At 46.6% G+C, this 110928-nt stretch carries 98 protein-coding genes, 1 tRNA gene and 1 pseudogene (1 of these 100 only partly in view); 55 read left to right on the top strand and 45 right to left on the bottom strand.

Going from position 1 to position 110928, the window contains the following annotated elements; all coding sequences use genetic code 11:
- Window positions 1-128: 128 nt before the first annotated feature.
- A pseudogene (locus tag VC182_RS08390) lies at window positions 129-458 on the bottom strand (muconate cycloisomerase); the annotation flags it as partial.
- Window positions 459-558: 100 nt separating this feature from the next.
- Between VC182_RS08390 and VC182_RS08385 the strand changes: the two are divergent.
- Complete coding sequence (locus tag VC182_RS08385; protein ID WP_215298583.1) at window positions 559-1473, top strand: LysR family transcriptional regulator; 915 nt, start codon at window positions 559-561, stop codon at window positions 1471-1473.
- Between the two features lie 430 nt (window positions 1474-1903).
- On the opposite strand, the gene VC182_RS08380 is transcribed toward VC182_RS08385, so the two are convergent.
- Both VC182_RS08380 and htpG read right to left on the bottom strand, forming a co-directional pair.
- A tRNA-Gly gene (locus tag VC182_RS08380) sits at window positions 1904-1978 on the bottom strand.
- A gap of 22 nt (window positions 1979-2000) precedes the next feature.
- Entirely contained in the window at window positions 2001-3902 is a 1902-nt protein-coding gene (gene htpG / locus VC182_RS08375) for a molecular chaperone HtpG (RefSeq protein WP_323485040.1), read from the bottom strand.
- 473 nt (window positions 3903-4375) lie between these two features.
- Between htpG and VC182_RS08370 the strand changes: the two genes are divergently transcribed.
- The 5 genes from VC182_RS08370 (at window position 4376) to VC182_RS08350 (ending at window position 7475) form a co-directional block, all read left to right on the top strand.
- Window positions 4376-4840 (top strand): Hsp20 family protein, encoded by a 465-nt coding sequence (locus VC182_RS08370; protein ID WP_068324602.1) that lies wholly within the window; start codon window positions 4376-4378, stop codon window positions 4838-4840.
- Window positions 4841-4897: 57 nt separating this feature from the next.
- Entirely contained in the window at window positions 4898-5116 is a 219-nt protein-coding gene (locus tag VC182_RS08365) for a hypothetical protein (RefSeq protein ID WP_323485039.1), read from the top strand.
- Between the two features lie 19 nt (window positions 5117-5135).
- Window positions 5136-5279, top strand: coding sequence for a hypothetical protein (locus tag VC182_RS08360; protein ID WP_323485038.1), 144 nt, complete (start codon window positions 5136-5138; stop codon window positions 5277-5279).
- Between the two features lie 374 nt (window positions 5280-5653).
- The gene (locus VC182_RS08355) at window positions 5654-6835 is read left to right on the top strand and encodes an integrase core domain-containing protein (RefSeq protein ID WP_215311740.1); all 1182 of its coding nucleotides are present in this window, start codon (window positions 5654-5656) and stop codon (window positions 6833-6835) included.
- Window positions 6836-7241: 406 nt separating this feature from the next.
- Entirely contained in the window at window positions 7242-7475 is a 234-nt protein-coding gene (locus VC182_RS08350) for a hypothetical protein (RefSeq protein ID WP_323485037.1), read from the top strand.
- A gap of 54 nt (window positions 7476-7529) precedes the next feature.
- Here the strand turns inward: VC182_RS08350 and VC182_RS08345 are convergent, their stop codons facing one another.
- The 5 genes from VC182_RS08345 to VC182_RS08325 form a co-directional block, all read right to left on the bottom strand.
- On the bottom strand, window positions 7530-8942 hold the full coding sequence (locus VC182_RS08345; protein WP_323485036.1) for an MFS transporter: 1413 nt from the start codon (window positions 8940-8942) through the stop codon (window positions 7530-7532).
- Between the two features lie 130 nt (window positions 8943-9072).
- Entirely contained in the window at window positions 9073-10536 is a 1464-nt protein-coding gene (locus VC182_RS08340) for an efflux transporter outer membrane subunit (protein ID WP_323485035.1), read from the bottom strand.
- Complete coding sequence (locus VC182_RS08335; protein ID WP_277542431.1) at window positions 10533-11738, bottom strand: efflux RND transporter periplasmic adaptor subunit; 1206 nt, start codon at window positions 11736-11738, stop codon at window positions 10533-10535. The genes VC182_RS08340 and VC182_RS08335 overlap by 4 nt, the downstream gene beginning before the upstream one ends.
- Window positions 11735-14923 carry an efflux RND transporter permease subunit gene (locus tag VC182_RS08330; protein WP_323485034.1) on the bottom strand — a complete coding sequence of 1063 codons (3189 nt, stop codon included), beginning with the start codon at window positions 14921-14923 and terminating at the stop codon, window positions 11735-11737. The genes VC182_RS08335 and VC182_RS08330 overlap by 4 nt, the downstream gene beginning before the upstream one ends.
- A 56-nt stretch (window positions 14924-14979) precedes the next feature.
- Window positions 14980-15411, bottom strand: a complete 432-nt coding sequence (locus tag VC182_RS08325) for a MarR family transcriptional regulator (protein WP_323485033.1) — start codon at window positions 15409-15411, stop codon at window positions 14980-14982.
- Window positions 15412-15568: 157 nt separating this feature from the next.
- Here VC182_RS08325 and VC182_RS08320 point away from each other — a divergent pair, with 157 nt between their 5' ends.
- The 5 genes from VC182_RS08320 to VC182_RS08300 all read left to right on the top strand — a co-directional run bounded on the left by VC182_RS08320 (window position 15569) and on the right by VC182_RS08300 (window position 17982).
- Window positions 15569-15817, top strand: coding sequence for a nitroreductase family protein (locus VC182_RS08320; RefSeq protein ID WP_323485032.1), 249 nt, complete (start codon window positions 15569-15571; stop codon window positions 15815-15817).
- Window positions 15807-16109 carry a hypothetical protein gene (locus VC182_RS08315; RefSeq protein ID WP_323485031.1) on the top strand — a complete coding sequence of 101 codons (303 nt, stop codon included), beginning with the start codon at window positions 15807-15809 and terminating at the stop codon, window positions 16107-16109. Before VC182_RS08320 ends, VC182_RS08315 begins: the two co-directional genes overlap by 11 nt.
- Before the next feature lie 30 nt (window positions 16110-16139).
- Entirely contained in the window at window positions 16140-16649 is a 510-nt protein-coding gene (locus VC182_RS08310) for a hypothetical protein (protein WP_323485030.1), read from the top strand.
- Between the two features lie 708 nt (window positions 16650-17357).
- Complete coding sequence (locus VC182_RS08305; protein WP_072582921.1) at window positions 17358-17588, top strand: AbrB/MazE/SpoVT family DNA-binding domain-containing protein; 231 nt, start codon at window positions 17358-17360, stop codon at window positions 17586-17588.
- The gene (locus VC182_RS08300; protein ID WP_072582870.1) at window positions 17578-17982 is read left to right on the top strand and encodes a PIN domain-containing protein; all 405 of its coding nucleotides are present in this window, start codon (window positions 17578-17580) and stop codon (window positions 17980-17982) included. The genes VC182_RS08305 and VC182_RS08300 overlap by 11 nt, the downstream gene beginning before the upstream one ends.
- Window positions 17983-18011: 29 nt before the next feature.
- Here VC182_RS08300 and rpoD read toward each other — a convergent pair whose 3' ends face one another.
- The 4 genes from rpoD to rpsU all read right to left on the bottom strand — a co-directional run bounded on the left by rpoD (window position 18012) and on the right by rpsU (window position 23618).
- The gene (gene rpoD, locus VC182_RS08295) at window positions 18012-20570 is read right to left on the bottom strand and encodes an RNA polymerase sigma factor RpoD (RefSeq protein ID WP_323485029.1); all 2559 of its coding nucleotides are present in this window, start codon (window positions 20568-20570) and stop codon (window positions 18012-18014) included.
- A 234-nt stretch (window positions 20571-20804) separates the two neighbouring features.
- Window positions 20805-22781, bottom strand: coding sequence for a DNA primase (gene dnaG / locus VC182_RS08290; RefSeq protein WP_323485028.1), 1977 nt, complete (start codon window positions 22779-22781; stop codon window positions 20805-20807).
- Window positions 22782-22830: 49 nt separating this feature from the next.
- Window positions 22831-23277, bottom strand: a complete 447-nt coding sequence (locus VC182_RS08285) for a GatB/YqeY domain-containing protein (RefSeq protein ID WP_072582867.1) — start codon at window positions 23275-23277, stop codon at window positions 22831-22833.
- A gap of 128 nt (window positions 23278-23405) precedes the next feature.
- Window positions 23406-23618: a 30S ribosomal protein S21 gene (rpsU, locus tag VC182_RS08280; RefSeq protein ID WP_011903537.1), complete on the bottom strand. Its 213-nt coding sequence runs from the start codon at window positions 23616-23618 to the stop codon at window positions 23406-23408.
- A gap of 77 nt (window positions 23619-23695) precedes the next feature.
- On the opposite strand from rpsU, the gene tsaD reads away from it, so the two are divergent.
- On the top strand, window positions 23696-24769 hold the full coding sequence (gene tsaD / locus VC182_RS08275; RefSeq protein WP_072582866.1) for a tRNA (adenosine(37)-N6)-threonylcarbamoyltransferase complex transferase subunit TsaD: 1074 nt from the start codon (window positions 23696-23698) through the stop codon (window positions 24767-24769).
- 23 nt (window positions 24770-24792) lie between these two features.
- Here tsaD and folE2 read toward each other — a convergent pair whose 3' ends face one another.
- From folE2 to xseB, 4 genes are read right to left on the bottom strand one after another with little or no spacing between them, the layout of a single operon-like run.
- Window positions 24793-25620 carry a GTP cyclohydrolase FolE2 gene (gene folE2 / locus VC182_RS08270; protein ID WP_216120426.1) on the bottom strand — a complete coding sequence of 276 codons (828 nt, stop codon included), beginning with the start codon at window positions 25618-25620 and terminating at the stop codon, window positions 24793-24795.
- Between the two features lie 25 nt (window positions 25621-25645).
- On the bottom strand, window positions 25646-27547 hold the full coding sequence (gene dxs, locus VC182_RS08265; RefSeq protein ID WP_323485027.1) for a 1-deoxy-D-xylulose-5-phosphate synthase: 1902 nt from the start codon (window positions 27545-27547) through the stop codon (window positions 25646-25648).
- Window positions 27548-27600: 53 nt separating this feature from the next.
- Window positions 27601-28497, bottom strand: a complete 897-nt coding sequence (locus tag VC182_RS08260) for a farnesyl diphosphate synthase (RefSeq protein ID WP_323485026.1) — start codon at window positions 28495-28497, stop codon at window positions 27601-27603.
- Entirely contained in the window at window positions 28498-28731 is a 234-nt protein-coding gene (gene xseB, locus VC182_RS08255) for an exodeoxyribonuclease VII small subunit (protein ID WP_323485025.1), read from the bottom strand.
- Between the two features lie 162 nt (window positions 28732-28893).
- Between xseB and VC182_RS08250 the strand changes: the two genes are divergently transcribed.
- Together VC182_RS08250 and VC182_RS08245 are read left to right on the top strand one after the other, a co-directional pair.
- Window positions 28894-30000 carry an aromatic ring-hydroxylating oxygenase subunit alpha gene (locus tag VC182_RS08250; RefSeq protein WP_072582861.1) on the top strand — a complete coding sequence of 369 codons (1107 nt, stop codon included), beginning with the start codon at window positions 28894-28896 and terminating at the stop codon, window positions 29998-30000.
- Window positions 30001-30070: 70 nt separating this feature from the next.
- A complete protein-coding gene (locus VC182_RS08245) occupies window positions 30071-30901 on the top strand; it encodes a sulfurtransferase (RefSeq protein WP_323485024.1) in 831 nt (276 codons plus the stop codon).
- 6 nt (window positions 30902-30907) lie between these two features.
- On the opposite strand, the gene VC182_RS08240 is transcribed toward VC182_RS08245, so the two are convergent.
- Genes VC182_RS08240 through polA form a run of 3 tightly spaced genes read right to left on the bottom strand, consistent with a single transcriptional unit; the run spans window position 30908 to window position 35424 of the window.
- Entirely contained in the window at window positions 30908-31690 is a 783-nt protein-coding gene (locus VC182_RS08240) for a ZIP family metal transporter (RefSeq protein ID WP_072582859.1), read from the bottom strand.
- Window positions 31687-32562 (bottom strand): dienelactone hydrolase family protein, encoded by an 876-nt coding sequence (locus VC182_RS08235; RefSeq protein ID WP_072582858.1) that lies wholly within the window; start codon window positions 32560-32562, stop codon window positions 31687-31689. The genes VC182_RS08240 and VC182_RS08235 overlap by 4 nt, the downstream gene beginning before the upstream one ends.
- Window positions 32563-32598: 36 nt before the next feature.
- Entirely contained in the window at window positions 32599-35424 is a 2826-nt protein-coding gene (polA, locus tag VC182_RS08230; protein ID WP_323485023.1) for a DNA polymerase I, read from the bottom strand.
- Window positions 35425-35540: 116 nt separating this feature from the next.
- On the opposite strand from polA, the gene VC182_RS08225 reads away from it, so the two are divergent.
- The 3 genes from VC182_RS08225 to VC182_RS08215 are packed head-to-tail and all read left to right on the top strand — an operon-like array spanning window position 35541 to window position 37685.
- Window positions 35541-35912, top strand: coding sequence for a hypothetical protein (locus VC182_RS08225; RefSeq protein WP_237767737.1), 372 nt, complete (start codon window positions 35541-35543; stop codon window positions 35910-35912).
- 22 nt (window positions 35913-35934) lie between these two features.
- A complete protein-coding gene (locus VC182_RS08220; RefSeq protein ID WP_323485022.1) occupies window positions 35935-36909 on the top strand; it encodes a homoserine kinase in 975 nt (324 codons plus the stop codon).
- The gene (locus VC182_RS08215) at window positions 36906-37685 is read left to right on the top strand and encodes a BPSS1780 family membrane protein (RefSeq protein WP_323485021.1); all 780 of its coding nucleotides are present in this window, start codon (window positions 36906-36908) and stop codon (window positions 37683-37685) included. Before VC182_RS08220 ends, VC182_RS08215 begins: the two co-directional genes overlap by 4 nt.
- 8 nt (window positions 37686-37693) lie before the next feature.
- Here VC182_RS08215 and VC182_RS08210 read toward each other — a convergent pair whose 3' ends face one another.
- The gene (locus VC182_RS08210; protein WP_072582853.1) at window positions 37694-40060 is read right to left on the bottom strand and encodes a UvrD-helicase domain-containing protein; all 2367 of its coding nucleotides are present in this window, start codon (window positions 40058-40060) and stop codon (window positions 37694-37696) included.
- 24 nt (window positions 40061-40084) lie between these two features.
- On the opposite strand from VC182_RS08210, the gene VC182_RS08205 reads away from it, so the two are divergent.
- The gene (locus tag VC182_RS08205; RefSeq protein WP_323485020.1) at window positions 40085-42976 is read left to right on the top strand and encodes a valine--tRNA ligase; all 2892 of its coding nucleotides are present in this window, start codon (window positions 40085-40087) and stop codon (window positions 42974-42976) included.
- A gap of 30 nt (window positions 42977-43006) precedes the next feature.
- On the top strand, window positions 43007-43891 hold the full coding sequence (galU, locus tag VC182_RS08200) for a UTP--glucose-1-phosphate uridylyltransferase GalU (protein WP_323485019.1): 885 nt from the start codon (window positions 43007-43009) through the stop codon (window positions 43889-43891).
- 90 nt (window positions 43892-43981) lie between these two features.
- On the opposite strand, the gene VC182_RS08195 is transcribed toward galU, so the two are convergent.
- Both VC182_RS08195 and alaS read right to left on the bottom strand, forming a co-directional pair.
- Window positions 43982-44227 carry a sulfurtransferase TusA family protein gene (locus VC182_RS08195; protein ID WP_216860890.1) on the bottom strand — a complete coding sequence of 82 codons (246 nt, stop codon included), beginning with the start codon at window positions 44225-44227 and terminating at the stop codon, window positions 43982-43984.
- On the bottom strand, window positions 44224-46848 hold the full coding sequence (gene alaS / locus VC182_RS08190; protein ID WP_323485018.1) for an alanine--tRNA ligase: 2625 nt from the start codon (window positions 46846-46848) through the stop codon (window positions 44224-44226). Before alaS ends, VC182_RS08195 begins: the two co-directional genes overlap by 4 nt.
- Before the next feature lie 121 nt (window positions 46849-46969).
- Between alaS and VC182_RS08185 the strand changes: the two genes are divergently transcribed.
- The 3 genes from VC182_RS08185 to VC182_RS08175 all read left to right on the top strand — a co-directional run bounded on the left by VC182_RS08185 (window position 46970) and on the right by VC182_RS08175 (window position 50805).
- Window positions 46970-47428, top strand: coding sequence for a tripartite tricarboxylate transporter TctB family protein (locus VC182_RS08185; protein WP_072582849.1), 459 nt, complete (start codon window positions 46970-46972; stop codon window positions 47426-47428).
- Window positions 47429-47446: 18 nt separating this feature from the next.
- Complete coding sequence (locus VC182_RS08180; RefSeq protein ID WP_072582848.1) at window positions 47447-48949, top strand: tripartite tricarboxylate transporter permease; 1503 nt, start codon at window positions 47447-47449, stop codon at window positions 48947-48949.
- A gap of 83 nt (window positions 48950-49032) precedes the next feature.
- The gene (locus VC182_RS08175; protein WP_216120419.1) at window positions 49033-50805 is read left to right on the top strand and encodes a glutamine--tRNA ligase/YqeY domain fusion protein; all 1773 of its coding nucleotides are present in this window, start codon (window positions 49033-49035) and stop codon (window positions 50803-50805) included.
- Here VC182_RS08175 and VC182_RS08170 read toward each other — a convergent pair.
- Window positions 50786-51682 (bottom strand): SDR family oxidoreductase, encoded by an 897-nt coding sequence (locus tag VC182_RS08170; RefSeq protein ID WP_237767736.1) that lies wholly within the window; start codon window positions 51680-51682, stop codon window positions 50786-50788. The genes VC182_RS08175 and VC182_RS08170 overlap by 20 nt on opposite strands.
- Before the next feature lie 27 nt (window positions 51683-51709).
- Here VC182_RS08170 and VC182_RS08165 point away from each other — a divergent pair, with 27 nt between their 5' ends.
- Window positions 51710-52750 (top strand): CDP-6-deoxy-delta-3,4-glucoseen reductase, encoded by a 1041-nt coding sequence (locus VC182_RS08165; protein ID WP_216242593.1) that lies wholly within the window; start codon window positions 51710-51712, stop codon window positions 52748-52750.
- Window positions 52751-52827: 77 nt separating this feature from the next.
- Window positions 52828-54021, top strand: coding sequence for an acetylornithine transaminase (locus VC182_RS08160; RefSeq protein WP_323485017.1), 1194 nt, complete (start codon window positions 52828-52830; stop codon window positions 54019-54021).
- A 3-nt stretch (window positions 54022-54024) separates the two neighbouring features.
- On the opposite strand, the gene ispH is transcribed toward VC182_RS08160, so the two are convergent.
- Window positions 54025-54966 (bottom strand): 4-hydroxy-3-methylbut-2-enyl diphosphate reductase, encoded by a 942-nt coding sequence (gene ispH, locus VC182_RS08155; RefSeq protein WP_323485016.1) that lies wholly within the window; start codon window positions 54964-54966, stop codon window positions 54025-54027.
- 3 nt (window positions 54967-54969) lie between these two features.
- A complete protein-coding gene (locus VC182_RS08150) occupies window positions 54970-55416 on the bottom strand; it encodes an FKBP-type peptidyl-prolyl cis-trans isomerase (protein WP_323485015.1) in 447 nt (148 codons plus the stop codon).
- A 30-nt stretch (window positions 55417-55446) separates the two neighbouring features.
- Between VC182_RS08150 and radC the strand changes: the two genes are divergently transcribed.
- The 3 genes from radC to rpmG all read left to right on the top strand — a co-directional run bounded on the left by radC (window position 55447) and on the right by rpmG (window position 56699).
- On the top strand, window positions 55447-56142 hold the full coding sequence (radC, locus tag VC182_RS08145; protein WP_237767735.1) for a RadC family protein: 696 nt from the start codon (window positions 55447-55449) through the stop codon (window positions 56140-56142).
- Window positions 56143-56286: 144 nt separating this feature from the next.
- Window positions 56287-56520, top strand: coding sequence for a 50S ribosomal protein L28 (gene rpmB, locus VC182_RS08140; protein ID WP_011903570.1), 234 nt, complete (start codon window positions 56287-56289; stop codon window positions 56518-56520).
- A gap of 11 nt (window positions 56521-56531) precedes the next feature.
- Window positions 56532-56699: a 50S ribosomal protein L33 gene (gene rpmG / locus VC182_RS08135; protein ID WP_015421876.1), complete on the top strand. Its 168-nt coding sequence runs from the start codon at window positions 56532-56534 to the stop codon at window positions 56697-56699.
- A 90-nt stretch (window positions 56700-56789) separates the two neighbouring features.
- Here rpmG and VC182_RS08130 read toward each other — a convergent pair whose 3' ends face one another.
- Genes VC182_RS08130 through purN form a run of 3 tightly spaced genes read right to left on the bottom strand, consistent with a single transcriptional unit; the run spans window position 56790 to window position 60197 of the window.
- Complete coding sequence (locus VC182_RS08130; protein ID WP_323485014.1) at window positions 56790-57983, bottom strand: acyl-CoA desaturase; 1194 nt, start codon at window positions 57981-57983, stop codon at window positions 56790-56792.
- A 28-nt stretch (window positions 57984-58011) separates the two neighbouring features.
- A complete protein-coding gene (locus tag VC182_RS08125; RefSeq protein ID WP_072582843.1) occupies window positions 58012-59571 on the bottom strand; it encodes an RsmB/NOP family class I SAM-dependent RNA methyltransferase in 1560 nt (519 codons plus the stop codon).
- On the bottom strand, window positions 59568-60197 hold the full coding sequence (purN, locus tag VC182_RS08120) for a phosphoribosylglycinamide formyltransferase (protein WP_072582842.1): 630 nt from the start codon (window positions 60195-60197) through the stop codon (window positions 59568-59570). Before purN ends, VC182_RS08125 begins: the two co-directional genes overlap by 4 nt.
- 39 nt (window positions 60198-60236) lie before the next feature.
- Here purN and VC182_RS08115 point away from each other — a divergent pair, with 39 nt between their 5' ends.
- The 5 genes from VC182_RS08115 to dut are packed head-to-tail and all read left to right on the top strand — an operon-like array spanning window position 60237 to window position 66235.
- Window positions 60237-61187, top strand: coding sequence for a bifunctional riboflavin kinase/FAD synthetase (locus VC182_RS08115; protein WP_072582841.1), 951 nt, complete (start codon window positions 60237-60239; stop codon window positions 61185-61187).
- Window positions 61162-64041: an isoleucine--tRNA ligase gene (gene ileS / locus VC182_RS08110; RefSeq protein WP_416350579.1), complete on the top strand. Its 2880-nt coding sequence runs from the start codon at window positions 61162-61164 to the stop codon at window positions 64039-64041. Before VC182_RS08115 ends, ileS begins: the two co-directional genes overlap by 26 nt.
- Before the next feature lie 11 nt (window positions 64042-64052).
- Window positions 64053-64544, top strand: coding sequence for a signal peptidase II (lspA, locus tag VC182_RS08105; protein ID WP_323485012.1), 492 nt, complete (start codon window positions 64053-64055; stop codon window positions 64542-64544).
- A gap of 9 nt (window positions 64545-64553) precedes the next feature.
- Entirely contained in the window at window positions 64554-65765 is a 1212-nt protein-coding gene (gene coaBC, locus VC182_RS08100; RefSeq protein ID WP_323485011.1) for a bifunctional phosphopantothenoylcysteine decarboxylase/phosphopantothenate--cysteine ligase CoaBC, read from the top strand.
- Window positions 65766-65785: 20 nt separating this feature from the next.
- Window positions 65786-66235, top strand: a complete 450-nt coding sequence (gene dut, locus VC182_RS08095; RefSeq protein WP_072582838.1) for a dUTP diphosphatase — start codon at window positions 65786-65788, stop codon at window positions 66233-66235.
- Window positions 66236-66245: 10 nt separating this feature from the next.
- On the opposite strand, the gene VC182_RS08090 is transcribed toward dut, so the two are convergent.
- From VC182_RS08090 to clpS, 4 genes are all read right to left on the bottom strand, one after another.
- Window positions 66246-67625: an APC family permease gene (locus VC182_RS08090; RefSeq protein ID WP_072582837.1), complete on the bottom strand. Its 1380-nt coding sequence runs from the start codon at window positions 67623-67625 to the stop codon at window positions 66246-66248.
- A 136-nt stretch (window positions 67626-67761) separates the two neighbouring features.
- Window positions 67762-67995 carry a hypothetical protein gene (locus VC182_RS08085; RefSeq protein ID WP_072582836.1) on the bottom strand — a complete coding sequence of 78 codons (234 nt, stop codon included), beginning with the start codon at window positions 67993-67995 and terminating at the stop codon, window positions 67762-67764.
- 42 nt (window positions 67996-68037) lie between these two features.
- Window positions 68038-70344 (bottom strand): ATP-dependent Clp protease ATP-binding subunit ClpA, encoded by a 2307-nt coding sequence (gene clpA / locus VC182_RS08080; protein ID WP_216120400.1) that lies wholly within the window; start codon window positions 70342-70344, stop codon window positions 68038-68040.
- Window positions 70341-70697 (bottom strand): ATP-dependent Clp protease adapter ClpS, encoded by a 357-nt coding sequence (clpS, locus tag VC182_RS08075; RefSeq protein ID WP_072582834.1) that lies wholly within the window; start codon window positions 70695-70697, stop codon window positions 70341-70343. Before clpS ends, clpA begins: the two co-directional genes overlap by 4 nt.
- Before the next feature lie 276 nt (window positions 70698-70973).
- Here clpS and VC182_RS08070 point away from each other — a divergent pair, with 276 nt between their 5' ends.
- Together VC182_RS08070 and VC182_RS08065 are read left to right on the top strand one after the other, a co-directional pair.
- Complete coding sequence (locus VC182_RS08070; RefSeq protein ID WP_011903586.1) at window positions 70974-71177, top strand: cold-shock protein; 204 nt, start codon at window positions 70974-70976, stop codon at window positions 71175-71177.
- 84 nt (window positions 71178-71261) lie between these two features.
- Window positions 71262-71726 (top strand): DUF192 domain-containing protein, encoded by a 465-nt coding sequence (locus tag VC182_RS08065; RefSeq protein ID WP_323485010.1) that lies wholly within the window; start codon window positions 71262-71264, stop codon window positions 71724-71726.
- Between the two features lie 83 nt (window positions 71727-71809).
- Here the strand turns inward: VC182_RS08065 and VC182_RS08060 are convergent, their stop codons facing one another.
- The 3 genes from VC182_RS08060 to argF form a co-directional block, all read right to left on the bottom strand.
- Window positions 71810-72115, bottom strand: coding sequence for a pyrimidine/purine nucleoside phosphorylase (locus VC182_RS08060; protein WP_072582833.1), 306 nt, complete (start codon window positions 72113-72115; stop codon window positions 71810-71812).
- 53 nt (window positions 72116-72168) lie between these two features.
- On the bottom strand, window positions 72169-73401 hold the full coding sequence (locus VC182_RS08055; RefSeq protein WP_072582832.1) for an argininosuccinate synthase: 1233 nt from the start codon (window positions 73399-73401) through the stop codon (window positions 72169-72171).
- Window positions 73402-73480: 79 nt separating this feature from the next.
- Window positions 73481-74428, bottom strand: a complete 948-nt coding sequence (gene argF / locus VC182_RS08050) for an ornithine carbamoyltransferase (protein ID WP_192846854.1) — start codon at window positions 74426-74428, stop codon at window positions 73481-73483.
- Window positions 74429-74580: 152 nt separating this feature from the next.
- Between argF and VC182_RS08045 the strand changes: the two genes are divergently transcribed.
- The gene (locus VC182_RS08045) at window positions 74581-74895 is read left to right on the top strand and encodes a DUF3579 domain-containing protein (RefSeq protein ID WP_083564229.1); all 315 of its coding nucleotides are present in this window, start codon (window positions 74581-74583) and stop codon (window positions 74893-74895) included.
- A 73-nt stretch (window positions 74896-74968) separates the two neighbouring features.
- Here VC182_RS08045 and rpsT read toward each other — a convergent pair whose 3' ends face one another.
- Window positions 74969-75235 carry a 30S ribosomal protein S20 gene (gene rpsT, locus VC182_RS08040; protein WP_071466054.1) on the bottom strand — a complete coding sequence of 89 codons (267 nt, stop codon included), beginning with the start codon at window positions 75233-75235 and terminating at the stop codon, window positions 74969-74971.
- 151 nt (window positions 75236-75386) lie between these two features.
- Here rpsT and murJ point away from each other — a divergent pair, with 151 nt between their 5' ends.
- Together murJ and VC182_RS08030 are read left to right on the top strand one after the other, a co-directional pair.
- Window positions 75387-76940, top strand: a complete 1554-nt coding sequence (gene murJ / locus VC182_RS08035; RefSeq protein ID WP_072582829.1) for a murein biosynthesis integral membrane protein MurJ — start codon at window positions 75387-75389, stop codon at window positions 76938-76940.
- 5 nt (window positions 76941-76945) lie between these two features.
- Window positions 76946-77788: a SirB1 family protein gene (locus VC182_RS08030; protein ID WP_072582828.1), complete on the top strand. Its 843-nt coding sequence runs from the start codon at window positions 76946-76948 to the stop codon at window positions 77786-77788.
- Between the two features lie 45 nt (window positions 77789-77833).
- Here VC182_RS08030 and VC182_RS08025 read toward each other — a convergent pair whose 3' ends face one another.
- Window positions 77834-78478, bottom strand: coding sequence for a VTT domain-containing protein (locus tag VC182_RS08025; RefSeq protein ID WP_323485009.1), 645 nt, complete (start codon window positions 78476-78478; stop codon window positions 77834-77836).
- A gap of 58 nt (window positions 78479-78536) precedes the next feature.
- On the opposite strand from VC182_RS08025, the gene miaA reads away from it, so the two are divergent.
- Entirely contained in the window at window positions 78537-79544 is a 1008-nt protein-coding gene (miaA, locus tag VC182_RS08020) for a tRNA (adenosine(37)-N6)-dimethylallyltransferase MiaA (RefSeq protein WP_323485008.1), read from the top strand.
- Between the two features lie 11 nt (window positions 79545-79555).
- Here the strand turns inward: miaA and purM are convergent, their stop codons facing one another.
- Entirely contained in the window at window positions 79556-80608 is a 1053-nt protein-coding gene (purM, locus tag VC182_RS08015; protein ID WP_072582825.1) for a phosphoribosylformylglycinamidine cyclo-ligase, read from the bottom strand.
- Between the two features lie 72 nt (window positions 80609-80680).
- Between purM and VC182_RS08010 the strand changes: the two genes are divergently transcribed.
- Genes VC182_RS08010 through panB form a run of 6 tightly spaced genes read left to right on the top strand, consistent with a single transcriptional unit; the run spans window position 80681 to window position 85949 of the window.
- On the top strand, window positions 80681-81670 hold the full coding sequence (locus VC182_RS08010) for an AI-2E family transporter (protein ID WP_323485007.1): 990 nt from the start codon (window positions 80681-80683) through the stop codon (window positions 81668-81670).
- An 11-nt stretch (window positions 81671-81681) separates the two neighbouring features.
- Window positions 81682-82437 carry a DnaA regulatory inactivator Hda gene (gene hda, locus VC182_RS08005; protein WP_323485006.1) on the top strand — a complete coding sequence of 252 codons (756 nt, stop codon included), beginning with the start codon at window positions 81682-81684 and terminating at the stop codon, window positions 82435-82437.
- An 18-nt stretch (window positions 82438-82455) separates the two neighbouring features.
- Window positions 82456-83136 (top strand): HAD family hydrolase, encoded by a 681-nt coding sequence (locus VC182_RS08000; protein WP_072582822.1) that lies wholly within the window; start codon window positions 82456-82458, stop codon window positions 83134-83136.
- Window positions 83133-84533 (top strand): polynucleotide adenylyltransferase PcnB, encoded by a 1401-nt coding sequence (pcnB, locus tag VC182_RS07995; RefSeq protein ID WP_323485005.1) that lies wholly within the window; start codon window positions 83133-83135, stop codon window positions 84531-84533. Before VC182_RS08000 ends, pcnB begins: the two co-directional genes overlap by 4 nt.
- Before the next feature lie 52 nt (window positions 84534-84585).
- Window positions 84586-85113, top strand: coding sequence for a 2-amino-4-hydroxy-6-hydroxymethyldihydropteridine diphosphokinase (folK, locus tag VC182_RS07990; protein ID WP_072582820.1), 528 nt, complete (start codon window positions 84586-84588; stop codon window positions 85111-85113).
- Between the two features lie 17 nt (window positions 85114-85130).
- The gene (gene panB, locus VC182_RS07985) at window positions 85131-85949 is read left to right on the top strand and encodes a 3-methyl-2-oxobutanoate hydroxymethyltransferase (protein ID WP_072582819.1); all 819 of its coding nucleotides are present in this window, start codon (window positions 85131-85133) and stop codon (window positions 85947-85949) included.
- A 26-nt stretch (window positions 85950-85975) separates the two neighbouring features.
- On the opposite strand, the gene dnaJ is transcribed toward panB, so the two are convergent.
- The 5 genes from dnaJ to hrcA all read right to left on the bottom strand — a co-directional run bounded on the left by dnaJ (window position 85976) and on the right by hrcA (window position 92085).
- Complete coding sequence (gene dnaJ, locus VC182_RS07980; protein ID WP_216120391.1) at window positions 85976-87112, bottom strand: molecular chaperone DnaJ; 1137 nt, start codon at window positions 87110-87112, stop codon at window positions 85976-85978.
- 100 nt (window positions 87113-87212) lie between these two features.
- Window positions 87213-89150, bottom strand: a complete 1938-nt coding sequence (gene dnaK / locus VC182_RS07975; protein WP_072582817.1) for a molecular chaperone DnaK — start codon at window positions 89148-89150, stop codon at window positions 87213-87215.
- A gap of 165 nt (window positions 89151-89315) precedes the next feature.
- Window positions 89316-89864 (bottom strand): nucleotide exchange factor GrpE, encoded by a 549-nt coding sequence (grpE, locus tag VC182_RS07970; RefSeq protein ID WP_323485004.1) that lies wholly within the window; start codon window positions 89862-89864, stop codon window positions 89316-89318.
- Window positions 89865-89930: 66 nt separating this feature from the next.
- Window positions 89931-91025 (bottom strand): ferrochelatase, encoded by a 1095-nt coding sequence (gene hemH / locus VC182_RS07965; RefSeq protein ID WP_323485003.1) that lies wholly within the window; start codon window positions 91023-91025, stop codon window positions 89931-89933.
- Between the two features lie 49 nt (window positions 91026-91074).
- Window positions 91075-92085 (bottom strand): heat-inducible transcriptional repressor HrcA, encoded by a 1011-nt coding sequence (gene hrcA, locus VC182_RS07960; RefSeq protein ID WP_323485002.1) that lies wholly within the window; start codon window positions 92083-92085, stop codon window positions 91075-91077.
- Window positions 92086-92122: 37 nt separating this feature from the next.
- Between hrcA and VC182_RS07955 the strand changes: the two genes are divergently transcribed.
- Both VC182_RS07955 and recN read left to right on the top strand, forming a co-directional pair.
- Entirely contained in the window at window positions 92123-93028 is a 906-nt protein-coding gene (locus tag VC182_RS07955; RefSeq protein WP_323485001.1) for an NAD kinase, read from the top strand.
- Between the two features lie 26 nt (window positions 93029-93054).
- Window positions 93055-94725, top strand: coding sequence for a DNA repair protein RecN (recN, locus tag VC182_RS07950; protein WP_323485000.1), 1671 nt, complete (start codon window positions 93055-93057; stop codon window positions 94723-94725).
- Between the two features lie 13 nt (window positions 94726-94738).
- On the opposite strand, the gene glnE is transcribed toward recN, so the two are convergent.
- A complete protein-coding gene (gene glnE / locus VC182_RS07945; RefSeq protein WP_323484999.1) occupies window positions 94739-97552 on the bottom strand; it encodes a bifunctional [glutamate--ammonia ligase]-adenylyl-L-tyrosine phosphorylase/[glutamate--ammonia-ligase] adenylyltransferase in 2814 nt (937 codons plus the stop codon).
- Window positions 97553-97629: 77 nt separating this feature from the next.
- Between glnE and VC182_RS07940 the strand changes: the two genes are divergently transcribed.
- Genes VC182_RS07940 through VC182_RS07925 form a run of 4 tightly spaced genes read left to right on the top strand, consistent with a single transcriptional unit; the run spans window position 97630 to window position 105287 of the window.
- On the top strand, window positions 97630-101781 hold the full coding sequence (locus tag VC182_RS07940) for a YhdP family protein (RefSeq protein WP_323484998.1): 4152 nt from the start codon (window positions 97630-97632) through the stop codon (window positions 101779-101781).
- Window positions 101782-101787: 6 nt separating this feature from the next.
- On the top strand, window positions 101788-102621 hold the full coding sequence (locus tag VC182_RS07935; protein WP_323484997.1) for a carbon-nitrogen hydrolase family protein: 834 nt from the start codon (window positions 101788-101790) through the stop codon (window positions 102619-102621).
- 20 nt (window positions 102622-102641) lie between these two features.
- Entirely contained in the window at window positions 102642-104132 is a 1491-nt protein-coding gene (gene tldD, locus VC182_RS07930) for a metalloprotease TldD (protein WP_255538546.1), read from the top strand.
- Between the two features lie 30 nt (window positions 104133-104162).
- Window positions 104163-105287 carry a 3-deoxy-7-phosphoheptulonate synthase gene (locus VC182_RS07925; protein ID WP_072582809.1) on the top strand — a complete coding sequence of 375 codons (1125 nt, stop codon included), beginning with the start codon at window positions 104163-104165 and terminating at the stop codon, window positions 105285-105287.
- A 42-nt stretch (window positions 105288-105329) separates the two neighbouring features.
- Here the strand turns inward: VC182_RS07925 and VC182_RS07920 are convergent, their stop codons facing one another.
- Window positions 105330-105899, bottom strand: coding sequence for a cob(I)yrinic acid a,c-diamide adenosyltransferase (locus VC182_RS07920; protein ID WP_072582808.1), 570 nt, complete (start codon window positions 105897-105899; stop codon window positions 105330-105332).
- Between the two features lie 42 nt (window positions 105900-105941).
- Here VC182_RS07920 and VC182_RS07915 point away from each other — a divergent pair, with 42 nt between their 5' ends.
- The 5 genes in view from VC182_RS07915 to proC are tightly spaced (at most 8 nt apart) and all read left to right on the top strand, a layout consistent with a single transcriptional unit that may run on beyond the window.
- Window positions 105942-107432 (top strand): FAD-linked oxidase C-terminal domain-containing protein, encoded by a 1491-nt coding sequence (locus VC182_RS07915; RefSeq protein ID WP_072582911.1) that lies wholly within the window; start codon window positions 105942-105944, stop codon window positions 107430-107432.
- A complete protein-coding gene (glcE, locus tag VC182_RS07910; RefSeq protein WP_323484996.1) occupies window positions 107432-108577 on the top strand; it encodes a glycolate oxidase subunit GlcE in 1146 nt (381 codons plus the stop codon). The genes VC182_RS07915 and glcE overlap by 1 nt, the downstream gene beginning before the upstream one ends.
- Before the next feature lie 8 nt (window positions 108578-108585).
- Window positions 108586-109863, top strand: a complete 1278-nt coding sequence (gene glcF / locus VC182_RS07905; protein WP_323484995.1) for a glycolate oxidase subunit GlcF — start codon at window positions 108586-108588, stop codon at window positions 109861-109863.
- The gene (locus VC182_RS07900) at window positions 109860-110585 is read left to right on the top strand and encodes a YggS family pyridoxal phosphate-dependent enzyme (RefSeq protein WP_072582805.1); all 726 of its coding nucleotides are present in this window, start codon (window positions 109860-109862) and stop codon (window positions 110583-110585) included. The genes glcF and VC182_RS07900 overlap by 4 nt, the downstream gene beginning before the upstream one ends.
- On the top strand, window positions 110582-110928 hold the 5' end (the start) of the coding sequence (gene proC, locus VC182_RS07895) for a pyrroline-5-carboxylate reductase (protein WP_072582804.1). Its footprint extends 523 nt past the window's final position; only the first 347 of its 870 coding nucleotides appear in the window; the start codon lies at window positions 110582-110584; its stop codon lies off the right edge, out of view. Before VC182_RS07900 ends, proC begins: the two co-directional genes overlap by 4 nt.

Here is a 110928-nt window from a genome sequence, read left to right as displayed (position 1 = left end):
CTCGGCTTGCTTGAGGATGCCCATGATTTGGCTATCGGTAAAACGGGAGGTTTTCATAGAATTTCCTTTAAATCAAACAACTTAGAAATTCTACTTTTAAGTCAGGTTAAGGGGTGGGGGTATTACCCATCCAATAACGCAGTTTCAATTGCGCATTTTGCAAAACGGTTACCTTGAATAGTGGTACGCAACTTATGCATGACCTTAGCAACCTGGTCAGCCTTAATCCCAATAATGAGCGGAGCAAAATAGGTATCAATGTTTATCTTGATACTCTCAGGACTTTCTTCACCGTAGTTCAAGCCACCAATAGTGGTAGCCTCACCCCATCCCTCAATACCGTCATTACAAAGAATGCGCACCAAAACAAGAGCCTGGGCATTCATCGTGGCCACAGATAACTTGTGTGGGCGGATAGTCGGCACATCAACTATTAGGGTTTCTACTGATTTGATCATATCTATTTCGTATAGTTTTTCGATAAATGAACTCTAAACAGGTCTTTTTGACGAGTCCAAGACTGATTTGGTATCCTTTTGATACTTAAAAGGTATACATATGGAATTAAGGCATCTACGCTACTTTGTTGCTGTTGCAGAAGAAAAGAACTTCACTAGAGCTTCTGAAAAACTGTTCATTGCACAGCCGCCCTTGAGCAGGCAGATCCAACAACTCGAAGAAGAGTTGGGCGTAACTTTGTTTGTAAGGAACTCGCGACCCCTCAAACTGACAGACGCGGGCAACTTTTTCTATGAGCATGCCAAGCAGGTTTTAGCTAGAACTGGCGAACTCAAGGCTATGACTCAACGGGTTGGTAATATCAACCGAATTCTGAATGTCGGTTTTGTTGCATCAACGCTCTACGGAAAACTTCCGAAAATTATTCGAAAATATCGAGCCAAATTTAATTCCATTGAATTGCGGATGTATGAAATGACAACAATGGAACAGCTCAAAGCTTTGAAAGATGGAAAGATTGATATTGGCTTTGGACGAGTACGTCATGAAGACGCCAATATCAGACGGATTGTATTGAGGGAGGAAAAACTCATTGCTGCAGTTCCTTATGAGCACCCACTATCAAAATCAAACAAGCCCATCAACTTAAAAGACTTAGCCGATGAAAATCTCATTGTCTTTCCAAAAAATCCCCGTCCTAGTTACGCAGACCAAGTATTAAATGGTTTCAAAGAAAGGGATGTTCATCCCAAAAAGATTATTGAAGTTCGAGAATTACAAATAGCTATTGGCCTTGTTGCTGCAGGCGAAGGTGTATCCATTGTTCCATTTAGCTTGCAGGGCATGAAACGTGATGACGTTGTATATCTAGAATTAAATGAAAAGCATGCCTACTCCCCCATCATCATGAGCACTAGATCAATGGATAAGTCTGAAGAAATTAAGGCAATGCTTGATTTAATTTATTGCATCTATGACGAAGAGGGTATTTCTTATACGCGAGAAGAGTTATAAATTTGCCGCACACTACAACCCCAATATATTTTTGTAGGTAGATTATTTAAAGTATCGCCATTGAAAAATGTGTAGTATTTGACTACACACTTTTTTAGCATGCTCAGCGTTACTTAAAGTAACGCTCAAATGACCAAATCTCACCTTTAGTCTCAAAAGCTGGCTTTTTGTGACGTTTAGGTCCTGTTTAGGTTCTCTGGTTATGAGAGCAGATATCCAAAGAAAACCACTAGGATTTCAAGAGCTTGCGTCACCTGTTTATCGGTGTGTGAGTATTTGTGTGACTAGATTAACAAGATCACAATAAACGCTAGCTCACTCTTTAGCTTCGAAAACCAGGGTATTTTTGGAGCAACCTTCTTGTACTTCGCTACTCCAAACAGTTTGTCAAGTTAACGAGCGCTACCTTAAGTAATGCTCGTTATAACTGTGGAGCGGGTGAAGGGAGTCGAACCCTCGTCTCTAGCTTGGGAAGCTAGGGTAATAGCCGTTATACGACACCCGCAATAGAGACGAGACCTATTCGCTTAATTCAGCAGCAATTGGTTCATGCGCTTTACAAAATTGGCTGGATCATTGAGCTGACCGCCCTCTGCTAATAAAGCCTGATCAAATAAGAGATTGGTCCAATCATCAAAATGCTGATCATCGCTTTTGAGCTTGGATAGCAAAGGATGCTCTGGATTAATCTCCAATATAGGCTTCATATTAGGGGCATTTTGACCAGCAGCTTTTAGCATCCGCAGTAAGTTGCCAGACAGTTCATTCTCATCAGCAATCAAACAGGCCGGAGAATCCGTTAAGCGAAAGGTCACCCGCACATCTTTAGCCTTATCTTCCAAGACTTTTTTCATGCGCTCAACCAAGTCTTTGAATTGCTTCTCAGTTTCCTCATGCTCTTTCTTTTCTTTTTCATCACTTAGACTTCCTAAATCCAAGCCGCCCTTAGCAACAGATGCTAATTGCTTACCATCAAATTCAGTAATGAAGGAAAGCATCCACTCATCAACACGGTCAGATAACAAGAGGACTTCAACGCCTTTCTTGCGGAAAATCTCTAAATGCGGACTGTTTTTAGCTGCGTTGAAAGTTTCACCCGTGACATAGTAAATCTTGTCTTGGCCTTCTTTCATACGCGAAACATATTCAGCCAAAGATACTGTCTGCTCAGCCGAATCAGTATGGGTGCTGGCAAAACGAAGGAGCTTGAGAATACGTTCTTGATTTGCTTGATCTTCGCCAACGCCCTCTTTGAGCACTTGACCAAATTGCGTCCAGAACGTGCGATATTTTTCTTTCTTAGCCTCATCTTCATTATTAGCAAGTTCTTCAAGCATGCTCAGCACTCGCTTGGTAGAGCTTTCGCGAATCACTTTAATGTCACGCGACTCTTGCAAGATTTCGCGGGAGACGTTTAGTGGTAAATCAACTGAATCAATTACGCCCGTGACAAAACGTAAATACATCGGCATAAGCTTTTCAGCATCATCCATAATGAAAATACGTTTGACATACAGCTTGATACCGCCACGCTTATTGCGATCCCACAAATCAAACGGGGCTTTGCTCGGCACATAGAGTAGCTGGGTAAATTCACTCCTACCTTCCACTCGATTTAATGAATAGCACAGCGGGTTTTCATATTCATGCGATAAGTGCTTATAAAACTCGTTGTACTGCTCTTCTGTAATTTCTGACTTATTGCGAGCCCATAACGCGGAAGACTGGTTAATACTTTCTAACTCATCCTTTATAACCTGCTCTTTTTTATCAGCATCCCACTCCTCTTTACGCATCTGAATAGGCAATGAAATATGGTCTGAGTACTTGCGAATAATCGATTTAAGCTGATAGCTATTGAGGAAATCATCTTCTCCCTCACGTAAATGTAAGGTGATAGAGGTGCCACGCTGGGGTCGATCAATTTGCTCAATCGTAAATTCGCCAGAGCCATCTGATTCCCAACGCACACCATCAGAAGCAGGCAAGCCTGCACGACGAGTCTCAACGGTAATGCGATCAGCAACAATAAAGCCAGAGTAAAAGCCTACGCCGAACTGGCCAATGAGGGCTGCATCTTTTTGCTGATCGCCAGAGAGCTTAGTAAAGAACTCCTTAGTCCCAGAACGAGCAATTGTCCCCAGGTTATTGATCACTTCTTCCCGGCTCATACCAATTCCATTATCTGAAATAGTCACCGTTCTAGCAGCTTTATCAAATTCGACTTTGATTTTTAGCTCTGGGTCATCACCATACCAATCAGGGTGGGCAATACCTTCAAAACGCAATTTATCAGCAGCATCAGAAGCGTTTGAGATGAGCTCACGTAGGAAAATCTCCTTATTGGAATACAAGGAGTGAATCATCAGCTGCAAAAGCTGCTTTACTTCCGCCTGAAAGCCTAGAGTTTCTTTAGTAGCAACAGTCATTTCAATTTCCTATAGAAAAGATCAATTCTCATTACTTGGGGATAGTTTTGGGTATTTCAAGGCCTATAAACCGCCATGAAAAGGAGCTACTCGAACGAGGAAGACTCCTCATCACAAGAGTCTTCCGCAAGAATCTCATTACGACTCCTTTTTTGAAGGTATTCCAAAATCAAGCGCTTGAGCTTAGGCCTAGTAATGAGCTCCTGGTTATTTTCCTGAAGCTCTAAATGGTCATTTTCGAGCATTTTGCTTTCTCCACGTAATCAGTTAGCTATTAAATTACCTAAAAGTGACAAAAGAAAAATATCCCCAATTTCAATGGAGAATTTTAAGTTCTTTGACTTATACATATGGGCAAAAAAAATGAAATTCAAGCCCCTTGAAATTCAAAAAATCCATCCTTAAATAGAGCTTAACTAGATGCCTTAGGGGTCTAGGAAATTGTGAACTTGCTTAAATTTAAGGAGAAAACGATGTCTTATCCATTTGGTAGAAATGTATTGCTAAGCTCTGTAGGTTTTGATCGCCTCATTGATGCGATGGAAGAAATGAGCTCTGGAGAGAGCCTCAGCAAGGCCCAAAGCTACCCCCCATACAACATCATCAAAAAGAATGAGCGCGACTACGCTATTGAAATCGCAGTGGCAGGCTTCAAAAATGATGAGATTGATATTACGGCTGAAGGTAACAAGTTAACCGTTATCGGTAAGGTTAAAGCAGAGCAGACTGGCGAATACCTCCATAAGGGAATTGCCAATCGGGACTTTAGTCATGACTTTACCTTGGCGGAAACTGTGATTGTGCGCTCTGCTGATGTCGAAAATGGTTTGCTGATCATCAAGCTAGAGAATGTCATTCCTGAGGAGAAGTTACCCCGCAAGATTTTGATTGGTGGTAACTCTAAGCTGGTGATTGAGGAAGTCAAGGAAGCGGCTTAATGAAAATTAGCTAGCTCAGATCCATCTGGGCTAGCTAAATGCTCAAACATTAGCTTTATGTGGATACGTATTAATCAGGGGATCATCGCCAAGAAACGACCTGCGGAGGGTATTGAGGTGGAATTTACTCCGTTAGTAGCAAATGATTACCTTTCGCGCAAGCTTGAATCTGGCTACATTGAAATAACCAAAGCCAATGGTGAACCAGCTTTTTTGTCAGAGGAGAAATTCTCTGAGTTACAGAAGACAGATGAATTAGTCATCATTGAAAAATGAACGTCTTAGGAGAAAATAAATGAAGCAAGTAAGCCCTATAAAACTCAGATACACACTCTCTGATTGTGTACAGTCTCTCAAAAAAGCGAATGTTGGAAAGTTTCCAAAACACAGCGTATCTGATTGCATTAACTCCATTAAGCAAATGAAGAATGAGAAATAACAAAATCTATCTTCTAAGCCTTGCCATTTTCACTTTTCTAATGGGATTCTTAATAACTTATTGGGATGGCTCACAACCCCTCACAAACGAAATAGGATGGGTTTTGAAGGAATTACCAGAGGTGAAATCTGTAGAGTATTTGGAGACCTTAAAGAAAATCTAAGGGGCACAACAATCTACTTTCAGTTTGTTGCTCCAAACCAGAGTCATGAATCTATTGGGGTTTAGTAGTGTTATGTGCTACACACCGACTACACAGAAAGAAAAAACGACTTAGGAATTTCTCCCTAAGTCGTTGTGTACGACTCGACACATAGTTAACACTTTATACCGGACACATACTTTACAGTTTTTGGCATAGGAGGGACCTTACTATGCCGTGGAATGAAAGTACGAAGATGGATGAAAAGCTCAAGTTTGTATCTCGTTACCTTGATGGCGAGAAGATTGCTACCCTTTGCCAGGAGTTTGGAATCTCCAGAGTCACTGGCCATAAAATCATTGATCGCTATAAAGACAGTGGTTTAGAAGCCTTTACGGATCGATCAAGAAGGCCCTTTAGGCAAGCCAATCGGCTGCCCTTCCAGGTCGAGCAACTGATCGTGAACCTCAAAAAGGAGTTCCCGACCTGGGGCGCTCCTAAATTGCGCGACAGATTGCACACCCACTACCCGGAGTTAGCATTGCCCGCCAAAAGCACGGTGCATGCCGTTCTCGATCGCCATGGCTTAGTCAAAAAGAAACGCAGACGCCACCACCCCAAGCTCACGGGGACCAACTTATCGGATCTCAAAGAACCGAATGCTCTATGGTGCGTGGACTACAAAGGGGAGTTTATGCTGGGTAATAAGCAGTACTGTTACCCCTTAACCGTGACGGACTATGCCTCTCGCTTCCTCATTTGCTGTGAAGGCCTAGAGAGTACTCGCGAAGCGCAGGCTTTTACGGTCTTTGAGCAACTCTTCAAAGAGTATGGGCTGCCAGGCTCCATCCGCTCAGACAACGGTGTGCCGTTTGCCTGCGCTAATGCGCTCTATGGTTTAAGTAGTCTATCGGTGTGGTGGCTTCGTTTAGGCATTGGTATTGAGCGCATCAAGCCAGGCAATCCCCAGCAAAATGGTCGGCATGAACGCATGCATTTAACGCTCAAGCAAGCGACGACTAAACCCCCTGCCAAAACACTTTTGCAACAGCAAGATAAGTTTGAAGACTTTATCTATGAGTACAACTATGAGCGGCCCCATCAAGCCCTGGAGATGAAAAAACCGGCACAGCTCTATGTTCCTTCGACCCGAAAATATGAAGGGCTACCCGATGTGAGTTATCCCTTCCACGATAAGACAGTGACCGTGACTAACTGCGGACGCATCTGCCTTGATGGTAAGAAGATTCACTTTAGTACGGTGTTCGCTGGTCATGACGTAGGCTTACGGCAGGTCGAAGACGACGTGTGGTTAGTGAGCTTTATGGATTACGATATGGCTTACTTTGATATGGAGTCTTCTCGGGTACAAGCCTTAGAAAACCCATTTGGTCCCAAAGTATTGGGGATGTGATTGGTAAAGGTGTAAACCATGTGGTCGGTACCGGACGTAAAGCATCTGTCCGGTACGTACCTTGATTTCATTGGTGGGCCCACCAGGACTTGAACCTGGGACCAAAGGATTCCGGTTTGTGTAGCTTTCACTACTCCCTGGACTATGCCTTCATCATATCGATTGCTCGACTTAGATGGGTGCCGTCTAGTCTCTACACGTTCAAAGTATTTCTACTAAGCTTCGCTCGGCGTTAGCTTGTGCAGCTTTTGGCTGCATTTAGCTTTCTCCGAATTTGACACCATTCACACAGCGACTTTCATCATCTGGTGCACAACTTTCGCTATGAGAGCAGACATCCAAAGAAAACCACTAGGATTTCAAGAGGTTACAGGGTAATCATCCCAATAAGCTTGGTCTCTATATTATGAAAAATATTTTTCCAGTTGGAGTAATGAGCACTCCGCACTCACATGATCAAGATCGTTGGGTTATGGTGATTAAGGAAACTTGGTATTCCGGAACGGATGCTAGTTTAGATCCTAAGAACACTATTGTGATACCAGAAGGAAGCATCATGTTTCATCCGGCCAACGCAGTCCACTTTGATGGCTCTTTAAAGGAGCCCGTTGAAGTGCAAATCATCGGTATGGGCCTGTGAAGACAGCTTATGTTTATCCGAGTGAAGGTAAGTATGGGAATCCCACAAATTAAATTAAGTTAGATTTCTTGGCTGATGCTTGCTTGCTGCCGCTCCTGCATCAGGCTTGAGTTTTAAATATCCCCAAAGTGAGATTAGGATAAGTGCTCCAACTGTAATGAAGGTGATCCGAAAATCCATTGCTGAAGGGCTATTAATATCCCCATCTCTTAGCATGACGGTAATATGAATAATGGCTGCGCCCAATCCAACACCGACGCCTTGGGCAAGCTGCCCAATTGTGCTAAAGAGTGTATTTGCGCCACTCATTTTTTCTGGCGGTATATCTACAAATGCCAAGGTCTGTATGCAAGTAAATTGCATCGAACGACTGACTCCATAGATAAACATGGCCAAGATAATGCCGACAACGCCCGTATCAGGAGAGAGCATGCCGCAAATCATGGCAGCGATAGCGGCAATAAAGCCATTGACAAGCATAATATTGCGAAAACCAAAGCGCTTTAACAGCATAGGGGTTAAAGGTTTTAGGCCAATATTTCCTAGCATTGCCGCTAAAAATAATAGACCAGACATAAAGGCACTATAGCCAAACGCAATTTGAAACATCAATGGCGCCAAGAATGGGGTTGCGCCAATTAATACTCTTGTGAAAGACCCTGAAAAGAATGTAATGCTAAAGGTGGGTACTTTTAGAACTGAAAAATCTAATAATGGATGAGGGTGCTTTTTTGCATGAAACCAAGTTGCAATCCCGCAGGCTATTCCCAGGGCGCTATAGCCAAGGGCTGACTTGCTAAAACCTTCGCTACCAATTAATTCAACGCCAATGATTGTGAAGGCAAGTGCGCCACCAATAATGATAAAGCCAATGAAATCTAAAGGGCGTTGTTCAAGTTGGTGATCATTTGAAACATATTTTCTTATAAGTCCAATCCCTAGTAATCCTAAAGGTACATTAAGAATAAAGATCCAGTGCCATGAAAAGTAAGTAGTCAAGAATCCACCCAGTGGCGGTCCAATTACAGGCGCAACCAATCCAGGCCAGGTTATTAAAGCGATTGTTTTAACTAATTCAGACTTTGAAGTTGTTCTTAGAACAATGAGTCGCCCCACGGGGACCATCATTGCTCCACCAATGCCTTGAAGAATGCGGGCGAGCATAAATTGATTTACTGTTTGGCTAAGAGCACAGAGAACCGAGGCAAAGGTAAATATGCCAACAGCAGAGCCAAATACAGTTTGAGCTCCTAAGCGGTCAGAGAGCCACCCGCTAATCGGAATAAAGACCGCTAGGGTAATTAAGTAGGCAGTAATGCCGACGCTCATATCGACAGCATTTACACCTAATGTTTGAGCCATCTGAGGTAGCGCGGTAGTGATCACTGTGCCATCTAGGTTTTCCATAAAGAAGGCTGTAGCCACTATTAGTGGAACAAGGTTGGAGGTCTTAATGGATATGCTCATCTAACTTTTGTAGATCTATTAGTTGCATGAATCATAAAAACCGAAAAAGACCTCCTCGATATTCGAGAAAAATCTACCTCTGAGCTCAGTCAACCTCTGGGGGGGGGGATTACACCTTGTTATCTATCAATTAGTTAGTGCTCTGCCCTACTGGTGCAGCCGGGGCGCCCCAGGATCCACCAAGAGCCTTAATTAATCCGACTGTAGAGGTAAATTGACTTCCTTTGATTTGGGCCTGAACGCGAATACCCGTTAATTGGTTTTGCTGAACTAAAGCCAATGCGAGCGCTGTATCCAATCCCGCCTGATAACGGATATAGGAGAGTTCATAAGCACGATTTAAATTAGCCAACGACTTATCTTCATTCACTCTAGCTAAATTCAGTTGCTGCACATTCCCCAAGGCATCCTGGACATCCTGAATACCACTTAAAACGGTTTGCCTGTAATTGGCCAATGAAAGCGCATAGCCCGCACTTGCGTAATCTACACCCGAGCTAATTCTTCCACCATCAAATAAAGTTTGCGCCGCCTGTACACCAAAGGACCAAATCATGGAAGGTACCGCAAATAAGCTAGGAATACTATTTGACTGATAACCAATATAGGTTGGGGACAAAGTCAGCATAGGGAAATACGCAGACTTGGCAACGCCAATTTGCGCATTTGCTGCAGCCATCGCCCTTTCAGCTGAAGCAATATCCGGGCGCCGCTCCAATAAGGCGCTTGGCACCGTTACAGGGATGACTGGCAAAGTATCGGGCAACTTTCCACTGGGCAAATGAAATCCAGCCGCAGGAATGCCGGCCAAAGTGGCTACTAAATTCTCTAACTCATTACGCTGCGCACGAAGTTGCTCTATTTGCGCCTTTGTCGACTCGGTCAAAGCAGCCTGTTGAACCATATCTACTTCGCTTGATGCACCAAGATCATGTCGCTTGGTAATTAAAGTTAAGACCTTCTCCTGCAAACCAATCGAATCTTTTAGTGCACGAATTTCTTCGTCGGCCTGCCTTAATCTAAAGTAGGCCTGCGCTAATTGACCTGTTAGGATTAACTGGGTATTTTCTTTATCAGCCTGCGCTTGCTGAACGGTATCCTGCGCTGCCTCAACGCTTCGACGAATTTGCCCAATCCAGTCAAACTCATAACTAGCAGATACATAAGGACTGAAGTTATTCTGAATAGTGGTGGCGTTTGGAACTTTGTAATTAGTTAGCGGACGATTTGCTGAAACCCTTTGATTGTCTGCTACTGCCCCAGCCTGTACAGTTGGCATAAATGCAGCAAATTGAATACCATACTGCGCTTTTGCTTGATCCAGTTTTGCTATAGACGCTTGCAAGGTTTGGTTATTTGCTAGGCACTTTGCCTCAAGCTCATTAAGCTCCTTATCACCAAAAATAGTCCACCAATCCTTCTTGGGAATGGCGTCTTTAGGATTGCCGGGCGCCCATACAATCCCATCGGCATCCTTGGTCGTTTTCCAGGTATCAGGCAAATCAACGGTGGGCCTGACATAGTCGGGACCAATAGGAGAGCAAGCCGTTATCACCAGCGAAAGTGCGCAGAGATATAAACGACTGTATTTCATTTCTTATCCTGAGGAGCTGGTTTGGCAGCCTCTGCTGGTTTTGGAGGCGCGGCAATCACTACCTTCTGACCATTTGCAATTGAGTCCATTGGATTGACAATCACCTGATCGGCGGGATCAAGACCCCCAACAATTTGTACAGAGCGGCCATAATCAATTCCAAGCGCTACCGTCTTTCTAAGCACTTGACCATTCTGTACTACCGCAACTTGAGTGCCCTGAGAGCCAAACATGAGGGTGTTGGTTGGCAATATCAGACGACCTTGATTATCTAAGGGCAAGGATGCCTGCACAAAGACGCCGGGCAATAAAAAGGTTTGCCCATCCGGAATCTCAATATCTACCTGTAGAGTCCGGGTAGCGACATCGATTGCGCCAGCAGTTCGGACAATTTTTCCTTTCACCACTTTATCTGGCGCCTCTGGTTTGTAGACCGAAACCTCCTGCCCAATCGTAATCGACTCTGAGCGCGCTTGTGGAACATACACATATAAATGTAAGTTTTTGGTTTGCGATACTCCAAATAAAGCTTGGGGGCTACCACCGTTACCAGGGTTCACCAAGTCACCCACATTGACGTTACGGCGAGAGACAATGCCATCAAATGGAGCGACGATCTTGCCAAACTTCAATAGCTCTTTTGTTCTTTGCAGAGTAGCTCGTGACTGTTTATAGGCTGCACTCTTCTCATCCAATTCCTGTTGAGAAACCGCATCTTCTTTACGCAATAAAGTCCAGCGCTCAAAAGCTACTTTTGCTAGATTAAAAGCGGCGTTAGCTTCATCAACCTGTTTATTTACCTCTGGAGTCTCTAGAATCGCCAAGACATCGCCCTGTTTTACAGGTGCGCCGATATCTTTAAACCATTCTTTTACATAACCTGGAGTGCGGGCGTAAATCAAGGTTTCGTTGTAACTCTCCACCGTACTTGGCAAGGTTAAATGCGCGTCTGCAGTACCACCATTAGCCTGAACGACAATCACATTCATGACATTATTTTGAGCAGCACGCTCTTCCAATGTGCTGTTATTCATCAAACGCAAAATCACAATACGAATGACGCCAAGCAATAAAATAATTGCAATCGCAATCAGAATATTGCGGGCTAAACGCAGTATACGTTTACGCTTAGCGAGATCATGTTCGGGGCCATGAAGATCCGAAGTGGGTAAACCTCGGTTGGCGTGGCGTTCGTCGGTCATGTTGCGGTATTCCTTTCTTCCTTACGCAATGCAATCTGTCGGTGGAGCGATCCAAAGAGCACTGGTACAAATAATACGGTTGAAACTGTTGCGAATAAAAGACCGCCAATAACAGCTCGGCCTAAAGGTGCATTCTGCTCAGAGCCCTCTCCAAAGCCAATGGCCATCGGAATCATACCGATGATCATCGCTAAAGCCGTCATCAATACAGGGCGCAAACGGGTGGAACCCGCTTCCAGGGCTGCAGATAAGGCTGGCAAGCCTTCTTGCATGCGCTGACGTGCAAATGACACCACCAAAATACTATTGGCAGTAGCCACTCCCATCGTCATAATCGCTCCCGTTAAGGCTGGCACACTTAAATTAGTGCCAGTGAGCAGCAGCATCCATGCAATTCCTGCTAGCGCTGCAGGGAGCGCGGTAATGATGATGAAGGGATCCAGCCAAGACTGGAAATTGACTACGATGAGCAGGTAAACCAGAACCATCGCACCCAAAATACCAAAGCCTAAGCCCATATAAGAAGAACGCATGGTGGTAATCTGACCACGCAAAACCACTCTCGTGCCCGGGGGCAAATCTGCTTTAGCCCCATCAATCACATCCTGCACCGCATTGGCCACTGAACCCAAATCTTTACCACGTACGTTTGCATAAATATTAATTACCGGCTGAATATCAAAACGATCCACTACCGCAAATTCAGTACCTGGTGTGAGATCAACCAAATTTCCCAAAATTTGATTAGGAGCCTTTGCGCCAGTACCGTTCATATTCGCAGGAGAATTAGTAGATCCTCCAATGGGTAGACCCAATAAATCATCTACTGAACTGATCCTGTATTGAGGTGCCTGCACATTAACGCTATAAACAATGTCATTGCCAGGGTTCAACCAAAACGCAGGGGCAGTTACTACGTTTCCAGATAGTGGCAACAAGATGTTCTGCGCAACATCTACTGGGTTTAATCCCATACCCTGAATCTTTGCCCGATTCATATTGAGCTTCAGCGTTGGATTATTCAAGCGCTCTTGAATATGCACATCTGCGGCGCCAGGAATACTGGTAATCTGACTCAGTAATGTGCTGGCATATTTTTCACTTGCTTCATAGTTCTTGCCGAGCACCTGCACGTCAATAGAAGCCGGTATGCCGAAATTCAGAATCTGTGTAACTACGTCAGCCGGCTGAACATAAAACTCCACACCTGGAAAGTCCTTACGCAGACGCGGCAACAACTGCTCAACATAATAGTTACTCGGCTTGTGGTCCTCAGTCAAAGAAATGAGAATATCGGCATCGATCGTACCGATGGTTCCCGAATTACTATAGGACAAGTTAATGCCGCTATATGGTAGGCCGATGTTATCAAGAATGGCGCCCATTTGATCTTCTGGGATTACCTCACGAACTACACCCTCGACTTGATTGACTATTTGGGCCGTTGTTTCAATCCGCGTTCCGGTAGGCGCACGTACATGCAACTTAATTTGACCCGTATCAATCTGAGGGAACAGGTCTCGTCCTAAGAATAAGAAAATTCCACAAGAAAGAATGCAAAAGGTCAAAAAACCCTGCATAAATTGCTTGCGATGCGTTAATAAAAAGCTCAGAAGCAAGACATAACCAGCCCGAAAGCTTTCAAAATGCTCATTAAAACGACTGTGTACATGATGAATCCATGCAGTCACTTTATTGGTACTTTCCTGATGCCCCATCATCATCAAAGCCAATGTAGGAACCAAAGTGCGCGAAAGGATATAAGAGGCCAGCATGGCAAAAACCACAGCCTCAGCCAAGGGTACAAACAAGTAACGTGCCACACCACCCAAAAAGAACATAGGCACGAACACAATACAAATACACAAGGTAGATACGAATGCAGGAATTGCTATCTCGCCAGCGCCATCCAAAATTGCGTTATAGAGATCGGTACCCATGTGCAGGTGACGCTCAATGTTTTCGATGGTTACCGTTGCATCATCGACCAAGATACCCACCGCAAGAGCTAAACCACCCAGGGTCATGATATTGATGGTTTCCCCAATCGCGTGTAACACCAGAATCGACGAGAAAATCGACAAGGGAATGGAGATTGCAATAATGGTGGTTATCCGCCAGTTACCTAAAAACAGCAAAAGCATTAAAGCCGTTAAGAGCGCCGCAATTAATGCCTCATGAATAACACCATTGACTGCAGCCTTCACGAAGATGGATTGATCACTTAAGAAGTTAGTTTCAATACCCTTGGGTGCAAGCGCCATCACGCTAGGCAGCTTCTCTTTGATACCGGCCACAACATCTAAAGTAGATGCGCCTCCGTTTTTAAGCACAGAGAGCAATACCCCACGTGAGCCATTTTGATGAACGATATTAGTTTGAGGGTTAAATCCATCGCGTACGTGAGCAACATCACCCAAGAAGGTAGTCGCACCATTGGTTGTCTTCACCGGGATGGCATTTAATCCTTCAATGGAATTAGGCGAACCATTGAGGGCTACGGTGTATTCAGTTTCACCAATCTTTGCGGTTCCTGAAGGCAAGATCAAGTTCTGCGCATTGACCGCATTAATGATGTCGGTTGAAGAAAGACCCTTTGCCAACAAAGCGCTTGGATCCAAGTCCACAGAAACTACCCTAATTTTTCCACCATATGGGTAGGGAATGGCAGCCCCTGGAATGGTTACCAATGGTGGTCGAATAATATTTGTAGCGCTATCAAACAATTCCTGGTCGGATAGCGTCTTACTGGATAAACCAATCTGAATCACCGGAACGCTGGAAGCGGTATATTTAATAATCAGGGGCGACAAGGTACCCGGCGGGAAATTCTTAAGAAGAGCCTGGGAAACTGCAACGACCTGTGCAATCGCCATCTCAATATTCACATTGGGCTGAAAGTAGATCTTCACAATGCCGATACCAGGCAATGTTTGCGACTCAATCCGCTCAATATCATTAACAGTGGTTGTTAAGCTTCTTTCATCGGTCTGAATGATCCGAGAAGCCATCTCTTGGGCTGATAGACCGTTATAGGTCCAGATAACACTAATGACTGGAATGTTGATGTCCGGCAATACATCTACTGGCGTGCGCATAATTGCCAAAGGAGTGGCAAAAAGGATAACAATGGCCATCACAATAAAGGTATACGGTCGTGTGAGCGCTAAACGAACAATCCACATTTAACACGCACTCCTAGTATTTGTATTTTTCATCTCTTTTTTATTCTTTTACTCAATTAGATTGACTCAGCAGCGTTATATATCTGCTCCAGAAATTTGACTATCAAATTAAGGTCTTTCTTATTCACTTTCGATAAAAGAGCGGCCCGAAAACGATCTGCTTCGATTTGAATCTTTTTATAGAGAGCAGCGCCACTCTTGGTCAGTAAAACAAACTTCACCCTTTTATCAACAGTAGATGGTTGACGTGATACTAAGCCATGCCGAACCAATCTATCGATCAATGGAACCATACTAGGAGGCTCGACACCCACTCGCTTCGCTAATTCAATTTGTGAGAGCGGCTCATCGGAGCGCGCAATAAATGCAATTGTCATCCACCCGGTTTGCCCCACACCCAAATCCTTCAGACAACGATCGAGAGCCTGTTTGTAAGCGCGAGCGGCATTATGAAGCATGACAGAAAATTGCTCTTCTATAGTAGTCATGGGAAATCGTCCATATTCGTTAGAATTCTATCTAATTGAAGATACTAATACCAAATTAGTCTTTTTGCTTGCGGCTCATTTTTTAATACCCAACTACACTTACCATCATCTAAAAAACTAAAAGGAAATGAATCATGAGCCTGATTGAGAAATTAAAATGGCGTTACGCAACAAAAAGATGGATCCAAGCAAGACGGTGCCTGAGGAGCAGGTGGGGCAAATTCTGGAGGCAATCCGCCTTACCGCAAGTTCCAGCAGTTTGCAGCCCTATCTAGTGCTGGTAATAACCAATCAGGGGGTTAAGGAGCAGATCAAACCAATGGCCTGGGGCCAGTCACAAATTACGGATTGCTCCCATTTACTGGTTTTTGCAGCCTGGGATAACCCATCGCGATATGAGCCCTAAAACTAGATACTTTGGACTAGATATACCAAAGGCAGATTTAATTTGGCAAGACCCCGTTCCAGCAGGCACCAAAGAATCCGATATTGAAACTATAAAAGCCAAGATCAAAGTCTATGACCTCTCGATTGGCGATATGGTTACAACTGCGTGGGATAGTGCACGCATCTATCGAGAGTCCGATAAACGCGGTGGTGCGAATGGTGCACGTATCCGCCTATCCACTTGTTATCCACCGTATAGCGACATTGCCATACGGCGCTATGCTCGCGCTGCTAGAGGGTTGGCTTACTGAAGCAATTGCACACATGACCAAAGGAAGGCGATGATAAAACTTAATCAAACACAACTAAGGAAAGATTTAGAGCAAAAGATTGGTCAAAATAAAGATTTAGATAGTCATCAAGAAAATTTAGACGAACTAAAAAATCATTCCATAACCATCATCAGAAAATCCGATCTAAGTGATGATTTTAATTGTGTAATGTACGCACTAGATTTTCGATTAAAAGATCCAACCTCTCCTTTTGGAAGGTGCGATGCAAATACAAAATTTCTAAACTTTCTCATTGGAAAGGGCTACATCAAAGAGCTGGATCCACAAACAGATCCACTAAATGACTATGCAATCTATTATCAGGATGATGATATTCAACATATTGGCTTAGTATCTAATGATAGTTTTATCGAGTCAAAATGGGGAGCAGGTCATTTATTTAGACACCCCTTCAATCAAGTGCCGAGTAGCTATGGAAATCTTTTACGATATTTCCATTCAATTAATAGTGATATAGCAATAGATTATTTAATTGAGTTTTATTCAAATTTTCGCTGAGTAACCGTTACTTTAAGCAACACTCAAAAGACAAAACCCCAGCTATCTCTAACTGGGGTTTTGTCTTTTCTGGTGGGCCCACCAGGACTTGAACCTGGGACCAAAGGATTCCGGTTTGTGTAATTTTCATTACTCCCTGGACTATGCCTTCATCATATCGATTGCTCGACTTAGATGGGTGCCGTCTAGTCTCTACACCTTCAACAGCACTTTCATACTGAAGCTTGGCTCGGCGTTAGCGTATCTATTACTAGACTTAGCTTTCTCCGAATTTGACACCATTCACACAGCGACTTTCATCATCTGGTGCACAACTTTCGCTATGAGTCCTCTGCTCTAACCAACTGAGCTATAGGCCCTAAAACTGTTTTTACTACACACCTTTTAAGGGGTGCTTTACTTCTTAAAACCACATAAAAACCGCATTTACTACACACCATGAAAAATGCCTTGGTGTGTAAGCGGTGTGTAGTGAATTTATACCGCCTAATTCACCACTAACCTCTTGAATCTATTGAGGTCTTTGTTACAAGACCCCTAGGGCTTCTTTCTTATGAGTCCTCTGCTCTAACCAACTGAGCTATGGGCCCTAACCACTCATTGTAATTGAAGGGGCTCTTCAAATGATTGATTGGTATGCACTTGCTGAAATGTTGGTTTTTATTTAGATATACATTATTATATGTATATCTAAAGGAGATGAAAATCATGGTCGTATCAAAATGGGGGAACAGCCTTGCCATTCGTCTACCAGCTCAAGTGGTCGAATTTTTAGAGCTAAAAGAAGGGGATGACATTGAGGTCCATGTTGCGGATAAAAAGCATTTCCAAGTTAAGAAGAAACCTTCCCTGCAGGATAGGCTTCAAAGTTTGAGAAAATTTCGTGGTCGCATGCCCGCTGATTTTCACTTTGATAGATCTGAATTGAATGAACGCTAAGAAGATATTTTTTGATACCAATACCCTACTTTATTTACTATCATCAGATACCAAAAAAGCAGACTGGGTTACTAAAAATTTACAGCAATCGAACGTAATAAGCGTTCAAGTGCTTAATGAATTTACTTCTGCTAGCATTAGAAAAATAAAAATATCTAATAGTGAGCTGGATGAATTCTTAGATTTATTTACGTCTACATTCAACGTAAGATCGCTTGATATAGATACTTTTGAAACTGGATTGATGGTGTCCAGGCGATATGGATACCATCACTATGATTCAATGATTATTGCTGCGGCTTTGCAAGCAGGATGCGAAAAACTGTACTCAGAAGATATGCAGCACCGGCAAGTAATTGATAAGAGACTGCAGATCGTGAATCCTTTTTTATAAAGGACTCACGATATCGAAGTGCTAGACAATCAATCTTCCTCGAGGAAGGTCTTGAGTTTGTCGCTACGGCTTGGATGACGCATTTTTCTCAGGGCCTTAGCTTCGATCTGACGAATACGCTCACGTGTAACGTCAAACTGCTTACCTACCTCTTCGAGAGTGTGATCAGTGCTCATCTCAACACCAAAGCGCATACGCAATACTTTTGCTTCACGTGGTGTTAATGAATCGAGAACATCTTTCACCACATCACGCATAGAGTCATGCAATGCTGCTTCGGCTGGAGCCAATGTATTACCATCTTCAATAAAGTCGCCCAAATGAGAATCTTCATCGTCACCAATTGGTGTCTCCATGGAGATAGGCTCTTTAGCAATCTTCATGATCTTGCGGATCTTATCTTCAGGAATCTCCATCTTCAGCGCCAAGGTTGCAGCATCTGGCTCATGGCCAGTTTCTTGCAAGATCTGACGGCTGATACGGTTCATCTTGTTGATTGTCTCAATCATGTGAACAGGGATACGGATCGTACGGGCCTGGTCAGCAATCGAACGAGTAATCGCCTGACGAATCCACCATGTTGCATAGGTAGAGAACTTATAGCCACGACGGTATTCAAACTTATCTACCGCTTTCATCAAGCCGATGTTGCCTTCTTGAATCAAGTCCAAGAACTGCAAGCCGCGGTTGGTGTATTTCTTAGCAATGGAGATTACCAAACGTAAGTTGGCTACCGTCATCTCACGTTTCGCTTCACGGGCACGCTTCTCGCCAGCGATCATCTGCTTGTTTACTTCTTTTAATTCTGGAAGTGGAATAACAACATTCTTCTGAATATCAATCAACTTCTGTTGAAGCTCTTGAATTGCAGGGACGTTACGTTGCAAGAGTGCGCTGTAAGGCTTGTTCTCTTTAAGCAACTTCTCAGTCCAAGTCAAATTCATAGACATCTTAGGGAAGTCTTTTAATACTTCACCACGATTAACACCTACTTTGTCTACCAATAAACTCACGATGCCACGCTCCAGCTTCCATACTTGGTCTACTTGTGAGCGCATGGTGTCGCATAACTTCTCAACACTCTTCGCTGTCAAACGGAAGCCAAGTAATTCAGCACGAATCGCATCTTGTGCCTTGATGTAGGCTGGACAGTTATAGCCCTCTTTATCAAACGCACGGCGCATCTTGTCAGCCTGTGTACGAACGATTGCAAACTTCTCTAAAGAAATCTGCTTTAACTCTTCCAATTGCTTGGCGTTAGCCGTTGCAGCGCCACCGCCGCCACCGTCGCCTTCGTCTTCACCGCCGTCATCTTCGCCCTCTTCAGCATCCGGATCAACTTCTGGCTCTTCAGGTCCAAGCTTAATATCTTCTGCGTTAGGATCAACTAGACCATCAACAAACTGGTCAATCTCCATCTCACCACTGGCGATCTTGTCAACGTTGCTCAGAATCTCCGCAATCGTTACGGGGCAAGCAGCCAAAGCCATCACCATATCTTTGAGGCCGGCTTCAATCTTCTTCGCAATAACGATCTCGCCTTCGCGAGTCAGCAAATCCACTGTACCCATCTCACGCATATACATGCGTACTGGATCGGTAGTGCGTCCGAATTCTGAATCAACTGTAGATAAAGCAGCTTCAGCTTTTTCTTCAGCCTCTTCTTCGGAAGCGGCAGCTTCTGTGTTGTCAGACAGGATTAAAGTTTCAGCATCGGGTGCTTGTTCATAAACAGTAATACCGATGTCGTTGAGCAAGCTGATCAAAGTCTCTAATGCGTCTGCATCAGACAACTCGTCAGACATCACGTCATTCATCTCGCCATGGGTTAAATAGCCCTTGGACATACCCATTTTGATCAAAGTCTTCAAACGAGCACGACGTAACTCTTGCTGCTCTTCAGTACCCAACTGCTGCGCTGCGAATTCTTTTAAGAGCGCCTTCTCTTTAGCTTTACGCTCACGCGCTTTTTGACGATCAGTTAAAACTGGCTCCGCATTTTCTGCAGAAGCATCCGCCTTGGCTTTACGGCCACGCTTCTTCTCTTCCTCAACTGCCGGCACCTCAACTTCAGCAACTGTGGCTTTTTTAACTTTGGTTTCTTTTGCTTCTTTTACCTCTTTAACTTCCTTCGCCGCTTTAACTGGTTCAGGTTTAGATACGGGCGCAGCTTTCCCTTTTTTTACTGGCTCAACTTTGACTTCTGCTTTTGCTGCCTTCACAGGAGCTTTAGCAACTGGCTTTGCTGGCGCTTTTGCTGCTGGCTTTGCTGCGGCTTTTACCGGTTTAGCTGGAGCTTTCGCTGGCGCTTTTGGGGCTGGCTTCGCAGCAGCCTTTACTGGCTTGGCAGGTGCTTTAGCTTTTGGAACTGGCTTTGCTGCAACCTTTGCTTTTGGCGCTGGTTTAGCCGAGGCTTTTGCTTTTGGGGCCGGCTTAGCTGGCGCCTTTGCTTTAGAAACTGGTTTTGCTGCAGCCTTTACTGGCTTAGCTGGGGTTTTTGCTTTGGCCGCTGGTTTTGCAGCGGCTTTTACTGGTTTAGCTGGAGCTTTCGCTTTTGGAGCTGGTTTTTTGGTCTTGGTATTCGGCATTTATTAGCACTTACTCACATTACTGTTATTGATATCGACTGATGAAACACAGCCCCGTAGTAACTCACTTACTCACTTACCCCAAATTTCATCAAAATAAAGCGCAAGTGGCTGAATTAAATCGGTTTTTTCTTGGGAACAGAGGATTATAGTCGATTGCGACTTTTTTACCTCCGTAACACTTAAAAATATGGGGTAATTTCGGGGGATTTCTAGGGGTGTTTCAGTAAATTCTTAGGAGAATTTCAGCTTTTCGCCCAATTCCCGATAACGGGCTTTGTCTTGCTCAGAAGCAATGCTTCCAGAGATCTTTTGGGCGATTTCAGTCATTTCCTGCTTGAGATGGGTTAATTCCAGCTTTTTGAATGCCCCCTCAAGATCAGCAGCTGCACCCTCTAACTCCAAATCAGAGCCCATTACTCGATTTCTCAGGACCTCATACAGAGGAGCCAACTCACTACGAGAGAGTTGATCTTGGAACATCGCAAATGCGCCGGCACCTGCGATCGCTGGTTTATTACCCTCGCCTGGAATCAACTCAACCAAGTCACACTGTGACAAAAGATCTTTCATTAAAGCGTGGGCTTTTTCAGATCTCTGCTCTGCCGCCTTCAATGCTAGTGCGCGCTTATTTTCATCCAATGCTTTTCCTAAATGCGGAAACTGGATAATCACTCGCAGCATTTGCTCGGCTAAATCCGTTGGTGCTTTGGGTGGCTCGATATTTTGAGTAGCAACTCTTTTTGCAGAACCTTTGGATGCTTGCCAAGGCGCGCCTTGACGATTGCTATTATTAGGAAAATTATTTTGGCTATTTCGGTTGCCTTGATTACCTTGTCCACCTTGATAGCGCGCCTGTACTGGCTGATAAGTAGTTTGACGAACAGGTGCGGGCGCTACTGTTAAACCACAAAATGCTTCTAGTTCTGCAGGGGTAGTATTGGTGCGAATCGCGAGTTCGCGCAGAATTTGCGTACGCAAAGCAATGGGAGGCATCGAGAGTAAAAGTGGCTTAGCGGCATGATGGGTATGGGCTCGACCTTCTGGGGTAGTTTGCTCGTGACCCTCACTAACAATCTTAAAGAAGAAGCTAGAGATAGACATAGCATCTTTAATCACCTTCTCAAAAGCAGGTGCGCCATAAGCACGAACATAGCTATCAGGGTCATGCTCTGTCGGTAAGAATAAGAAGCGAATTTCTTTATCATCTGACATGAGCGGCAAACATGCTTCAAGAGCACGCTGGGCAGCACGTTGACCAGCGGAGTCACCATCAAATGAGAAAACCACTTTATCGGTTTGTCTGAGTAGCATGCGTACATGGTTTGCTGTACAAGCTGTACCCAGTGTTGCAACCGCGTTTGGAAAACCCAATTGCGCTAAGGCAACAACATCCATATAACCTTCGCACACCAAAACATATTCCTGGGTACGAATCGCTTGTCTTGCTTCAAACAAGCCATAAAGCGTATTGCCTTTTGAGAACAATGGCGTCTCAGGAGAATTTAAATACTTGGGTTCACCTTGATCCAAGATCCGTCCACCAAAGCCAATGGTTTGACCTTTGGGATTGCGAATAGGAAACATAATGCGGTCACGGAAACGGTCGTAGCGCTTTACATTTGCACCTTCGGACTGTTCACCCTGAATCAGTAAACCGCCCTCTAGCAAAGTCTTGGCAACCTCATCATTAGAGTAGGGGCCAAATACTGCTTCAAGACCCTGCCAGCCGTCAGGCGCATAACCTAAGGCATAACGCTTAGCAATCTCACCAGTGAGTCCACGGCCCTTTAAATACTCAACTGCCCTGGTATTGCCTTTGAGTTGTTGGCGATACCAATCTGCAGCAGTGCTCATCACCTCACTCAATGCCATTGCTTGCTGCTGTCTCGCTACATCATTTGCAGTGCGCTCTTCACGAGGCACATCTAAGCCTACGGAACGCGCAAGATCTTCAATAGCATCCACATATCCAAGTCCGGAATACTCCATTAAGAAACTAATGGCAGATCCATGGGCGCCACAACCAAAGCAATGATAAAACTGTTTAGTAGGTGAAACTGAAAATGATGGGGACTTCTCTGAATGGAAGGGGCACAAACCCTGAAAGTTCGCGCCCGCTTTTTTTAGCTTAACGTGCTGCCCAACCACATCAACGATATCAACCCGATTTAAAAGATCGGCAATGAAGGATTGTGGAATGAGCGCCATGTAGCCAGTATGAAAGGATTTTGCTTTCTTGACTAGCTACTGAGTTTACTTACTTCGCCAATGTGGCTTTTACCAAGCCAGATACTTTACCCATATCTGCTTTGCCAGCCAATTGACCTTTCAGTACGCCAATGACCTTACCCATATCCTGTGGGCCTGCAGCGCCAGTTGAAGCAACGGCAGCAGCCACTGCAGCTTCTACTTCAGCATCGGATAACTGCGCCGGCAAGTAGGTTTGCAAAATCACCATCTCAGCAGATTCAATCGCAACTAAATCATCGCGATTGGCTTTTTCAAATTGAGAGATCGAATCTTTACGTTGCTTAATCATTTTTTCGACAGTTGCAATCACACCAGCATCGTCAACCACGATGCGCTCGTCGACTTCGCGTTGCTTGATCGCCGCCAATAAAAGACGAATCGTTCCTAGGCGCTCAACTTCTTTGGCGCGCATAGCATTTTTCATATCTTCGGTGATTTGATCTTTTAGACTCATGGCTTTATTCCTGGTGTTGAATATAAAACGTCGAACATTTAATAATGGTGATTAAAAAGCAAAAACCCGCTGCGTTTCACCGTCAGCGGGTTTCAAAGCCTCTCGGTGAGGAGAGCTTTTAAATTCTATTAGTAAAGCTTCTTAGGCAACATTTGGCTACGAATACGCTTGTAATGGCGCTTAGCAGCTGCAGCCTTCTTGCGCTTACGTTCAGCCGTTGGCTTCTCGTAGAACTCGCGTGCACGCAAGTCTGTCAAAAGGCCATTCTTTTCAATGGTGCGCTTGAAACGGCGCAATGCCACTTCAAATGGTTCGTTTTCGCGGAGGCGGACTGTAGTCATACTTATTTAACTCGTATATGCTCGATAGATATCGAAAAATTAACTGAATTGCGATTCTAGCACGGCTAAGTAAAAAAATGATTGTTTTAGGAATAGAAACTTCTTGTGACGAGACCGGGGTGGCTTTATACAACACCACGCCTTGGGAAGAGGGTAAACCGGCCTTCCAGGGCATATTGGGCCAGGGCCTGCACTCTCAAATCGCCATGCACCGGGACTATGGGGGCGTTGTCCCCGAATTAGCCTCCCGCGACCATATTCGTCGTGTTTTACCCCTCTTAGACCAATCCTTAGCCCAATCTGGCCTCAAATTGGCCGATATTGATGCTGTGGCATTCACTCAGGGCCCCGGATTGGCTGGCGCCCTCCTGGTAGGAAGCGCTTTTGCTAAATCCCTAGCCCAAGGTCTCAATTTACCGTCTATAGGGGTACATCACCTCGAAGGACACCTACTTTCCCCGCTTTTGGGCCAAACCGCCCCTCAATTCCCCTTTATTGCCTTGCTGGTATCTGGTGGCCACACGCAACTCATGAAAGTCTCCGGAATTGGTCAATACGAGCTGCTTGGCGAAACCTTGGATGATGCGGCGGGAGAAGCCTTTGATAAGACGGCCAAATTACTCGGCTTGGATTACCCCGGTGGCGCAGCTATTTCTAAATTGGCAGAGCAAGGCCGCCCAGGTATTTTTGATTTACCTAAACCCATGTTGCACTCTGGTGATTTAGATTTTTCTTTCTCTGGATTAAAGACGGCCGTTCTCAATCAAGCGAAAAAGTTTGCAGAAAAAAATATTGTGAACCCTTCAGAGGTTGCACAATTTCACGCGGATCTTGCTAGAAGTTTTGTTGACTCCATCGTGGCAGTTCTTGTCAGTAAGTCCGAGAAAGCACTCAAACAAACGGCCTGCAAACATTTAGTGCTCGCAGGTGGCGTTGGTGCCAATTTGCAACTACGTGCTGCACTCAATGACAAAGCGAAACACAATGGTTTTGAAGTACATTACCCGCCGCTTGAACTCTGCACGGATAACGGCGTGATGATCGCTTTTGCTGGGGCACTGCGCATGATCGAAAAAAATAATGGCTCCACAACTTCTGGAGCCTTTGATATCAAACCCCGCTGGGATTTGCAAAGCAATAACCTGAAATAGATTTATTGCCTATCTGAATTTGCCTATTTCTGATGACTGATTCTGGCGAATGCGCTGTGGTTGTGAATGGATTCAAAGTTCTCAGCCTCCACCACAAAAGAGCGGATACGCTGATCTGCCTTGAGATTGCCGGCTACGTCACGCACTAAGTCTTCTACAAACTTCGGGTTGCTATAAGAATGCTCAGTAACCCATTTCTCATCGGGACGTTTCAGCAATCCCCATAACTCGCTAGAAGCTTCGCTTTCAGCAGCGGCAACTAAATCCTCCACTGTCATCTGCGTTTCAGAATCCAACGCTACAGTCATAGTGACGTGTGAACGTTGATTATGTGCACCAAACTCAGAAATCTCTTTTGAGCAAGGACACAAACTCATTACTGGAACTTGTGCGCGTAAACCCAATTCAATATCAGCGCCGCCTGTTGCATTTTGCTTGGCTGTTGCCATCCAAGTCACTTCGTAATCCATCAAACTTTCTACACCAGAAACCGGCGCTGCTTTTTTTACGAAATGTGTGTAAGTAAATTGCACGTGGCCTTCTTTAGCATCGAGCAAAGGCAACATATCACGAACTAAGGCAACAATGGTGGTGCTATCCACAGCCGCATCTTGTTTTTGGAGAAGCGCCATGAATCGCGACATGTGCGTACCCTTTACATGCGCAGGTAAGGCCACATCCATCTCAAAAGTTCCAACCGATGGGAAGTTACCCGTCTTGCTGCGAATGGTCAGTGGATGACGTACGCCACGAATACCAACTTGCTCAATAGGCAGTGCCCGCTCATCCAAAGTGGATTGCACGTCAGGCATTGCGCTGGCTTTCAGAAATGCGGGATTCAAGTCATTCATGGCTCTATTTTCAGGCAAAACGGGCTTATTTGCCTAACAGCGTAGTATTTATGGTCAATATTGCCGGAAAACGTTGTTTGATGGAGTTAGCAATACCCTTAACATCCAAGCCATACTTGGTCATCAGCAGGCTGTAGTCACCATGCTCGATAAATTGATCAGGAAGACCTAATTGCAAGAGGGGTTTCTGAATACCGAGATTCGAGAGCGCTTCTAAACAAGCGCTACCTGCACCACCGGCAATAGCCCCATCCTCAATCGTCACAAAATAATCATGATCAGCCGCTAACGATTGGATGAGATCTACATCGAGCGGCTTTACAAAGCGCATATTGGCCACCGTTGCATTAATCCCTTCAGCCACTTCGAGTGCTGGGTAGAGCAAAGTGCCAAACGCCAATATCGCCACACGTTGACCAGCAGGCGCAGTGGATTTGCGACGAATCTCACCTTTGCCAAATGGCAGAGTGCGTAATTCTTTAGATGGGATAGTGCCAACGCCTGCACCACGCGGATAGCGCACTGCGCTTGGATGTGGCTGATGAAAGGCAGTCGTTAACAAGTCGCGGCATTCCGATTCATCTGCCGGCGTCATCACTAGCATATTCGGAATACAACGCAAGAATGGAATGTCATAAGCGCCAGCGTGCGTAGCGCCATCAGCACCAACGAGACCAGCGCGATCTAATGCAAACAACACCGGCAAATCCTGTATCGCCACATCGTGAATGAGTTGGTCATACGCGCGCTGTAAGAAAGTAGAGTAAATCGCTACTACTGGTTTCATGCCTTCACATGCCATACCAGCTGCAAAAGTGACCGCGTGCTGTTCAGCGATACCGACGTCGTAGTAACGCTTAGGGAAACTCTTCTCAAATTCAACTAAACCAGAACCCTCTCGCATGGCTGGAGTAATGCCCACCAATAAAGGATCTGCATGCGCCATGTCGCATAACCACTCACCAAATACTTGAGTAAACGTTTTTTTGCTAGCGGCTGATTTTTTGACACCCTCTTCAGGATTAAATTTACTAGGGCCGTGATAGAGCACAGGATCAGCCTCAGCCAATTCATAGCCTTGACCTTTTTTAGTCACCACGTGCAAGAACTGGGGTCCGCGACCTTCTAAAGCCAAGCGACGCACGTTCTGCAGCATCGGGATCAAGGCATCTAAATCATGGCCATCAATCGGGCCGAAATAATTAAAGCCAAACTCTTGGAAGATTGTCGATGGAGAAACCATTCCTTTAGCGTGATCTTCAAGGCGTTTAGCAAACTCACGCAAAGGAGGCGCAATTGATAAAACACTATCAATGCCTTTTTTCGTCGCCGAATAAATATTGCCACTAAGCAATCTAGCCAGATGGCGATTGAGCGCGCCCACAGCAGGCGAGATCGACATGTCGTTGTCATTCAAAATCACTACGAGGGGTAAGTCGTCGTATACACCGGCATTATTCATGGCCTCAAAAGCCATACCGCCAGTCATCGCACTATCACCAATCACTGCTACGGCTACATGTCGTTCGCCTTTGGTTTGAAACGCACGCGCCATACCCATTGCTGCAGAAATACTCGTGGATGAATGACCGGTACCAAAAGCATCAAACTCACTTTCAGAGCGATGCGGAAAGCCTGATAGGCCCTTGTGCTGACGCAAGCTACCCATGCGTTCACGACGACCAGTCAGAATCTTATGTGGGTAACTCTGATGGCCAACATCCCAAACAATGCGATCGTCTGGGGTATCAAATACGTAGTGCAAGGCAATAGAGAGCTCTACCGTTCCCAAGTTGGACGACAGATGTCCACCCGTCTTGGATACAGAATCCAAGACAAACTCGCGCAACTCATCAGCTAAAGCTGGTAGCTCTTCGCGGGAGAGTTTTTTGAGATCGTCGGGGGAGTTAATGGAATGTAAAGTCATTGAACCTAAATAATCTGTACTGATGAATTTCTCTTATTATTCTTATTGATCTCTTACTTGCCGCGATTGACAACCAAGAGAGCTAAATCTTTTAATGCTTGTGCAGATGCACCAAAACTATCCAAGCTAGCGATTGCTGTTTCTTGCAACTCTTTAGCCTGCTTCTGTGCATAGTCTAAACCCATCAAGGTCACGTAGGTCGGCTTATTAGCAGCAGCGTCCTTGCCAGCCGTCTTACCCAAGGTTTGACTATCCGCGGTGGCGTCCAGCACATCATCCACAATCTGAAAGGCTAATCCCAGGGACTTTGAGTAACTTTTCAAATGCGCCATTTGCGCTGGATTTAGGTGGGCAGTAATACCGCCTAATTCCACAGCGCATGACAACAAAGCTCCTGTTTTCATAGCATGCATTTGCTTTAGACCATCCAGGTCTAATTTCTTGCCAACACTTTCTAAATCAATTGCCTGACCACCCGCCATGCCGCGTGAGCCAGAGGCAGCCGCTAATGCAGAAATCATGTTGAGGCGAACTTGCGCATCACCATTTGCATTGGCCAAGATTTCAAAAGCGCGCGTTTGTAATGCATCCCCAACGAGTAATGCTGTTGCTTCATCAAAAGCTTTGTGCACTGTCGGACGACCGCGACGTAAGTCATCATCATCCATGCATGGCAAATCATCATGTACCAATGAATAAGCATGAATACACTCAATTGCTACAGCCGCAGCATCCAATGATTCGCTACTTTCGGCGTTATTGCCAAGTTGACCTGCGGCATAAACTAATAAAGGACGAATACGCTTGCCGCCACCTTGCGCTGTGTAACGCATAGCCTCATGTAAACGATGCGGCGTAGTTTGCGCGGAATCGAGCAAGCGATCTAACGCCAACTCAGTTCGCTCGGAGTGATAGGTAATCCACTCCTGAAATTGAAAAGCAGTGCCCAATTAAGCCTCGAACAATCGCACTTGTTGCTCAACTTGAGCCAACATTCCCTGACAATGTTTTAGCAAGGCTGCGCCTCGTTGATAGGCTAACAAGGTTTCTTCTAGGGAAAATTTGCCAGATTCCATATCGGAAATGAGCTTTTCAAGCTCTTTAACGGCTTGCTCATAGCGTAAATCGGGGTCAATTTGGACCTCAAGACCGGGTTTTTGACTCTCTGACTTCTTGGCTGGCATAAGCTGGATTCCTTGGTATTTCCCACACGGACAGCCCTATATATTAAAGCGAGAAGCCGTTTGGATGGGTATAATCCACCCCTTCCTTTCCAATATCGATCCGTCGATGGTTGGATTGGTTATTCCGCTTAGCTTCGGCTGACGTTTTCGGGGGTGGGGAGAATGACTAATCTGGCTACCGCGCAGAAGCTTGCGCCGTCCAATTTGCAATTGCCGGTTTCGGCATATTTTGACGCTGACCTGTATCAGCGGGAAATCGAACTGCTTTTTAAGCAGGGGCCCGGCTATGTTGGTCACGAATTGATGGTGCCTGAAATGGGCTCCTATCAAACTTTAAGCGCAGAAAACGAAGGTCGCATACTTGTTCGCAATGAGTCTGGCGTAGAACTCCTTTCCAATGTTTGTCGCCATCGTCAAGCATTGATGCTCAATGGTCGCGGTAAAGCTGACAATATTGTTTGCCCATTACATCGCTGGACTTATGACTTAGGCGGCAATTTATTAGGTGCCCCTCACTTTGAAGATAAGCCTTGTTTAAATCTTGGCAAATCCCCTTTACAAAATTGGCAAGGACTCCTATTCGAAGGTCCACGCGACGTACGCACTGACCTCGCCAAACTGGGCGTTGCCGATGACCTCAAATTTGAAGGTTACGTTCTTGACCATGTTGAAGTACATGAATGCAACTACAACTGGAAAACATTCATCGAGGTTTATCTCGAGGACTATCACGTTGTGCCATTTCATCCAGGCCTTGGAAAGTTTGTTTCTTGCGAAGATCTACACTGGGAGTTCGGCGATTGGCATAGCGTTCAAACCGTTGGCATTCACAAAGATTTACAAATTCCAGGCTCACCAACCTATCGCAACTGGCATGAAGCTGTACTTCGTCAATTTGACGGCAAAGCCCCACGCCATGGTGCCATCTGGCTTACCTATTACCCCAATGTCATGGTGGAGTGGTACCCAGGCGTTCTGTGCGTATCAACACTGCACCCTATGGGTCCCAGCAAAACACGCAATATTGTTGAGTTCTACTATCCAGAAGAAATCGCTTTGTTTGAGCGTGAATTTGTGGAAGCAGAACGTGCTGCTTATATGGAAACTTGCATCGAGGATGATGAAATTGCTGAGCGCATGGATCAGGGCCGAGCAGCCCTACTTGCCCGCGGCATTAATGAAGTAGGCCCATATCAGAGCCCAATGGAAGATGGCATGCAACATTTTCATGAGTGGTATCGCCGGGTCATGAACTTCGAAGACGCATAATCAAAACGAACTTTACGGTTTTATTAATACCCTTTATTAATAACCCCCATCACTAAAAATAGGAAGCATCATGACTCCTCTAATCTCAGCTAACCAGTTAGAAGAAATCATTAATAGCGGTGAAAATGTATTGCTCTGTGACTGTCGCTTTGATTTAGTCGACCCACTGATCGGCAAAAAATCCTACGAAGAAAGTCATATTCCTGGTGCCATTTATGTAGACCTCGATAAAGATCTCTCAGGAAACAAGACTGGCACGAACGGCAGACATCCCCTGCCCAGTCCAGAAGCCTGGGCTAAAACTAAAACGCGCTTGGGCATTAACCCCAATACCTTAGTAGTTACCTATGACAAACAAGGCTCAGTGTATGCCAGCCGTTTGTGGTGGATGCTCAAGGCAACAGGACACGCTAATGTTCGAGTGCTAGATGGTGGCTTAGATTCTTGGAATGGTCCTATGGGCTCTATTCCAAAATCGCCTAGCCCTTGCACCGAAGCTATTGGAGCGATGCCTTATGCGGGCCTAGTTCTAGTTGATGAAGTGGCGGCTAATCTAGAGACAAAGAAAAACAAAATCATCGATGCACGCACTGAAGATCGCTTTCATGGTCAAAATGAAACGCTGGATCCAGTTGGCGGGCATATTCCCGGTGCAATGAATCGCTTCTTCAAAAATAATCTCAATGCGACTGCATTCAAAACTCCTGAGCAGTTATTCAAAGAATTTTCAGCATTCCTCGGGACCACTAAAGCTTCTGAAGTTATTCACCAATGTGGATCTGGCGTCACTGCCTGCCATAACCTTCTAGCGATGGAGCTTGCTGGCTTTAAAGGCTCACGCCTGTATGCAGGTAGCTGGAGCGAATGGTGCGCAGACCCCAAAAGGCCTGTTGAACTTTAAAACTTGTTAGTGCAATAGGGACAGCAGGATCACAAACCCTACGCCACAAGCAATCAAGACCGTCTGACGTAAAGACTCGACCCAGTGTGGGCGACGGTGCATTTGCGGGATGAGATCACTCACCGCAATATAAATAAAACTACTAGAAGCGACAACCAATAAATATGGCATCGCTGCATGCGCTTTTTCCAAGAAGAAATAAGCCAATACGCCACCCACTACTGCTGATAAACCGCAGATAAGGTTGTACAACAAGGCTCGTGCACGGGAAAAGCCAGCATTTAACAAGACAATGAAATCACCAATCTCTTGTGGAATCTCATGGGCAATGATGGCAATGGCAGTGAAGATACCCACTTGATAGTCGGCCATAAAGGCTGCAGCAATCAAGATGCCATCTACGAAGTTATGAATGCCATCCCCAACCAAAATCATCCAGCCACTACGCCCAGCATTTTCTGCATCATGCCCATGGTGGTGGTGGTGACCATCACCTTCATGATGATGATCGTGTCGCAGTAAAGCGATCTTCTCAAGCAAGAAGAAACCCAATAACCCAGCAAGCAAAGTAGCAAATAAGAACTGAGGTTTTGCACCTTCCATGCTAAATGCTTCCGGCAAGGAGTGGAGCAAAGCGGTTGCTAGCAAGATGCCGACCGATAGGCTCACCATATTGTTGACCATCTTGGAGAGCATGGCCAAAGAACAGCTTGCAGCCACCAAGACGCTAGCAGTCCCCGCTAACGCAGTCACCAGGAGGATGCTTTGTAAAACAGTCATCGAGCTTATGCCACTCCGTTTTTCTTAAACCAGGCTAGGCACTTTTCCCAACCATCTTTCGCAGGACCTTCACGATAGCTAGCGCGGTAATCAGCATGGAATGCATGGGGGGTATCTGGATAAACCACAAATTCACAAGCCTTGGCAACAGGATTCTTAGGGGCGGCCTGCGCCAAAGCGGCGCGCATTTGATCAATACTCTCCAAAGAAATTCCGGTATCAGCAGCGCCATACAAGCCGAGCACTGGCGCTTTTAAATCAGCAGCAATATCTATAGGATGGCGAGGATTGCCCTCAGTCTTCTCGCCGATGAGACGACCGTACCAAGCTACACCGGCACGCACCTGCGGCAAGGTTGCGGACAACCAAGTAATACGACCACCCCAACAGAAGCCGGTAACACCGACCCGTTTTAAGTCACCGCCATTTTTGCCAGCCCACACTAAAGCAGCCTGTAGATCGTTCAAGACTTGAGCATCCGGAGTCTTGGCCACAATATTAGTCATAATTTCAGCAATGGTGCCGTAAGTATTGGGGTCGCCTGCACGAGCAAAGAACTCTGGGGCAATCGCAAGATATCCCAACTTCGCAAAACGTCTGGTGACATCAGCAATGTATTCGTGCACACCAAAAATCTCGCTCGCCACAATAATGATTGGCAAAGAGCCTTTAGCTTTTTCAGGTCGAGAGACATACGCTGGCAACTGAAAGCTACCAACGGGGATCATCTGCTCACCAGCTTTGATGCCTTTGAAATCGGTTTCAATAGCCGCAGCCATCACAGGCTCAGAGGCTCCCGCAAATCCAACCCCAATAGCAGTCGCGCTAATTGCAGATGTTTTCATAAAATTGCGTCGACTATTTTGAATGTCTTTACTCATTACCTTGTCTCCTGACTTGCATTTCTCATTGAATACTTAGTGCGCTTCTTCCCAATTATCGCCAATCCCAATACTAACCACCAAAGGCACCTTTAACTGGGCGACATTGCACATCAAACCGGGTAATTTAGCTTGCACTAGCTCAAGCTCATCAAAAGGCACGTCTAGCACCAACTCATCATGAACCTGAAGTAAAAGCTTCGTCTTGAGCCGCTCCTTTTCGAGCCAGTCCTCAACGGCGATCATGGCCAATTTAATTAAGTCAGCAGCAGTACCTTGCATTGGGGCATTAATCGCTGCCCGCTCAGCTCCCTGGCGTCGCGGACCATTGGAACCCTTGATTTCTGGCAACCAAAGACGTCGCCCAAAGACCGTCTCTACATAACCATTCTCTCTTGCTTCGAGACGGGTGCGCTCCATATATTGAGCCACCCCTGGATAACGATCGAAGTATTTAGCGATGTAGTTTTGTGCAGCAGAACGCTCAATACCCAGATTGCCGGCTAAACCAAAAGCACTCATTCCGTAAATCAGGCCAAAGTTAATGACTTTGGCGTAACGACGTTGCTCAGCATTAACATCATCTAATGGGACACCAAAAATCTCTGCTGCCGTGGCTTGGTGAACGTCTTTACCTTCTTTAAATGCCGTTAATAGATTTTTATCTTCGGCAATATGCGCCATGATGCGCAACTCAATTTGGGAATAATCCGCTGACAATAATTTGCATCCGTCTGCTGGAATAAAGGCCTCACGAATACGACGACCCTCTTCTGTGCGCACTGGAATATTTTGCAAGTTTGGATCGCTTGATGCCAGGCGACCTGTAACTGCAGTAGCTTGAGAAAAGTTCGTATGAACGCGACCCGTCTTGGGATCGGCCATGCGAGGAAGCTTCTCAATATAGGTGGACATTAGCTTTGCCAAACTGCGGTAATCCAAAATGCGCGCAGGCAAGGGATAGTCTTCCGCTAGCTTCTGCAACACTTCCTCATCGGTAGAGGGTGCACCTGAAGGCGTCTTTTTAATTACCGGAAGCTCAAGTTGTCCAAATAAAATTTCTGCGATCTGCTTAGGTGACTGAATATTAAATGGCTGACCTGCTAGCTTGTGAATTTCGCCTTCTAACTCAAGCAAACGTTTGCCCACCTGCTGGCCTTGTTTGGCCAATAATGCTGAATCAATCCGAATACCGTTACGCTCCATGATGCCGAGCACACGCATAGCGGGCATTTCTACCTTTTCATAGATATAGAGCAAGCCTGAGTTTTCCTGAATCTGTGGCCATAACTCCAAATGCAGACGCAAAGTAATATCGGCATCTTCTGCCGCATAGTCTGTTGCAATTTGGAGATCGACTTGATCAAAACCAATCTGGTGGACGCCTTTGCCGCACACCTCTTCATAGCGAATGGTTTTCATGCCCAGATGGCGTTCAGCCAAGCTGTCCATATTGTGGGGCATGTGCGACTCGAGCACATATGACTCTAGCAAGGTATCGAATGCAACACCCTTTAAGGTAATGTCATAGTTTGCAAAGATATGAGCATCGTACTTTAAGTTTTGACCTACTTTTAAATGCGTTGCGCTTTCTAACCAAGGCCTCATGCGCGCAAGCACTAAGTCACGATCAAGTTGTACATCACCGTTGCGGTGAGCAACTGGAATGTAACAAGCTTCACCCGGCTTTACTGATAAAGAAATTCCAACAAGTTCTGCCGCAAGCGCATCAAGACTAGTAGTTTCCGTATCAACTGCCGTTAACTCAGATGCCTCAATCTTCTTAAGCCACTTCTCTAAACTCGCTTCGTCCACGACGCATTCGTAGTGACGCTCGACCGCATCTTGTGAGTCTCGAGTTTCTTGTGACAAATCTTTAGTCGGCGAGCCAGCAATCACGCGTGTCTTTTTTTCTTTATCTGCTCCGCCCTCAGAGGAAGAAATTGGGCTACCTGCCAAATCAAAGCTTGCTGGCTCAGCCTTACTATCCGGGCTTGTGAGCTGCTTTTCCACGTCACGCAACCAAGTCTTAAATGCATAGCGCTCAAATAATTCACGTAATAAAGGCGCGTCTTCAGACTTGGCATGCAAGTCATCTAAGCTTGGTAAATGGGGCGATAAATCACAATCGGTTTTTACCGTAATGAGTTGACGAGCTTGCGGCAACCAAGGAAGCGTAGCGCGCAAGTTTTCACCAACTACGCCTTTAACTTGATCGGCATTTGCCATCAAGTTATCGAGATTACCAAATTCCGCTAGCCATTTATTGGCCGTCTTTGGTCCCGCCTTCGGAACACCTGGCACGTTATCGACGGTATCGCCGATGATAGATAAATAATCCACAATCAATTCTGGTGGTACGCCAAACTTTTCTTTGACACCTTCGATATCTAGCTTTTCATTTGTCATCGTATTGATGAGGGTGACTGAAGGATTTACCAGTTGCGCCAAATCTTTATCGCCCGTGGAGATGATGGTTTCCCAACCCGCTTGCGTAGCTTGGCAAGCCAAAGTCCCAATGACGTCGTCCGCCTCAACGCCGGAGACCATCAATACGGGCCATCCTAAAGCCTTCACCATGGCATGAATTGGCTCAATCTGTTTAACCAAATCCTCAGGCATGGGGGAGCGATGCGCCTTGTATTCTGAGTACATTTCGTCGCGGAAGGTCTTCCCTTTAGCATCAAAAACACAGGCAATATGGTCGGCCTTAAGCTCAGATCGGGCCCGGCGCATCATATTCACCATGCCATAAATAGCCCCAGTAGGCTCTCCAGCCCCATTTCTGAGGTCTGGCATGGCGTGGAAGGCGCGATAGAGGTAGCTAGAGCCGTCTACCAACAAGAGTCTATGTTTAGTCATACCGCAATCGTACAATCTAGTTGTGAATTGCCTACAGGTCTGGTTAGGGAACCGACCGAGAGTAGGCTTGAAAAGGTGAAAAAATGCATTATTTAACGAACTTAATTAGCCGCTCAATGAGTCAAAGCCTAACCCTAATGAGTTTTTTGGTGGTTTTTGGACTTTTTGGCACCACTTCAGCCCACGCTCAGAATAACAGCCAGGCACTGAGCCCATCAGAATTAAACCGTATCAATAGTCAGCCACTCGCACCTGCTGTGAGCGCAAGTGGGGCGACATCCAACCCTGAGCAACGCAAGCCAAACTATCAATACCGAGACAAAAACGGCACCACCGTTACCGAATATAAGGATGTCAATTCTCCAACACAGGTAGATGTAAAAACGCCATACACCAGCTATGAAATGGCACCACCCACATCTGTGATGCCAGGACCTCCAAAAGATACAGATCTGATCAGCGTTCCTAGCGTCAGCATTCCCTTTTAATTTAAAAAGCATTTACTGATTTATGGCTGTATTTACCCCGATTGAGCTTGAAGATATTTCTCAATGGATTACTCAAGACTTTGATATCGGCCAAGCCACTGAAATTCGTGGCATTCATGGTGGTATTGAAAACTCTAATTTTTTCTTAGATACCACCAAGGATGGCAAGAAGCGGGAATATGTTTTAACAATCTTTGAAAGATTGTCTGCGGAACAACTTCCTTTCTATTTAGAGTTAATGCGCCACCTGGCAAACAAAGGTGTGCCTGTACCCAAGCCGATTGAAAACAAACAGGGCAACATTCTCTTTACCCTCAAAGGCAAGCCGGCAGCCATTGTTACCAAGCTACCAGGCCTTTCCAGACTCCAACCAGAAGCCAATCATTGCGCTCTTGTTGGCGGGATGCTAGCGAAGATGCATTTGGCTGGAAAGGATTTTCCAAAGTCCCAAGAGAATCTTCGTAGCCTTGCTTGGTGGCAGAAAACAATACCTTCGGTATTGCAACATTTAAGCACGCCCCAGAAAGAACTCATTACTCATGAGTTAAAAACTCAAGAGGAATTTTTTGCCTCAGGCACCTATGATGGATTGCCGCAAGGGGCGAGTCATTGCGATCTCTTCCGCGACAATGTTTTATTTGACCCCAAAGGATCTGATGTCTCTCAAGATCAATTGGGCGGCTTCTTTGATTTTTACTTTGCCGGCACTGATAAATGGCTATTTGATATCGCCGTCACCGTCAATGACTGGTGTCTTGCTGATAACAAGCAAGATTTAGATCCTATTCGCTTAGACGCGTTCATGAAAGCCTATCAGTTGGTTCGCCCTCTCACCAAAGAAGAGCAAGTTAGCTGGCCACTCATGTTGCGTGCAGCAGCTTTACGCTTCTGGGTTTCAAGACTCTGGGACTTCTATTTGCCGCGTGATGCGCAGATGCTTACCCCGCATGACCCTACGCACTTTGAACGTATTCTTTTAAGTCGCCGCTCACTATGAAACTGAATTCCGTAGCACCCAAAGAAGGCTACACCTGGATTAGACAAGGCATCTGGCTCTTTAAACAAAATCCCTTGGGCTTTTTAATGCTGGTCTTTATGTACGTCTTTGCAGCGCAGCTAGCAGTCGTCGTTCCAGTGATTGGCGTCTTTGCAGTGCTTCTGCTCACGCCAACTCTTTCAGTTGGATTCATGACGGCTTGCCGCCAAGGCATTCAAAAGGAGCGCATTAGGCCGATGGTCTATTTGATAGCCCTGCGGTCTGGCCCTATCGTGCGAAAAAGAATTCTGCAATTAGGTCTGGTGTATGCCGGCATGATTTTGTTGCTCAGCTTTATCTTAAGTCTCTTAGTTGACTTTGAATTACTGCTTCCACTGATGACTAGTGATAAACCTATCACGCCCGAGGCTTTGCGTCAGGTTTACTTGGTGCTTTGCTTTGGCGCGATACTGTACATACCAGTAGCGATGTTGATGTGGTTTTCACCAGTCTTGGTTGCATGGACCGATATGTCTATGCCACAAGCACTCTTCTCTAGCGCATTAGCGTGCTGGGCCAATAAAGCCGCATTCTTTCTGTATCTAGCTATTTGGAGCGCCATTCTGATTGCCATTCCGCTAACAGTGGGAATGATTTTTGATGCGCTTGATCTGGGGCAGGCAGCCTCGTTCATCATCGCCCCGATTTCCATGGCGGGTTTGACAATAATGCACTGCTCTTTTTATGCGACTTGGAAAGCTTGCTTCACAGAAGATGAAGTGGTGTTGCCTGTTTAATTGATTTATCAGTCAATCGCAGCAAGCTTCGCAATACTCAGCTGTAACCACTTGATGCCATGACGCTTGAAATTAACCTGCGCCCTTGCATCGGCATCTACGCCTTCTAAACCAGTCACGCGCCCTTCACCGAACTTCGTATGAAAGACATTCTGCCCAATGGTGAATGGATAATTGCCACGAGGTGGGGAGGCCAGTCTTTTCACTTCCATCGAAGCTGAGCCAACTCGCTTCGCCGGTCTTTGACGTTCAGAACCTGAATCAAAAAAATCATTCGACTCATATTCGCGTTGACGGGTATAACCATCTTGCCAAGTAGATCCTGATCTTGAGTTTCCACCGCCCCAGCGTGCATCTCTTGCTTTAGGAGTAAGCCATTTCAATGAATCGGATGGGAGCTCTTCTAGGAAGCGGGAAGGCATGTTGTAGCGTACTTGGCCATGCAGCATACGAGATTGGGTGTGTGAGAGATACAGTCGCTCCTTCGCACGCGTAATCGCCACATACATCAGACGACGCTCTTCTTCTAAGCCATTCTGCTCGTTCACACTGTTCTCATGCGGGAATAAACCTTCCTCGAGACCGGTAATGAACACCGAAGTGAACTCTAAGCCTTTTGCTGAGTGCACTGTCATCAGTTGGACGGCATCTTGCCCTGCTTGGGCTTGATTGTCACCAGCCTCCAATGAAGCATGGGATAAGAAGGCCGCCAAAGGTGAAACCTCTACAACGCCTGGAGCATTCTCTCCCGGCAACATTGCAGCGGCTGCGTCTTGACCGTAACCTTCTTCGGCAATAAAGGCAGTGGCAGCGTTAATCAATTCTTGTAAGTTCTCGACGCGATCCTGTCCTTCGCGCTCAGAGAGGTAATGCTGAATCAAGCCACTATGCTGAATTACAAATTCGACTGTTTCTGGCAAAGTGTTGTGACGCGTAGCTTCACGCATGTGATCTACTAAACGCACAAATCCACTAAGTGCGGCGCCGGCTTTGCCTTCTAAAGTAGAGGCAGCTAAATATAAAGAACACTGTTGTGCTCTGGCAGCATCTTGTAAGGCTTCGATTGATCTTGCACCAATTCCACGGGTTGGAAAATTCACGACTCGAGAGAATGAAGTGTCGTCATTCGGATTTTCGAGCAAGCGTAAGTATGCGAGTGCATGTTTAATTTCAGCACGTTCGAAGAAGCGCAAACCGCCATACACACGATACGGAATACCCGCAGAAAATAATGCGTGCTCAATAATGCGTGACTGGGCATTACTACGATAGAGCAAAGCTACTTCAGTACGCTTGATACCACTATTGACTAAAGCCTTGATTTCGTCCACCAGCCAAGCGGCTTCGGCATGATCGCTCGGTGCTTCATAGATACGGACTGGCTCGCCATGACCAGCATCCGTTCGCAGGTTTTTACCCAGGCGCTCAGAGTTATTCGCAATCAGGTGATTTGCCGTATCTAAAATATGGCCGTGTGAGCGATAGTTCTGCTCTAACTTCACCATCAATGGGTGATATTGCTTTTCATAGAGACGCATATTTTCAACGTCGGCGCCACGGAATGCATAAATACTTTGATCATCATCCCCCACCGCAAAAACGGAACTACTACCCATGCCACTGACATTGATGCGACTTGCGTCATGACCCGATAACAATTTAAGCCATGCATATTGCAAAGCATTGGTATCTTGAAACTCATCAATCAAAATATGACGAAAGCGCTCTTGATAGTGAGTCCGAATCGCCTCGCTATGTTTGAGTAATTCATAACTGCGCAATAAGAGTTCAGCAAAATCCACCACACCTTCGCGCTGACATTGTTCATCGTAAGCCGCATACAGTTGCGCCATCTTGGCTTGGAAGTCATCGCCCAGCGCTAAATCTTTTGCGCGTTGACCGCGCTCCTTGGCGTGGGCAATAAAGTATTGCAACTGCTTTGCAGGATATTTTTCATCATCGACTTTTAAGCCCTTTAAAAGGCGCTTAATTGCAGAGAGCTGATCTTGGGTATCCAAGATTTGGAAAGTCGACGGTAAACCCGCTTCCTTGTGATGAGCACGCAATAAACGGTTACAAAGACCATGAAAGGTGCCAATCCACATCCCACGTGTATTAATCGGCAGCATGGCACTGAGACGCAGCATCATCTCTTTGGCAGCCTTATTGGTGAAGGTCACCGCTAGGACGCCAATAGGGGATACCTGGCCGGTCTGAATCAACCAGGCTATACGGGTGGTGAGGACGCGGGTCTTGCCGCTCCCTGCCCCAGCCAAAATCAAGGCTGACTGGGCTTGGCCATTTTCGTGGACGGGCGGGAGGGTCACTGCCTCGCGCTGTTCTGGATTGAGGTTCGCGAGCAAGTCTGAGTACATCAGCCCAATTATAATTTGCCTCTTATGCCAAATGCCTCAAATACCCCTAATTCACCAGCGGCCAGCTCAGCGGACGAGCTCGCCAAATCCTACGAACCCGCCCCGATAGAGGCCTACTGGGGTCCAGAGTGGGAACGTCGAGGTATCGCCGACTCGACTATGGATGAGGGCAAGGGTGACTTTTCTATTCAGCTGCCACCGCCTAATGTGACCGGCACCCTGCATATGGGTCACGCATTCAATCAAACCATCATGGATGGCTTGGTACGTCATGCGCGCATGTCAGGCAAAAATACTTTATGGGTACCGGGCACCGATCATGCCGGTATTGCGACTCAAATTGTTGTGGAGCGTCAACTCGATGCGCAAAAAGTTTCTCGCCACGACTTAGGCCGCGACAAGTTTTTAGAAAAAGTATGGGAGTGGAAAGAAACTTCCGGCAACACGATTACCCGCCAAATTCGTCGCTTAGGTGCTTCGATCGATTGGGGCAAAGAATATTTCACGATGGACAGTAAGATGTCCAAGGCAGTTGTCGAAGTATTTGTCCGCCTACATGAACAAGGTTTGATTTACCGCGGTAAACGCTTGGTGAACTGGGATCCTGTTTTGGGTACGGCAGTTTCTGATTTAGAAGTAGTGAGCGAAGAAGAAGATGGATCGATGTGGCATATACGCTATCCATTAACCGATGGCTCTGGCCACCTCACTGTTGCCACTACACGTCCAGAAACCTTATTAGGCGACGTTGCTGTCATGGTGAACCCAGAAGATGAGCGCTACAAGCATCTTATCGGCAAGTCAGTAAACTTGCCTTTGTGTGATCGCCAGATCCCCGTGATTGCTGATGACTATGTTGATTTGAACTTTGGCACTGGAGTTGTGAAGGTAACTCCCGCACATGACTTTAATGACTATGCAGTAGGTCAACGTCATCAACTACCCATGATCAACATCCTCACTTTGGATGCCAAAATTAATGAGAATGCTCCAGCCGCCTATCAAGGCATGGAAAGATTCGCAGCACGCAAACAAGTAGTTTCTGATTTAGAGGCTGCTGGTTTATTGGAAAAAGTTCAGCCACATAAATTAATGGTGCCACGCGGTGATCGCACCCAAACCATCATTGAACCAATGCTCACTGACCAATGGTTTGTGGCGATGTCTAAACCTAGTCCCGATAATAAGTATCAACCAGGCTCCTCGATTGCTGGTGCTGCCTTGGATGCGGTAACCAAAGGTGATATCAAGCTGGTTCCAGAGAACTGGATCAATACCTATACTCAGTGGTTAGAAAATATTCAAGACTGGTGCATCTCCCGTCAACTCTGGTGGGGTCATCAAATCCCCGCTTGGTATGGCGATGATGGACAAATTTTTGTCGGTCGCTCTGAGGAAGAGGCTAAAACGAAAGCTGCTGCCGCTGGATACACTGGCAAACTCAACCGTGACCCTGACGTTCTGGATACTTGGTTCAGCTCTGCGCTCGTACCATTTAGCTCTTTAGGTTGGCCAGAAGAAACGCCTGCTTTAAATCACTTCCTACCTTCATCTGTTTTGGTGACTGGTTTTGACATCATCTTCTTCTGGGTAGCACGCATGGTTATGATGACCTGCCACTTCACTGGAAAAGTACCATTCCACACTGTCTATGTGCATGGCCTAGTGCGCGATGCTGAAGGTCAGAAGATGAGCAAGTCCAAAGGCAACACTTTGGACCCAATCGATTTGATTGATGGCATCAAGATTGAGGAGTTGGTAGGCAAGAGAACTACCGGCCTCATGAATCCAAAACAAGCCGAGAGTATTAGCAAGAAAACAAAAAAAGAGTTTCCAGATGGCATTCCTGCGTTTGGCACTGATGCCCTGCGCTTTACTTTTGCCTCTTTGGCTTCGCTGGGTCGCAATATTAACTTTGATCAAAAGCGTTGCGAAGGCTATCGCAATTTCTGTAACAAACTTTGGAATGCCACTCGCTTTGTGCTCATGAATTGCCCTGGTGGCGATGAAGACAATGGCTTTGCACCTTGTGATAACCAATGCGGTCCTGATGGCTATTTGGATTTTTCACCAGCTGATCGTTGGATCGTTTCACAACTCCAAAGAACTGAAGCCGAAGTGGCCAAAGGCTTTGAAGCTTATCGCTTTGATAATATTGCCAGCAGCATTTACCAATTTGTTTGGGATGAGTATTGCGATTGGTATCTAGAGCTTGCTAAGGTGCAATTGCAGACTGGCACTCCAGCACAACAACGCGCCACTCGCCGTACCCTCTTGCGCGTTTTGGAAACTATTTTGCGCATGGCGCATCCTTTAATTCCATTTATTACCGAAACGCTTTGGCAGACTGTTGGCCCTAAATCTGGAAAAGTTTTAGCCCAGCAAGAAAAACAAACCATTGCGCTCCAACCTTATCCTGTTGCTCAGCCTGAAAAGATTGATGAGAAGAGTGAAGCCTGGGTTATGCAGATCAAAGCAATTGTGGATGCCTGCAGAAATCTTCGTGGCGAGATGCAGGTTCCTCCTGGTCAAAAAGTGCCTCTCTGGATCTGCGGTCCAAAAGAGTTCCTGGAAAAAGCGACGCCTTATCTTATGGCCCTTGCTAAATTAACTGAGGTCAAAATCTACAGCGATGAATCTGCTTTAGAGAAAGATGCCCCCGGTGCCCCAATTGCTTTGGTGGGCGATATCAAACTACTACTCAAGATTGAAGTAGATGTTGCTGCTGAGCGTATTCGTCTTGGCAAAGAAATTGAGCGTCTAGCTAATGAAATCAATAAAGCCAAGGGTAAATTAACCAACGAAAGCTTCGTGGCACGTGCGCCAGCTGAGGTTGTTGCCCAAGAAAAACAGCGTCTTGCAGGCTTTGAGCAAAATCATGAGAAGCTTGTTGCACAATTAGAGCGTCTCAAATAAAAGCAGTTAAATAGAGCGATTGGAAGTTATATGCCATTAAAAACTAAAGCGGTCACCAAAGCAGTTTTCCCAGTCGCAGGCTTAGGCACGCGCTTTTTGCCAGCTACCAAGGCAAGCCCAAAAGAGATGCTCAATGTGGTTGATAAACCACTTATTCAATACGCCGTTGAGGAAGCGATTGCTGCAGGCATCACTGAAATGATTTTTGTTACCGGTCGCAGCAAACGCGCTATTGAAGATCACTTTGATAAAGCGTATGAACTTGAAGCCGAGTTAGAAGCTAAAAATAAACAAGCTTTGCTTGATATCGTTCGCAACGTTAAACCCAGTCATGTAGATTGTGTATATGTGCGTCAACCTGAAGCGCTTGGCTTAGGTCACGCAGTATTGTGCTCAGAAAAATTGGTTCGCGATGAACCATTCGCCGTCATCTTGGCTGATGACCTATTAGACGGACAACCTCCAGTTCTTAAGCAAATGCTGAAGGTGTTTGAGGAGCAAAATGGCTCGGTACTTGCGGTAGAAAAAATTGATCCCGCAAAGAGTAGCTCCTATGGAATTGTTTCTGGATCTGAAGTAACTAAGGGCATTTATCGCCTAGACGGCATAGTAGAAAAGCCACAACCGAAAGATGCGCCATCTAATTTAGCAGTGGTTGGTCGTTACGTTCTGTCCTCTGACATCTTCGCCCATATTCGCAATCTCAAACCAGGTGCGGGCGGTGAAATTCAACTCACCGATGCAATTGCCGCATTACTAAAAGAAGAGCCAGTATTCGCTTACGAGTACGATGGCGTGCGCTATGACTGTGGCAGTAAATTAGGCTATCTCAAGGCCTCCGTGGAATTTGCCCTGCGTCACCCAGAGGTTTCAGCAGACTTTGCCGCTTATCTCAAGAGCCGCTCTTTAATGTAATCGTTTTTGAGTTTGAATAAAAAAGGCAGAGATTAATCTCTGCCTTTTTGTTTGATCCCTTACCAAGAGGTATGAGCGTCAGAATTTTTCTTATCTGCGCTTCATAAAGAAAACCAACACATCACCTTCGGTAGTGCTTGCAAGCAACTCATTACCAGTTTGCTTGGCAAATGCAGGGAAATCATGAGCGGCGCCCGCATCGGTTGCCTTAATCTTTAAGACTTCACCCGACTGCATCGTTGCCAATGCTTTTTTAGTACGCAAGATAGGCAATGGGCAGTTCATACCAATCGCATCTACCTCTGCATTAAAGGCAATATTTACTGGTTCACTCATTTGCTTGCTATCCAGTCTTTAACGCCGTCCAAGGCCTCACCCAGCTTACTAGGATCAGTTCCGCCGGCCATCGCCATTTCTGGTTTACCGCCGCCTTTACCGCCCACTTGTTGGGCAACAAAGTTCACGAGATCGCCTGCCTTTACTTTGCCAATCGAATCAGCCGTCACGCCTGCGATCAAACTCACCTTATCACCCTGCACCGAGGCCAACACAATGGCAGCAGTCTTCAACTTTGCCTTGAGAGCATCCATGGTTTCACGAAGCACGCCAGCATCAGCGCCATCAAGTCGAGCAGCAATGACTTTAATGCCATTCACATCGATGGCTTGACCTGCTAACTCATCGCCCTGGCTGGCAGCTAACTTAGAGTTCACTTTTTCTAAATCGCGCTCCGCTTGACGCAGGCTTTCTTGAAGTTGCGCAACGCGATTGACCAAATCACCAGGGTGGGTTTTGAGAATCGCCGCAGCTTCATTGATCTTGTCTTCCAAACCTTGCAAGAAATGCAGCGCGTTATTACCGGTCACAGCCTCAACGCGGCGGATACCAGCGGCAACACCGCCCTCCGAAACAATCTTCAAGCTACCGATATCGCCGGTGCGACCTACGTGAGTGCCGCCACAGAGCTCTTTAGAAGAGCCGATCTCCAGCACACGCACTTCAGCGCCATACTTCTCACCAAAGAGCATCATGGCGCCAGTCTTTTGGGCATCATCCAAAGACATGACCTTGCCTGAAGTAGCGGTATTTTCCAGAATCTCTTGATTCACAATATCTTCAATGCGACGAATTTGCTCAGCCGTAATAGGTGCGTTGTGAGTAAAGTCGAAACGGGTCTTAGTGGCATCTACCAATGACCCTTTTTGTTGCACATGATCGCCCAGCACTTCACGTAAGGCTTTGTGCAAGATATGAGTAGCGCTGTGGTTACGCATCGTGTCGGTTCTTTGCTGCACATCTACCAAGGCATTAAGCGCATCGCCGACCTTAAGCTCGCCCTCATGTACTTCGCCTTGATGGCCAAATACATCAGCCTGAATCTTGAAGGTGTCATCCACTGAGAAGCGCACAGTTTCATTACGCAACTCACCTTTATCGCCTACTTGGCCACCAGATTCCGCATAAAAAGGCGTGTTATCTAATACGATCACCGCTGCATCGCCAGCCTTCACTGAGGCGACCTCAGAGCCATCCACATAAAGGGCTGTGACTTTGGCGCCTTCATGCTTTAAGGTGTCATACCCATGAAATTGCGTAGGCTTACCCTTGTAATCAAGCCCTTGAGCTACCTTGAATTTGCCTGCGGCTCTTGCTTGATCACGTTGCTTCTGCATCGCCACTTCAAAACCTTCGGCATCAACAGTAACGCCACGCTCACGACAAACGTCAGCGGTTAAATCCAATGGGAAACCAAAAGTGTCATGCAAACGGAAAGCAGTTTCTCCATCGACTACTTTTGCGCCGCCAGCTAAAGCACCATCCAAAATTTCCATGCCATTAGCAATCGTTTGGAAGAAGCGCTCTTCTTCTTGCTTAATGACTTCACTGACTTTGTCTTGTGCGGCGCGCAACTCTGGATAGGCTTCGCCCATCTCTTTGACAAGCGCAGGCACCAACTGATAAAAGAATGGTTTACGTGCCCCTAACTTATAACCATGACGAATCGCGCGACGCGCAATGCGACGCAATACATAACCACGACCGGCATTACCTGGAATGACGCCATCAACGACAATGAAGCTACATGCGCGGATATGGTCTGCAATCACTTTGAGTGATGGGCTTTGTGCATCACAGTTTTCACCACCCGCCGCATCAACCGCATCCTTAGAAGCCTTAAGGAGATTGACGAAAAGGTCGATCTCATAATTGGAGTGAACATGCTGCAACACTGCTGCAATGCGCTCAAGACCCATGCCTGTATCAACGCTAGGCTTAGGTAGCGGATGCATTACACCGGCCTCATCGCGGTTGTACTGCATGAAGACGTTATTCCAAATTTCGATGAAGCGATCACCATCTTCATCAGGACTTCCAGGAGGGCCGCCAGGAATATGCTCACCGTGATCGTAGAAAATTTCAGTGCAAGGTCCGCAAGGGCCTGTGTCACCCATCATCCAAAAATTATCCGATGCGTAACGCGCGCCCTTGTTATCCCCAATGCGAATAATGCGATCGGCGGGCACACCAATTTGCTTATTCCAAATGTCATAAGCCTCGTCATCTTCAGCATAGACAGTGACTAGGAGTTTTTCTTTTGGCAACTGGAAAACTTGGGTCAATAAATCCCAGGCAAATTGAATAGCGTCCTTCTTGAAATAATCTCCAAAAGAGAAATTACCCAACATTTCAAAAAAGGTATGGTGACGCGCGGTGTATCCGACGTTATCCAAGTCATTGTGCTTTCCACCGGCTCGGATGCATTTCTGAGCAGTGGTCGCGCGGTTATAAGGGCGCTTATCAAAGCCCAAAAACACATCTTTAAACTGATTCATGCCTGCATTAGTAAATAGCAGGGTTGGGTCATCCCCTGGCACTACTGGGCTGGAAGGGACGATTTGGTGACCTTTTTGGGCAAAGAAGTCCAGATAGGCCTGGCGAATTTGGGATACTTTCATGGCAATAATTATCGCATTGGCACCTGTCTAGGGCAAACCCTAGACAAGATCCCCGTATCCTGGCTTACAATCGCTCAACATCAATAAATCGACAAATAAGTCGGTAATTAAGGAGCGCAACTTGGAAATCCGTAATCAAAAAGATTTTGGGGCCGGCCTAATGTATATGGTCATTGGTCTCTTTTTTACCTTCATGGCTACCCAGTACCCAATGGGAACTCCCGCCAAAATGGGGCCTGGATACTTCCCCTTCTGGCTTGGCCTAGTTATGACAGCCCTGGGCTTAATAATCCTAGTGAAGTCACTCAGTGCCAAAGCAGCGATTGAAAAAATCCCTCCTTTCAACTGGAAGGTCATTGGCCTCATTACTGGATCCGTCATTGCATACGGCGCCCTCCTACCAACGATGGGCTTTATCGTAGCGGTCTTCGTTTTGGTATTTATGTCAGCCAGCGCAAGTCATGAATTTCATTGGAAAGGCACTTTAATCAATGCCACATTTCTAATTGTTTTCACTTATTCGGTATTCGTTTTGGGTCTGAAATTGCAGTTCCCATTACTGCCTTTCTTTCTTCAATAACGTACCGGGATACTGAAAATGGACTTATTTGCTAATTTAGCTCTCGGTTTTGATACCGCGTTTACATTACAAAATCTTCTTTACTGTCTGATCGGCTGTGTATTGGGAACCCTGATTGGCGTGTTGCCAGGCTTGGGTCCAATCGCCACGATTGCCATGTTATTGCCAGCTACTTATGCCTTGCCTCCAATCGCTGCATTGATTATGTTGGCTGGTATTTACTACGGCTCACAGTACGGTGGCTCTACAACAGCGATTCTGTTGAACATCCCAGGAGAAACATCCTCGGTGGTTACGGCGATCGATGGCTACCAAATGGCCAGAAATGGTCGAGCTGGTGTTGCATTGTTCACTGCCGGCATGGGTTCATTCTTTGCGGGTTGCGTGGCAACTTTAGTGTTGGCCGCTTTTGCTGCACCCCTCTCACAGTTGGCATTTAAATTTGGGCCCGCTGAATATTTCTCTCTCATGGTCTTGGGTTTGATTGGTGCAGTGGTCTTAGCATCCGGCTCTCTGATCAAAGCGATCGGCATGATCGTCTTGGGTCTTCTAATGGGCTTGATCGGCACCGACGTTAACTCGGGTGTATCGCGTTATGCGTTTGATATTCCTGAATTAAGTGACGGTATTGGTTTCGTAGCTGTTGCTATGGGTGTATTCGGTTTCGCAGAAATCATGGGCAACCTTGAGAAGACCGATGAGGACGAAGGCTTCCTCAATAAGATGACCACCATGATTCCTACCAAGGAAGACGTCAAACGCATGATTCCGTCTATCTTGCGTGGTACTTTTATTGGCTCAATTTTAGGCATCCTGCCAGGCGGAGGAGCAGCCTTGGCATCTTTCGGCGCCTACTCTGTCGAGAAGAAATCCTCCAAATACAGCCATGAGTTTGGTAAAGGTGCGATTGAGGGTGTAGCTGGTCCAGAGTCAGCAAATAATGCTGCTGCTCAAACATCATTTATTCCTTTACTTACCTTAGGTATCCCACCAAACGCGGTAATGGCATTAATGGTTGGCGCGATGACGATTCATAACATTCAACCAGGTCCTCAGGTAATGACAAGCAACCCTGCTTTGTTCTGGGGTCTGATCGCTTCCATGTGGATTGGTAACGTGATGTTGATTCTCTTGAACTTGCCCTTGATTGGTATCTGGGTAAAGTTACTGAAGATTCCTTATCGCTTCATGTACCCAGCCATTCTGGTTTTCTGCTGTATCGGCGTCTATACCGTAAACAACACTGTATTTGACGTATACGTGACCGCTGCCTTCGGCATCATTGGTTACCTCTTTTTCAAACTGGGTTGCGAACCGCCTCCATTGCTTTTGGGCTTCGTACTTGGACCAATGATGGAAGAGAACTTCCGCCGCGCATTATTGTTATCCCGTGGCGATTTCACTACCTTCTTGACTCGTCCACTTTCCTTGGGATTACTGATTGCATCAGCACTCTTGGTGGTCATGGTTACCTTGCCGGCAGTCAAGAAGACTCGCGAAGAGGCGTTTGTCGAAGACTGATTGTCTTAGACCTACCGGAAACGAGCCCGCAGCTGTTTGCGGGCTTTTTCTTTATGGGCCGGGGTTTTCTCTACAATGTGGCTATGTCCCAAGATAGCAAACCCTCCAAAGCAAATGCCGGCGCTGTAGCCGAATCGTCTAATTTCTTGCGTCAGATCATCGATCATGATTTGGCAAGCGGGGCTTTTGCACAGCGCACCAATCTTGCTGGGGAATCTATCCCATCGATCATCACCCGCTTTCCACCAGAACCTAATGGCTACTTACATATTGGTCACGCTAAAAGCATTTGTCTGAACTTTGGATTAGCTGCTGATTACAACAATCAAGCTGGGGGTGCGCGCTGCAATATGCGTCTAGATGACACCAACCCAGTTAAAGAGGATGTGGAATACGCCGACAGCATTTTGGATGCAGTGAAGTGGCTAGGTTTTGATTGGGGAACCCATCTTTATCACGCAAGCGACTACTTTGACAAACTCTATGAGTTTGCTGAAATCTTGATTCAGAATGGCAAAGCGTATGTCGATAGCCAAAGTGCTGATGACATTCATGCCAATCGAGGTAACTTTGGCCAAGCTGGAAAAAATAGTCCTTACCGCGATCGCAGCCCAGAAGAGAATCTCTCCTTGTTCCGCGAAATGCGTGATGGGAAGTTCAAGGATGGCGAGCATGTATTGCGCCTGAAAATTGACATGACGCATCCCAACATTGTGATGCGTGATCCCGTGGTTTACCGCATCCGCCATACCGATCACCACCGCACTGGCAGCAAATGGTGCATTTACCCTTTATATGACTTCACACATTGCATCTCTGACGCATTAGAGAATGTCTCCCACTCCATCTGCACACTAGAGTTCGAGAACAACCGCCCCTTGTACGATTGGATTGTGAATTCATTAAAAGAATTGGGTGTCTTTAAGGACCCGGTGCCACATCAATATGAGTTCGCACGCCTCAACCTGACTTACACCATCACCAGCAAACGTAAGTTACTGCAGCTTGTAGAAGAAAAGCATGTTGAGGGTTGGGATGATCCTCGAATGCCAACCATCGTAGGCATTCGTCGCCGTGGTTACACTCCTGAAAGTATTCGCTTATTTTGCGAGCGCATTGGTGTCTCTAAAGCTGATAGCTGGATTGATATGAGCACCCTTGATCAAGCATTACGCGATGATCTAGAAGTCAGGGCTCCACGCGCTACTGCGGTACTCAAACCACTCAAGCTCGTAGTGGAAAACTTTGATGCCTCAGTAAAAGAAGCATGCTCTGCTCCACGCCATCCGAATCAACCCGAGTGGGGCAATCGTGAATTTCATTTCACGCGCGAACTGTGGATTGAAGCAGACGACTTTATGAAGGAACCCATCAAGGGATTCTTCAGACTTTATCCACCGATTGGAGATCAGCCTGGTAGCCGTGTTCGCTTACGCCATGGCTTTGTAGTGGAATGCACTGGTTTTGAAACCGACGCACAAGGGAATGTTACCCAAGTCAACGTGACACACTTTCCCGATAGCAAGAGCGGCACCGCTGGCTCTAATAACTACAAGGTCAAGGGCAATATTCACTGGATTAGCGCGGCTGAAGCGATTCCTGCAGAAGTGCGTCTATACGATCACCTGTTTAGCGACCCCCACCCAGATAGTGGTGACAAGAATTTCTTAGAATCGATCAATCCAAATTCAAAGCAAACAATTGCCGCTTACTTAGAACCCTGCATGAAAGATGCCAAAGCAGAAGATCAATTCCAGTTCGAGCGTCACGGCTACTTTGTTGCAGACAAGAATGACTCCAAACCTGGCAAACCAGTATTCAACCGTACTGTTGGCCTCAAGGATTCCTGGAAATAGTTTTTAGAAAATGTCCTACGCTGGGATAGCGTAGCGGTGTTTTTAATTCCGGTAGGCGCTGATTGGTAACCCTGCGTGACTCGCGCATAAAGGACCAAAGCATCGGACTAACAATTTTTTGCAACTCGCCGCCAGGCAATCTGGCTGGCCTTTCCAGACCAAAAGCATCCGCCACTTCATCAAAGTAATCACCCATTTTGGTCTCGCCACCATCACAGGCATTAATGATGCGCTGGGGTTTGCCGTGATAAACCGCTGCACACACTAACCTTGCCAAATCATCGCTGTGAATATGATTGGAATAAGCATCTTCCTCTGGCAGCAATGCGGGTGTTTGCGCCTGAAGCCTCTCAATCGGCAAGCGGTCTGCCGCATAAATTCCCGGGACGCGCAAAATAGTCAAAGTCACTCCATGGGCGGGCGCCCATAAACGGAGAATTCTCTCGGCATCCACCCTTCTTTGCGCACGCTCACTTTGGGGGTTTACTGGGGTAGCCTCACTCACCTTTCCACCCCTATGATCACCGTAAACACCCGTGGTGCTGATATAAATCAGGCGCCTGACGGCATTGGAGCCTTGGGCTAAAATTCGGAGAAGGTTGCGGGTTCGGCAATCACGATTTCCACCATTTTGCGGTGGCGCTAGATGAATGACGGTTTGAGCTAAACCGCTAAGGCGCCATAAAGACTCTGGATGATCCAGATTACCCAAAATAGGAATCGCGCCAACCGCCCTCAACTCCTGAAAGCGATTTTGTTGAGAAGTGAGCGCAAAGACACGGTGGCTTCGCGAAAGTTGTTTGGCTACCCGAAGACCGATGTCTCCGCAGCCAATGATCAGGATTGAAGGCTTACCAAAAGATTGCATAAGTGACATCGTAACGATTTATTGAAAGGAATGAGAGTGTCTTATCAGGTCACGCTCAAAACGAGCGGCAAACAATTTACTGTCAATTCAGATGAAAATCTTCTGGAGGCCGCTCTTCGTCAAGGTATCAACCTGCCCTATGGCTGCAAAAATGGTGCCTGTGGCTCTTGCAAAGGTAAAGTTTTAGAAGGTCAAGTCACTCATGGCCAGCATAGTGAAAGCGCTCTGAGCAAGGCCGATGAGACTGCGGGTGGCATTCTGTTTTGCTGCTCCCATCCCCAATCAGACCTGCTGATTGAAGCTCGTGAAGTCCAAGGAGCGGGCGATATTGCGATTCGTAAGGTGCCTTGCCGAGTCAACGCGATTACCAAACCTAGTGGTGATGTCGCCATTCTCAAGCTTCAATTACCCGCTGCAGAACGCTTTCAGTTCTTAGCTGGGCAGTATTTGGAGTTTCTCCTTAAGGATGGCCAACGCCGCGCTTACTCAATCGCCATCGCGCCTGAGCAAGAAGGTCCGCTTGAGTTGCATATTCGTCATTTGCCAGGCGGCCTCTTTACTGACTTTGTGTTTGGTGCCATCACGCCCGCATTAAAAGAAAAAGATATTCTTCGTTTTGAAGGTCCCTTGGGGAGCTTTTTCTTAAGAGAAGATTCTAAGAAACCAATTATTTTTGTTGCAGCTGGCACGGGCTTTGCCCCAATCAAATCCATCATCGAACAAATGCGGGCGAAAAAGATTCATCGACCCATTCATTTGTATTGGGGTGGCCGTCGCCCTAGTGATCTGTATTTAGATGATTTGTGCAAAGCCTGGGAAAAAGAAATTGCTGACTTTAAATACATCCCAGTGATTTCAGATGCCTTTGCAGAGGATGGCTGGCAAGGTCGCACTGGCTTTGTGCATCAAGCTGTGATGACTGACCATCCTGATATGAAGGGCTTCCAGGTCTATGCCTGTGGCGCCCCAGTCATGGTCAATGCCGCCAGAAATGACTTCTCATCCAAGTGTCAATTACCAGAGGAGGAGTTCTTTGCTGACTCCTTCACCAGCGCGGCTGATGTAGCCACCGCATAAGTCCTGCGCCATAAAACCCATTCGGTTAGATAATAGAAACTTCATTTCACCCTGTCACCCTCACCCCTTAAATCAGCATGAATAAGCCAACCCAGACGATCGATACCCACTCAGTCATGTTTATTACACCGCGCCCTGATGTGATCATGGTCGAAGGTAAGGGTTCATGGCTCACTGATAACAATGGGAAACGCTATTTGGATTTCTTGCAAGGCTGGGCCGTTAATTGCTTAGGTCACTGCAACCCAGGAATGATTGAGGCGCTCAATAAACAAGCGAAGACGCTCATTAATCCTAGTCCGGCATTCTTTAACGAACCGATGATTGCCTTATCCAATCTACTGACTGAGAACAGTTGCTTTGACAAAGTCTTCTTTGCCAATAGCGGAGCTGAAGCGAATGAAGGCGCCATTAAATTAGCGCGCAAATGGGGCCAACTCAATAAATCTGGCGCATTTGAGATCATCACGTTTGATCACAGCTTTCATGGCCGCACACTAGCCACAATGAGCGCCTCTGGAAAGCCAAACTGGGACACGATGTTTGCTCCGCAAGTAGCAGGCTTTCCTAAAGCGGATTTAAATGATTTAGAGTCAGTTAAGAAACTTGTGACCGACAAAACCGTTGCAGTCATGCTTGAACCCGTGCAAGGCGAGGGTGGCGTGATTCCAACGACTCAAGAATTTATGCGTGAACTACGTAAGTTCACTAAAGAAAATAATATTCTGTTAATTGCCGATGAAGTACAGGCTGGTTGCGGCCGTACCGGCGCGCTCTTTGCTTACCAAAACTACGGCATCGAGCCAGACATCATGACTTTGGGCAAAGGTATTGGTGGAGGCGTTCCTCTAGCAGCCCTATTGGCAACAGATGCGGTAGCTTGCTTTGTACCTGGCGATCAAGGTGGAACCTATAACGGCAACCCCCTCATGACTGCTGTTGGTATTAGCGTCATTGAGCAACTGTTAGCCCCAGGTTTTTTAGATAGCGTCAAAGCTAAAGGTGAATTACTTAAGTCTGAATTACTCAAGCTTTGCGCAGAATTTAACCTTGAAGGTGAGCGTGGCGAAGGATTACTGCGCGCATTGATGCTTGGAAAAGATATTGGCCCAAAACTGGTTGATCTTGCCAGAGATCGCAGCTCCGAAGGATTGTTGATTAATTCACCAAGACCAAACTTGTTGCGCTTTATGCCTGCTTTAAATGTATCTGATGATGAAATTCGTCAGATGTGTAATATGCTGCGTGAGCTGTTAAAGCAAGTCGACTAAGCTCTACCCAATTAGATTTTTGGGTAGAGAGAAAGTCACTTCCTCTACTACCCCATTAAGTGCCCGAACCTGTCTGGGGCCGAACTCCTGAATGCGACTCACAATCGATTGCGCCAAACTCTCTGGCGCTGATGCGCCCGCAGTTAAACCAACCCGTTTTTTACCAGCAAACCATTCCGGCTTGAGCTGCTCTGGTGCATCCACCATGTAAGAAGGAACGCCTAGCTTTTCAGAAAGCTCACGCAAGCGATTAGAGTTCGAGCTTGTCGCACTTCCCACCACAATAACGACCTCAACCTGAGGCGCCATAAATTTCACAGCATCTTGACGATTCTGAGTGGCATAACAAATATCTTGCTTGCGGGGCTGAACAATATTGGGAAACTTCATCGTTAGCGCATCGACAATTTCTTTTGTCTCATCTACCGAGAGTGTTGTCTGGGTAACAAATGCAATCTTTTCGTCGGCCGGGAAAGGCAAAGATCCCACATCGCCAACTCTCTCGATTAAGAAGACGCCCTCTTTCACCTGCCCCATCGTTCCTTCAACTTCAGGATGTCCAGCGTGACCAATCATCAATACCGTGAAGCCGTCTTTACACATCTTGACAACTTCAAGATGAACTTTAGTTACCAAGGGACATGTAGCGTCATATACCTGCAAACCCCGCGCCTCGGCATCCTTGCGAACTTCCTGAGAAACCCCATGAGCACTAAATACAACAATGCCGCCTTTGGGAACCTCATGCAATTCATCTACAAATACCGCGCCCTTATCGCGCAACTCATTGACTACATAGGCGTTGTGAACAATTTCATGGCGCACATATATTGGTGCGCCAAAACGATTGAGCGCCTCATTAACGATGTTGATGGCACGATCTACGCCTGCGCAAAAACCACGCGGCTGAGCCATCAAAATTTCTGGTTGATTAGAGTCGCTCATGATTTACAAAATCGCCACAATCTCTGCTTCAAAGGTAACCGGTCTGCCAGCCAATGGATGGTTAAAGTCAAACCAGGCACCCTCTTCATTAATCGATTGCAGCACGCCTGCATATTGAGCGCCACCAGGCGCATTGAACTCAATCACATCCCCAGGATTAAATTCCACATCATCATCGCGACCTTCTTTAAGCGCCTTCAAAGATACCCATTGCACCAAATCTTCTTTGCGCTCACCAAAACTTTCTTCTGACGCAAGCAGCGCACTTTTTTTCTCGCCAACACCTAAACCTAGCAACACATTCTCAAAGCAAGGAGCAAATTGTCCAGACCCCATCAAAACCGTCGCAGGACGATCGACAAAAGTGTTGATGTAATCCTCCCCGCTGGGCAAAGTGAGCCGATAGTTGAGAGTCAGGTAGGAATTAGGCAAAACAGTAAGCTTGGTCATAAGGTGATTGTATCTAGGCCCACGCTGGCTGTGCACTCTCCCATTACAGACTGGCCAAAAAATCAGCAGCCTCGAGAAAAACTCCGCCTAAATGGCGCGGCGGCTCTTTCTGATGCGGAGCTACTGGCCATCTTTTTGCGGGTTGGGGTTAGGGGCAAAAGTGCTGTTGCCCTAGCCAAGGATCTCCTGCATCACTTTGGTAGCCTCCCGAAACTATTGGCCAGCACCCCTGAAGAATTCACGCGCCTCCATGGCATGGGGCTTTCTAAATGGTCTCAAATTCAGGCGGCATATGAGCTAGTTAAGAGAAGCCTAGAGGATGGCTTGACCCATGACCCCATCTTTTCATCGCCTAACCACGTCAGAGAGTTCTTGCAGGCCAAAATTGGCCGCCTCCCCCATGAGGTCTTTCTATGCCTCTACTTAGACTCCCGACTTCACTTGATTGAGTGTGATGAGCTTTTTAGGGGGTCTATTGCCCAAACAGCCATCTACCCCCGTGAAATCCTAAAAGAAGCCCTTGCTAAAAATGCTAGCGCCCTCATCGTTGCCCATAACCATCCCAGCGGCAATCCATTACCGAGCGAAGCAGATCAAAAACTCACCAAAGTACTAGCAAATGCCTTGCAACTGGTAGATATTCAGCTCCTGGATCACTGTATTGTGAGTGGCAGCGGTTTTTTCTCTTTTTCTGACTCTGGGCTTATGGATATTGGACTTGAATGATAGTAAATGCTAACTTGATAGGCAATTTTCTGCCTAGATACCCCCTTTGTGCTCAATTCCCCCCAAACAAAGCCATTTAGGGCTAGCCGAAAATAGGCTGAGACTGATACAATCTTCTTTTTTCGCAATTAATGGAGTTATGTCATGGCAAAAGTTTGCCAAGTCACTGGGAAGAAGCCGATGGTTGGCAACAATGTATCCCATGCAAACAATAAAACGAAGCGTCGCTTTTTGCCGAATTTGCAAAATCGTCGTTTCTGGGTTGAATCTGAAAACCGTTGGATTAGCTTGCGCTTAACCAATGCTGGTTTGCGCGTTATCGACAAGAACGGCATCGATGCTGTGTTGTCTGATCTTCGTGCACGTGGCGAAATTTAAGGAGCGCACAAATGGCTAAAGGCGGCAGAGAAAAAATCAAGTTAGAGTCATCAGCAGGTACTGGTCACTTCTACACAACTTCAAAAAACAAGCGTACAAAGCCTGAGAAAATGGAGATCATGAAGTTTGATCCAACCATTCGCAAGCACGTTGCTTACAAAGAAACAAAGCTGAAGTAATTACTTCTTTCAGCAAATAAAAAACCCGCTACATCAGCGGGTTTTTTATTGTCTAGAAATTCTTCTAAGCGCTTGGTTTGAAATTTTTCTTTAAGCGTAACGACGCAATCTCAATGAGAACTCACGTAGGCTTGTTAAGCCACTTTCTTCAGCGCGCTGACACCAGACGTGCAACTGAGAGAGTAACTGCTCTTTAGTGGCATTAGAGCGACCCCAGATAGCCTGTAGATCACGACGCATCTCAATCATCTTGCGTAGCTGAGCATTACTCGCCATGAGCTCCTCAAGCTTTACCTTCTCTTGCTCAGTTAAACGAGTTTCATCTTTGGCCAGCCAAGTACGCGCATCAGTTAAATGCGTAGCTAAGACCTGCATATGCTGCACTTCATTACTAAAGAAGTTGCGCAATGTCTTGCTGTAGCGCGCCATAATTTCATAGCGGTTTGCAATGATGGCTTCTAAAGTGCTCTGGTCAGCAGGACGCAAATCGCTTAGTACCGGCTTAGGCGGCGTCTTCTTCACAGTAGCCAAGCCAACTGAACTCATGATCTGAATATACATCCAACCAATATCAAACTCATACCACTTGTTCGACAGCTTCGCGCTCGTTGCAAAGGTGTGATGATTATTGTGTAGCTCTTCGCCACCAATCAAAATACCCCAAGGCACAATATTTCGGGAGGCATCTTCGTTATCAAAATTACGGTAGCCCCAATAGTGACCGATACCGTTAATGATGCCAGCTGCAGTAATCGGAATCCAGAGCATTTGTACTGCCCAAACTGTTAAGCCAATCGCGCCAAACAAAAATACATCGATGATGAGCATGATGGCAACGCCCTGCCAAGAAAACTTGGAGTAGATGTTGTGCTCGATCCAATCATCTGGAGTGCCGTGACCAAACTTATCCAAGGTCTCTTGATTGGCTGCTTCTTGTTTATAGAGTTCTGCGCCACGAGAGAGCACTGTATTAATACCCAAAACCTGTGGGCTATGAGGATCATCAACAGTTTCACATTTAGCGTGATGCTTGCGATGAATCGCCGCCCACTCTTTGGTAAGCATGCCGGTTGTTAGCCAAAGCCAAAAACGGAAGAAGTGAGAAACGATCGGATGCAGATCCAATGCCCGGTGCGCTTGGCAGCGGTGTAAGAAAATGGTCACCGCAGCAATCGTGATGTGCGTAACGATTAAGGTGAAAACAACTATCTTCCACCATGACCAATCCAAATATCCATTAGCAAGCCAATGGAGGAACAAATCAAAACCTGAAGCTGTATTCAAAAGGGAATCCCTAAAGAGGTCTAAAACTCTATTTTAGTTCTTTAGGAGTCTTCTTGTTTTTGACCTTAGTCTCTTTTTGGGCATCTTTTTCTGACTCCGCAACTGGGGTTGCAGCTTTCTTCTGGAATACAGCGCCAAAGAAGCCATCCGTTCCATGAATATGGGGCCATAACTGCCACCAAGGATTATCCGAACTACAACCTATCGGTAATTTATCCTTCGGAAACAACGGCTTAAGAACTTCAGCTGCCGGAACAGCCTCAAATTGAGGATGTTTTGCCAGAAAATCTTCGGCAATAGCTTGATTCTCTTGGGGTAACAGGCTGCAGGTGGCATAAACCAAGCGTCCGCCTGGTTTTAGCAAGCGCGCAGCTGAGGCCAAGATATTCATCTGCTTCTGATTGAGCTCCAAGACTCCAGCAGGGGTCTGGCGCCATTTCAGGTCAGGATTGCGGCGCAGGGTACCCATGCCACTACAAGGGGCATCCACTAGGACACGATCAATCTTGCCGGCCAAGCGTTTGATCTTGGCGTCATTCTCACTATCAATCCACACTGGATGCACATTAGAAAGACCGCTACGGGCCTGCCTTGGCTTCAAATTCGCTAAACGACGCTCTGATGTATCTAAAGCATACAAACGCCCTGTAGAGCGCATGATCGCCCCAATGGCCAAAGTCTTGCCGCCAGCTCCAGCGCAAAAGTCAACAACCATCTCACCACGTTTAGGTGCGAGTAAGTAAGCCAAAAGCTGACTACCCTCATCCTGCACTTCAAACATGCCGGCTTTAAAACCAGCAGTATTTTGCAGAGCAGGTTTGCCCATAATGCGCACGCCATCAGGCGCGTAAGGAGTTGGTATTGCTTGATAGCGACCGCCCAATGCATTCATCTGCACAAGCAGTTCTTCGCGATTGGTTTTCATGGTGTTCGCACGTAAATCTAACAGTGCTGGATGCATTAATGACTTAGCCAACTCTTCACGAGCTTCTTCACCAGGATATTTTCCAAATGCATCCCATAACCACTCTGGCAAATTGTTGCGCACAAGAGGATTTAATGCCGCAGGATCAACCGTTGCAAAACGTTGCAGCCACTCATATTCACCAGGCTTAAGAACATGTGCCAAGTCGGCGATAGCGCTCTCTGCACGATTAGCAGACCCCAAGCCGCCTTCAGACAGCGCAGACAGCAAACCCAATAGGGCTAAGCGTCTAGGCTGAGAGCCTTCGCCGCTCGAAGCAAATTGAGAGAACTCATTTTTACGACGCAATATGGCGAACGCACTCTCAGCAATCAAAGCACGATCGCGATTTCCGAGTTGTTTTTCTTCTCTGAAATAACGACTGACTACTCGGTCAGCTGGCTGTTCAAAACTCAGCAACTCGGGAAGTAAACGCTCAAGATGAATTGCATGCTGCGGCAATGCTTTCGCATTGGAAAAATTCTTTTGGCCTTCTGGCGCAATTAAATTACCACTGGCATTGCGACGCTCAGGACGACGCAATGGATCTTTCGATTTAGTCGCGTAACTTTTGTGTGGGGCTAGTCTGCTGCCAGATCTGCGGGGTGGACGTTCTGCACTCATAATTTAAAAAATTGCGACTCCGGGGGTTGTAACTTCACTTGATTACCTTCTATTCGCAATCGTCCATCGAGGAACCATTTTACGGCCCGCGGATAAATTTGATGCTCGGCAGCCAAAACACGGGCGGCCAAGGTGTCCGCATCATCACTTTCCAGCACTGGAACGGAGGCCTGACAAATAATTGGACCCTCATCCACACCCTCATTCACGAAGTGCACGGTGGCACCATGCTCTTTCACTCCAGCCTCCAGAGCCCGCTCGTGGGTATGTAAACCGGGGAAGGCGGGCAACAAGGCTGGATGGATATTGATCAAGCGACCCTCAAAATGGCGAATAAAGCCTGGAGTCAAAATTCTCATAAAGCCTGCAAGAACCACCAAATCAGCCCCTAAGGCATCAATCTGCGCAATTAAGGCAGCATCAAAGGATTCTCGGGTCGCGTGCTCTTTATGCTCAATGGTAAAGGCCGGAATACCCTGCGAGCGAGCAAAATCAAGGCCCTTAGCCGCCGAGTGATTCGCTATAACCCCAGCAAAAGTGACTGGCCATTGCTCTTTTTGAGCCATTTTGACGATAGCCTCGAAATTAGATCCGCGGCCGGAGATTAAGGTAACGATAGAAGGCATGCCCACAATATAATTGATGGCTACCCTGAAAGCGATTTTGTGAACGTATTCCGTGGCCCCACCCAGTTTTCTGCAGGACCAGCCTGTGCCCTAACCATCGGTAATTTCGATGGCGTGCACAGGGGTCATCGCGCCCTACTCAAGGAGTTGGTTGATGGTGCCAAGGATCAAGGCCTGGTTAGTTGTGTAATGACCTTTGAGCCTCATCCAAAAGAATTCTTTTCACCAGAACAAGCCCCGCCCCGCATTCTGAATTTGCGCGACAAATTAGCCGCACTTGCCGAGCTTGGAATAGATCGTGTTGTTGTAGAGCACTTCAACTCTGCTTTTGCCAAACTGTCGCCCGAAGAATTTGTTTCAGAAATTATTGTGAAACGACTGAACGCTAAATGGATTTTGATTGGTGATGATTTTTGCTATGGTGCAAAACGTGCAGGCAACTTTGCCAGCCTAAAAGCTGCTGGTGAAAAATATGGCTTTAAAGTCTCTAGCATCCAAACCATTCAAGAAAATGGTGAGCGTATTTCTAGTTCTGCACTTCGTACTGCGCTAGCTTCTGGTGACATGCAGTTAGCAGAAAAATTATTAGGGCGTCCTTACGGAATATCTGGGCACGTGCTTCATGGTCAGAAGCTAGGACGTCAACTTGGGTTCCCCACTTTGAATTTAGCGGTTGCCAATCATCTCCACCATCGCAAACCGGCAACGACCGGAATCTTCACTGCACAAGTGTTAGGCTTAAGCGATAAGCCACTGCCTGCTGTGGCGAGCTTGGGTGTTAGACCAACAGTGGAAGATGAAGGCAGAGTATTGCTAGAAACTCACATTTTTGATTACAACGCGGATGTTTACGGAAAAATTATTACCGTAGAACTATTAGAAAAAATCCGTGATGAGGCGAAGTATCCGGACCTCGAAACCCTTACACAAGCGATTGCAGCAGATGCAACACATGCCAGAAATTATTTCCAGAAAAAAGCTTATGTCTGAAAAAGAAAACTCTTATCCCGTCAATCTACTAGATACTTCTTTCCCAATGCGAGGAGATCTAGCTAAGCGCGAACCACAATGGGTAGCTGGCTGGCAAAAAAACAAGCTCTACGAAAAGATTCGTGCGGCCCATGCCAATCAACCAAAATTCATTCTGCATGATGGCCCTCCATATGCAAATGGCGATATTCATATTGGACACGCAGTAAACAAGATTTTGAAAGACATGATCGTCAAATCACGCTGGCTCATGGGCTTTGACTCTGTTTATGTACCCGGCTGGGATTGCCATGGTATGCCGATTGAAATTCAGATTGAAAAAGAGTTTGGCAAGAATTTACCAACTGCCGAAGTGCAATCCAAAGCACGTGCCTATGCTCATGTTCAAGTGGAAAAACAGAAGAAAGATTTTGAACGCTTAGGTGTATTAGGTGATTGGAATAACCCCTACCTCACTATGAACTTCCGCAATGAGGCTGATGAAATTCGTGCCCTTGGGAAAATCTGGGAAAAAGGATATGTCTTCCGCGGATTGAAACCGGTGAACTGGTGCTTTGATTGTGGCTCCGCGCTAGCTGAAGCGGAAGTGGAATACCAAGATAAAACTGACCCAACGGTGGATGTTGGCTTTGCCTTTGATGATGTACAGCGCCCACAGCTGGCAAAAGCATTTGGACTTGCTGAGCTACCAAATAAACCAGGTCAAATTGTCATCTGGACAACAACTCCTTGGACCATTCCTGCCAACCAAGCAATGAATGTCCACCCAGAACTTACTTACGCCTTAGTAGATGTTGGCAATAAGTTATTAATTCTGGCAAAGGACCGAGTTGAGATTTGTTTGCAAGACTATGGTCTAGAGGGCGAAGTGATTGCCACTTGCCAGGGTGCTCAATTGGCAAACATTTCTTTCTGGCATCCGCTAGCGCCATTGCATGAGGGCTATAAGCGTCTCTCACCTATTTATCCGGCAGAGTACGTTACCTTAGATACCGGTACTGGCATTGTTCACTCTGCGCCCGCTTATGGCGAGGAGGACTTTAAGTCTTGTAAAGCCAATAAGCTTGCTGATAAAGATATTCTGAATCCAGTCATGGGTAATGGCGTTTACGCATCTTGGTTGCCACTCTTCGCCAATGAATATATCTGGAAAGCCAATCCCAAAATTGTTGAAGCTATGCGCGAAGCAGGCAGTCTCCTGCGTGATAAAACGTATACCCACTCATACATGCATTGCTGGCGTCACAAGTCGCCTATTATTTATCGCGCAACCTCACAATGGTTTGCCAGCATGGACAAGAAACCGTCCGATGGCAAAGCAAGTTTGCGTGAGACTGCATTAGCGGGCATCGATAGCACTGAGTTCTTCCCGGCATGGGGTAAACAACGTCTTAACAGCATGATTGCCAATCGTCCGGACTGGACTTTGTCACGTCAGCGCCAATGGGGCGTGCCAATGGCGTTCTTTGTACATAAGGAAAGTGGTGAACCACATCCACGTACTGTTGAACTACTCGAAGAAATCGCTAAGCGTGTAGAAAAAGAAGGTATTGAAGCCTGGCAAAAATTGGAAGTTGCCGAGCTTCTGGGCGAAGAAGCTGCCCAGTATGAAAAGAACCGTGACACCTTAGATGTCTGGTTTGATTCTGGAACAACCCATTGGCATGTCATTCGTGGATCGCACCGTGATGAGTTATTAACTGCTGACGCAGAAACACCAAACGGTCGCTTGGCTGATTTATATCTCGAGGGTTCAGACCAACATCGTGGTTGGTTCCACTCCTCATTGCTGACTGGCGCCATGCTCGATGGCAAGCCACCATATAAGGCACTCCTTACGCATGGCTTTACCGTCGATGGTCAAGGCCGCAAGATGAGTAAATCTGTGGGCAATGTGATTGCGCCTCAACAAGTTGCCGACAAACTCGGTGCTGAGATCATTCGCCTCTGGGTTGCCTCTACCGACTACTCAGGTGAAATGACGATCTCAGACGAGATTCTCAAACGCGTTACTGAGAGCTATCGTCGTATTCGTAATACTTTGCGTTTCTTGCTAGCCAACCTATCAGATTTTGATCCTAGCAAGCACACGATGCCTGCTGAGCAGTGGCTTGAGATTGATCGCTACGCAGTTGCTCTTGCTAATCAATTGCAGAGTGATACGGAGGCGCATTACAAAGCATATGAATTCCAACCAGCAGTAGCTCGCATGCTGTCTTTCTGCTCCGAGGACTTGGGCGGCTTCTATTTGGATATTCTGAAGGATCGCCTCTACACGAGCGCACCCGACTCTCCTGACCGTCGCGCTGCTCAGAACGCCCTATTCCATATCACCCGAAACCTCTTAAAGTGGCTATCGCCATTCCTCTCCTTCACCGCAGAGGAGGCCTGGAAAGACTTCCCCCATGGCTCAGGCAGCAAGCCTGCAGAATCGATCTTTATGGAAGAGTTTGGCAAGTTCCCTGAGATTGCTCATGCTGAGGAATTGCTGGCTAAATGGAATCGTATTCGTGAAATTCGTTCTGAAGTAACTAAAGCAATTGAGATTGAGCGCGAAGCAGGTAATGTAGGCTCATCGCTGCAAGCTGAACTCACGATCAAAGTCGGTGATGTTGATTTCGCCATCCTCCACTCATTAGAAGATGATTTACGCTTTGTAACCATCACCTCTAGCGCCAATATTGAACTCAGTAATGAGGGGTTAGAAGTTTTGGTACGCGGTAGCCAATATAAAAAATGTGGGCGCTGCTGGCATCACACCAAAGATGTAGGAAGCAATGCCGACCATCCAGAATTATGTGGTCGCTGTATTAGCAACTTGTTTGGTGATGGTGATCACCGCCTCTTCGCTTGAGTAGCAGCCATATGAAAAGTCTTGCTCTACCTCGTTATCTAGCAATTGCTGTCATCGTGTTATTGCTAGATCAACTTAGCAAGTGGTCAGCACTCAGTAATTTGCAAATGGGTGTACCTGAACCTGTTCTGCCTTTTATGAACTGGCTACTCCTCTTTAATCCAGGTGCCGCGTTTTCATTTCTGGCGCAAGGCTCTGGTTGGCAGCGCTGGTTCTTCACCATTCTTGGGCTAGTAGCCTCTGTTTACATTATTTGGATGCTATATAAAAACCAAAGCGATAAGCTACTCTGCATAGCCTTGAGCTTCATTCTGGGTGGCGCACTTGGTAATGTCTTAGATCGCGTAATGTATGGTGCTGTAGTCGACTTTATTGACTTACATTACGGCAATTGGCATTGGCCCGCATTTAATGTGGCCGATAGCGCCATCTGCATCGGTGCTGCCCTCATTATTTGGGGTGAATTACGCAAGTCATTTGGCAAATCCGCCCAATCCCATTAAGCTGGCGCCATGCAATCACTTATTAATAAGAAGATCGTTCTCGGAATCTCTGGTGGGATAGCGGCATATAAAGCCCCTGAGCTTGCACGTCAACTCATGCAAGAAGGCGCATCCGTACAAGTAGTGATGACCGAGGCTGCACAGCAATTTGTGACCCCTGTAACCATGCAAGCCCTCACAGGTAATCCGGTTTACCTGAGTCAATGGGATAGCACCATTCCAAACAATATGGCGCACATTGAGTTATCTCGTTCTGCAGATGCCATTCTGATTGCCCCTGCAAGCGCTGATCTCATGGCCAAGCTTTCTCTGGGCTTAGCTGATGACTTATTGACTACCTTATGCCTTGCAAGAGATTGCCCTCTCTTGCTGACTCCGGCGATGAACAAGCAGATGTGGGAGCATGCAGCTACCCAAAGAAGCATCAAACGGCTTGCGGACGATGGCGTTATCCTTCTTGGGCCTGCCAGCGGCTTCCAAGCTTGTGGCGAAGTGGGTATGGGCAGAATGCTTGAGCCTACAGAAATCACTGAGCAAGTCATTGCCTTCTTTCAGAAAAAAGTATTGGCCGGCAAAAAAGTATTAATTACTGCAGGCCCCACATTTGAAGCGATTGATCCAGTGCGTGGCATCACCAATCACAGCTCGGGCAAGATGGGTTTTGCTATTGCAAGAGCTGCTGTTGAGGCTGGCGCTCAAGTCCATTTAATTGCTGGGCCATGTAATCTCAGTACCCCACTTGAAGCTACCGGACAAATCACCCGTACCAATGTCGTTAGCGCCAAAGAAATGCATGCGGCTACTCTGAGTGCAACTGACTGCGATGTTTTCTTTGCAGTCGCCGCCGTCGCTGACTGGGGCATTGCTAAGCCCGCCAAAGAAAAAATGAAGCGCCAAGGTAATCAAGCGCCTCATCTAGAGTTTTCAGCTAACCCAGACATTCTGCTTGATGTTGCTAAGACAGTGAAAACTAAAGGTGGTAAGCCGCACCCCTATTGCGTAGGCTTTGCAGCAGAGTCAACAGATCTAGAAAAGCATGCCGATGAGAAGCGCCAGCGCAAAGGTATCCCAATGATTGTTGGCAACATTGGTCCCGATACATTCGGCAGCGACCTCAATCAATTGCTCGTGATTGACACCAGCGGCAGCAAAAAAATTGCTAAAGCAGAAAAGCTTCAGCTTGCACGTCAACTCATTGCGCTAGTTGCTAAGAAAATTTAAATCCCCGTTTTAGGAACATCATGCAATCTCTCCAAGTCAAAATTCTCGACGAACGTATGCGCGATCAGTTGCCAAGCTATGGCACCCCTGGCAGCGCTGGATTAGATCTGCGCGCCTGTATTGATGAAGCAATCGAGATTGCCCCTGGTCAAACGGTGCTCGTGCCTACCGGATTAGCAATCTATGTTGAAGATCCACGCTATGCGGCCTTTATTCTGCCGCGCTCTGGCTTAGGCCATAAGCATGGCATCGTTCTTGGTAACTTAGTTGGCTTAATTGACTCAGACTATCAAGGCCAGCTCATGGTGAGCACTTGGAATCGCGGCTCCACTTCATTTAAGCTCGAGCCGATGGAGCGTTTAGCTCAATTGGTTGTCATGCCGGTACAACAAGTAGAGCTCAAGGTAGTTGACGAGTTCACCGAGAGTAGTCGTGGCGCCGGTGGCTTTGGCAGCACAGGACGTGCCTAATTAAAACACTCTAACGAGTGGTAGCGAGTGCTCTTTTGCGACTAAATGCTAGGGGCAGAAAACCTAAAAGCAAACCTCCAACTCCCATCATGATGGTAAATGCATCAAAAGTCGGGATGCTGTAAATAGCAACGAATACCATGAATGCGCCTGAGAACCCAGGCCATATAACATATGCCATCGCTGACCCGAAGCCGGCATTGAGTTTTTTCCTGTAATGCCATGCACAAGCAAAGCCAGTCAAACTCATATAAAAACAAATCTGAAATCCAATTGCCAAAATGGAGCTGGTCAAGATTGCTTTCACTGAAGGCATAAAGGATGAGGAAAAAAGTAATATCACCCCTAAAAACCAAATAACAAAAGTAGCTACCCAAGGCGTCTTATATTGGTCATGCACTTTTGCGTAGACCGGATGCAACATACCATCTCGCGCCATTGCAAACATGCTGCGACTGAATTGCAAAATTTGAGTCTCTATCGTTCCGACCGTACTAAATATGGTGCAAAAGACTGCAAGATAACTCCAGGGTGCCGGGAATAATTTATTGGCAATTGCAAAAAGGACATTGGTACCAGAGTCGGCAATTTCACGATCAGTTAAGACCATTAAAACCACAACCATCATCAGCACAAAGAAAAGCATCATATTCAGTACCGACCAAAATGCCCCCTTACCTGCAGCCCCACCTGCGTTTTTTTGCCCACCCTTACTCTCCTCACTTAAGTTCATGGTGACATCCCAGCCCCAGAAGAAAAAGATGGCCGTAAGCGCACCCGTAGCGAATAGTTGCGGAGAAAAAGAGAGCGGAGAAATCCATACAAAGGAAGGTGGGTGTGCCGGCTTTGACCAGTAACTCATCAGTCCACCAGCAATCAGCACGAATAAAATGACAGACTCAAAAAGAGTGAGCGCGATTTGCATAAAACTGGAATGCTTTATGCCCCGCCCAACAATTAATGAAACCACCGTTAACCAGACGGCAGCTATTGCTGAAATGAGTTGGGTGTTTTCAGCTTGATCAGGAGCGATGAGCAGCAAGGTAGAACTAGCCGCAGGAATGGTTGCCGAAACCATGAAAAAAATAGAGGCAATCAATAAACCCCAGCCAGCAAAGAATCCCCAAGCAGGTCCAAAAACATGACCCACCCAAGCATAGGCGGCACCAGCGTTAGGCTGAATCTTGCTCAAATGAATGAAAGCTAAGGTGATCCCAAACATAATGAGGCCGCAATACAAAATGCTTCCTACAGATAAAACACCGACCGAGGCAACAATAGCCGCGCTAGTTACGGCAACACTAAAGGCGGGCGCGGTCCCCGCAATACCCATAATGATTGACTCAAATACGCCTAGTGAATTTTCTGCCAAACCATCGGATGAGCTCATATATAGAAATATTGCTTAAATTGCCTAAAGAAGAGATTCTATTATTAAATAACCTAGGCGACGAACTTCAGCAAATTGTTTGCAAACGAGTAATAAAAAACCACCCGAAGGTGGCTCTCCTTAGATTACAAATTGCTTACTTACGAATATGGGCCTTACGTGCCGCATCTTGTGACATGCCTGCACCAGCGCCTTCACGAGATTCTTTTTCAGCAGTAATTTCTTTACGGCGCTCTTTGCAAGAACCAGCAATCTCCTGCAAAGCCTTACGAGCGCGTGCTGCAGAAGCTTTAATACCTTTGCCTTGAAACTTTTCATTCTCAGCTTTGTAGTTTTCAAAAGCTTCTAGTAATTTATCGTGATGAGACATATCTTCCTTTTTTGGGTTGTTTTTATTTAAAAAATTAGCGAATTAAATTTCTTCAGCAGGTGCTACATCAGCTTTAGAACGTTTTCCTGGCAATACTGGAGCATCAAAGTTCAATAGGACTTTGCCATCAGCATCAATATCAACATCCACATGACCGCCTTGAGCTAACTTACCAAACAGCAGCTCATCAGCAAGTGCTTTACGCACAGTGTCTTGAATAATGCGTTGCATCGGACGAGCGCCCATTAAAGGATCGAAGCCATGCTTGGCCAAATGGGCTCGCAAGGCAGGGCTAAATGTTGCATCCACTTTCTTCTCATGGAGTTGCTCCTCTAACTGCATCAAGAACTTATCAACCACGCGCATGATGATCGACTCATCAAGAGCTTTAAAGGAAACAATGGCATCCAAGCGATTGCGGAACTCTGGCGTAAAGAACTTCTTGATATCAGCCATCTCATCACCAGACTCACGCGCATTGGTAAAGCCAATGGTTGATTTCTGCATTGCCTCAGCGCCGGCATTGGTGGTCATGATGATGATCACGTTACGGAAATCGGTCTTGCGACCATTGTTATCCGTCAAAGTGCCATGATCCATCACCTGCAAGAGAATATTGAAAATATCTGGGTGAGCTTTTTCAATTTCATCAAGCAAAAGCACGCAATGTGGCTTCTTATTAACAGCTTCAGTGAGTAAGCCGCCTTGATCAAATCCTACATAACCTGGAGGCGCACCAATCAAGCGACTCACTGCATGACGCTCCATGTACTCGGACATATCAAAACGGAGCAACTCAATACCTAGAATGTAGGCAAGCTGTTTAGCAACTTCAGTCTTACCAACACCAGTTGGTCCGGAGAACAAGAATGAACCAATTGGACGATCGATCTTGCCTAGACCAGCACGAGTCATTTTGATAGCACTAGCCAAGGCCTCGATCGCAGGATCTTGACCGAAGACCACACTCTTAATGTCACGATCCAGAGTTTGCAACTTACTACGGTCATCGACTGTGACTGATTGTGGCGGTATGCGGGCAATCTTTGCCACAATTTCTTCAATCTCTGGGCGACCAATAGTTTTCTTCTGCTTAGACTTCGGCAAAATACGTTGAGCGGCACCGGCTTCATCGATGACGTCAATCGCCTTATCTGGCAAATGACGATCATTGATATAGCGAGCAGAAAGTTCTGCGGCAGCAACTAATGCACCAGCCGCATACTTCACGCTGTGATGCTCCTCAAAGCGCGACTTTAAGCCGCGTAAGATTTGCACTGTTTGATCTACGGTTGGCTCTACAACATCCACCTTCTGGAAACGACGTGATAAAGCCGCATCCTTTTCAAAGATGCCACGGTATTCCGTAAAGGTGGTTGCGCCAATACATTTCAACTGGCCATTAGACAAAGCAGGCTTCAATAAATTGCTCGCATCCAATGTGCCGCCAGAAGCCGCACCCGCTCCAATCAGCGTATGAATCTCATCAATAAATAAAACACCATGAGTGTGATCTTTGAGTGACTTGAGAACACTCTTCAAGCGTTGCTCAAAATCACCACGGTATTTAGTGCCCGCTAAAAGAGCACCCATGTCTAAAGAGTAAACAGTCGCGTTAGCCAAAATATCCGGCACGTCGCCCTTCACAATTCTCCAGGCCAAGCCCTCAGCAATTGCTGTCTTACCTACGCCAGCCTCGCCCACCAATAACGGATTATTTTTGCGACGACGGCAGAGCACTTGAATCACGCGCTCTACCTCGCTCTCGCGCCCAATTAATGGGTCAATCTTGCCTTGACGGGCCATTACATTGAGGTTCTGGGTATATTGCTCAAGAGGGCTTTCTTTACCAGAAGATGCAGATTCCTCAGCCTCCTGCGAAGGCTCAACGGACTTGACATGCTCTGATTGATCTTTACGCACACCATGACTGATGAAGTTCACGACATCTAAACGGGTAACGCCCTGCTGTTGCAAGAAATAAACCGCATGCGAATCTTTTTCACCGAAGATGGCGACCAGCACATTTGCGCCGGTCACTTCTTTCTTGCCGTTTGATGTTGACTGCACGTGCATGATGGCGCGCTGAATCACACGCTGAAATCCCAGCGTGGGTTGCGTATCTACTTCATCATTCCCCGGCACCACAGGCGTGTTGTCGTTAATAAAGTTTTTGAGTTGAGCGCGCAGCTCTGCGATATTGACTGCGCAAGCCTTTAAGACTTCGACCGCAGTAGCGTTATCCAGCAAAGCCGCGAGCAAATGCTCGACTGTGATGAACTCATGTCGCGATGCCCTTGCGTCAACAAACGCCATGTGCAAACTCGCTTCTAATTCTTGGGCAATCATGCTTCCTCCATAGTGCACTGTAGTGGGTGACCCGCTTCACGGGAGAGTTCGATAACTTGATGCACTTTCGTAGCGGCAACATCGCGGGTAAATACTCCGCAAACGCCCTTGCCAACTAAATGTACTTGCAACATGATGCGTGTAGCTGTTTCATGATCCTTATTAAAATACTCCTGAATCACCATCACCACAAATTCCATTGGCGTGTAATCGTCATTCATTAATAAAACTTTATACATCGAAGGCGCCTTAACTTGCTCGATTTGCTTTTCGAGCAGAAGGGTATCTTCAACGTACGGATTGCTGGGGTTGCCAGTGGTGGGATTTTTGGGAGCGCGACTCATGAGAAACATTCTAAACACAGATATCCAAACTTTAATTTACAGGGGCCATGTTGCGAAAAACACGCAAAAACCCCTCTTAAACCCATATTGGGGCATTTTTCGATAAAAAAAGGGGTAATTACTAGGGGGTAGGGACATATAACTCCTTGACACCCCTCGAAAAAGGGCAAACAATCGGGGGGTAGGCTTCAAGAGAGGTTCTATTTAGGCGTGTTGTGGATTGAGACTGATTAAAAAGTATTTACCCTCATCACGGTTGTTTTAAGTTTATGTAATGGAGTTCGCATGGCGACCGGAATTGTTAAGTGGTTCAATGATGCAAAAGGTTTTGGCTTTATCAAACCTGATGATGGTGAAGAAGAGTTGTTCGCGCATTTCAGCGCAATTACTATGCCTGGGTTCAAAACCCTCAAGGAAAACCAAAAGGTAACGTTTGACATTACCCAAGGTCCTAAAGGCAAGCAAGCTACCAATATCCAAGCGGCTTAATAGTCCTTAGATCATTATTAAAAACCCAGGATTCGTTCCTGGGTTTTTTTTCGCCTGCAATTTGTATGACTTAAAATACACAGCATGTCTATATCAATCTCCGGCACTTCACAATTATTGCGCCAAGTATTTTCTACTGCGCTCTTTCTTTACTCCACCCTAACGCTCGCCCAGGTTAACGTCGGTCTACCCAACATTGAATTAAAGACGGGCATCTACCGTATTCAGGCTGAGCTTGCCGATACACCGAAGGCTAGAGAAGTTGGTCTCATGAACCGAGCCAGCATGCCAACCAATTCTGGAATGTTATTTATATTCGAACAAAAAGCTGGTCACTGCTTCTGGATGAACAACACCAAGATCCCGCTCTCGATTGCGTTCATTGCAGATGATGGCAAGATTGTGAACATTGAAGAGATGCAGGCTGAAACTACCAACAATCACTGCCCTAAAGCAGCTGTGCGCTATGCACTGGAAATGAACAAGCAGTGGTTCTCTGAGCGTGTGATCGTCCCAGGGACGGTTGTTACGGGTTTGCCGAGAAATTAATTCAACATCACTCAAATCCATTGATGTTAGGCCAATAAAAAACGCAGACCGAGGTCTGCGTTTTGTTTGTGGGCACCTTTGATTTATTCAAAATGGCAAACGTAGTGCACTGGTTGCTCAGCACGAATAATGAAGTAACCGCCCTTTTCCACTTCCCAGCTTTGACCAGCCTTGAACTCTTGCTCAGGGGCCCCATTGATGCTGACAAAAGCATTGCCATCAACTACTTCCATAATCTCCCTAGTGCTTAAGTCAAAACGCAAGGTGCTTGGCAATACCACACCAACTGACTTACGAACGCCATTAGGCAATGTCACAGTATGAGAAACACACTTGCCATCAAAAAATACATTGGCCTTCTTGCCTACGGAAACTTGGTCAAATTGCATCTTGGTTCTTTCTATTCTGTTAGGTTCTAATAGTTTGCTTGTTTTATTGTTTTTTATTTCTTGGCGCGCTTACGTCTAGCTGTTTCAGCAATACGCATACGTAATGCATTGAGCTTAATAAAGCCGCCAGCATCTGCTTGGTTATATGCGCCACCGTCATCATCAAAGGTTGCAATATTTTGATCAAACAAAGTATTTGCTGAATCACGTGAAATCACGGAGACGGAACCTTTGTAGAGCTTGAGGCGCACAACGCCATTCACAGCCAGTTGTGTATGGTCAATCAAGGTTTGGAGTGCGAGACGCTCTGGCGCCCACCACAAACCGTTGTAGATCAAACTGGCATAGCGAGGCATCAAATCATCCTTTAAGTGGGCTACTTCACGGTCCAAGGTGATGCTTTCGATACCACGATGAGCCTTTAGAAGAATGGTGCCGCCAGGCGTTTCGTAACAGCCACGGCTCTTCATGCCAACAAAGCGGTTTTCTACTAGGTCGAGACGACCAATGCCATGTTTACCACCAAGACGATTTAATTCAGCCAACAACTCATGTGGCTTATAGGCTTTTCCATCAATTGCTACCGGGTCGCCAGCCTTAAATTCGAGCTCGATAATTTCTGGGGCATCTGGAGCCTTTTCAGGAGAAACGGTCCAACGCCACATAGACTCTTCTGCCTCTGCGTTTGGATTCTCGAGGTGACGGCCTTCATAGCTAATGTGCAAGAGGTTCGCATCCATTGAGTACGGTGAACCGCCTTGCTTATGCTTCATCTCAACCGGAATGCCATGCTTTTCTGCGTAAGCCATCAACTTCTCACGTGAGAGAAGATCCCATTCACGCCAAGGAGCGATTACCTTGATTCCTGGTTCAAGGGCGTAGTAACCTAATTCAAAGCGAACCTGGTCATTTCCCTTGCCGGTCGCGCCGTGCGATACAGAGTCAGCGCCAGTCAAGCGAGCAATTTCAATTTGGCGCTTAGCGATTAATGGGCGCGCAATAGAGGTGCCCAACAAATATTCACCCTCGTAAATCGTATTCGCACGGAACATTGGGAACACAAAGTCACGAACAAACTCTTCGCGCAAGTCATCAATAAAAATGTTTTCAGGCTTGATGCCAAATTGCAAAGCCTTAGCGCGTGCTGGCTCCAGCTCTTCGCCCTGACCTAAGTCAGCGGTAAAGGTCACGATCTCGCAGCCATAAGTATCTTGAAGCCACTTCAAGATCACGCTAGTATCTAGACCGCCAGAATACGCTAAGACTGCTTTTTTAATATCGGACATGTTTTTCTTATTCAATCAAAATTAATGAAAACGAATTGCTTGTTATTTGTTAATTATTTTATTGCTGAAGTTTTATTACTTAATCCAAACGACCACAGAGTAAATATTCCATTAGGGCCTTTTGGACATGCAAACGATTTTCCGCCTCTTCCCAAACAATACTTTGTGGTCCGTCAATCACTTCTGCTGAAACCTCTTCACCACGGTGCGCTGGCAAGCAGTGCATAAACAGCGCATTAGGCTTAGCTAATGCCATCAACTCTTCATCCACCATCCAATCCTGGAAAGCATTCATGCGTAAAGTATTTTCGTCTTCATAACCCATGCTGGTCCAGACGTCGGTGCTCACTAGGTCAGCCCCGTTGCAGGCTTCTTTAGGATCGGCGCAAATGGTTAAATGCTTGGCGGATTTCGGCGACAAACGTGTTGCATCCAACTGATAGCCCTCTGGCGCAGAGAAGCGCAACTGAAAATCTAAACATTCAGCCGCTTGTATCCAGGTATAGGCCATATTATTGGCATCACCTACCCAAGCTACCGTCTTTCCTTGAATCGGGCCACGGGCCTCTACAAACGTGAAGATATCGGCCAATACTTGGCAAGGGTGAAATTCGTTTGTTAGGCCATTGATTACCGGCACCCGTGAATTCGATGCAAAACGCTCAATAATGTCTTGGCCAAAGGTGCGAATCATGATGATGTCAGTCATCCTTGAAATCACCTGAGCAGCATCCTCTACAGGCTCGCCACGCCCCAATTGGGTATCTCTGGTGTTCAGGTATACCGCATGACCACCAAGCTGATGGATGCCCGCCTCGAAGGACAGACGAGTACGGGTGGAGTGCTTCTCAAAAATCATGGCCAAAGTGCGGTCATGCAGTGGATGCCAAGTTTCATAGCTCTTGAATTTGGCCTTAAGCCACGCCGAACGCTTGAGTAAATAGTCGTACTCTTGACGAGTCAGGTCGGAAAACTGCAGGTAGTGCTTTACCTTACCGGGCACTTGAGGCTTTGCCAGCGATGTCATAGTTGAGCTTTCTACTAAAGTTTTGGCTTGCATTTTTTTCTTCAAACATTCGGCTGCACGAAAATAGACCCTAAAGCCATCTTACGGCCAACTTGGGCTGTTAAGCTAGAGGACTTAGTAATACTATTTCTTACAACCATCATTACGCGAACTTGAACCACAAAAAGCTTTTCATTCAAGGCATTACCACTTCTGGCAAACCATTTCGACCCAGCGATTGGGCGGAGCGTCTGTGCGGGGTGATGGCTACTTTTCGCCCTCCCGGTGATTCCGGGGACCCTCGCTTCACTTATTCGCCCTATGTCAGACCAGTGCTTATTGCAAAAGTGAAATGCGTTGTTATTGATACTCGACTGAGGGATCTAGATCCCCGAGCGCTAGACTTTGTCATGAACTTTGCCAAAGACAATAGCCTACCAATCGAAGAGGCGTGTGAGTTCAACCCAACAACCCCAGCCCAGCCTTAAAAACAAAAACCCGCTCTGATGAGGAGCGGGCTTAGGTCGAAACTACTTCGACCAGCCTAAAACTAAAACTGTATTACGCTGCCATCGCTTTGATAGCTGCAGACAAACGTGACTTCTGACGAGCTGCAGTGTTTTTGTGAGCAATCTTTTTGTCAGCAATCTTGTCGATTGTTGCTTGAGTTGCCGCGAAAACTTTCGCTGCAGAAGCTTTGTCACCAGTTTCAATCGCTTTACGAACTGCCTTAATGGAAGTGCGGAGCTTTGAACGCAAACTGGAGTTATGTTCGTTTTGTTTTACTGCTTGGCGTGCACGCTTGCGCGCTTGTGCTGTATTGGCCATCTTTAAACCTTGCCTCTATAAATTGCAAAATGCGATTAGTTAAAAATCTTGCGGACTTGCCAGAATCATAAGCAAGCTCGCCAAAACCCAAGATTTTACCTTAAAGGGGCAAAAAAGCCCAGCCGACCGATAAATAGGTGAAAATCGCCTCATGAATCTGCTTTCTGCCGCTGCCAAGGTCAGCTCCCTAACTATGCTGTCCCGTATTACGGGCCTGCTCCGGGAGACCCTCATTGCCCGTAGTTTCGGGGCTTCCGAGTGGACAGATGCCTTTAATGTGGCTTTTAGACTACCCAATTTGCTACGTCGGCTATTTGCCGAAGGGGCCTTTTCTCAAGCTTTTGTGCCGATTTTGGGCGAAATTGCCACAAACGAAGACCAAACCAAGGCCAAAATCCTCATAAATGCAGTCGCCACGCTCTTATTTTGGGCTTTGCTGCTTACGGTACTACTGGGAGTCATTGGCGCCCCAGTGCTCATTCTGGTCATTGCCACAGGGTTTAAAGGTGGTCCAGCCTATGACGCCAGCGTCGTTATGACCCGAATCATGTTCCCCTATATCGGGCTAATTTCTATGGTCTCCCTCTCAGCGGGGATCTTGAACACCTATCACCGCTTTGCAATCCCGGCATTTACGCCTGTCTTGCTCAATCTTGCCTTAATTGGTAGCGCCATCTTTTTGGCGCCCCACTTAGAGCAACCAATTTATGCCTTAAGTATTGGTGTTTTACTTGGTGGAATACTGCAACTTGCCCTTCAAGTTCCAACGCTTGCTCGCCTCGGCCTATTGCCTCGCATTGGTTTATTGCCTGGCGCCATCAAATCAGCCGTCACCAATCCGGAAGCTCGGCGCGTCATGAAATTAATGGGGCCGGCAGTATTTGCTGTTTCTGTCGCACAAATCTCCCTCATCATTAATACCAACATTGCTTCACGTCTGCAGGCGGGAAGTGTGTCGTGGCTATCCTACGCAGATCGCTTAATGGAATTTCCAACTGCACTACTGGGTGTTGCCCTAGGAACCGTTCTTTTGCCAAGCCTCAGCAAGGCCAATGCCAAAAACGATTTAGTACATGCCGGTGAATTACTCATCTGGGGATTGCAACTCACATTCTTACTGGCCGCGCCTTGCGCAATTGCACTCTTTATTTTTGGTGAGCCTTTGGCGGCAGTCTTGTATCACTACGGTAAATTCAGTGCGCTTGATGTCGTGATGACGCAACGTGCATTAGCGGCTTATGGTGTTGGCCTCATTGGTTTAATTCTGGTAAAAATTTTGGCACCCGGATTTTATTCACGTCAAGACATCCGCACCCCCGTCAAGATTGGATTACTCGTTTTAGTAGCCACCCAGTTAGCCAACCTAGTATTTGTTCCCTGGCTTGGGCATGCTGGCCTTGCCCTTTCAGTTGGTACTGGCGCCTGTCTAAACGCCGCCCTGCTATGGGTTGGCCTGCATCGACGCGGAGCTCTACCTAATTCAGGCTGGCTCAAGTACCTCGGTCAGCTATTGTTAGCTCTCATCCCCTTCGCAGCAGTGCTTTTTTATGCTGCTGGCACACACAATTGGATTGCCCTCCAAGCTGAGCCATGGCTACGTATTGGCTTGGTGGGGGCATGGCTAGGTCTTGCGGCCATTGTTTACTTCGCATCACTAGGTTTAGTTGGAATTCGCTGGCAAAAATTCTTGCGTCATGCAAAATAGCCAGTATGCCAACACAACAACTCGACTATTTCACCTCCCTAGTTGCTGAAGACGAACATCTTCCTTTAACGGAGGCAGCAATCGCTGTCGCACAGCACGCTTATCCTGATTTAGATGTTCAAGGGGCTCTCGATCAAATTGATGAGATGGGTAACAAACTCAAAACTCGCATCACGCCTGATACCTCACCCGTTCAGCGCTTACAAATTTTGAAGCATTTCTTTTATACCGAGCTGGGTTTTGGTCCGAACCCAAATGATTTCTATGCTCCAGAAAATTCGTACTTGCATTACATCCTTGAAAATCGCAGAGGGATCCCCATCTCATTAGCTATTTTGATGATGGAATTAGGCAATCAAATTGGCTTGAAAATTCGGGGTGTTTCATTTCCGAATCACTTCATGATGCGCATCTCTTTGCAACAGGGTGAAGTCATCATGGATCCCTTGACCGGTGAATCGTTATCAAAGACTCAGTTACAAGAAATGCTTGATCCCTACCTGGACGCCAAAGGCTATCGGGGTGAGTTGAGTCTGCCGCTCAATATCTTCCTACGTGCTTCTAGCTCGAGAGAGATTCTGTCGCGCTTTCTGAGAAACCTCAAAATGATTTACTCAGAACATGAGCGCTGGGAGCGTTTACTAGGCATTCAAGAGCGTTTGGTGATCCTGTTACCAGACTCTATTGAAGAGATTCGGGACCGGGGTTTGATTTTTGCGCAACTTGAGTACTTACGTCCCGCATTGGCGGATATGCATCGCTATCTCAGCGAAGTTCCAGAAGCTGAGGATGCTGGCGACATCCGCGAGCACATTGCCACACTTGAAAGTCAAACCAAGCTGCACTAAGGCCGAGTGGGCATTAGTGTTAGTACTTTGGTTTTTAAACTTCTGTTAGCTTTTCTTACGCTGAAAAATTTTGTAGGCTGCTGCAAATAAAACCGGCACAGCAGCTGCACCCACGCCTACCAGGACGATCACATTGAGATTCTGGCGAATGACAGGGATATTGCCAAAGAAATATCCTGCTATGACCAAACCAAAGACCCACAACGCCGCACCAGCGATATTAAATAACTGAAAGCGTGAGAAGTTCATCTCGGATACACCCGCAATAAAGGGTGCAAAGGTACGAATAATTGGCAAGAAGCGGGCAAGGATGATTGTTTTGCCACCATGCTTTTCATAAAAAGCGTGGGTTTTTAATAAAGCGCCTTGATCAATCCAGCGCGATTGACTGCTGAATACTCGCTTACCAATCCAGCAGCCAATGAAGTAGTTCACGGTATTGCCTGCGACCGCAGCAATCAATAAACCAATACACAAGGTCCAGATATTGAAATGCTCAGTAGCGCAATAGGCGCCTGCAATGAACAGAAGCGAATCACCTGGTAAGAAAGGTGCGACCACTAGGCCTGTTTCTGCAAAAACAATAGCAAAAAGGAGGCCATAGGCCCAAGGACCGTATTGCTGAATCACCACATCTAAATGTTTATCAATATGCAGCAATAAATCACTGATTTGCAAAAGGGTATCCATCAACTCGCTCTTTAACTTATGGGTTGTTGCGGATATTAACAGGCTCTTATAATCAGGTATGCAAACTGAACCCTACATTCAGCCTATGCATGCTCCAAATGAAGTCTCAACGCTTTGTATTGTTGGGCCTACTGGCGCAGGCAAAACCCATCTCGCCATGTCTTTGGCTGAGCATGCGAAATCCATTGGCTTAACGATTGAACTTATCAGCATGGATTCCGCTTTAGTCTATCGGGGTTTAGATATTGGCAGCGCCAAACCAACTAAGTCAGAGCAAGCTGCGGTTATTCATCATCTGATTGACATCATTGATCCGACTGAAGTGTATTCAGCGGCACGTTTTGCTAATGATGCAAAACGACTTTGCACCGAGATTCGTGCGCGAGGCAATATTCCAGTGGTGGTTGGCGGAACGATGTTGTATTGGCGGGCATGGGCGCATGGCCTCTCCTCGCTCCCTCCAGCAAATCCAGAAATTCGTGCTCGTTTGGATGAAGAGGGTAAAGCCATTGGCTGGCCAGCAATGCACGACAAGCTTGCCAAGGTTGATCCCAAAACTGCTACGCGCTTAAAGCCAAACGATTCCCAACGAGTGCAACGTGCTCTAGAGGTTTATGAAATTACTGGCAAACCGATGTCTATATTACTGGCCGACTCACCCAGTGAAGATGGCAGAGAAGGTTCAGCGATTCCATCATGGATTAAGTTAGTTTCGCTTGAACCAAGTGATCGTAAGCGTTTGCATCTGAACTTAGAAAAGCGTTTTGATGAAATGCTTGCCGCTGGATTTATGGATGAAGTCAAAGCGCTACGTACCAATACTGGATTGCATGCAGATCTTCCAGCGATACGTTCGGTTGGTTATCGCCAAGCTTGGGAGTTTCTCAATGGTGAAATTGATGCTGAGGAAATGCGTTACAAAGCATTGGCAGCGACGCGCCAACTTGGTAAGCGTCAACTTACATGGCTGCGTGCAATAGATGGAAGAGGCACATTTGACCCCTTCAACCCCGAAGAGTTGAAGGCGGCGCTAGATTATTGCAAAAGCAATCTCATCCAAAAATAAAGGTAGATCGTTTAGATAACGATGGTTTGTGGCGCATCTTTTGGACGCTCAACCACTTCACCAACTGTCCAAGCCTTGAGACCTTGCGCAGTTAATGATTTGATTGCTGTATCCACTTGATCAGGCGCAACAATCACAACCATACCGATGCCGCAGTTAAATACGCGCACCATTTCTGCATCAGCAACGCCACCCTTCATTTGCAACCAACGGAAGAGGTCTGGCATTTGCCAGCTATCGCGATGCAAAACTGCTTGAGTGTTTTCTGGGAGCACGCGGGGTACGTTATCAACCAAACCACCACCCGTGATATGCGCCATTCCTTTTACATTGATTTCAGAAATCAATTTGAGCAGTGGCTTTACGTAAATTTCTGTTGGCGCCATCACCACATCACCCAATGGACGACCGCCCAAATCATCAGTAGGCTTTGCACCAGCACGCTCAATAATCTTACGGACCAATGAGTAGCCATTTGAATGTGCGCCACTAGAGCCAACTGCTAATACCGCATCACCCGGAACAATCGTTGCGCCAGTAATGATTTTGGATTTTTCAACTGCGCCCACGGCAAATCCGGCTAAGTCATATTCGCCTGGTGGGTACATGCCCGGCATTTCTGCGGTCTCACCACCGATTAATGCGCAACCAGATAATTCACAACCCTTGGCAATGCCACCAACAACCGTTGCTGCGGTATCCACAGTCAACTTGCCGCATGCAAAGTAGTCCAAGAAGAAAAGGGGCTCAGCACCCTGAACCAGGATGTCATTCACACTCATGGCTACCAAGTCTTGACCAATGGTTTCATGACGATTCCACTCAAAAGCCAGCCTTAGCTTAGTACCAACACCATCCGTACCGGATACTAATACTGGCTCCTTATAGCGCTTAGGTACCTCAAAAAGGGCCCCAAAGCCGCCAATTCCGGCCAAAACACCCTCGCGCATGGTTTTCTTGGCAAGCGGCTTAATGCGGTCAACCAGGGCATCTCCAGCATCAATATCGACACCAGCGTCACGGTAGGAAAGGCCTTTTGAAGAAGAATTAGTAGATGAGGTCATGTCAGCGCTGGAATATTAGTAAAAAATGCTACTAGGTCAGTAGAATCATTGAATTCTAGAGGATTACTCGTCATGGCTGAAATTTTTACCCCTTTTCTGGCTGCATTCATCCTTGCCTACATCCTGAGGCCTGCTTTTCTATGGCTGGAAAGAAGACGCATTCCCTCATCCCTGGCTGCAGGACTCACTGTCATCTTAGGGTTGGCTGCAGTAACGGCGATATTGAGCCTCTTTATAGGCCTCCTCAAAACAGAAATTCCCCTAATCAAAGCCCAGCTCCCAGGATGGATCTCAAATACACAGGCATGGCTGGGTCCTAAATTAGCTGAATTTCATATTGATGTTGATTGGGGTACTTTAAAAAACACAGCATCGCAAAAAATTTCAGAGCATATTAGCGACAATGCCGACTCACTAATGAGTACCACGATAGACACCGTACTGATGTCGGGCAGCTCGGTTATCACTGGCTTTGTAAATTCCGTATTAATTCTATTTGTGATGTTTTATTTATTGATTGATTGGAATCAATTTTTTCAGTACGTCAAAAATTTAGTACCTAAGCGCGCCCAAGAAACCGTACATCATCTTGCAATGCATACCGATGGACTGCTCTCTCAGTATCTCAATGGCATGGTAATCGTTGTCTCCATCATGTCCGCTTTATATAGCATTAGCTTGACTTTGATTGGCATCAAAGGTGCGGTTGCTTTGGGTATTTTTACCGCCTTAATGATTGTGATTCCTTATATCGGCATTGCACTAGGATTCACGCTTGCTATAGTTTCGGCCCTTCTTCAATTTGGTCCGGGCTCAGAAATCATCGGTGTACTAGTCATCTATGGAATTGGGCAATTCTTTGAAGGCTTCTTCTTGACGCCACGCCTAGTGGGCGAGCGCATTGGCCTGCATCCCGTTGCCGTCTTGTTTGCGTTGCTTTTCTTTGGCAAGCTATTTGGCTTCTTTGGTGTATTACTCGCCCTACCAATTAGTGCGGTCAGCTTAGTCTTAGTCCAGTACTTATGGTCTATTTATACGCAAAGCTCTTGGTATCAAAAATAAGTTTGGTAGCAATGAATACACCCTCGCTTCCAAAACAATTTGCGCTAGACATTAGTCACTCACCCATAGCTAGTTTAGAAAACTATCTTCCCGGGAAAGATCTTGCCTTAATTTCTGCTCTGCAAAATATTGAAAAATCTTGGGGCAAGGTCAGCCCTCAGAGCACTGATAACCCGCTCAATCAGCGCTGGATTTATTGGTGGGGGCCAGAGGGTTCAGGTCGTACTCATCTACTAAATGCCATTGAAAATGCGGCGAAGCATGCTGGCCTGTTACACATTGCCCTCTCTCCACTCGAACCTACTGCTTGGGTTCGCTTAGAAGAAAAGATGAATGCAATGACTGAAAGTGATACCCCTTCAGTCATCACCGTTGATGATGTTGACCAGCTAGATGATCGTCTTGTTGGCTCCTTATTTCGGATCCTGAATGGCGTTCAAGGAAGCAAAGCGATTCATATTTTTATGGCCGGAAACGCTGCTCCAGCCAATCTCAAGCTTCGAGAAGACCTGCGAACCCGTCTGGGCTGGGGCTTAATCTTTCAAACGCAGCTTTTGGATGATGATGAGAAAATACAAGCACTAGAGGAAGCGGCCAAAGAGCGAGGGCTTGTTTTATCCCCCGATGTGTTGCCCTGGCTGTTAAGTCGCTTTTATCGCGATATGCCCAGCTTGATGGCATTGATGGATGCTTTAGATGCTTACTCCCTTGAAACAAAACGTGCTGTAACCTTACCCCTTGTTCGCGAGCTCTTGCAGCCCAAATAATTTATTAAATATCAATTCGTGACTCAGCTAGCCCTTTTCGATTTAGACCACACCCTTTTGCCTTGCGATAGCGATTACGAATGGGGCCAATTTTTGGCTCGCATTGGTGTTGTAGACAGCGAATACTATGCACGACAAAACGAGCGCTTTTATCAAGACTATAAAGAAGGCAATCTGGATATTCATGAGTTTCTGCGTTTTGCTCTTAAGCCACTCTCAGAACATTCACGCGCGCAACTCAAAGAGTGGCACGACGCGTTTATGAAAGAAGTTATTAATGGCCAACTCCGACAACAAGCAATCGATCTAGTAAAACGTCACCAAGATGCTGGTGATCTTTGCTGCGTGATTACTGCCACCAACAGCTTTGTGACACGCCCTATTGTTGAAAGCTTTGGCATTGAGCACCTGATTGCCACAGAGCCAGCCACCGCAGACAACCATCCATTAGGTAACTACACTGGGGAAGTCAAAGGCATTCCCAATTTCCGCGAAGGTAAGATTCAAAATCTACACGACTGGTTAGCATCGCAAAAACTGTCTCTAGATGCTTTACCTTATAGTTATTTTTATTCTGACTCGATGAACGATCTTCCTTTACTCGAAAAAGTAAGTCATCCTGTTGCCACCAATCCAGATGATCGTCTTCGCAACGAAGCTAAGCAGCGCAACTGGCCCATTCTTGAATTGTTTGCATGATCACTAAATTTATTAAACGTATTTTGCGGCGTGACCCGATGGTCAAACATACGCAGGCCAACAATACTGGCGCCCCAAAGCGCATCCCTAAAAAAGCACATCGAATTGATCCGCATTTGCTTTCTAAGAATGCAGTCAAGGTAACGCACGCATTGCAGCAAGCAGGATTTGAGGCATTTATTGTCGGTGGCGCTGTTAGAGATCTTGCTCTAGGTATCAGTCCAAAAGATTTTGACGTGGCAACCAATGCAACACCAGATCAAGTGCAAAGACTCTTTCGCAAAGCGCGCCTAATTGGTCGCCGCTTTCAAATTGTGCACGTGACTTTTTTTGGCAAAGGCCACCCTGAAATCATTGAGGTATCCACCTTCAGGGCCCTATTAGATAACGCTGGAGATCACGTAGCTGAGAGCGGCCGGATCCTGCGCGATAACGTCTGGGGCTCGCAAGGTGAGGATGCTGCAAGACGCGATTTCACAATCAACGCAATGTATTACGACCCTTCGTCCGAAACTGTTTTGGACTATCACGGCGGCATGGCAGATATGCAAAAGAAAACTTTGCGCATGATTGGCGATCCAGCAAAGCGCTATCGCGAAGATCCTGTTCGCATGCTCAGGGCAGTACGCTTCGCAGCAAAGACTGGCTTTGAATTAGATGGTGCTACGCGCGCGCCCATTGCAAAGTTAGGCAAACTATTAAACGATGTCCCCTCTGCGAGGCTCTTTGATGAAATTTTGAAGCTCTTGATGTCCGGCTACTCTTGGGCAGCAATCCAAGGGCTCAAAGATGCTGGATTGCATCATGGTCTTCTCCCGCTCTTAGACCACATTCTGGATACAGGCGCAGACTCCAAGGGGGCCAATGATTTTGTAAAGCTGGCTTTGGCCAATACTGACGAACGCATTCAATCCGGTAAAAGCGTTTCTGCTGGATTTTTATTTGCCACCCTACTCTGGCCTGATCTACTAAAGAATTGGAAGGCCAACTCCGCTAAAGGAATGGCTAATATTCCTGCCTTGCATGATGCGATGGACGACACGATTGCCACTCAAAGTAGCGGCATGACGATTCAACGACGCTTCGAAAGCGATATGCGCGAAATTTGGTCTATGCAACCCCGCTTTGAGAGACGCGTGGGGCGATACCCTTATCGCTTCATCGAATCCCCACGTTTTAGAGCGGGTTATGACTTTATGTTGCTCCGCTGCGCCACCGAGGAATTAAACCCAGCAATCGGGCAGTGGTGGACAGACTTCATTGCAACCGACGTCACAGGGCAAGATAAGCTGATGGCTGGCGTCAAAAATGAATCTGGTAGCAGTCCAAGTCCTGCCAAAAGACGGCGTCGAAGAAAGCCAAAAGCGGCAGTGCCCCCAGAGAGTGCAGCAAGCTAAGCAGACTTAGAGAAATTTCAGTAAAGTAGTTTCATCTCTAGTTTGGAAACCTATGGCACGGGCATATATCGGATTTGGCGGCAACATCGGCGACACGCGTCAGCTTATTACTGATGCCATTGTTTGCTTGGCATTGCGGTCCGAACTTCAAATCTTGGCAAAAAGCTGTTTTTATCAAAGCGCGCCTGTTGAAGCTACAGGCGGCGACTACATTAATGCCGTCATTGAAGTCGAAACCGAGTTAAGCCCCTACGGCCTTTTACATGTTTGCCAAACCATTGAACAAGAATTTGGTCGTGAGCGCCCATATGCAAATGCCCCCCGGACTCTTGACCTAGACATCCTTTCGTTTGAAGGGGTTACTCAAAGCGAAACAGAATTGATGTTGCCGCATCCTAGAATTATCGAGCGCTCATTTGTGCTCCTACCCCTGCTGGAAATCGCTCCCGATATCTTTTTGCCTAACTGGGGCGAACTCAAGGCCTACCTACCCAACGTGGCACACCAAAGAATTGAAAAACTCCCCTGCAGGAACTGTAATTGCGGGGAAAAAGACGTTTATAGCCAAACGGCGCATTAATTCATTAAACTCTCGCCATGGGTTACTTACAAGGCGACAAGCCAATCACAATTACTAAGCTCCTCGCAATGCATGCTGAGGGTGAAAAAATTGCCATGCTCACGGCATACGACTCAACTATGTCAGCGCTTCTCAATCGCTGCGCTGTTGAAACGATCTTGATTGGCGACTCTCTTGGGAATGTGATTCAAGGACACTCCAGCACTACGCCAGTGACCATTGAACAAATGGCGTATCACACCGAATGTGTAGCCCGTGCTAATACCCATGCATTTCTTATCGCTGACCTCCCATTTGCAAGCTACGGAGATCCAGTGCAGGCTCTCGAATCCTCTGCTCAATTAATGCGTGCTGGTGCAGATATGGTTAAGCTTGAAGGCGGTGGCGACTGGCAGATTGATGTCATTAGTCATTTAGTTGAGCGCAGTGTTCCTGTTTGCGCTCACTTAGGATTACTACCTCAATCAGTTCATGTCTTGGGCGGCTACAAAGTGCAGGGGAAATCTAAAGATGCTGCAAGCGTCATGCTTGAGCAAGCACTTGCCTGCCAAGAAGTTGGAGCCCAAATGGTAGTGTTGGAAGCAATTCCCTCTTCATTGGGCGAAAAGATTACTGCCGAACTTCATATTCCCACTATCGGAATTGGTGCTGGTCCAGATTGCTCTGGTCAAGTATTGGTTCTGCAGGATATGTTGGGCATCAGCCCCGGTAAGCCGCCGAAGTTTGTCAAAAACTTTATGGATGGCCATCACTCCGTTGAAGCCGCCATCAAGACTTATGTGCGCGAAGTGAAGTCCGGGAAATTCCCCGGACCCGAGCATGGCTTTGCTGGCTAATTGGCAGCTTGGCTGCCAATTAGTTACTAGCTAAAAAAACTCTTTACACCATCAAACCAACCCTTTTGTTGAGGGCTGTGTTTGTCGCCAGCAGATTTCAGACTGTCGTCAAACTGCTGTAGTAATTTCTTTTGCTCTTCAGTAAGCTTAATCGGAGTTTCTACCAGAACGTGGACAAAGAGATCGCCCACCATGGTTGAGCGCAATCCTTTGATGCCTTTATTTCGCAAGCGGAAAGTCTTACCCGTCTGAGTTCCCTCAGGGATTGGAAACTCCACGCGACCAGAGAGTGTTGGCACTTCGATTTCACCACCGATAGTAGCTGTCGCAAAAGAGATTGGCATTTGTACATGCAAATCACTACCATCACGCTCAAAGACTTTATGCGGCTTAACACGCACCTCTACATAAAGATCGCCGGATGGTCCACCATTGACACCTGGTTCACCGTTACCCACTGAGCGGACACGCATTCCATCATCAATGCCTGCCGGTATTTTGATCTCAAGTGTTTTTTGTTCTTTGTGTTTTCCACTGCCGTGGCAAGTTTTACATGGCTTAGGAATGTACTCGCCAGTGCCGCGGCACTTAGGGCAAGTTTGCTGCATGGAGAAGAAGCCTTGCTGCACACGCACTTGACCATGACCATTACAGGTTGTGCAAGTCTCAGCCTTAGATCCAGGCTCTGCGCCGGTACCATGACAAGGCTTGCAATTACTCCAGCTAGGTACACGAATTTGGGTTGTATAGCCTTCAGCCGCTTGCTCAAGCGTAATGTCCATGTTGTAGCGTAAATCTGCGCCTTTATAAACTTGAGGGCCAGAGTGACGGCCGCCGCCTTGACCGAAGATATCACCAAAGATATCCCCAAACGCATCAGAAAATCCACCGCCCCCGAAACCGCCACCGCCAAATCCGCCACCCATAGATGGGTCGACGCCAGCATGACCATATTGGTCGTAAGCCGCGCGCTTATTGGGGTCGGTTAAGGTTTCGTAAGCTTCTTTAACTTCTTTAAATTGGGCTTCAGCCGTTTTGCTATCGGGATTGCGATCAGGGTGATGTTTCATCGCCATCTTGCGATAAGCCTTTTTTAGCTCATCGTCACTGGCACCTTTTGCTACACCAAGCACTTCATAAAAATCGCGTTTACTTTTAGGCACGGCCTATTCCTCTCAACAACCTGAATGACACAAGTCGGCACGAGGCCGACTTGTTATTTAAGTACATCAAAACTACGTTAATGAATGTCCAATTGCAGAATTACTTCTTGTCATCAACCTCTTTAAAGTCGGCGTCAACAACATCTGCATCAGGGGCAGCGCCAGGGGCTGCACCACCAGGAGCTGCACCAGGTGCGGCACCGCCAGCTTTAGCTTGTTCAGCCGCCATGACTTTTTCGCCCAGCTTCTGACTTGCTTTACCCAAAGCTTCTGTTTTAGCTTCAATGGCTTCCTTGTCGCTACCTTTAATGGCTTCATCCAAGTCTTTCAAGGCCGCTTCAATCGCTTCTTTTTCGGAAGCCTCTAAGCTAGCACCATGCTCTTCCAAAGCCTTCTTGGTTGAGTGAGCCAAGGCATCTGCAGTATTGCGAGCAGTTACCAACTCAAGCGCTTTCTTATCTTCAGCAGCATTGGCTTCAGCATCCTTCACCATGCGTTGAATTTCTTCCTCAGTCAAACCAGAGTTTGCCTTGATGGTGATCTTGTTCTCTTTACCAGTGGTTTTGTCTTTTGCAGTTACGTGCAAGATACCGTTAGCATCGATGTCAAAAGTTACTTCAATCTGTGGCATACCGCGTTGTGCAGGAGCAATACCCTCGAGATTAAATTCACCCAACAACTTGTTTGCAGCAGCCATCTCGCGCTCACCTTGGAAGCACTTAATGGTTACAGCAGGCTGATTGTCTTCCGCAGTGGAGTAAACCTGTGAATGCTTGGTAGGGATCGTGGTGTTCTTAGGAATCATCTTGGTCATAACGCCACCAAGAGTTTCTATACCCAATGACAATGGGGTAACGTCCAAGAGCAATACGTCCTTACGATCGCCAGACAATACAGAACCCTGAATTGCAGCGCCAACAGCAACGGCTTCATCTGGGTTCACGTCTTTGCGTGGTTCTTTACCAAAGATTTCTTTTACTTTGTCTTGAACCGCAGGCATACGGGTTTGACCACCGACCAAAATCACGTCGTCGATGTCCGCTACGTTTACGCCAGCATCTTTAATCGCAGTTAAACAAGGGCCAGCTGTACGGCTAATCAACTCTTCAACCAAAGACTCCAACTTAGCGCGGGTCAACTTCAAGTTCAAATGCTTAGGACCGCTAGCGTCAGCCGTTACATATGGCAAATTAATTTCAGTTTGTTGTGCAGATGACAATTCGATCTTGGCTTTTTCAGCAGCATCTTTCAAACGCTGCAACGCCAATACGTCTTTGCTCAAGTCAACGCCTTGCTCTTTTTTGAACTCAGCAATGATCCAATCAATGATGCGTTGGTCAAAGTCTTCACCACCTAAGAATGTATCGCCGTTGGTAGAGAGCACTTCAAATTGCTTCTCACCGTCAACGTTAGCAATCTCAATGATGGATACGTCGAATGTACCGCCACCCAAGTCATAGACAGCGATCTTGCGATCCACTTTATCTTGCTTGTCCAAGCCAAACGCTAATGCAGCAGCAGTTGGCTCGTTGATAATGCGCTTCACGTCCAATCCAGCGATACGGCCAGCATCTTTAGTTGCTTGACGTTGGCTATCATTGAAGTAAGCAGGAACAGTAATCACTGCTTCTGTCACTTCTTCGCCGAGATAATCTTCGGCAGTTTTCTTCATCTTACGCAAGATTTCAGCAGACACTTGCTGTGGCGCCATTTTCTTATCGCGCGCTTGAACCCAAGCATCGCCGTTATCAGCAGCAATAATTGAATAAGGCATCAAGCTGATATCTTTTTGCACTTCAGGATCAGTAAATTTACGGCCCATCAAGCGCTTTACTGCATAGATAGTGTTTTTAGGATTCGTCACTGATTGACGTTTTGCTGGCGCACCAACCAACACTTCGCCATCTTCAACGTAAGCGATGATGGATGGAGTTGTGCGACCGCCTTCAGCGTTCTCGACAACTTTAGGTGCATTGTTTTCAACGACTGAAACGCATGAATTCGTGGTTCCTAAGTCAATTCCGATAATCTTTCCCATAATTGCTCCAAAAAATTAAATTGTTTGTTGAACTGATAAATATTTCGATACCCAGTAAATGGGGTCTAAAAAGGGGATTTCAAGGGGGATGAAGATCAAAAAAGGCAGAGCTCTGCCTTTTTCTACCTTTTTTATGCCTTTTTAGGGTTCTAGCCCTTATTTAGCTTATTTTGGGGCGCTGACCGTTACTAAAGCAGGCCTGAGAACCCTGTCGGCCACGGTATAGCCCCGTTGCAATACAGAAACCACGGTATTGGCCTCTTGCTCGGAGGGCACTGAGGCAATAGCCTGGTGGTGATGGGGGTCAAATTTATCCCCAGCCGCAGGATTAATTTCTGTCATGCGACCTTTTTCAAAAGCAGACAGCAGCTGCTTCAGGGTGATTTCCAAACCCTCTTTAAAAGCTTTGGCATCACCAGCATCGGTACTCAATGCAGCATAAAGACTGTCCGTCACGGGCACCAAATGCTCTGCAAAACTTTCAATCGCAAATTTATGCGCCTTCGCAATATCTTCCGCAGCACGGCGACGAATATTTTCTCCTTCAGCCTTAGCGCGCAAGAAGTTATCTTGCAGCTCACCAATCTTTTGATTGAGTTCAGCAATTTCCTGTTCAGGCGTTTTCACAGCCGGAGTTTCTGCTGCAGCTTCATTGACTGGTTCTGCAGCAGGATTCTCTTGCTCTGGGGATGGGTTTTGGTTTTCTTGTGTCATGGACGCTATTTTACTTTTCTATAAAGATGGCTATTACTTTGCAATATGGGACTGATTGTTGCAATTTCAAGACTTCATTCTTTCAGCCAACTCAGCTCTTTCATTACGCTTCGCTAATTCAGCATCAGACTCCACACCCAAGGACCAGCCTTGAAGATGGTGATGGGCAATATCGCTCAGAGCCTCTATCCACTTGGGGCTGCTGTTCAGGCAGGGAATGTAGCGATAGTCTTTACCGCCATGCTCCAGGAAGATTTCGCGAGCTTCCATGGCAATCTCTTCTAAGGTCTCCAAGCAATCTGCCGGAAATCCAGGGCAAAAAATATCAATGCGCTGACAACCTTCTTTAGCTAACTTTTCAATCGTAGGAGCTGTATAAGGCTTTAACCATTCCGCCTTACCAAAGCGGGACTGAAAGGTCACAATATATTGTCCAGACTCTAAACCCAGAGATTCGCCCAGCAAGCGCCCTGTTTTCAAGCATTCACAGTGATAGGGGTCGCCCTTCATTAGATTACGCTTTGGCAAACCATGGAAAGACATTACAAAACGATCGCCTTTTGCAAAATCTGGACGGCCATCTTTATCCCAGTTAGATAGCACTTGATCACGCAATGCGGCAATATAAGCTGAGTTGTCGTGATAGTGCTTTACTAAACGCAGCTCAGGTTGATCGCGCCAAGTACCTAAAACACGAAAGACTTCATCAAAACTAGACGCCGTTGTTGTGGCAGAGTATTGAGGATATAAAGGCAATAGCAATAAGCGCTCCATACCTTGTGCCTTAAGGCCCTCCAGGACGACCTGTGTCGATGGCTGGCCATAGCGCATAGCCAAATCCACTAAGACTGTATGGCCCTCATTAGCAAATTTCTCGCCCAGTTCTTTCGCTTGCAAGCGCGAATAATGCATTAATGGTGACCCTAGTTTTGGCAGCCAAATAGAAGCATATTTTTTTGCAGAGGCACTACTACGAATTGGCAAAATAATACCGTTCAAAATACACCACCAAATAATGCGGGGAATTTCTACAACGCGAGGATCGGAAAGAAATTCTTTTAAATAGGCGCGTACCGCTTTAGATGTTGGAGCAGAGGGTGTCCCCAAGTTCAATAGCAAGACTGCGGTTTTGGAAGCGCGTAGATGCGGGTTCTGATTCAAGATGTATTGTCTCTGGTAATGAGTTTTAAATATAAAGTTGGATTTGTATTTAGGAGCTTAAAGCGCCCGATAATAATTTTGAGGTGATATCCACAATAGGAATCACTCGGTCATACGCCATCCGGGTTGGCCCAATCACACCAAGCGTACCCACCACTTGACCGTCTACGCTATATGGGGCGCTGATTACAGCAAGATCCTCATAGGGCAATAAATCACTTTCGCCACCAATAAAGATTTGAATACCATCGGCATGACTTGACACATCAAGCAATTGCATGAGTACTGATTTTTGCTCCAACATATCAAACATCTTGCGCAATTTATCAAGGTTAGAGCTCAAATCCCCAACATTTAGTAAGCGCCGCTCACCAGACAAAACCATATCGCCGCGCCCCATGTCGTAATCAGCAACACCGGTTTGCAAAGCCAAAGCCATCAACCCAGCAATATCTGTACGCAAATTATCCAGATCGGATTTCAGATGCATGCGCACTTGATCAAAACTTTTTCCAGCAAATTGAGCGTTAATAAAGTTACCCGCTTCAATGAGTTGGCTCGGCGTGTAATCCTGATTTGTTGGCAATATGCGATTTTGCACATCCCCCTCGGGCGTAACCATGATGAGCAAAATCTTGCCTTCACCCAAGCGCAAGAACTCAATGTGTTTAAAAACCTGAGCTCGCTTGGGTGTCATGACAACACCAGCAAAATGGGTCAAGTTGGACAAAATCTGCGCTGCCGAGTTCAGGACTCTTTGCGGAGAATCCGGTAAAAGGCCTTTTTCAACCTCTCTAGCAGCCATCGCTTCCAAAGGGCGCACCGTCACCATGGTGTCTACAAACAGGCGATAACCCCGCGGGGTTGGAATGCGGCCAGCTGAAGTATGGGGGCTGGTAACAAGCCCCATCTCCTCTAAATCCGCCATCACGTTACGTATAGTGGCTGCGGAGAGGTCCAAACCCGAGAATCTAGACAGTGTGCGCGAGCCAATAGGCTGACCCTCCTCGATATAGCGCTCAATGAGAGTTTTTAGTAAGGCGCGGGAACGTTCATCCATGGTGGAAGGGATTTTATGCCTATGGTTTAATCGTTATATGTTAAGCCCATCCCCAAATTCCAGCAAAAAGGCATTTAGCCGGGTTGCGCTTGTCGGCAAATTTCATGCTGATGGCATTGAAGAGCACCTAAAAGACCTAGCCAAAGTGGTATCAGGATTAGGTTGTGAGGTCTTTATTGAGTCTGAGACAGCCAATCACCTTGGTTTGAACACCTACCCCACAAAAACTGCGAAAGACTTTGCTGGAGCAATTGACCTTGTTGTCGTTTTGGGAGGCGATGGCACCATGTTGGGCATTGCACGTCAATTAGCGGGCAGTAATGTTCCGCTCGTTGGAATCAATATGGGTCGTCTTGGTTACATGACTGATATTCCAATTCAGTCGGTTCAGACTACGCTACCCAAAATTATTTCCGGGGAATACGAAGCCGATACACGCACATTGCTCGATGCTGTAGTGCTTCGTAATGGCAAAGAAATTAATCGCGCATTAGCACTTAATGATGTTGTCGTGAATCGCTCTGGCATTTCAGGAATGGTTGAGTTGGCTGTTCACGTCAATGGCTCATTTATGTATAACCAACGATCTGATGGCTTGATCGTATCGACCCCTACCGGCTCAACCGCTTATGCACTCTCTGCAGGCGGACCTATTTTGCATCCGCATGTGGCAGGTATATTGCTTGTCCCGATTGCGCCACACTCACTTTCCAATCGGCCAATTGTTTTGCCGGAGGATAGTGTCACGGTGATTGAGGTGGTCAATGGACTTGAAGTGATTGTCAATTTCGACATGCAATCACAAACGAATTTACAAAGCGGTGACAAGATTGAAGTGCGTCAGTCTGATAAAACTATTGATCTATTACACCCCAGCAATCACAGTGACTACAAGACTTTGCGTGAGAAATTGCACTGGAATGAATACCCATCGACTTTCTGATGTCGAGTTTTTTGCTACGCTAATACATGCTTCAAACCATCTCACTCCGTGACTTTGTCATTGTTGATCAGCTAGAGCTAGATTTCTCAAGCGGGTTTACTGTGCTCACCGGCGAGACCGGTGCAGGCAAATCAATTCTGCTAGACGCCCTTGGTTTAGTGCTGGGTGAGCGTGCTGATAGCAGCCAAATACGTGAAGGCAGTAACCGCGCAGAAATCTCATCACTCTTTCGGATTGAGCCAGAGCTAGTTCAATCGTTTAGTCAGTGGCTGGATGAGCAAGGATTCCCCATTGAAGATGAGGGCCAAAGCTTATTACTCAAAAGAACCGTAGAAAGTAATGGACGTAGTCGTGCCTTTATTAATGGCAGCGTTGCGACGCTAGCGCAATTACGTGAAGCTGGTGATCAGCTAGTGGACATTCACGGACAACATGCCCACCAACTCTTATTAAAGGGTGGTGCTCAACGCGAACTTCTCGATCGCCACGCTGGCTTGCTACCACTCTCTGCAGAGGTAGCCCAAACCTTCAAAACACTGGCCAATTCTCGTCGCCGTCTTGAGCAAGCAGAAAACGCAGGCCAAGACGTTGAACGCGAACGTGAGCGCCTTAAGTGGCAACTGGAAGAACTCACCGAACTCTCCCCGCAAGAAGGTGAATGGGTCAACATTCAAAGCGAGCACGCCCGCTTAGCAAATGGTGCAAAGTTAATTGGTGGTTGCCAAGAAGCAATTGAAGTGTTGAGTGATGCCGATAACTCCCTGGAATCTACCTTGTCGAAGGTATGCGCCAATGTAGGCGCCCTAGCGGAGCATGACCCAGCCTTAGGCGAGATCAATCAAGCACTAGAGTCAGCCAGCATTCAGCTATATGAAGCCATTCATGGGCTCAATCGTTACCTGCAAAAGATTGACTTAGATCCCGCTCGACTTTCCGAAGTAGAAGAGCGGATGCAAGCATTGCATAGCACGGCTCGCAAATACCGTGCAGAAGTTGAGGAACTACCAAAACTTCTTCAGGAGACATCAGAGCGACTGGATGTTTTAACCGCATCCCAAAATATTGAAGCACTCCGAGATCAAGTCAAACAAGAAGAAGCGGTTTACTTAAAGCTAGCAAAACAGCTTTCACAAAAACGCAGCAAGGCCGCCAAAGAGCTAGGCGATTTAGTGACTAATGCCATGCAAGATTTATCCATGGCAGGTGGGCGCCTAGAGATTGCTTTGGCACCCCTTAGCGAGGGTGGATTCCAAGGTCTTGAGCAAATTGAATTTTTAGTAGCCGGTCATGCTGGTAGCACTCCTCGCTCACTTGCTAAGGTAGCCTCAGGTGGAGAGCTAGCCCGCATTAGCCTAGCAATTAGCGTTATTACAAGTAAAGCATCATTCACCCCCACGCTCATCTTTGATGAAGTGGATGCGGGGATTGGTGGCGCAGTTGCTGAAACAGTAGGCAAACTATTGCATCAATTGGGTCAATCTCACCAAATCTTATGTGTAACCCATTTGCCACAGGTAGCGGCTCAAGGCAACCATCACCTCAAAGTGAGCAAATCTCAAAACGGTGAGAAGACGGTATCGCAAGTACAGATTTTGGGTAGGGCTGAACGGGTGGAAGAAGTGGCCCGCATGCTTGGTGGCGCTACCATTACCGACACCACTCGTCGTCATGCCCGTGAGTTACTAGAGCAAAACTAAAGCTGCATTACCTCTAGCCAATACTTGAGGGCGCCTTAAAAATCTCCAGCCAAAGCGCTTGAACTGCATTTCTTGCCGCAATGAGCTCAATCTCATTTTCTAGATTGATCTGGGTCTTTTCAGCCCCATCCAAACGCAAGCGATGTTGACGGGCCCTCAGCAATCGATACGCATTGCCAACAGTGAGTGCAGCCTCTTGCGTAATTAAGCCCACATCACCAGCAATTCGCAACAAAGCAATGTTACCTAGATTGCCAATGAGTTGAGCATGCTGATGGGCATAAGCCAAGACTAAGAACTGCACAATAAATTCAATATCGACCATACCACCAGAATCATGCTTTAAGTCAAAATCAGCCTTGGTATTGGGATGACCTGCATGCACCTTGCGGCGCATTTCTAAAATTTCTGTCCTGAGCTGACCAATATTGCGTTTCTGACTTAACACCTCGGAACGAACTAAGTCAAAGAATTTGCCCACGCCCCGATTACCGGCCGAGCAACGAGCTCGCGTAAGGGCCTGATGCTCCCAGACCCAAGCCGCATTATCACCTTCTCGAAGTTGATATTTTTTAAAGGCATCCGCGTTCGTTACTAAGAATCCAGCAGAGCCATTAGGACGAAGACGCGTATCGATCTCAAATAAGCTACCAGTAGAAGTAAACGCAGTTAACCAATTAATCATGCGCTTTGCTAGCAAGGCATAAACTTCTTGAGCGGCATAGTCCGAGTCTTCGGCTTGATACAAAAAGATAATATCTAAATCAGAGGCATAACCCAATTCTTTACCTCCCAACTTGCCATAAGAAATAATTGCAAATGGGGGGTTTATCTCGCGAGGCAAATCAAACTTTTTAGCCACACTAGGCCAAACCCGCTCATATGTCGTCTGCAGAATTAAATCTGCCAGCATAGATAGATGATCACTTACTCGCTCTACCGGCAGAGCCTGTTGCACACCAATACCTAGATCGGTCAAAAGTGTGATGAAGATTTCGTTGTGATGGGTGACTCGCAAAATATCCATAGCCTGCTCAGAGCCATCACCATCAGCCATGACATCATCGAGCCGCATATTGAGATTGGCACGAACCTCCGCCCAATATCTTTCCGGATTTTCAATCAAAGCTCTCTCGGTTTGAGAGCTCAATAAGTGATCCAGCAAATGTGGATGACGTGTCAGATATTGCGCACCCCATTGTGACGCCTTGAGTAGATCAAGCACATTAGATAATGCTCTGGGATACTCGGCCAAAATAGAAAGGTAGGCACTACGCCTTGCGATTGCTTCAAGCAAATCAAATAAACGCAACAGCGTTTGGTCAGCATGTGCGGAGGTAGAGCCTTCAATCTGCAAACTCTCTGCTGCCTTACACATCAAGTTATCGAAAATTAAACGACTTTTTGCCGGCAATAATTTTTGTTTTGGGCTATCAATCCATGCCTGCCAGCGATTATAGGAATAAGGAAAGAATGCTTTATCCGGCGCCCAGTCTTGAGTCAAAGGTGCAATCTCAAGACGTGAGTCATCATCGAGTAAAAATGCTTTTTCAAAAAGTTGAGCAACCTTATTTTGATGCCGCTCTAGTTCGGTCATAAAAGCGTTTACTTGCGCTTGTTGGCCTTGCATCGAAATCGCCAACCGTGACCGTACTTCAGCATCATCAGGCAGATAGTGGGTTTGCTGGTCATCCCATACCTGAATACGATGCTCCAAGCGCCTTAAGAAAACATAGGCCGCCTGTAAGGCATCTACCTCATCGGCGGGCAAGATGCTACATTGCTTAATGAGATCTAAGACCTCCAAGCTTGGGCGGACTCTAAAGCGAGGATCTGTACCGCCCCGCATGAGTTGAAACATTTGCGCCAAAAACTCAATCTCTCGAATGCCCCCGCGCCCTAACTTGATGTCACGTGAACGCCCCTGATGACCCGAAGAGCGTTTTTCTGCTTCTGCCTGAATTTGCGCATGCAAATCCCGAATGGAGGCAATCACACCGTAATCTAAATGTCGACGATACACAAAAGGACGAATCAGTTGGTCAAGCTCTCTTTGGCAGCGAGAAAAATCTGGGGCACCAGGTAGAGGCGCGATTAATCTACCTTTAATCCAGGCGTAGCGCTCCCACTCTCGCCCCTGAACCAATAGATATTCTTCCAGCATATCCAAACTACATACCAGGGGTCCTGAATCTCCATTGGGACGAAGGCGCATATCGACCCTAAAAACAAACCCATTGGCGTCGTGCTCAGCAAGCAGCTTAATTAAGCGTTTGCCCATTCTCGTGAACCATTCCTGGTTGGATAAACTCTTAGGCCCACCAGTGGTTTCACCCTCATGCTCATAGAGAAAAATCAAATCGATATCTGATGACAGGTTGAGTTCAAGGCCACCCAATTTACCCATGCCGACAACCATGAGCGGCATCTCTGATTGCGTTGCGTTACTCCAAGGCAAGCCGAAACGGGCTTTGAGGTCTTCCCTAATAAAGGCAATCGATGCGGAAACTGCTAATTCAGCAAAATGGCTCAGCGCCTGAGTCACCTCTTGCAAGGCGGCCATGCCATTTAAGTCTCTGAATGCAACCCAGAGCATCAATCGCTGCCTTGCCAAGCGCAAATTGGTCATCCATAGGGCCTCGTCTTGCGAATCAGCCCATTCATCGACACCACAGTCTTTTAGTAAGGCCTTAATGCCCTGTATATCGACTTTTTTCTGCCCTTGAATACGGAGCCACTCAAGCCACTCAGGGTGAGCAGTTAGCCAACGTCGCGCATAAGTCGAGTGTTGCTCTAAAAAATCGATTTGCCGGGAAAAATCATCCATTCCCCCATCTTAATCCGACCCCAAGGCACAAGCCAGAAGCTTGTCGATCAGGCTGGGGCTGAAGGATAATGGAGGTCATGCTGCAAAACATCATCCCGCCTCGCCTCAAGAGCGTGCTTGCTAAACGTCCTCAAGGTTCGAACGAGGCTTGGCGTAAGCGTGCCCTCATCTTGACGGGCGTTGTTTTGGCTCTTTGTGTGCTGGTGCATGTGGGCGTGCGGTTTGTTCTTTGGCCGCAAATTGAGAAATCCAAAACCTCCGTTGAAAGACTCATTAGCGCTCGCATTGGTGCCGATGTATCTATGGACTCTCTACAAGTTTCATGGACGGGCATTAGACCTAATTTTGAAATTGAAGGTTTGCGCTTCAACGCGCCCGATAAAGCGAAACCGCTCTTACTCATTCAGAAGATTAATGGACAACTCAGCTGGGCAACTTTTTATCACCTAGCACCATTCTTTCATGAGCTCAATATCGAGGGCGCCGAAATTTATGGGCAACGTAATGGCAAAGGCGTCATTACTGTTGCTGGCATACCCATAGATAGAAAATCCAATGACTACTCTACTGAGAATTGGCTCTTTTCTCAAAATGAGATTCGTGTAAGTAATGTCAAATTATTTTGGGATGATCAACTCAAAAAGAAACCCATTACTTCAATAGATATTCAAAAGCTTTCTCTTAATAACGGCATTCGTAGTCATCAAGGCTCACTGAATGTCGTTACTCCCTGGACCAAAGGGCCGGTCTCGCTTGATATTGATCTTGTGCACCATATCGGCGGCCAAGCAGGTAATTGGCGCGATTGGATCGGGACTATCTCCTGGAATTTAAATGAACTCCAGCTCACTCAAATAGCAAATGAATTTGCCCTCCCTCTAAATACGCTTGAGGGAGTGGTGAACTCCAATGGAAAATTAAAAATTGACAACGGCAAACCTGATGGTGGAGAAATTTATCTTGCCGCTGATCGTTTAACTATTCAACTATCTAAAGGTGAAGATGCCATTGCTCTTGGAAGGCTTGAAACCAACCTAGTTCAGGAAACTGATAATGGCTTGATATCCGTTACTACCAAGACATTTGCCTGGCGTGATATTGAGAGTCCAGCATCTACCCCCCTCGAGAATTTAAGCCCAATGACTTTCCGCTGGAGACCACCAGCAGGAGACGGGGAAATTAAAGAGTTTGGTTTTTCATCGCCAAAGATTTCGGTTGAAGATGTTGCCTTATTTGCCCTCAACCTACCGCTATCTAAAAAAGTTCATCAGTGGATTAAAGCCTCACAAGCTGATGGTGAGTTACAAGATCTCGATATCAATTGGTCTGAAAGTAAATCACCCTTATCTGCCCTCAATATTCCCGGCGGCTGGTTCAAGTCGAACAAAGTAGACTTTACTGTGAGCGGAAAACTCATCGACCTCAGCTTTGTTGGCATCAATAAAGCTATGCCTTCAGTATCCAAACTGTCTGGCTTCCTTTCTGCCGACCAAAACAAGGGCAGCTTCTCGATTAAATCCAGCGATCTAGAGCTCGAGGTTAAGGACCTATTGGTTGATCCAAAAATCAAGCTTGATCAAGCCAATGGTCAAATTTCTTGGGCAAAACAAAAAGGGAATTGGGTCGTTAATGCAAAGCAGTTGGCGCTTAGTAATTCTGAGATTTCAACCACGCTCAATCTCAATTACATCATTGGTGAAGGTAAAAATCCTGACTTCATGAACCTGGACATGAATTTTGCTCAGGCTGACCTCAAAACCGCCTATCGTTATTTACCCGTTGGCATGGGTGGTGATGCCAAATCCTATTTAAGTAAAGCCTTTGATGCAGGCATCATCAAAAATGGTAGCTTGCATATTAAAGGTGATCCTAATGAAGTGCCCTTCCCCAAATCGGGTACCGTAGAATTTAGCCTCAAACTTCCAGTTACTGACGCTACTTTCAGCCCAGTGCCAAGCTCATCTACCGCACAAGGTATCTGGCCCGCATTCAATAAAGTAAATGGCATGATCAATATGCAGAATGCCAACTTTACGGTAGACATTGATCAAGCAAACTACAAACAAGTTGCACTAAGCAAATTTCATGCAGAAATTCCTAGTGTGAGCGCAAAGCAATTACTTCTGACGGTGAATGGTGAGGCTCAAGGTGACGCCCCACAACTACTTGAATATCTATTTGCCTCACCTGTTGGTAAAAAACAGATTGCGCTTGAGCGCAATCTAAAGGTTACAGGACCTACCAAGCTCAATTTGGCTCTTAGCATTCCCCTATCAGGGAATGAAGACACCAAAACTGACATTCAACTCAGTTTTCCTGGCAACAGAGTCCAGTGGGATGACTTGCCTCCTCTGGATAACCTCAAAGGAAAGATTCGTATAACCGAGATCAATCCTGAATTCGAAGATATCACCGCTAATTTCCTAGGTGGCGCTATTAAGATTTCAAGCGCAACGCCAAATCAAGGCGGCCAGAGCTACAACATCTCAGGCGATATTAGCGCTAGCTTTATTAGAGACTACTTTGCAAAAGATGCATCGGTTCAGGTGGCGCCGATTTTGCAAGCAATGAGCGGCGTAGCAAGGTATGAGGGTGCCATTCATTTTAATAAAGGCAGCAGCGAAACCAATCTCAAGATTGATATGCGTGATTGGGCCAGTTCGGCTCCGGCACCCGCAAAAAAGCAGATGGGGACGCCCATGTCAGGCCAGTTAACTCTGAGAACCTTTGCAAAATCACCCTCTGCCTCCAGTAGATTTACATGGGATGGAAAAATTGCTGATACCTACTTTATTCAAGGCGAGCTTGGTAGTGATGACACTCTTCGTCATGCCGTAGGTATTGGTACTGCCGCAGTTCCACCAACCCAAGGATTTCAACTCAATCTTGCAAGTTCAGAACTCAATATCGATGCCTGGCAAGATTTTTTAGAAAACCAAAAGAAAAAAGGCTCCTCTAAAGCGGAAGAAAACAACCCAATCAACATTCAAATTGCTGCCCAAGTAAAAAAAGTTATTTTGTTTGAGCGGAATTGGCAGGATCTGAACTTTTCAGCAAGCAATAAAAATGCCGCCTGGCAAATGCGTATTAATTCACCCTCCGTCGCCGGTCAACTGCAATATACAGAGCCCAATAAGTCACAACCAAGCGGTTTTATTAGTGGGCGCTTAGCGCGACTGAAGTTTCCCGATAAAGTCAATGCTCCAATTGAGATCAAAAAGCCTGACTCAAAAAATCCCCCGATCAAAACTATGATTAATCCTGATTCCATTCCTAGTATTGACTTAGCTATTGATGACTTCAACTGGGGTAAGGCTCAACTTGGTCAGGTGAAAATTAAAACCAGGACAAATAGCAATGTCCTCAGCATGGATTCCATCCAATTTAATAATCCCCAAGGAAGCTCTGTTTTGACTGGTCGCTGGGTTGGAGCCACCCAGAATCAAGCCGAACACACAACAGTGAATGTTGATTTAGACATTAAGGATGCCGGTCAAATTATTGGGCATTGGACCAGCCAAAAATCAGTCGAAGGTGGCCAGGGCAAACTAATCGGTAACGTGGAGTGGGATGGCACTCCTTTCACACCTCAATATGAGACGCTAGCAGGCAAGGTAACTTTGAATCTTGAAAAAGGTCGCCTCTTGGAGGTGAATACCAGTGGTGCCAAGCTACTCGATGTTCTCAGCCTACAAAGTTTATTTAGATTTGCCACTCTCGACCTCAAGGGAGGCTTAGGCAATATTGTGACCAAGGGAACTCCATTTAATTCTATTGATGCTTCTTTTGATATTAACTCTGGAGTTGCTCAAGCAAAACAATTCACAATGGGTTTAGATCAAGCAAGAGTTGCTATGACTGGGCAAATCGACATCCCTAAACAAACTCAAGACTTGCGCGTCACCATATTCCCAACGATAGATGCTACAGCCGGCTCATTGGCCGCTTTTGCCATTAATCCTATCGTAGGTCTTGGCGCATTAGTTGGGCAATATTTAATTACGAGTCAAATCAACCGCAATCTCCAATCAGACTATCTGGTCCAGGGCTCCTGGAATGACCCCGAAGTGATTCCTCTTGATCAAAAGGGCCAGCCAATTGACTCGAAAACTTTAGACACCATTCGCAGTAAAGACTTGTTAGAAGAGCAAAGTAAGCCAAATAGTAATAACTCTGGGCCACAAAGTAGCCCAAGTAATTCCGGTAGCCCCAATAAAGTTGCTAACTAAATCATCATGAGCTCATCAGCAAACAGCGCAGATCTCAAGATTGCCTCCATTCAGATGGTTTCCACTCCTGATTTACGGGAGAACTTATCTACAGCAAGCAGACTCATCGCTGCAGCTACAACTGAAGGCGCACAACTAGCCGTCTTGCCAGAGTATTTTTGCTTGATGGGTCTCAAGGACACCGATAAAGTGCGCGCCCGCGAAAGTATTGGAAACGGCCCCATCCAAGAACAACTTTCGGATATTGCAAAACAAAATAATATTTACCTAGTGGCAGGCACTATTCCGCTGGAAGCAAAAGATCCCAATAAAGTACTCAATACAACCCTCGTCTTTAATCCTGCCGGTGAGCAAATTTCTCGTTACGACAAAATTCATTTATTTGGTTTTCAAACAGCCACTGAGCGTTATCAAGAATCCGAAACAATTGAGGCTGGCAATGAGCCGGGCCTCTTAAAAATTTCAATTAATGGAAATGATTGGACCTTTGGCTTGAGTATTTGTTATGACCTGCGCTTTCCAGAGCTCTATCGCGCCCTTGGACAGGTAGACTGCCATATCATCCCAGCCGCTTTTACATATACAACTGGCAAGGATCATTGGGAAATCCTCTTACGTGCTCGCGCTATCGAAAACCAATGTTACGTATTAGCATCTGCCCAAGGCGGCATCCATCAAAATCAACGTCGCACTTGGGGTAACAGCATGCTGATTGATCCTTGGGGCAGTATCTTGGCTAACCTCCCTGAGGGGGAAGGCTTTATTTCTGGAGTTTTGTGCAAAGATAAATTAAACGAGGTACGCTCTAAGTTACCCGCACTTGCGCATCGCAAGCTTTAAAGAAAGATTTGCTGAATCACATGAATGCACCAGAAGCACTATTCCCCGCCAATTGGACCAAAGCCAAAAAGCAAGCAGACCTCATCAAACTAGCCAAATCTATTTTGCTCGAACCAACCGGCTTATCCGAGCAAGATTTGCACGGCACCTTTGGCAACCTATTTGCCCATCGCCTTGATGATGCAGATCTTTACTTCCAACATACTCGGAGTGAAAGTTGGAGTCTTGAAGAGGGTATCGTTAAATCCGGCAGCTTTAATATTGATCAAGGCGTTGGTGTGCGCGCTATCTATGGCGATAAGACGGCTTTCGCTTATTCGGATGAGATTAATTTAGAAGCATTAAATAAAGCAGCCAAAGCTACTCGAGTAATTGGGCCAGAGGGTGGCAAGCAAGCGGTTGCAAGCAAGCTGTTTAACCCCGTATCCAATAAGCTCTACTCGGATGTGAATCCTTTAGATTCTCTTGAGCCCAAAGAAAAAATCGCGCTTCTGGAAAGCATAGAACGTCGCGCTAAAGCACGTGACCCACGGATCATCCAAGTGATGGCCAGTCTGGCTGGGGAATTTGATGTTGTATTGGTTGTGCGTGCAGACGGCTTGTTAGCGGCAGATGTACGCCCACTAGTACGCGTTTCGGTACACGTTATTGCAGAACAGAATGGTCGACGTGAATCAGGCTCTTCTGGCGGCGGTGCACGTCATGACTATCTTTACTTTAATACTGATTTGATTAATCGCTATGTCGATGAGGCTGTTGACGGAGCCCTAGTAAATCTGGAATCGCGCCCAGCGCCTGCTGGTCCAATGACAGTTGTAATGGGACCAGGCTGGCCTGGCGTTCTATTGCATGAGGCAGTAGGTCATGGTCTCGAAGGTGACTTTAATCGCAAAGGATCCTCTGCTTTTGCTGGTCGCATTGGACAACGTGTTGCAGCTAAAGGTGTCACCGTTGTGGATGATGGAACTTTATCTGGACGCAGAGGCTCTCTGAATATCGATGACGAAGGTACTCCCACTCAATGCACCACCTTAATTGAAGACGGCATATTGAAAGGTTACATTCAGGACAGCCTGAATGCCCGACTCATGAATATGCCCCTCACCGGCAATGGTCGCCGTGAAAGTTTTGCTTCGCTGCCAATGCCGCGCATGACAAATACCTATATGTTGGCCGGTAAAGAGGATCCTCAAGAAATTGTCGCCAGCATCAAGCGCGGTTTATACGCAGTGAACTTTGGTGGTGGTCAGGTTGATATCACTAGTGGCAAATTTGTGTTTTCTGCTTCAGAGGCCTACTGGGTTGAGAACGGCAAAATTCAATATCCCGTCAAAGGCGCGACCATTATTGGTAGCGGGCCAGAATCCCTAAAACAGGTTTCTATGATCGGAAATGACCTGAAATTAGACGGTGGGGTTGGGGTTTGTGGCAAGGAAGGGCAAAGTGTTCCAGTCGGGGTTGGGCAGCCTACCCTGAGGATTGATAGCCTGACTGTGGGTGGGACTGCCTAATACTGGCTAATTACGGCTTAAAATAGTCGGATGAGCCAACAAAATACGAATCCCGCCAATTGGTACTCTGCTGTCGACAAGACTTCAGATACTGACGATCAACGCATTGACAACATTTCTGTTCTGCCTCCGCCAGAGCATTTAATCCGTTTCTTTCCGATTTCTGGAACACCTACTGAAGCGTTGATCAGCAACACTCGCAAAAAGATCCGCGACATTATTCATGGCAAAGATGACCGCTTACTCGTGATCATCGGACCATGCTCCATTCATGACCCAAAAGCAGCGTTGGAATATTGCCAACGCCTCTTAGCTGAGCGCGAGCGTTTTGCCGGTGAATTAGAAATTGTGATGCGCGTGTATTTTGAAAAGCCACGCACTACTGTTGGCTGGAAGGGTTTGATTAACGACCCGTATCTGGATGAAAGCTATCGCATCGAAGAAGGTCTTCGCCTTGCGCGTCAGGTGTTAATGGAAATTAATCGCCTTGGCATGCCTGCTGGTAGCGAATTCTTAGATGTGATTTCTCCGCAATATATTGCGGATCTGATTTCATGGGGTGCTATTGGTGCGCGTACTACTGAGAGCCAAGTTCACCGCGAACTTGCATCTGGCCTATCCGCACCTATCGGATTTAAGAACGGTACTGATGGCAACATCAAAATTGCTACCGATGCGATTCAAGCAGCAGGTCGCCCTCATCATTTCTTATCCGTTCATAAAAATGGTCAAGTATCGGTTGTGGAAACTAAAGGCAATAAAGATTGCCACGTGATTTTGCGTGGTGGCAAAGAGCCAAACTATGAAGCTCATTTTGTGCAAGCGGCCTGCTCTGAGCTAGAGGCAGCCAAGCTTCCAGCCAGTTTGATGGTTGATTTATCCCATGCCAATTCAAGTAAGAAGCATGAGCGTCAGATTGTGGTTGCTGACGATGTGGCGCAGCAAATTGAGTCTGGCTCACACCAGATTTTTGGCGTGATGGTTGAGAGTCATTTAAATGATGGTGCTCAGAAATTTACGCCAGGAAAAGATGACCCAAGTAAATTGGAATACGGCAAGAGCATTACGGATGCCTGCATCAACTGGGATGACTCTGTGAAGGTACTAGAGCGTCTAGCTACAGCCGTTAAGAAACGTAGAAGCAAGAAAAAGTAATACTGCAGTATTTTTTAAGTACTACTGATAAAAGAGACTAATTTATTTAGTCTCTTTTTTTTCATGCTTCCACAACACATCCGAACCGCCAGCCGCACGATTCAAAATACGTGCAAGCACAAAGAGCAAATCAGATAGGCGGTTGACATATTGACGAGGGGAATCATATAAAGGCTCTTCCCAACCCAAGCGAACAATCGAACGCTCTGCCCTGCGACATACGGTGCGACAAACATGCGCTTGAGCGGCAGCGCGAGTCCCGCCCGGCAAAATGAATTCAGTCAAAGGGGGTAATTGTTTGTTGTATTTTTCGAGCCAAACATCTAGCTGCGCTACATGCTCAGGATTGAGCAGTTTGTAATTAGGGATGCAAAGTTCACCCCCTAAATCGAATAAATCATGCTGCACCTGCAGAAAAAGCTCCTGTAATTCAGCAGAAATGCTCGCTGGGATCTCCTCAGTCATTAAAACCCCGATTTCTGAGTTCAGCTCATCTATATCGCCCATGGCGCAGACCCGAAGGTGATCCTTCTCTACGCGACTTCCGTCACCCAAGCCCGTCATTCCTGCGTCACCGGTTCTAGTGGCGATTTTTGATAGTCGATTTCCCATAAGCTTAATTATAGGTAAATGGCTAAAATGATTCTTATGAATATGGTGACCCCACCCCCCGAATTAGCCGCTATTAGCGCCCTTCAGTCCAAATTGGTTGCGGCCTTGCGCCCAATCCTGCCGGAACATGCCCTTCTATGGGAGCCAGAAGACACCATTCCCTATGAATGTGATGGTCTGGCCGCTTACCGTCGGATGCCTTTGGCAGTAGCTCTGCCAGAAACAGAAGGGCAAGTTACCCAAATTTTGAAGATTTGCTATGCAATGCAAATCCCCGTAGTGCCTCGCGGATCGGGAACTGGTCTCTCGGGTGGTGCAATGCCTATTTCTCAGGGGTTGGTACTGTCATTAGCCAAGCTCAAGAAAATTGTCAGCATTGATCCATTTACCCGCACTGCAGTTGTTCAACCTGGCGTGCGCAATCTTGCTATTTCTGAAGCAGTTGCCCATCTTGGCTTGTATTACGCTCCAGACCCCTCCTCTCAGATTGCCTGTTCAATTGGTGGCAACGTCAATGAAAACTCCGGTGGTGTGCACTGTCTTAAATATGGGCTTACTCTGCACAACGTTCTTCGCGTGCGTGCAATCCTCATGAATGGTGAGATTGTTGAATTTGGCGGCTTAGCGCCAGATGCGCCTGGACTTGATTTACTCGCGATCATGATGGGCAGCGAAGGCATGCTCGCAGTGGTTACTGAAGTCACCGTCAAGTTAGTGGCTAAACCAAAATTAGCTCGAGTGATCATGGCGAGTTTTGATGATATCGAAAAAGGTGGCAACGCAGTTGCTGCCATCATTGCAGCCGGTATTATTCCTGCTGGTTTGGAGATGATGGACAAAGCTACCACCCGCGCCGTAGAGGAATTTGTGCATGCAGGCTATGACTTAGACGCTGCAGCTATTTTGCTCTGCGAATCTGATGGCACTCCTGAAGAAGTAGCTGAAGAAATTGAACGCATGACTAAAGTACTCGAAGAATCTGGCGCTAGTGGCATTCAGATCTCCAAAGATGAAAGCGAGCGCTTAAAGTTTTGGAGTGGGCGCAAGAATGCCTTCCCTGCTGCAGGTCGGCTGGCAGCTGATTACTACTGTATGGATGGCACTATTCCGCGCCGCCATATTGCTACGCTCCTCAAGCGCATTCAGGGCATGGAAGAAAAGTACGGCCTTGGTTGTTTAAATGTTTTCCATGCGGGTGACGGCAATATGCATCCATTGATTTTATTTAATGGTGCCGATCAAGACGAATGGCATCGCGCAGAAGAATTCGGCACTGAAATATTAGAAGCCTGTGTTGAGCTTGGCGGCACCATCACTGGTGAGCATGGTGTTGGCATTGAAAAAATTAATTCGATGTGTGTTCAGTTTGGTGAAGGTGAGCGCGAATCTTTCTGGGGCGTGAAGAGTGCCTTTGATCCAGAAAAATTACTCAACCCAGACAAAGCTATTCCGACTTTAAGTCGCTGCGCAGAATATGGTCGCATGCGCATTAGCGGCGGCCAATTGCCTCACCCAGAATTGGAGCGCTTCTGATGAGTCACTCCCATCCACAAATTAATGCATTCCAAGAGCAAATTCTCAATGCAGCAAAGAATAAAACCCCGCTCTCGATTGAAGGCGGTGGCACTAAAGCTTGGTATGGCAATCCGAATGGCTATACAAAGCTAGATACACGTACTTACTCCGGTATTTTGGAGTATCAGCCAGAAGAATTAGTCATCACCGCCTGTGCAGGCACTCCGCTAAAAGAAATTGAAGCAGCTCTAAAAGAAAAGAATCAGGTGTTTGCTTTTGAACCACCACACTTTGGTGAACATGCAACCTTTGGTGGTGCAATTGCCGCCGGACTTGCTGGCCCAGGGCGCATTGCTGTGGGCAACTTCCGTGACTTTGTATTGGGTGCTCGCATTATTGATGGCAAAGGCCAAGATCTTTCCTTTGGCGGTAAGGTCATGAAGAACGTAGCGGGATATGACGTCTCTCGTTTACTGCCCGGCTCTTTGGGAACGCTTGCTCTTTTGTTGGAAGCCTCAGTCAAGGTCTTACCTAAACCTGCGGCGACCGCAACCTTACGGTGCCAGATCTCCCAAGAGAAAGCCCTCAAGATATTGAACGAATGGGCTGGACAGCCACTACCTTTATCTGCAAGCTGCTGGATTGGTTCCACTACAGGCGGCGATGGAGAGTTAACTTTCCGTCTTGCGGGTGCCGCAGCCGCGGTTAAAGCCGCAATTCCTCTCATGAGTTCTTTGGTTATGGCTACTGAGGTTAATCCTGAAACCGCAGAACATTTCTGGAATGATTTACGTGAGCAAAAACTTTCTGCATTTGCCAATCTAGGTGCCGATCAAACGCTTTATCGCTTAGCACTCCCTGCAGCCAGTGGGCCAATTACTATCAGTGGTGCCTCGGATGAAATTGTTCTAGAGTGGCATGGTCAACAACGTTGGATTACAGCGCCTGGCGATGATGCTACCTTTAAAGCCATCAAGGCCATTGCTAATTCCCATGGCGGACATGCAACTCGCTTTAAACAGGGTGCCAATGTAGATCCTAGCAATCAGCGCTTTACCTTGCTATCCGAGCAAGCTCACTCCTTTGCCCTTGAGGCAGTGCAAGAACGCCTGAGATCAGCCTTTGATCCTGCAGGTGTATTCGATACTAAACGCCTTCCATAAGTATTTCTATGCAAACTCAACTCGCCCCTCAATTTGCCAACACACCGGAAGGTATCGAGGCAGCCCGCATTCTGGGCAAATGTGTTCACTGTGGTTTTTGTACGGCCACCTGCCCTACCTATCAAATACTAGGTGATGAGTTAGATGGGCCTCGCGGACGCATCTATCTGATTAAGCAGATCGCAGAAGGGCAGGCACCCACTGAAAAGACTCGCCTGCATTTAGATCGCTGTTTAACTTGTCGCAATTGCGAGAGTACTTGCCCGAGCGGTGTTCAATACGGCAACTTAATAGACATTGGTCGCAAGTGGGCAGAAGAAAATACGCCTGAGCGCCCAATCGGCCAACGCTTGACCCGTTGGGCCCTAAAAGAAGGTTTAACTAAGCCCGCTTTATTTAATACGGCTATGACCCTAGGTCGCTTAGTGCGTCCGTTAATGCCAAGCGGCATCAAGCGCAAGATTCCGCTAACTGTTAATAAAGCACTGGCCGATTCCACTGATGCTTACGCAAGACCTACTACAACCCATCAGCGCAAAATGGTTTTACTCGAAGGTTGCGTACAGCCTGGCATGCTCCCAAATATCAATTCAGCAACAGCACGTGTGCTTAACGCGTTAAAGATTCAAATGACTAGTGCGCCCAATGCCACTTGCTGTGGAGCACTACGCTATCACCTTAATGATCAAGCTGGCGGTTTAGATAATGCCAAGCAAAATATTGATGCGTGGTGGCCTTTGGTTGAAAGTGGTGCAGAAGCCATTGTCATGACTGCATCTGGTTGTGGTGTGATGGTGAAGGACTATGGCCATCTCTTTGCAAATGATCCCATCTACGCAGCCAAAGCGAAAAAGATTTCAGATCTGACCAAGGATATTTCTGAAATACTGCCTTCCTTGCAAAATGAGCTGGTGCAGCTGGTAGGTACAGATCCAAAACCAGGCGTCGTATATCACCCGCCTTGCACCTTGCAACACGGCCAACAAATTCGCGGCAAGGTTGAGGGCTTACTTTCTAGTATCGGTATTGGTGTGCGTTTATGTGCGGACAGCCATCTTTGCTGCGGCTCTGCAGGCACTTACTCTGTTACTCAACCAGAACTCTCTGAGCAACTTCGTAAAAATAAGTTAACCCACTTAAATGCCGCCTGCGAGGAATCTGGTGCAGAGGTCATTGTTTCTGGAAACATTGGCTGCATCACCCATCTGCAGCAAGAAGACACCCCAGTAGTGCATTGGATTGAAATCGTAGATCAACTACTTAGCAAATCTTCTAAGGCCTCATGAATTCCATTGTTGTCAATCTGATGCAAGTCAGAGCAAGGATTGAACTTGCTGCCCTAGCAGCAAAGCGTGAGCCGGAAGATATTGAACTTTTAGCTGTTAGCAAAACCTTTCCTGCCGCTGCCGTTGAAGAAGCTATGCATGCTGGTCAATCGGCTTTTGGTGAAAACTATGTGCAAGAGGCCGTTGAAAAAATTGAGAAGTTAGCCAAATTACGCCCTTGGTTGAACTGGCATTTCATTGGACCTTTGCAGAGCAATAAAACCAGAGAAGTAGCCCAACATTTCGATTGGGTTCATAGTGTGGACCGCCTCAAAATTGCAGAACGCCTATCCGCCCAACGTGGCGAGTTTCCAGATTTACCGCCATTGATGGTTTGCGTACAAATCAATGTTAGCGAGGAAGAGAGCAAAAGCGGCATTTCTCTGGTTGAAGTTGAAGAACTCTGTAACGCTATTACCTCTTTACCAAACTTAGTTCTGCGGGGCTTGATGGCAATTCCCGCACCTAATCCAGACCCTGTCTTGCAACGCCAGGCTTTTGCAGCCGTACAAGATTGTTTCAAGCGCATACAAGCCAGCCATTTCACTGAACTTGGTTACCAGTTCTTTGACACCCTTTCGATGGGCATGTCCGATGATTTAGAGGCCGCCATCGCTGAAGGCAGCACTTTAGTTCGCGTTGGTACAGCCATTTTCGGGAAGCGCGATAAGATTAGCAAATGAGCACAAACAAAATCGCACAAAATAATAGCAATGCGCACATCACCTTTGTTGGTGGCGGTAATATGGGGCGCGCCCTCATTAGCGGCCTTCTTGCTAGTGGATTCGAATCCAATCAAATCTCTGTTGTAGAAGCAAATGCTACAACCGCCCTCAAGCTGCACGAAGATTTTGGCGTTCAAGGCATTAGCGCTTTAGAACATATCTCTTTTGACTTCTCTAAAAATAATGTGCTTGTCATGGCGATCAAACCCCAAGACTTCAATGTCGTCGCCAAAGGTTTGGCATCTAAACTTAAGCATGCTAGCGCTCCCGGCCCACTCATTCTGAGCATCGCTGCCGGTAT

The sequence above is a fragment of the Polynucleobacter sp. AP-Nickl1-40-C4 genome, assembly GCF_035012665.1.
GTDB lineage: Bacteria > Pseudomonadota > Gammaproteobacteria > Burkholderiales > Burkholderiaceae > Polynucleobacter.
The sequence above is the reverse complement of the archived record's forward strand: the minus strand, read 5'-3'. Positions and strand labels throughout refer to the sequence as shown.

What these genes read in the sequence shown, in the direction of transcription:
- pcnB (WP_323485005.1), top strand. Translation starts at nt 83,133, where the DNA reads ATGATCACTAAATTTATTAAACGTATTTTGCGGCGTGACCCGATGGTC.
- VC182_RS08325 (WP_323485033.1), bottom strand. Translation starts at nt 15,411, where the DNA reads ATGACTACTATAGAAGAGCAATTTTCTGTCATGCTTCATAATGCCGCT.
- coaBC (WP_323485011.1), top strand. Translation starts at nt 64,554, where the DNA reads ATGCAATCACTTATTAATAAGAAGATCGTTCTCGGAATCTCTGGTGGG.
- VC182_RS08055 (WP_072582832.1), bottom strand. Translation starts at nt 73,401, where the DNA reads ATGTCCGATATTAAAAAAGCAGTCTTAGCGTATTCTGGCGGTCTAGAT.
- purM (WP_072582825.1), bottom strand. Translation starts at nt 80,608, where the DNA reads ATGACCTCATCTACTAATTCTTCTTCAAAAGGCCTTTCCTACCGTGAC.
- xseB (WP_323485025.1), bottom strand. Translation starts at nt 28,731, where the DNA reads ATGCCAGCCAAGAAGTCAGAGAGTCAAAAACCCGGTCTTGAGGTCCAA.
- VC182_RS07955 (WP_323485001.1), top strand. Translation starts at nt 92,123, where the DNA reads ATGTTAAGCCCATCCCCAAATTCCAGCAAAAAGGCATTTAGCCGGGTT.
- argF (WP_192846854.1), bottom strand. Translation starts at nt 74,428, where the DNA reads ATGACATCGCTGGCAAAGCCTCAAGTGCCCGGTAAGGTAAAGCACTAC.
- folE2 (WP_216120426.1), bottom strand. Translation starts at nt 25,620, where the DNA reads ATGAATGACTTGAATCCCGCATTTCTGAAAGCCAGCGCAATGCCTGAC.
- miaA (WP_323485008.1), top strand. Translation starts at nt 78,537, where the DNA reads ATGCAAACTGAACCCTACATTCAGCCTATGCATGCTCCAAATGAAGTC.
- VC182_RS08065 (WP_323485010.1), top strand. Translation starts at nt 71,262, where the DNA reads ATGTCTATATCAATCTCCGGCACTTCACAATTATTGCGCCAAGTATTT.
- htpG (WP_323485040.1), bottom strand. Translation starts at nt 3,902, where the DNA reads ATGACTGTTGCTACTAAAGAAACTCTAGGCTTTCAGGCGGAAGTAAAG.
- VC182_RS08355 (WP_215311740.1), top strand. Translation starts at nt 5,654, where the DNA reads ATGCCGTGGAATGAAAGTACGAAGATGGATGAAAAGCTCAAGTTTGTA.
- VC182_RS08215 (WP_323485021.1), top strand. Translation starts at nt 36,906, where the DNA reads ATGAAACTGAATTCCGTAGCACCCAAAGAAGGCTACACCTGGATTAGA.
- murJ (WP_072582829.1), top strand. Translation starts at nt 75,387, where the DNA reads ATGAATCTGCTTTCTGCCGCTGCCAAGGTCAGCTCCCTAACTATGCTG.
- dut (WP_072582838.1), top strand. Translation starts at nt 65,786, where the DNA reads ATGCAATCTCTCCAAGTCAAAATTCTCGACGAACGTATGCGCGATCAG.
- VC182_RS08030 (WP_072582828.1), top strand. Translation starts at nt 76,946, where the DNA reads ATGCCAACACAACAACTCGACTATTTCACCTCCCTAGTTGCTGAAGAC.
- glnE (WP_323484999.1), bottom strand. Translation starts at nt 97,552, where the DNA reads ATGGATGATTTTTCCCGGCAAATCGATTTTTTAGAGCAACACTCGACT.
- folK (WP_072582820.1), top strand. Translation starts at nt 84,586, where the DNA reads ATGGCACGGGCATATATCGGATTTGGCGGCAACATCGGCGACACGCGT.
- VC182_RS07925 (WP_072582809.1), top strand. Translation starts at nt 104,163, where the DNA reads ATGAGCCAACAAAATACGAATCCCGCCAATTGGTACTCTGCTGTCGAC.
- rpoD (WP_323485029.1), bottom strand. Translation starts at nt 20,570, where the DNA reads ATGCCGAATACCAAGACCAAAAAACCAGCTCCAAAAGCGAAAGCTCCA.
- alaS (WP_323485018.1), bottom strand. Translation starts at nt 46,848, where the DNA reads ATGAAAGTATCCCAAATTCGCCAGGCCTATCTGGACTTCTTTGCCCAA.
- dxs (WP_323485027.1), bottom strand. Translation starts at nt 27,547, where the DNA reads ATGACTTTACATTCCATTAACTCCCCCGACGATCTCAAAAAACTCTCC.
- VC182_RS08085 (WP_072582836.1), bottom strand. Translation starts at nt 67,995, where the DNA reads ATGTCTCATCACGATAAATTACTAGAAGCTTTTGAAAACTACAAAGCT.
- VC182_RS08025 (WP_323485009.1), bottom strand. Translation starts at nt 78,478, where the DNA reads ATGGATACCCTTTTGCAAATCAGTGATTTATTGCTGCATATTGATAAA.
- panB (WP_072582819.1), top strand. Translation starts at nt 85,131, where the DNA reads ATGGGTTACTTACAAGGCGACAAGCCAATCACAATTACTAAGCTCCTC.
- VC182_RS08245 (WP_323485024.1), top strand. Translation starts at nt 30,071, where the DNA reads ATGACTCCTCTAATCTCAGCTAACCAGTTAGAAGAAATCATTAATAGC.
- VC182_RS08125 (WP_072582843.1), bottom strand. Translation starts at nt 59,571, where the DNA reads ATGAGTGCAGAACGTCCACCCCGCAGATCTGGCAGCAGACTAGCCCCA.
- VC182_RS08225 (WP_237767737.1), top strand. Translation starts at nt 35,541, where the DNA reads ATGAGTCAAAGCCTAACCCTAATGAGTTTTTTGGTGGTTTTTGGACTT.
- rpsT (WP_071466054.1), bottom strand. Translation starts at nt 75,235, where the DNA reads ATGGCCAATACAGCACAAGCGCGCAAGCGTGCACGCCAAGCAGTAAAA.
- VC182_RS08320 (WP_323485032.1), top strand. Translation starts at nt 15,569, where the DNA reads ATGGCGTTACGCAACAAAAAGATGGATCCAAGCAAGACGGTGCCTGAG.
- VC182_RS08220 (WP_323485022.1), top strand. Translation starts at nt 35,935, where the DNA reads ATGGCTGTATTTACCCCGATTGAGCTTGAAGATATTTCTCAATGGATT.
- polA (WP_323485023.1), bottom strand. Translation starts at nt 35,424, where the DNA reads ATGACTAAACATAGACTCTTGTTGGTAGACGGCTCTAGCTACCTCTAT.
- ispH (WP_323485016.1), bottom strand. Translation starts at nt 54,966, where the DNA reads ATGAGCGACTCTAATCAACCAGAAATTTTGATGGCTCAGCCGCGTGGT.
- VC182_RS08210 (WP_072582853.1), bottom strand. Translation starts at nt 40,060, where the DNA reads ATGTACTCAGACTTGCTCGCGAACCTCAATCCAGAACAGCGCGAGGCA.
- tldD (WP_255538546.1), top strand. Translation starts at nt 102,642, where the DNA reads ATGAATGCACCAGAAGCACTATTCCCCGCCAATTGGACCAAAGCCAAA.
- VC182_RS08180 (WP_072582848.1), top strand. Translation starts at nt 47,447, where the DNA reads ATGGACTTATTTGCTAATTTAGCTCTCGGTTTTGATACCGCGTTTACA.
- VC182_RS08070 (WP_011903586.1), top strand. Translation starts at nt 70,974, where the DNA reads ATGGCGACCGGAATTGTTAAGTGGTTCAATGATGCAAAAGGTTTTGGC.
- VC182_RS08175 (WP_216120419.1), top strand. Translation starts at nt 49,033, where the DNA reads ATGTCCCAAGATAGCAAACCCTCCAAAGCAAATGCCGGCGCTGTAGCC.
- VC182_RS08310 (WP_323485030.1), top strand. Translation starts at nt 16,140, where the DNA reads ATGATAAAACTTAATCAAACACAACTAAGGAAAGATTTAGAGCAAAAG.
- recN (WP_323485000.1), top strand. Translation starts at nt 93,055, where the DNA reads ATGCTTCAAACCATCTCACTCCGTGACTTTGTCATTGTTGATCAGCTA.
- VC182_RS08335 (WP_277542431.1), bottom strand. Translation starts at nt 11,738, where the DNA reads ATGACCGACGAACGCCACGCCAACCGAGGTTTACCCACTTCGGATCTT.
- VC182_RS07915 (WP_072582911.1), top strand. Translation starts at nt 105,942, where the DNA reads ATGGTGACCCCACCCCCCGAATTAGCCGCTATTAGCGCCCTTCAGTCC.
- glcF (WP_323484995.1), top strand. Translation starts at nt 108,586, where the DNA reads ATGCAAACTCAACTCGCCCCTCAATTTGCCAACACACCGGAAGGTATC.
- clpA (WP_216120400.1), bottom strand. Translation starts at nt 70,344, where the DNA reads ATGATTGCCCAAGAATTAGAAGCGAGTTTGCACATGGCGTTTGTTGAC.
- VC182_RS08010 (WP_323485007.1), top strand. Translation starts at nt 80,681, where the DNA reads ATGGCTGAAATTTTTACCCCTTTTCTGGCTGCATTCATCCTTGCCTAC.
- VC182_RS07900 (WP_072582805.1), top strand. Translation starts at nt 109,860, where the DNA reads ATGAATTCCATTGTTGTCAATCTGATGCAAGTCAGAGCAAGGATTGAA.
- VC182_RS08150 (WP_323485015.1), bottom strand. Translation starts at nt 55,416, where the DNA reads ATGACCAAGCTTACTGTTTTGCCTAATTCCTACCTGACTCTCAACTAT.
- VC182_RS08345 (WP_323485036.1), bottom strand. Translation starts at nt 8,942, where the DNA reads ATGAGCATATCCATTAAGACCTCCAACCTTGTTCCACTAATAGTGGCT.
- clpS (WP_072582834.1), bottom strand. Translation starts at nt 70,697, where the DNA reads ATGTTTCTCATGAGTCGCGCTCCCAAAAATCCCACCACTGGCAACCCC.
- hrcA (WP_323485002.1), bottom strand. Translation starts at nt 92,085, where the DNA reads ATGGATGAACGTTCCCGCGCCTTACTAAAAACTCTCATTGAGCGCTAT.
- VC182_RS08370 (WP_068324602.1), top strand. Translation starts at nt 4,376, where the DNA reads ATGTCTTATCCATTTGGTAGAAATGTATTGCTAAGCTCTGTAGGTTTT.
- VC182_RS08360 (WP_323485038.1), top strand. Translation starts at nt 5,136, where the DNA reads ATGAAGCAAGTAAGCCCTATAAAACTCAGATACACACTCTCTGATTGT.
- VC182_RS08060 (WP_072582833.1), bottom strand. Translation starts at nt 72,115, where the DNA reads ATGCAATTTGACCAAGTTTCCGTAGGCAAGAAGGCCAATGTATTTTTT.
- VC182_RS08250 (WP_072582861.1), top strand. Translation starts at nt 28,894, where the DNA reads ATGACTAATCTGGCTACCGCGCAGAAGCTTGCGCCGTCCAATTTGCAA.
- VC182_RS08235 (WP_072582858.1), bottom strand. Translation starts at nt 32,562, where the DNA reads ATGAGTAAAGACATTCAAAATAGTCGACGCAATTTTATGAAAACATCT.
- purN (WP_072582842.1), bottom strand. Translation starts at nt 60,197, where the DNA reads ATGCCTTCTATCGTTACCTTAATCTCCGGCCGCGGATCTAATTTCGAG.
- VC182_RS08305 (WP_072582921.1), top strand. Translation starts at nt 17,358, where the DNA reads ATGGTCGTATCAAAATGGGGGAACAGCCTTGCCATTCGTCTACCAGCT.
- VC182_RS08170 (WP_237767736.1), bottom strand. Translation starts at nt 51,682, where the DNA reads ATGTCACTTATGCAATCTTTTGGTAAGCCTTCAATCCTGATCATTGGC.
- VC182_RS08160 (WP_323485017.1), top strand. Translation starts at nt 52,828, where the DNA reads ATGAATAAGCCAACCCAGACGATCGATACCCACTCAGTCATGTTTATT.
- galU (WP_323485019.1), top strand. Translation starts at nt 43,007, where the DNA reads ATGCCATTAAAAACTAAAGCGGTCACCAAAGCAGTTTTCCCAGTCGCA.
- VC182_RS08365 (WP_323485039.1), top strand. Translation starts at nt 4,898, where the DNA reads ATGTGGATACGTATTAATCAGGGGATCATCGCCAAGAAACGACCTGCG.
- VC182_RS08285 (WP_072582867.1), bottom strand. Translation starts at nt 23,277, where the DNA reads ATGAGTCTAAAAGATCAAATCACCGAAGATATGAAAAATGCTATGCGC.
- rpmG (WP_015421876.1), top strand. Translation starts at nt 56,532, where the DNA reads ATGGCTAAAGGCGGCAGAGAAAAAATCAAGTTAGAGTCATCAGCAGGT.
- VC182_RS08330 (WP_323485034.1), bottom strand. Translation starts at nt 14,923, where the DNA reads ATGTGGATTGTTCGTTTAGCGCTCACACGACCGTATACCTTTATTGTG.
- hda (WP_323485006.1), top strand. Translation starts at nt 81,682, where the DNA reads ATGAATACACCCTCGCTTCCAAAACAATTTGCGCTAGACATTAGTCAC.
- dnaG (WP_323485028.1), bottom strand. Translation starts at nt 22,781, where the DNA reads ATGGCGCTCATTCCACAATCCTTCATTGCCGATCTTTTAAATCGGGTT.
- dnaK (WP_072582817.1), bottom strand. Translation starts at nt 89,150, where the DNA reads ATGGGAAAGATTATCGGAATTGACTTAGGAACCACGAATTCATGCGTT.
- VC182_RS07940 (WP_323484998.1), top strand. Translation starts at nt 97,630, where the DNA reads ATGCTGCAAAACATCATCCCGCCTCGCCTCAAGAGCGTGCTTGCTAAA.
- glcE (WP_323484996.1), top strand. Translation starts at nt 107,432, where the DNA reads ATGAGTCACTCCCATCCACAAATTAATGCATTCCAAGAGCAAATTCTC.
- VC182_RS08195 (WP_216860890.1), bottom strand. Translation starts at nt 44,227, where the DNA reads ATGAGTGAACCAGTAAATATTGCCTTTAATGCAGAGGTAGATGCGATT.
- rpsU (WP_011903537.1), bottom strand. Translation starts at nt 23,618, where the DNA reads ATGACTACAGTCCGCCTCCGCGAAAACGAACCATTTGAAGTGGCATTG.
- tsaD (WP_072582866.1), top strand. Translation starts at nt 23,696, where the DNA reads ATGATTGTTTTAGGAATAGAAACTTCTTGTGACGAGACCGGGGTGGCT.
- lspA (WP_323485012.1), top strand. Translation starts at nt 64,053, where the DNA reads ATGAAAAGTCTTGCTCTACCTCGTTATCTAGCAATTGCTGTCATCGTG.
- rpmB (WP_011903570.1), top strand. Translation starts at nt 56,287, where the DNA reads ATGGCAAAAGTTTGCCAAGTCACTGGGAAGAAGCCGATGGTTGGCAAC.
- VC182_RS08090 (WP_072582837.1), bottom strand. Translation starts at nt 67,625, where the DNA reads ATGAGCTCATCCGATGGTTTGGCAGAAAATTCACTAGGCGTATTTGAG.
- VC182_RS08350 (WP_323485037.1), top strand. Translation starts at nt 7,242, where the DNA reads ATGAAAAATATTTTTCCAGTTGGAGTAATGAGCACTCCGCACTCACAT.
- VC182_RS08300 (WP_072582870.1), top strand. Translation starts at nt 17,578, where the DNA reads ATGAACGCTAAGAAGATATTTTTTGATACCAATACCCTACTTTATTTA.
- VC182_RS08385 (WP_215298583.1), top strand. Translation starts at nt 559, where the DNA reads ATGGAATTAAGGCATCTACGCTACTTTGTTGCTGTTGCAGAAGAAAAG.
- grpE (WP_323485004.1), bottom strand. Translation starts at nt 89,864, where the DNA reads ATGACACAAGAAAACCAAAACCCATCCCCAGAGCAAGAGAATCCTGCT.
- VC182_RS08340 (WP_323485035.1), bottom strand. Translation starts at nt 10,536, where the DNA reads ATGAAATACAGTCGTTTATATCTCTGCGCACTTTCGCTGGTGATAACG.
- VC182_RS07935 (WP_323484997.1), top strand. Translation starts at nt 101,788, where the DNA reads ATGAGCTCATCAGCAAACAGCGCAGATCTCAAGATTGCCTCCATTCAG.
- VC182_RS07920 (WP_072582808.1), bottom strand. Translation starts at nt 105,899, where the DNA reads ATGGGAAATCGACTATCAAAAATCGCCACTAGAACCGGTGACGCAGGA.
- VC182_RS08205 (WP_323485020.1), top strand. Translation starts at nt 40,085, where the DNA reads ATGCCAAATGCCTCAAATACCCCTAATTCACCAGCGGCCAGCTCAGCG.
- VC182_RS08315 (WP_323485031.1), top strand. Translation starts at nt 15,807, where the DNA reads ATGAGCCCTAAAACTAGATACTTTGGACTAGATATACCAAAGGCAGAT.